Consider the following 115,343-nt stretch of genomic DNA (forward strand, 5'->3'; position numbering starts at 1 on the left):
CTTCACCCCGCCGCCGCGCGCGCTGGCCCGCGCGGCCGCCGAGCCCGCCTGGGTGCACCTGCACGGCGAACGCGTCATGGCCGACGTGACCGTCACGCCAGGGCTTGCCGGGCCGGTCGTGGCGACCGTCGCGCTGCAAGGTGGTGACTACGGCCCGCTTGCCGCGAAAGCGGTAACGCTCGTCGTCTCAAGGCCCGATGTCGGCATCGAACCCGTGCGGCGCGACATGGTGGCGACGGAGGAGGGCGCCTGGCGCGCGGGCGACCTCGTGCTGCCCTTGCCCGGACGCTGGTCGGTGCGGGTCGACGTCCTCGTCAGCGACTTCGAACTCGTCAGGCTCGAGGGCGAAATCGACATCCGGCCGTGAGGCCGAGAATGTTGACATAAAGATATCCTTATGTGCATATCCGATTCTATCGGATGCGTGCATGAGGATATCCGCCATGGCTTCGACCCTCGACGATCTGTTTGGCGCGGCCCTGCCGCCCCGCGACGGAGGTGAAATCCGCGCCGCCCTGAACGCGGCCGCACGCGAGCGCATCCTCATCCTCGACGGCGCGATGGGCACGGAGATCCAGGCGCTCCGCCTCGGGGAGGAGCATTTCCGTGGGGATCGCTTCGAAGGTTGCGCCTGCCACCAGCAGGGCAACAACGATCTCCTCATCCTGACCCAGCCCAAGGCGATCGAGGACATCCACTTCGCGTATGCCATCGCCGGCGCCGACATCATCGAGACGAATACCTTCTCGTCCACCCGCATCGCGCAGGCCGATTACGGCATGGAGGAGATGGTCTACGACCTGAACCGCGACGGCGCGCGGCTGGCCCGCCGCGCCGCGATCCGCGCCTTCCAGGAGGACGGCCTGCGGCGCTTCGTGGCCGGCGCGCTGGGGCCGACCAACCGCACGGCCTCGATCTCGCCCGACGTCAACAATCCCGGCTATCGCGCGGTCACCTTCGACGATCTGCGGCTGGCCTATGGCGAGCAATTGCGCGGCCTGATCGACGGCGGCGCGGACCTGATCCTCATCGAGACGATCTTCGACACGCTCAATGCCAAGGCGGCGATCTTCGCCTGCGGCGAGGTCTTTGCCGAGAAAGGCATCGACCTGCCGATCATGATCTCGGGCACGATCACCGATCTCTCCGGTCGGACGCTGTCGGGCCAGACTCCGACCGCGTTCTGGCATTCGGTGCGTCATGCCAAGCCGGTGTCGGTTGGGCTCAACTGCGCGCTGGGCGCCGCCGCCATGCGCCCGCACATCGCCGAGATCTCGGGCGTCGCCGACACGCTCACCTGCGCCTATCCCAATGCCGGCCTGCCCAACGCCTTCGGCCAGTACGACGAAAGCCCGGAATACATGGCGAGCCAGGTCGAGGCTTTCGCCCGCGAGGGGCTGGTCAACATCGTCGGCGGCTGCTGCGGCTCGACGCCCGACCATGTCCGCGCGATCGCAGAGGCCGTGGCGAAACATCCGCCGCGCGCGGTGCCGACCGTGGCGCCCTTGATGCGGCTGTCGGGGCTGGAGCCCTTCGTGCTGACGAAGGACATCCCCTTCGTCAATGTCGGCGAGCGCACCAACGTGACCGGCTCGGCCAAGTTCAGGAAGCTGGTCACGGCGGGCGATCTTGCCGCCGGCCTCGACGTCGCGCGCGACCAGGTCGAGAACGGTGCCCAGATCATCGACGTCAACATGGACGAGGGCCTGATCGATTCGAAAAAGGCGATGGTCGAGTTCCTCAACCTGATCGCCGCCGAGCCCGACATCGCCCGCGTTCCGCTGATGATCGACAGTTCGAAATGGGAGATCATCGAGGCCGGGCTGAAATGCGTGCAGGGCAAGCCGGTCGTCAACTCCATCTCGCTCAAGGAGGGCGAGGAGGCCTTCCTGCACCAGGCGCGACTGTGCCGAGCCTATGGCGCGGCGGTCGTGGTCATGGCCTTCGACGAAAAGGGCCAGGCCGACACCAAGGCGCGCAAGGTGGAGATCTCGAAGCGCGCCTTCGAGCTGCTGACCGAGACCGCCGGTTTCGAGCCTTCCGACATCATCTTCGATCCCAACATCTTCGCGGTGGCGACCGGCATCGAAGAGCACGACAATTACGGCCACGACTTCATCGAGGCGGCGCGCGAAATCACGGCGGCGATGCCCGGCGTGCACGTTTCGGGCGGGGTTTCGAACCTGTCGTTCTCGTTTCGCGGCAACGAGCCCGTGCGCGAGGCCATGCACGCGGTGTTTCTCTACCACGCCATCCAGGCGGGCATGGACATGGGCATCGTCAATGCCGGCCAGCTCGCCGTCTACGAATCCATCGACCCGGACCTGCGCGAGGCCTGCGAGGACGTGGTGCTGAACCGCGTGCCGGCGGCCGGCGGCACGCCGACGGAGAACCTTCTCGATCTCGCCGAGCGCTACAAGGGCTCGGCCGGCAAGGAAGCGCGCGAGAAGGATCTGCGGTGGCGCGAATGGCCGGTCGAGAAGCGGCTGGAGCACGCGCTCGTCAACGGCATCACCGAATACATCGAGGCCGACACGGAGGAAGCGCGGCAGACGGCGGAGCGTCCGCTGCATGTCATCGAGGGACCGCTGATGGCCGGCATGAACGTCGTCGGCGACCTGTTCGGGTCGGGCAAGATGTTCCTGCCGCAGGTGGTCAAGTCGGCGCGGGTGATGAAGCAGGCCGTGGCGGTCCTCCTTCCCTACATGGAAGCCGAGAAGCTGGCGAACGGCGGCGCCGGCGGACGGCAGAGCGCCGGGACCGTCCTGATGGCGACCGTGAAGGGCGACGTCCACGACATCGGCAAGAACATCGTCGGCGTCGTATTGGCCTGCAACAACTACGAGATCATCGACCTCGGCGTCATGGTGCCGGCAACGAAGATCCTGGAGATCGCGCGCGAGCGAAAGGTCGACATCATCGGCCTGTCCGGCCTGATTACGCCCTCGCTCGACGAGATGGTGCATGTGGCTTCGGAGATGGAGCGCGAGGGCTTCGACATCCCGCTGCTGATCGGCGGCGCGACCACGAGCCGCGTGCACACAGCGGTGAAGATCCATCCGCGCTACCATCGCGGCCAGGCGATCTACGTCACCGATGCCAGCCGCGCCGTCGGCGTCGTCTCCAGCCTGCTGTCGCCCGAGATGAAAGCCGGCGCCGTCGAGACCGTGCGCGCCGAGTATCGCAAGGTGGCGGCTGCGCATGCGCGCTCGGAAGCCGAAAAGCAGCGGCTGCCGCTCGCCCGCGCCCGCGCCAACGCGCATCGTGTCGACTGGGCTTCCTACGATCCGCCAAAGCCGTCCTTCCTCGGCACGCGCGTGTTCCAGGAGTGGGACCTGTCGGAACTCGCCCGCTACATCGACTGGACGCCGTTCTTCCAGACCTGGGAACTGCGGGGGCGCTATCCGGCGATTCTCGACGACGAGAAGCAGGGCGCGGCGGCGCGCCAACTGTTCGAGGACGCGCAGGCGATGCTGGCCAAGATCATCGACGAGCAGTGGTTTGCGCCGAAGGCCGTCGTGGGCTTCTGGCCCGCCAATGCGGTCGGCGACGACATCGCGCTGTTTGCCGACGACAGCCGGACGGAAAAGCGCGCGTGGCTGCACACCCTGCGCCAGCAGCTTCCCCGCCGCGATGGCAAGCCGAACCTGTCGCTGTCGGATTTCGTGGCGCCGCGCGACGGCGGCAAGGCGGATTACGTCGGCGGGTTCGTCGTCACCGCCGGGATCGAGGAAGTCGCGATCGCGGAACGCTTCGAGCGCGCCAATGACGACTACTCCTCCATCCTGGTCAAGGCCTTGGCCGACCGCTTCGCCGAGGCCTTCGCCGAGCGCATGCACGAGCTGGTGCGCAAGGAGTTGTGGGGCTACGGCGCCGACGAGGCCTTCTCACCCGAGGACCTGGCCGGCGAGCCCTATCGCGGCATCCGTCCTGCGCCCGGCTATCCCGCGCAACCCGACCACACCGAGAAGGCGACGCTGTTTTCGCTGCTGGATGCGGAGGCGCAGATCGGCGTGCGGCTGACCGAGAGCCATGCCATGTGGCCGGGGTCGTCGGTGTCGGGTCTCTACCTCTCGCATCCCGACAGCTTTTATTTCGGTGTCGGGAAGGTCGAGCGCGACCAGGTCGAGGATTATGCTCGCCGCAAGGGCATGAGCGTCGAGGAGGTCGAGCGCTGGCTCGCCCCGGTCCTGAACTACGTGCCGATGGCCTTTGCGGAAGCAGCCGAGTAAGGCGCGCACGCTTTCTGGCGAACCGTTGCCGCGCGGCCACAGGTCGGAGGCACATCATGCACTATGGATCGCGTGCGGGGTCGGGAGGCCTCGCATGCCGACAGTTGCTCCGGAGCGCGCATGAAGATCTTCGCCTACAAGCCCGGTCACGACGGCCACGTCGCCCTGATCGAGGACGCCACGCTGGCCTTTTCGATCGAGGCGGAAAAGGATTCGGGCCCGCGCTATGCGCCGGTGACGCCGGAACTCGTGCTGCGCGGCCTCGGGCTTTGCGACGAGATCCCGGACGTGCAGGCGCTGTCGGGCTGGATGGGCTCCTTCCGTCCGTTCAGCCAGCCGCTGGGTTCGGGATATTTCGGTCACGACGAGAGCGGCATCATCGACCGGCCGCAGCTCTTTGCCGGCAAGGAGATCCGCTTCTTCTCCTCATCGCACGAGCGTTCGCACATCATCGGCAGCTATGCCATGTCGCCATTTCCGCAGGGACAGGCCTGCTATGCACTGGTCTGGGAAGGCGTGCTCGGCTCGTTCTATCGCATCGACGAGAAGCTTCAGGTGACGAAGCTCGGCACCCCGGTCACTGGCCCCGGCCACAAATACGGCTTTCTCTACGGCCTCGCCGACCCGACGCTTTCAGTCGATGCCCGCAAGTCGCGCCGCGAGGACGCCGGCAAGCTGATGGCGATCGCCGGCTACGGCAAGGACGTGGCCGAGACGCCCGAAGAGCGAACGCTGATCGAGCGGCTGATCGCCTGGGACGCGGTGGCCGCGCCGCTGCGCAAGGCGGATTTCATCGGCACGCCCTTCGTCGACATCGGGCTCGAGACCGAGGCCTTTCGCAATCTCGCGCGCCGCTTCCAGGACGCGATCTTTGCGCGCTTCCTCGACTTCGCCAAGGCGAACCTGACGGATGGACTGCCCCTGCTCGTGTCGGGCGGCTGCGGGCTGAACTGCGACTGGAACAGCGCGTGGAAGGGCGCCGGCCTGTTCGCCGATGTCTTCGTGCAGCCCTGCACCAATGATTCCGGTTCCGCCATCGGCACGGCCGCCGACGCGCAGTTCCGCATCACCGGCAACGCCAAGATCGAGTGGACGGCCTATGCCGGCGAAGACTTCGTGCACGACGCGGCCGACTTGTCCGGGTTCGACGCCGTGCCCGCCGACGATGCCGTGATCGCCGATGAACTGGCCGGCGGCGCCGTGCTCGCCTGGGTCCAGGGGCGCTACGAGATCGGTCCGCGAGCGCTCGGCAACCGCTCGCTGATCGCCGCGCCGTTCACCAAGGAGATGCACACGCGCCTGAACGCCATCAAGAAGCGTGAAGGCTTTCGCCCCATCGCGCCGATCCTGCTGGAGGAGGAACTCGACCGGTTGTTCGTTCACCACGGTCCGAGCCCGCACATGCTCTATTTCCAGCGCGTGAAGACCGACGCCATCCAGGCCGTCACCCATGTCGACGGCTCGGCGCGGGCGCAGACGGTCACGGCCGAGCAGAATGCGCGGATGCACGCGCTGCTGTCGGCCTTCAAGGCGCGGACGGGCTACGGCGTTCTCTGCAACACCTCGCTCAACTTCTCCGGAAAGGGGTTCATCAACCGGATGAGCGATCTCGTGCGATATGTCCGCGACACCGGGCTCGAAGGGTTCGTGGTCGGCGATACGTTCTACCGTCGTGGAAAGTAGAACGACCGAGGACATCAAGCTTGCAACTCGGCATTGCTTTCAGTTGCAATGCTCTCGAAAGAATCGCTAGAATTTCTGCTGTTCCGGATCAGAAGCAGCTTGCGCCGAGGCCAGCCGGCGCAACCGGCTAAGATGGGCTTCCCCGGCTGCGGCAACAGCCTTGCTCTCGAACGGAGGTGACGATCATGCGGCAAAGGCCGTTCAGCGTCAGCTTCGAGATCATATGGACCCGGACAGGCTGGCAAGTCATCGTCCGGGGTCCGACTGGCTTCGCAAGTAAACGGAAGGCGGGCGAAAGCTCGTCTCCCACATCCGAATATGGTCCAGAAGTGCCATGGCGACAACAAGTCGTGCGCAGCCGTTTGAACGCACGGGGCTCCGGCGGCAGCGACGGAACACAAAGCTTCAAGCCACGCCACGCAACAGCAGCACGTTTTCCGCTGTCTCGCCCCCGCGGCGATAGCCCCTGTCGGCGAGGAAGCCGATACAATCGCGCAGCCAGAGCGTCGATAGGACCGTCTCGATCAGGATCGCCTTCGGCCAGAGCCGTTCTGGCGCCTGCTCGAAGAGCGGCAGCAGCGCGCGGTCCTCGAACCCTTCGACGTCGATCTTCAGGAGGTCGACGTTCGGGACGCCTTGCCGGGCGAGGACGGATGCCAGCGGCGCGACGGGCACAGCCTGCGTGCTACGCACCGCGCCGGCGCCTTCCCTCAGGAGCGAGGCATGGCCGATGTTGCCGCCGCCATCGGAGTAGAGTTCCATGGTGCCGGTCTCGCCGGCGATGGCGAGGTTCTGTGCGGCGACGTTTCCCGCGCCGTTGGCGTCGAGATTGTAGGCCAGCTTGGCGAAAGTGCGGGGGTGGGGTTCGAAGGCGATGATGCGGGCGCCTGGCCCGGCCTTCGTGGCCACGTGGAGCGAATAGGTGCCGACATTGGCGCCAATGTCGACGAACACCATGCCGGGCTTCAAAAGGGGCTCGATCAGCGCGTGCTCTTCGGCCTCGGGCAGGACGCCATGACCGACCAGCATGCGGTCGTCGCGGTTCTCGGCCGGGTAGGCGCGAAAGGCGATGCCCCCCGCCGTCACGTCGAACGGGCCCGCCAGGCGCGACCCGAAATGCTTGCGGATCGCCTTGCGCCGGGGATGGGGAATGTCGCCTGAGACCGTCAGCGCCCAGATGAGGCGCGCGAAGCGGCTCGGCGGACGCTTGCCGAAGGCGGTCGTCGTGTCAAGCGCGGCGAGGGGGAGCGACATGCGTGCGGGGGCATCCGTTCGAGGTCAAAGGGCGGCGGCGGCCTTGCCGGCGTCGAGCGCGCCAGCCTGGACATCGTCGATCACGGCCCGCACGGAGCCGGTGATCGCCTCCTTCTGCTCCTTCGTCAACTCGTCTGCCTTCTGGCCATCGGCCAGCCGCACCGTAACTTCGCGGTGGGCGAAGCGGATGCCCTCGTGGTTGAACACCTCTCGCACGGCGGCATAGACCACCTTGCGGGTGACGAACTGGTCCCCCGGGCGCGTCATGAACTTGACTCTGATGATCATGGCCGAGTCCTCCATCGCGTAGACGCCCTGCGACTTCAGCGGCTGCAGGAACAGATGACCGACGACGGGATCCTGCAGCAACCGCTCGCCGATCTTTTTCACCAGCTTGCGCACCTTCTCGACGTCGGTGTCGTAGGTCAGCCGCAGCGGCAGCTTCATCATGACCCAATCGCGGGAATAGTTCGTCAGCTGTTGAATCTCGCCAAACGGCACGGTGTGGACAGCGCCGAGATGGTGGCGCAACTGGAAGGAGCGCATCGAGATCTTCTCGACCACGCCCTTGACGCTGCCGACCTCGATGTACTCGCCCTTGCGGAAGGCGTCGTCGACCAGGAAGAAGGCACCGGAGAAGATGTCCCGGATCAAGGTCTGAGCTCCGAAGCCGACGGCGATGCCGATCACGCCGGCACCGGCAAAGAGAGGCCCGATGTCGACGCCGAGATTGGCCAGCACGATCATGGTGCCGAACACGGCCAGCATCGACACGATCACGTTGCGGAAGATCGGCAGCAGCGTCGCGAGCCTGGACTGGCCCTTGCCGCTCTCGCCCTCTCCCTCGCCCGGGTTGCCGGCCTGTCCGTCGAGCGTGCCACCCTCCTCGACGATCTTGTAATCGATGAAGCCGTTGACCGCGCGATAGAGGGCGGCGGCCACGATGAGGACGAGCAGGATGTCGAGCGCGGCGGCAATCGGATGCCCGCCATCGCGTCCGAGGTCGGCTCCCCACAGGCGGGCGAGTTCGCCGGCGCTGACCACGAGGATCGTCGCCTGGATCGTGCTCTGGAAGAACGCCTTGAAAGCGGGGAAATAGGGCTTCGTGGTGGAGGGCGGCATGACCGGCGCCATCACGGTCATCTCGTCATTGTCTTCCATCATGTCGCGGACGGTCTCGTCCATCCCGGCTATGAGTTCGCGGGACGCCTGGGCGCGCCGCCAGGCACGTCGCTCCGATTGCTGCTTGAGCAACTGGCGACGGCGGTGCGACGCGGCGCGGCGTTCGTAGACGAGTTCGAGCAGATAGGCGGCGATGGCATAGGCAAAGACACCGACGACGAAAATGATGATCGGCGCGAGCACCGGCACATAGCCGCCGGGCAGGCCGAGGGTCAGCCGCACCGAACTCACCAGCCAGGCTACGATCAGGTAGACGATCGCGATCGGCAGGACGGCCACCGCCGCCACGCGACGCGGGAACGGCACCTTCTCCGGCTCGCCCGCGCCGAGGATGATGGCTGTCAGTTCGTGGCGATGGACGATGACGAGAGCGCCCATCATCAAGGCACAAAGCAGCATGCCGAAGATGAAGGCCAAGTTCTGGGCGTCCTGGTTCACCGCCACCATCGACATGTCGGTCACGCTGCCCGGCGGATTGAGAATGAGGATCCAGCGGCACAGGCCGATCACAATCGCACCGACGGACAGCAGAATGGCCCAGTCGCGAAACAGCCTCCGTGCCTCGGCGTCGGACAGATTGATGAGGCGATGCGCGGCCGATGTCGGCGCGAAGAAATTCCAGAAGACCACCGACCGGACGATGCGATAGACCACGTAGGTGGAGATGACGACGAAGATGGTGTCGCGCGACGGCTTGTGTCCGGAATCGAAGATGACGGCGACGAGCACCGCCGTGACGAACATGATGCCGGCGCTGAGCAGCATCCAGCCGGCCCGGAACAGGATGTAGCCGAGTTTTCGGGACAGGCTGCTTTCGTCCTCGCGATAGAGGTGGCGGAAGTGCCCGCGCGCCCAGCGCGTCACCTGCCAGAAGACCAGGCGTCCCGCCACCAGGCCGCCGACCGCTGTCGCAATGGCCAGAACCAGCCAGAGGACGGTTCCGTCCGGGCTCGCCGCCTTCAGCGCTTCCGGAAGATAGTCGACATAGATCCACGCGTTCGCGACCATGCGCTTCAGGCTTTCGCGCGCCTTGAGCAGGCTCTCGCTGGAGAGGGCCATCGCCATCGGCATGTCGGGCGTCGCCGTTTGCTCGCCGCCCGGGCGCATGATGATGATGGTGGAGCCGTCCCTCTCCGCCTGCTGAAGAATCGCTTCCATTCCGGAAGGCGCCGCGGCTTCGGTTTTCCTGTCCTGCGTCAGCAACTGGATCGGTGACTGCGCGTGAGCGGGCACCACGAAGCCGACGATCAGGGCAAGGAGCGCCGCAATGCCCCAGAGCCTGGGCCAACCGCACGCCCGTTTCGCAGAGACGTCCATGTCCGTTCCTTTCGCCTCGGTCGTTGTCAAGGCTTGCGTCCGCCGATACTCGACAGGCATGGCATATCCGGTCGCGACGGTAAGATAAATCATGATCAACAACACGCTCTTCCTCGTGAGGCATGGCAGGACGGCCTGGAACGAGCAGGGGCGTTTCCAGGGGCTCACCGACGTGCCGCTGTCGCCGGACGGCAGGGCGGATGCCGAAGCGAACGGACGCCGGCTCGCGCGCCATCTCGCAACGGGCGGCGCGCTTCCGGGCGATTTGCGTCTGTTGAGTTCGCCGCTCGCGCGGTGCGTCGAGACGGCCCGTATCATCGCCAGACATCTCGGACTGCCCGCGACCTTCGTCGAGACGGACGACCGCCTGGCGGAGGCGGGGTTCGGACACTGGGAGGGCCTGACCACGCATGAGGTGAAGGCGCGGTTCCCGGACGAACGGCGCGCCCGCAAGGCGGATCGCTGGAACTTCGCCCCGTCCGGGGGCGGAAGCTATGCCGATCTTGAAGCCAGAATGAAATTATTCACACACAGCCTCACCGCAGCCGCGTTACCAATCGTCGTGACGCACAGTGGAAATCTGCGCGTCATGATTGGGATGCTAGAGGGGCTGGACCAGGGGGCGAGCATGCGTCGTGCGATACCGCACGATCGTGTCCTCTGCTGGTCGCAAGGCAGGTTCGCCGAAGTGTGAACGCCAAAGTGTGAACTTGGGGGCACACTCGCCGCAAATTGAGAACGAGGGGACTTTCCGGCCCTTGCCGCAGGGATAGGGAATTGCAAAACTCCCGATCAATCCTCGCCCGGTCAGGCATTCTGCCGCCGCCGGCCGCTGGGGCAAGACGGCCGGGCGTAAGAGACCGTCAGGGATGGGACAGATCGACTTGGGCGACAGACGGGACTTGCTGCGTATCGAGGACTTGCGCATCTCGATCAAGATACAGCAAAGCAGCATCGAAGTGGTGAAGGGCGTCAGCTTCCGGATTCCGGCGGGCAAGACAGTTGCGCTCGTTGGCGAGTCCGGCTCGGGCAAGTCCATCATCGCGCAGGCCATCCTCGGGATTTTGCCCAGGGTCGCCAAGATTACCGGCGGACGGATCCGCTTCCGCGATCCCTTGCAGCCCGGTACGGAGACGGACATTGCCGCGCTCGATCCGACGACGGCGGAGATGTGCGACCTTCGTGGCGGACGCATCGCGATGATCTTCCAGGAGCCGATGACGTCGCTGTCGCCGCTCCACACGATCGGCAACCAGGTCGAGGAGGCGCTCGTCCTGCATCGCGAGGTGGCCAGGGGCGAGGCGCGCTCGCTCACCGAGGACATGCTGAAGCTCGTCAATTTCCCGGACCCGTCGCGCGCCTACGACATGTATCCGATGGAGCTTTCCGGCGGCCTGCGCCAGCGCGCCATGATCGCCATGGCTCTGATCTGCCAGCCGGCCCTGCTGATCGCCGACGAGCCGACGACGGCGCTGGACGTGACCGTGCAGGCGCAGGTGCTCGGGCTTTTGAAATCGCTCCAGGCGCGCTTTGGAATGTCGCTGCTGCTGATCACGCATGATCTCGGCGTGGTTGCCAACATGGCCGACGAGGTGGTGGTGATCTATCACGGTCGTATCCTCGAAGCCGGGCCGCTGAAGGAGATCTTCACCAATCCCGGACACGCCTATACGCGGGCGCTGATGAAGGCCGTGCCCGATCTCGACATGGAGCCGGGCGAAAAGCTGGTGGCTTTGCGGGAGATCGACAAGGTGATCCCGGCCTCGATGCGACGTGCGAGCGAAGGGCGCTGCACGTCGCAGACGCCGCTTCTCACCGTCCGCGACCTTCACAAGACCTATACCATCAAGTCGGGGAGCTGGTTCGGCGGACAGAACCGCCAGATTCACGCGGTCAACGGCGTTTCCTTCGACGTGCGGCGCGGCGAGTGCTTCGGCATCGTGGGCGAGAGCGGCTGCGGAAAGTCTTCGCTCAGCAAGCTGATCATGCGTGCGACCGAGGCCGACAGCGGCCAGATGCTGTTCGACAATGGCGAGATCAGCTGCGACATCCGCAAGCTCCATGGTCGCGCCCTCAAGGATTTCCGCAAGCGCATCCAGATCGTCTTCCAGGATCCCTTCGGTTCGCTGAGCCCGCGCTCGACCGTCCTCAACACGCTGCGCGAACCGCTCGAGATCCATCGCCAGGGCGGCGCGCGCGAGATCACCCAGACGGCCGCCGACCTGATGGCGATGGTCGGCCTGCAGACCAGCCATCTCAACCGCTATCCGCACAGTTTTTCCGGCGGTCAGCGGCAGCGCATCGGCATTGCCCGCGCGCTGGCGCTGGCACCGGACCTCCTGATCTGCGACGAACCGGTGTCGGCGCTGGACGTTTCGGTGCAGGCGCAGATTCTGAACCTGCTGAAATCGCTGCAGGACGAGCTGTCGCTGACGATGGTCTTCATCTCGCACAACCTCGCGGTGGTGAAGTACATCGCCGACAGGATTGCCGTGATGCGGCGCGGGAGAATCGTCGAGATCGCCGACTGCGAGACGCTGTTTGCCCGGCCGATGCACCCCTACACCCAGAAGCTCCTGAGCGCGGTTCCCAGCGTCAGCCTGGACCGCAAGCTCGACTTCGCCGCTCAGGGCGACGACGAGTCCGATCCGAGCGACGACTGGCCGCCGGAATTCCAGAGCAAACATGGCGACGGGAGTGACCTGTCGCTCTTACAAGTTGGCGAGGGACATCTCGTTCTCGCGCGCGACATGCCATCCCGTGAAAGGATCTACGCATGACCACGTTCATCAGCCGGGTCTGGGGCCTTGCCGCGATGGCAGCCGCCGCAACTGCGACCCTCGTTTCGGCGACCTTCGCCGAAGAGCCGCCGTCCCTGAAGGACGCGGTGGAAAGCGGCCAGCTTCCGCCCATGGAGCAACGGCTTCCCGACGTGCCGCGCGTCATCGACATGGCCGCGCTCGGCAAGACCAACGGCACCTATGGCGGCAGGCTGCGGATGCTCATGGCCGACGCCAAGGACATCCGCATGATGACGATCTACGGCTATTCCCGCCTGGTCGGATTCAACGAGAAGCTGGAGATCGTCCCCGACATTCTCGAGAGCTTCGAGGTGGAGGAAGGGCGCATCTTCACGTTCAAGGTCCGGCCCGGCCATCGGTGGTCGGACGGCGCGCCCTTCACCGCGGAGGATTTCCGGTACAGCTGGGAGGATGTCGAGACCAACGAGGCGCTGTCGCGTGGCGGGGCCTCGGCGGTGATGATGGTGGATGGCGAAGCGCCGCAATTCGAGGTGATCGACGACCTTACCGTGCGCTTCACCTGGTCGAAGCCCAACCCGCAGTTCCTGCCCTCGCTGGCGGGTGCGAGCCCGAACTACATCGTCCAGCCTGCCCACTACCTCAAGCAGTTCCATGAAAAGTATGCCACGGCCGAGGATCTCGCCGAAAGGGTGCGGCAGAACAGTTCTCGCGACTGGGTAGCGCTGCACACCGTCAAGGCGCGGGCCTACCGGCCCGAAAACCCGGATCTGCCGACGCTGGAGCCGTGGATGAACACGACACCGCCGCCGGCCGAGCGCTTCATCTTCAAGCGCAACCCCTATTTCCACCGGGTCGATGGCGAAGGCCGGCAGCTGCCCTACCTCGACGAGGTCTATCTCGGCATCAGCTCGGCCGACATCATTCCGGCCAAGACCGGGACGGGCGACAGCGACCTTCAGGCCCGCTATCTGCGCTTCGACAACTTCACCTTCCTCAAGCAGTCGAGCGAACAGCACAAGTTCGACGTCAAGCTGTGGAAGGACGGCACCGGTTCGCAGGTCGCCTACCTGCCGAACCTCAACACCAACGACGCCGTCTGGCGGGACCTGTTTCGCGACGTCCGGTTCCGCCGCGCGCTCTCGCTCGCCATCCATCGCGAGGAAATCAACCAGCAGTTCTATTTCGGGCTCGCGCAGCCGGCGTCCAACTCCGTTCTGGACGGATCGCCGCTCTACAAGCCGCAATACGCGCAGGCCTGGTCCGAATACGACCCGGACAAGGCCAATGCCATGCTCGACGAGATCGGCCTGACGCGCGGTCCCGACGGGGTTCGCCGGCTCTCGGACGGGCGCCGTGCCGAGATCATCATCGAGATGGCGGGCGGCACCGAGGAAACCGACGTGACGCAACTCGTCACCGAATATTGGGGCGCGATCGGCATCAAGGTGTTTCCGCGCGCCATGCAGCTCGACAACATGCGCCGCCGCTTCCTGTCCGGCGAAACCATGATGTCGGTGTGGTCGGGCCTCAATGTCGGACTGGCCACCCCCGACATGCCGCCCGAGGAACTGGCCCCGGTGTCGTCGGTCCAGGGCATCTGGCCGAAGTGGGGCCAGCACCTGGAAACCAACGGAATGGCCGGCGAGACGATCGACGTTCCGGAAGTGGCCAAGCTCGCCGCGCTGTTCCAGGACTGGCGTGTTTCGTCGACCACGGCGGAGCGCACGACGATCTGGGACGAGATGCTCAACATCTTCACCGATCAGGTCTACACGATCGGCACGGTGAACGGCGTCCTCCAGCCGGTGGTGGTGCGCAACACGCTGAAGAATGTCCCCGACGAAGGCATCTACGCCTTTGCGCCGGTGGCCTTCTTCGGGGTGTACATGCCCGACACCTTCTGGTTCGACAAGGAGTAGCGGGCATTGCTGCGCTACATCTTCTATCGCCTGCTGGCCGCGATACCGACGCTGTTCCTGATCAGCGCGTTGGTGTTCACCATTATCGAGCTGCCGCCGGGCGATTTCTTCGAAAACTACATCGCGGAACTGCAGGCGCAGGGGGAGACCGTCGATCCGAGGAAGATCGAATACCTCAAGGAGGAGTACGGCTTCGACAAGCCGCTGATCGAACGCTACTTCACCTGGGTGGGCGGCATGCTCCAGGGCGATTTCGGCTATTCGTTCGAATATGAGCTGCCGGTCAGCGACGTGGTGGGCAACCGCTTGTGGCTCACCATCCTCGTCTCGACCATCACCATCATCTTCACCTGGCTGATCGCCTTCCCGATCGGCATCTACTCGGCCACGCACCAGTACTCCTGGGGTGACTACGGGCTGACGTTCCTCGGCCTGCTGGGTCTTGCCACCCCCAACTTCCTGCTGGCGCTGATCCTGCTCTACTTCGCCAATGTGTGGTTCGGCACGTCGATCGGCCACCTGATGGATGCGGAGTACATCGACCAGCCGATGAGCTGGGCGAAGTTCGGTTCCATGGCCGAGCACATGGTGATCCCGGTGATCGTCATCGGCACGGCCGGCACCGCGGGCATGATCCGCCGTCTGCGGGCCAACCTGCTGGACGAACTGCAGAAACAGTACGTCGTCACCGCCCGCGCCAAGGGGGTGCCGCCCACGCGGGCGCTGGTGAAGTATCCGCTGCGCATGTCGCTCAACTTCTTCATCGCCGACATCGGCTCCATCCTGCCGGCGGTGATCTCGGGCGCGGAGGTCGTGGCCATCGTTCTGTCGCTGGAAACCACCGGCCCGTTGCTCATCCGTGCGCTCCAGAGCCAGGACATGTATCTTGCAGGCTCCTTCCTGATGTTTCTTGCCACACTGACCGTCATAGGCGTCCTGATCTCGGACATCGCGCTCGCCATTCTCGATCCGCGCATCAGGCTCCAGGGGGGACGTCGATGAGTTCGTCGATCCCGCCGGACGGAGAGGCGATCAGCCACTTCGTGTCGCAGACCCCGTTCGACCCGCAAGGTGTCGAGAAGCTGTCGCCGGAGCAGGAAAAGGTCTACTTCGCCTCGCAGCTGAAGCTGATGTGGTGGAAGTTCAGGAAGCACCGCGCGGCCGTCTGGTCCGGCATCTTCCTGCTGCTGATCTATCTGTCGATCCTGATCAGCGAGTTCCTGGCCCCCTACAGCCTCGAACGGCGCGACGTGAGGGCGATCTACATGCCCCCGCAGGGCATCCACCTCTTCCACGAGGGAAGTTTCGTCGGACCGTTCGTCTATGGCTACGACTTCAAGCTCAACATGCAGACGCTGAAGCGCGAATATGTTCCCAACACCAACGACGTGCAGCCCCTGCGCTTCTTCTGCCGCGGCGACAGCTATCGCTTCTGGGGCATGGTCGAGAGCGACCTGCACCTCGTCTGCCCGGCGGAGGACGGCTATTTCTATCTGCTCGGCACCGATCGGCTCGGGCGGGACGTGCTTTCGCGCATCATCTACGGCACGCGAATATCGCTGACCATCGGCCTGATCGGCATCACCGTCTCCTTCCTGCTCGGCATCAGCATCGGCGGCATGGCGGGCTACTATGGCGGCTGGATCGACCATGTCGTGCAGCGCATCATCGAGGTGCTGCAAAGCCTGCCCAGCATTCCGCTGTGGCTTGCGCTGGCCGCCATCATGCCGGTCACGTGGTCGCCGATCGTGGTCTATTTCGGCATTACCATCATCCTTGGTCTCATCGACTGGACCGGGCTTGCCCGAGCGGTGCGCTCGAAACTCCTGTCGCTGCGCGAGGAAGAGTATGTCGTGGCGGCCGAACTGATGGGCGCATCGCCGCCGCGGGTCATCTTCCGGCACCTGATCCCCGGCTTCATGAGCCACCTGATCGCCTCGGCCACGATCACGATCCCGACCATGATCCTCGGCGAAACCGCGCTCTCCTTCCTTGGGCTCGGCCTGCGACCGCCGGTCACCAGCTGGGGCGTGTTGCTCAACGAGGCTCAGAACATCAACGTGGTGGCGCTCTATCCCTGGCTGATCCTGCCGGTGGTGCCGGTCATCCTCGTCATCCTCGCCTTCAACTTCCTGGGCGACGGATTGCGCGACGCGGCCGATCCCTACCACTCCGCCTGACGATCGCGGCCGGCTCAGGCCGGCCGCCCCGGGCGATGTGTCACCCCTGCATCGCCGCACCGGCGGCGATCAGGGCGTCGGCGCTCTCGAAGGCGAAGCCGCGCTCGTCCTTGAGCCAGGCCACCAGATCGACCAGCGTGGCCCAGGCGCGGTCGTCATGGACGAGGTGGTGGGTGAGGATGCCGAGCGGCGCTCCGCCCCTTTCGCGCGCCTGCACCAGTCGCCGCAGAAGCTCGCCCACCGTCCAGGCGAGGTCGCGGCCGCGATGGCCCCCGGCCCAATCCATAACGTCCACCTGTGTGTTGATCTCGGGCAGACGCGTCCCCTTGCGCTGCCAGGACCAGGTCGACAGCCCGGTAAAGCCCAGTTCGTGCAGGCGTGCGGCGACGTCTGGCGCCATCCGGTTCCAGGGCGGTACGAGTATGCCCGAAAGGCGTTCGCCAAAGAATTCCAGAAGCCGGGCGCGTCCAGCCGCCAGATCGGCCAGGATATCGTCGGTCGGCCGCGCGCCGCCGAGCTCAAGACTTGGTGCGCCTTTTGCCGCGTTGTTGCGGTGGGCGAAGCCATGCTGGCAGGGCGTGATCAGCGGCTCGTCGGCCAGCCGCGCCGCGAGCGCGGTCGTCGCGCCAACGGGCACCACCGCCAGCAGTACGGGCACCTCGTGGCCGCGAGCGAAGGCGATGAGCCGCTCAAGCGCGGGCGTGGGCGCCACGGCGTCGTCGTCGCGCAGCCAGAATCGCGGCGTCAGGCCGGCTGCGTCCCATAGTGCAAGCTCATCCTGCAGGACGGCGAAGGCGTTCACGGCGCCACCGCCACGCCAGTTCGGGCGCCCACGAGCGGCAGCAGTGCGCCTTCCAGGGTCGCCGCCGCGGCGTCCAGCCCGTGGTCGCGCGCCACCTTCGCACGCCCGCCGGCGCCGAGCCGGGCGCGCTCTTGCGGCGAGGCGAGCAGACGGGCGAGGTTGTCGCGATAGGCAACGATGTCGAATTCGGGCGCTAGCAACCCGCTCTCGTCGTGACCGACGACCACCGGTACGCCGGCGGTTGCGAAGGCGGCCACTGGCAAGCCAATCGCCTGCGCTTCCAGATAGGCAACGCCGAAGGCTTCCCGCATGCCCGGCCAAGCGAAGAGATCGGCCTTCTTCATCCAGCCCAGAACCTGCTCATGTGGCACCGCGCCGGTGAAACGTGCCCGATCGCCGGCAAAGCCAAACATCGCCTCGACCTCGTTCCGCCCTGGCCCGTCGCCGATGATCACCAGGCGCCAGGGGCGATCGACGAGGCCAGCCAGCGCCTCGGCCAGGAGCCGGTAGGAGTCGATCTTGGCGCCGGGTCGCATCATGCCGACGGAGAGGATCAGCGGACCCTCGCCGGCAGCGCACGGCCCCTCCACATCCACCGCGTCCGGCAGGTCGGCAAGGTCGATGAAAGGCTTCAGCGCCACGATGCTCGAGGCGTCGGGCAGGAAGCTTTCCAGATAGGCGCGGTCGGCCGGCTTGAGGCAGAAGTTCACCGCGGCCTGGCGCACCGCCGCCTGCACGACCGCGCGACCGTCGGCCCAGTCGGCGTCGGTGTCCTGGCGCGTGCGGCAGGCCTCGACGGTCACGTAAGGGATGGCCAGCGCCCGGCAGACCGGCGGGCCGATCCAGTCGGGCGCCTTGCAATAGGGATGATAGGTCATCCAGAGGTCAGGCTTCGCCGCCGGTTGCGCCTGCCAGACTGCCAGCAGACGGTCGACCTCGGCCTCGCAACGCGCCCTGCGGTCGGCGAACAATTCGGCCGAGGGTCGTTTCTGGTAGGCGATGGCCTCGCTGGCGACGAAAGGATCGAAGCCTGCCAGCGCCAGCGCCTTCATCAAGTTGCGGGCGATCTCCCGGTCACCCGACGGAATCGGGTGGCTCGGCGGCTTCAACGGCGCGTAGAAGGCGATCCTCGTCATCGGCGCGACCGTAGCGACCGGCGCGGGCGGGTCAAGCGGGACGCGGCAGGCGTCAGGCCGACGGCTCCTCGCCCCCGGCGATGGCGGCCAGGATGCTTGCGGCGTTGGCGGCGCCGCCGATGTCGATGGCCGAACGGTCCGGCGCGGGAGCCGCCATGGCGCGGTCGATGGCGGCCGCGATCGCATCCGGCGTCTCGCTCTCGTGGTTGACCACCTCCGCCAGGCCCCGCTTTTCGATCAGGGCCGCGCGGGTGATCTGCTCGGTCTCGATCCCGTCGGACAGGGGCACCATGACGGCCCGGCAACCCGAGGTGTAGATGTCGGCGGTGGTGTTGTAGCCGGCGCGCGAGATCGACAGCTTCGCGGCGGCGAGCCTTGCGGGCAGGTTGGGGATGAAGCGTTCGAAGACGACGTTCTCGTCGACCAGCGCTTCCAGTTCCGCCTTCTGCGCGGGCGTCGCGGCGAGGCCTGTGAGGACGAGCCAGCGGGCGTCGGCAAGCACCGAGCGCTTGCGAGCCTTCAGCGCGGCAAGCAGCAGCCTGTGGCCGAAGGCGCCGCCGCCGACCGAGAGCACCACGTCGAACACGTCGTCGCCGGTGGCCGGGACGGGTGGTTCGGGTGCGACGATGCCGGTGTAGAGCAGCTTGTCGGCGATCTTGCCGCCATGCGGAAAGGTGTGCTCGATACGCACGAAATCCGGATCGCCGTGCACCAGCACGCGGTCGAAAAAGCGGTCGAGGATGTCCACCACCTCGAGGTCGCGCTCAGGCTTGGCGTTCTCCTGCAGGATGTCGCGCACGGACGCCACGATGGCTGGGCGCGGGCTTCGCGCCTGCGCGGCTTCCATCAAGGGGATGAGTTCGAAGCGCATCTGGCGGCGGCCAAAGGGAAAGGCCTCGGTGACGACGACGTCGGGCTTCGCGTCGTGGAATATCTCCAGCAGCAGATCGCGGCGGCGGGCCTTGTAGTCCTCGTCGACCGGGTTGCCCCGGTCGTCTTCCAACCTGTTGAAGACTTCGAGGCCCGCCCGCACCGGGGGCAGGTAGTGAATGCGCGCGTCGGCGATGTCGAGGTCGGGAATGGGTACGCCGCCGAAAACCAGGTCGACCTCGATGCCACGGCTGCGCAGCGACCGGACGATGCGCGAGGCGCGGAAGACGTGGCCGACGCCGACCAGGTGCTGGACATAGAACAGGACGCGGTGTGTCACGACGCTTGCTTCTCCCTTGGCTTGTCGCCGACCAGGCCGCTCGCTTCGAACCGTGCGATCAACTGGCCGATGGTGCCGAGATGGTCGAAATGGTCATGCACCCGCTCCATCGCGGCTGCGCCGATGCGGGCGCGCAAGTCCGGGAGCCGGATGGCGTCCTCAAGAGCGACCGCCAGCGCGGCCGCATCATCCGGCGGAACCAGCATGCCGGTGCGACCGTCATCGATGAGTTCGGGAATGCCCGAGATCGGCGTGGAGATGCAGGGCAGGCCCTGGCTCTGTGCCTCGACCAGCACGTTCGGCAGTCCGTCCCGGTCGCCATCGTCGGCGATGCGGCAGGGCAGGACGAACAGGTCGGACGCGGCGTAGGCTTCCAGCACCTCGCTCTGCGCGCGGGAGCCATGGATGGCCACGCGCGCGCCGATGCCGAGACGCTCGACCTGCCCCTTGAGGGCGTCGGCCAGTTCGCCGCCGCCGACATGCGTCCAACTCCAGGCGAGGCCCGGTGGAAGCAAGGCGAGGGCGTCGGCCAGCGTATCCAGCCCCTTCTTCGCCACCGCGCGTCCGACAGACAGGATTCGGACGGGATCGGCTTCGTCGGTGCCGTCCCGCGACGAGGGCTGACGGCTGGGCTTCGGAAAGCGGGCGAGGTCGATGCCGTGATAGACCAGCGTGACCTTTGCCGGGTCGGGCGCGAGATCCTTCAGGTGCCGCGCGCCGCCGGCCGTGCAGGTGACGGTCCAGTCGGCGGCGGCGAGCTTTTCGCTCAGTTCCCAGTCGGGCGAGGTCCAGATGTCCTTGGCGTGGGCGGATGCGCTCCAGCCGATGCCCGTCATGTCGCTGGCGTAGCGTGCCACCGATGAGGGCGTGTGGATGAAATGGCTGTAGATCCAGCGTGCCTGCTTCGGGCATTCGGCGGCGAGCACCAAGGCCTGGCCGAAGCGGCGGATGCGGTTGCGGGTGATGTCACGGCCGAAGTCCTTCAGCCAGTGCCGCAACGCGACCCGATATCCGGCAAGCCGGCGCGCCTGCCACCAGGCCTTCAGCACCCGCATGGGCTCGTCGTGAAGGTACTCCGGCAGGTAGGTGACCGGCGCGCGGATCTCGTCGTTGATGGGATGACGCTTGCTGTCGGTGGGGTGGCGCAGCGAAACGAGGTGGAGGTCGTAGCCGGCGCGCTCCAACTCGAGCAGTTCCTGGGCGATGAAGGTTTCCGACAGGCGCGGATATCCCTTCAGCACGACGACGATGGCAGGCTTCATGAGAAGGCGGCTTTGCGCGTTTCCGAAGCAGCCAGGATTTCCTCTCGCCGATCGAGGAGGATTTCGGTCAGCGCGCAGATGCGGTTGAGGCCATCGAGGTCGGGTCGCGCCACGGCCGAGGATGGGGTGGTGCGCTCCAGCACGGCATCGATGGCGGCGAGGAAGCGGCGCGGGTTCTTCGCCTGCTCGATGTCGATGACGTCGACCCAGCCGAACTCGGCGGCCCGGTTGGCGCGGATCGCCTGCTCCCGGCGCGGCGCGGTGCGCGGCACGAACAGGGCGCGCTTGTCGAAGGAGATCACCTCGCAAAAGGTGTTGTAGCCACACATGCCGACGACGGCGCTGGAGTTGGCCACGATCGCCTCCAGGTTCGCGTCGAAATCGATGATGCGGATGTTGGGAACGTTGCCTGCGCGGGCCGCGATCTCGAAGCGCTCGCGCTCGGTCATGAAGGGGCCCAGCACGAAGAGGAACTCGCGACCGGGGGTCTTGTCCTGGCGGACGGCGTTGAGCGCGGCGGCCATGAGTTCGTAGCCATCGCCGCCGCCGCCGGCCGTCACGAGGACATAGTCGCGGCCGTATTTCTCCGTGACGTCCTCGTCCGCAACGGTGCGGGGCAGGAAGCCGGTGTAGCGGGTCTGCGACAGGATGGCTTCCGACAGGTCGATGCCGGCCAGCGGGTTGTAGAAACTGCCGGGTCCGTAAATCCAGATTTCGTCATAGAGCGCCAGATGCTCGACGATGTGCTTTCGCTGCCACTCCTCGCGCAGAAGTTCGGGCGCGTCGAGCACGTCGCGCAGGCCAAGAACCGTGATCGCGCCCTTCGCCTTGGCCCACTTCAACGTCGAGAGCATCTCTCGGGCCAGCCCGAGCGGCTCCTTGTCGACGATGATCATGTCGGGGCGGATCCGCTCGGCGGCTTCCCGGATCACCGACTCGCGGGCGGTCACCGTCTGCTCGAACGTCAGTTCTCCGCTGCCTGACGCGTAGGTTCCATTGGAGAGCTTGTTGGCTGCCGGGATCTGGATGTAGTCCACGCGATCCTCGAAAGGAAAGGCGTCGACGACCGGTGAACCGGAGACGATCGACACGCGAACGCCGGGAAAATGCGACACGAGCGCATGGGCGATCGTGCGGCTGCGCCGCAGATGTCCAAGACCGAACGTGTCGTGGCTGTACATGAGTACAGTGAAATCGAAGACCGGGTCCATGCGCGCCTGGTTACGTTCGGCAAACACCTCGTTGCCTCGGTGCCGAACAAGGACCACGACGACGCCAGCTGCGCCTGTTTCCTCGCTCGCCCCCTCCGAGACGGGACAGCCATTCACGGTTCCCTCGGTCCGTCGCACTCACGATCGGCGGGCCAGCGACCAACAGCAAGGCGAACATTCACGCTCGCCGCGACGAAATCAAGTCCCAAAGCGCAAAGTCGCGGAACCTTCATATTTCACGGCTCGTCGCGCACGGGCGCGTGACGAGCCCGGCTCTCTATCGCGGCGTGGGCGGCACCGGCCACCGCCTCGCGCACCTGCTCGGGCAGCGGCTGGTCGGACAGGACCTCCACCTTGACGTTTCGCTGGGCGAAGTGGATGCCGTTCTTCTCGAAAGCGTCGCGCAACTTGTGGTAGGCGTCGCGACGGATGACCCATTGCGCGCCGGGCCGCGCCATGAACTTGACGCCGACCACCATGTTGAATTCCTCCATCCGGCGGACGCCCTGCGACTTCAGGGGCTCCAGGAAATAGTGGCCATAATTGGGGTCCGCCTGCAGTTCGGCTCCGACCTGCTTGACCAGTTTCTTGACCAGCTTCAGGTCGGTCTCGAAGGGCACGCGGAATTCCAGCTTCAGAATCACCCAGTCACGGCTGTAGTTGGTCAGCGACTTCAGTTCGCCAAAGGGGATCGTGTGCACGGCGCCGCGATGATGGCGCACCCGCATCGAGCGAAGCGACATGGACTCGACGGTGCCGCGCAGGTTTCCGATCTCGACATATTCCCCGACACGGAAAGCATCATCCACCAGGAAGAAGATGCCCGAGACGATGTCGCGCACCAGCGACTGGGTTCCGAAGCCGACGGCCACGCCGACGATGCCGGCACCGGCGAGCAGCGGCGCGATGTTGACGCCGATCGAGGACAGCATGGTGAGACCGCCGATCACCAGGATGGTCACCAGCAGGATGTTGCGCATCAGCGGCAGCAGCGTCGCCATGCGCGCTTCCGGTCCGGGCGCCTCGCCGGGCGGTGGCGCCACATAGCCGGCGAGGTGGCGGTCGATCGCCGTGCGGGCCCAAACCCAGATCAGGTCGGCTAGGAGCAGAACCGCCACGACATTGATGGCAACCTTGGCGATGCGGCCCGCAAGCGTTGGCGTTTCCGCCAGGACGAAGATGTCGGTGCTCCACGCCGCGGCGAGCGCAAAGAGCGTTGCGATGGCCAGGAGAAACCGGACCAGACGACGAACGATCGGCCGGTACATCGCATATCGTTCGGCGCCGGGCCCGGTGACGAGTGCCGATGGCGGCGATGCGTGCGCGGGCGCCGTTGCATCGTCGGCGACGCCCGGGGCAGGGCCCGGGGCGGCGAGAGCGGCGGTTGCGTCATGGGCCTGCGCCTCGGCGTCGCGGCGATGGTCCTCGGCCGCGGCCGCTTCTTCCGCCCGGTCGAAAAAGTGGTCGATCATCACGCGGGAAAGCATCGTCACCGGAACGAAGAGGCCGACAATCAGCACCGTCCACATCAGTTCCCGCGCGCCGGATATCCAGAGCAAGAGCGCGATGATCACGACCAGCGACTGCGCCACGGGAAGGAGCCGGAACGCGACGGGCTCCAGCCGGCCGAGGGCGAAGCGCGGCGCGGCGGCGTCGCGCATGATCCTGGGCGTCATCGACCAGATCATCGCCAGCACGGCCAGCGCGGTCGTGGCGCCGAGACCGACCGAGACGGCCAGCGCCGCGCTTCGGGCCTGCGCCGCATCGGACGCCGTGGGCGCCAGCACGTCCAAGGTGTCGGAGATCAGCAGCGAGGCGACGAAGACCATGGCGACGAAGACGTTCCATCGATGAAGCTTCGGCGCCAGGCGGTCGTCGAGCGGCACCAGCCTGAGGGCGGGGAAAACCGGCGCCAGCAGAAAGCGCGACAGGGTGGCGAGCGCGCGCACGGCGATGACGCCGAGCAGGAGGTTGACCACCAGCCTTTCGAGAAAGCCCGGCCAGGCGAAGGCGAGAAAGGCGCCGACGCTGCCGATCGAGAAGATGGCGATGGCCAGCGCCTGCAGGAAGAGGCGCGCACCGGCGGCCGAGAGCCGTCGCATCAGCGTCGTCGGGACCGTGTGCTCGATCCGGACCAGCGTGGGGTGGAAGTATTGCCAGAACAGCCATTCCAGCCCGCCGCCCACGAACAGGAAGATGATGACGTAGGTGAGGCTGCGCAGCGCCTCGGCCGGCGACAGTTGCGAACGCCAAGCTTCGGCGAGCACCGACGGAACGAGCGGAAAGCTGGACCAGGCCTGGGTGAGTTCGCCCATGCGTTGCCGCGCCGCGGCGAGGCGGTGCTGGATGGCCGCCCGGAGCGTGGAGCCTTCCTCGTCGACCGTCGTGTGCGCCGCCGCCGCCGCAGCGCTTCTTAGCCAGTCCACGACACGCTGATCGCCAAGGATGCGCAGCAGGTCCTGGACGTCGTTGGCCGAGGGAGCAGGAGCGGCCGTTTCGGTCGATGTCGTCTGCGCGCCCTGCGCGAGGTGGGGGGGAACTTGCGCCGAGGCGAAGCCCGGATGAAGCATGAGCGCCAGGAGCAAGGCTGCAAGACGGACCAGCATCACGCCGCATTTCCTTCCGCTGGCGCCGGCAAAGGGGCGGGATGCGTCCGGTGCAGGTCGCCCGGACGGACGTAGGGCGCCAGAACCCGTTCCACCACGAGCGTTCCCGGCCCGGGCCGAAGCTGGCAGGCCAGGCGCTCGCCCGGCGCGGCGCCGACGCGGGCCAGCGTCTGCGCCTCCTCGTGGGTCGGGTGCGGCAGCGTGGCGTCTCCGCCGGCGAGGCGCACGCGGCACGTGCCGCAGCGAGCGCGTCCGCGGCACAGATGCGCGATCGCGACATTGCGCTGCTCGGCGATCTCCAGCACGCTCAATCCGGCGGGCGCCGTGACGTCGGGCCCTTCGGCGAAGGCGATGCGCACGGTGTTGCGATCGCCGGCAAGCCGCACCCGCCGAGCGACCAGCACCGCCGAGACGACGACGAGGTAGAGGCTGAAGACGGTCCAGTTGACGCGGCTGAGGATCGCAAGAATTTCGCCGCGGGAGCGTTGTTCGCCCGCCGGCGCGGCGTATTCGGTTTCGCCTTCGTCCATCGCATAGGCGTCGGCCTGCGAGGCCGTGTCGGCGGCGATGGCGGGCTCGGCGTCCAGCGCCCTGATCGCCTCGTTGCCGGCGCTGACGAAGCCGAGCAAAGCCAGCACGGGAATGGCGACGGCGAACGGGTGCAGAAACGCGCCGGCCCTGCTCCACCAGGGCTGGACGCGCGCCCAGGTGAACACGCCCACGCAGCCGTGAATCCAGAGGAAGGCCAGCAGCAGCACCTGCCGAAGACCTTCCTCCGGCGCCCAGATCCAGAAATAGGGGATCAGCGACGCGAAACTGGGAGCGATCCCGTACCGGGCCGCGAGCGCGGTGCCGACGACATGCGGGGTCAGCAACGGCACGACCAGGAGACTGGCCAGGATCTGTACCGCGTCGGTCCGCGACATCCGCAGCGTGTTGCGCTGGTAGATCGCGGCGAGACCGAGCGAGAAATGCGCCAGGAAGGCGGCCATCAAGACCAGGCTCCCGAGCGGGTTCGTCCACAGACCCATGAAGTAGGGCCGGGCGGCGTCCATCGCTTCAATGGAACTCAGGCCGAAGGCGACGTTGACGAGGTGCATCGCCACGTAGGTGAACAGCACCAGCCCCGAAACGATTCTGACTGCCCTGACCATGCGCCCCCGCGCTCCATGCCGACCCGATCGACCTTAGCCGCAATGTCGTGCAGCTGGAACGGCAAGAAATCGAAAGCAACCTGGAAATCCAGGCGCGCTGGAGCAGCGGTTGCCGGCGGCCCATTCTTGCCAAGCCGGCAGGCAGGGTCTAATCGGACGGCACGATCCGGCAGGCGGTGCCGCTGTTTGCCGGATACCGACCGGGGGCCATCCTTCCTGTAGCGAGAGACAGTTCATTGCCGAACGACACGATGCCCGGGCGCACAGCCTCGATTCCGCAGTCCGGCCTGTCCTTCCCGCATGCCGCGCCGCCCCCCACGGGGGAGGTCGTCGAAATCGCACCAGGCATCCTGTGGACCCGCATTCCGCTGCCCTTCCGGCTCGACCACGTCAACATCTTCCTGATCGAGGACGGCGACGGCTGGGCCGTGGTCGACACAGGCATTTCCAACCAGCCGACCCGCGAGGTGTGGGACGCGCTGGTGGCGGGGCCGCTCGCGGGGCGCCGGCTCACCCGGCTCATCGTCACCCACTACCATCCCGACCACATCGGACTGGCCGGCTGGCTGTGCGAGCGCTTCGACATTCCACTGCTGACCAGCCAGACGGCCTATCTCGGCTGCATCAACATCTCGCTCAGCCCCGGCGCGATGGAGGCGAAGCCCTACCGCGACTTCTACCTGCGCCACGGCATGAGCGAGGAGACCGCCGCGATCGTTTCCACGCAAGGCCATGGCTATCTGCGCATGGTGACGCCGCTGCCAATGAGCTTTGGCCGCCTGGTGGCGGGCGACACGCTGGTGATCGGCGGACGCCGCTTCGACGTGCTCTCGGGCGACGGCCATGCGCCCGAGCAGATCATGCTCCACGCCCCCGACGACAACGTCTTCCTCGCCGCCGACCAGGTGCTGGCGAAGATCACGCCCAACATCAGTGTCTGGGCGGTCGACCCGGAAGGGGATCCGCTCGGCCTCTACATCCGCTCGCTCAACGCCATCCGCGACCGCATCCCGGCCGACGCGCTGGTGCTGCCCGGCCATCAGCTGCCGTTTTTCGGCTTGAACGCGCGCTGTGCGGAACTGATCGCGCACCACGAGGAGCGCTGCGAGCGCCTCGCCGAGGCCTGCGCGAAAGGGCCTGGCTCGGTGGCCGAACTCCTGCCGGCCATCTTCCCCCGCCCGCTCGACCCGCACCAGCTTTCATTCGCCTTTTCGGAGGTGCATGCCCACGTGAACTACATGCTTCGGCGCGGGCAACTGGCCTGGGAAGATCCCCGGGCGCCAATGCTGCGGGCGGTGATCGCGTAGAGGAGCACGGGCGACCGGAGCGGCTAGGCAGGTTACACCGAAATCGCATCGACCCCAGAGCGGCCCCGGCTGCGAGCATAACGACCGGGCGGCTGTCCGACGTGACGACTGAAGGCGGTGCTGAACGTGCTCGCCGAACCGTATCCGACCCGTTCGGCGATTTCGGTCATGTCGACCTCATTGCGGCGCAGAAAGTCCTTTGCCAGCGCCATGCGCCAGGCCAGCAGATATTCCATCGGCGTCACGCGGACACTGCGCGTGAACCGTTCGAAGAATGCGGAGCGGGAAAGCGCTGCCTCCTTCGCCAGCCGAGCCGTCGTCCACGGATGCGACGGATCGGCATGGATCCGACGGATCGCATCGGCCAATCGCGGATCGGCCAGACCGCGAAGCAGCCCCGGGGGCGCCTTCGGCTCCTGCGTCAGCCGCAACGCTTCGACGAGCAGGATCTCAACGAGCCGGTTGAGCAACAGATCGCGTCCCGATCGCGCCGCCGTCGCCTCCTCGATCAGCAACTTCACCAGGACTGCCAGTCTCTCGACGCCCCGGACGTGAACCTGTCCGGGCAAAAGTGACACGAGCAGGCCGGAATCGTCGTTGTCGAAGAGGAAATACCCGCCCAGAATGCGAACGCCTGGCGGGCCGTCCTGCCGTCCATGCCGAACCTCCCCCGTGGCGTTCGCGGCTGCATGGGGATCGATGAGCACCGGAACCACCGGGTCGAAGCCGGACATGGTGAAGCCCGGCGTGGTCGGCAGCAAGACGAAATCACCCGCTTGCAGAACCAGTTCCCTTTGACCGTCGACGGCCAGTCGACAGGACCCTTCGATGACGACGGCAAAGCTGGGATGGCCGAAATCCGCATAGCGGACGCCCCAGCGACCCGCGCCGCTGATGCCCTTCGTGAAGACCGCCCGAGGACGGAGCAGGTTGAGGATGTCTGAAAGCGGATCAATCATGAACAGGACGATTGCAAATGAAATCGGGACGATGAGTTATATATCGTCCTGTCGCTCTCCGCTAGTCTCGCTGCATCACCAACCCAAACATCCACGGAGACGCACCATGCAGACCATCCTGATCACCGGCTGCTCGTCAGGTTACGGGCTCGAGACCGCCCGCCACTTTCTCTCGAGGGGGTGGAATGTCATCGCCACCATGCGTACCCCTCGCGATGGCATCCTGCCGCATGCGGAAAACCTGCGCATTCTCCCGCTCGACGTGACCGACGAGGACAGCATCGCGCAGGTGATCAAGGCCGCCGGCCCGATCGACGTCCTCGTCAACAATGCCGGGATTGGCGTCGTCGGCGCCTTCGAGGCGACGCCGATGTCGCATATCCGCAAGGTGTTCGACACCAACACCTTCGGCGTCATGGCCATGACGCAGGCCGTCATTCCGCAGATGCGCGAGCGCCGATCAGGCGTCATCGTCAACGTGACGTCCAGCGTCACCCTGGCCTCGATGCCGCTGGCCGCGGCCTATACGGCCAGCAAGCAGGCCATCGAGGGGTTCACCGGTTCTCTGGCCCACGAACTCGCGCATTTCGACATTCGCGCCAAGCTGGTCGAACCCGGCTATGCCCCGACGACCCGGTTCGCCCAGAACACATCCGTCCGGGTCGAGGATCTCATTCCGGACACCTATGCCGGTTTTGCCGGCCCGATCTTTGCCGGCTTCGCGCAGCCGGCCCTGACCACGCGGGAAAGCGACGTTGCCGAAGCGGTGTGGGCGGCCGTCGGAGACGGCACCGGGACGCTGCGGTTCCCGGCGGGTGCGGACGCCGTGGCGCTTGCCCGGGCTGCATGAAGGCAACCGCACCGGACGCAGGCGGGGCGAGAGGCCTGCCGGCCGGTGCCGGACCCACTACCCCTCGGCGAAGAGGTGGCACCGCACCCGCGCGTTGCCCCTGTCGAGCACCGGCGGAACCACCGTCTTGCAGTGCGGCATCACGAAGGGACAACGGGGATTGAAGTGGCAACCGGAGGGCGGGTTGACGGGATTGGGGATCTCGCCTGCGATCGTCAGCCGCTCCTTGCCCTCCATCTCGATGTCGGGCACCGCGTCGAGCAGCATGCGCGTGTAGGGGTGCTTCGGGTCGGAGAAGAGCTCGCGCGCCGGGGCTTCCTCGACGAGCCGCCCCAGATAGAGCACGCCGACCCGGGTGGCGACGTGGCGAACGACGGCAAGGTTGTGACTGATGAAAAGGTAGGTCAGGCCGAGCCGATCCTGCAACTCGCGCAGAAGGTTGAGCACCTGCGCCTGCACCGACACGTCGAGTGCCGAGGTCGGTTCGTCGCAGACGATGAAGTTCGGCTCCGACGCCAGCGCGCGGGCGATCGCGATGCGCTGGCGCTGGCCGCCGGAGAACTCGTGCGGAAACTTCTGGCCGTCACGCGGGTCGAGACCGACGAGCGACAGGAGTTCGCCGACGCGCGCGGCGCGTTCCTTCGCGTCGGGCAGCATCCCGAAGGCCTTGATGGGCTCCTCGACGATGGCGTGCACGCGCCAGCGCGGGTTCAGACTGGCATAGGGATCCTGGAAGATCATCTGGATGCGACGACGCATGCGGCGCTGCGTGTCGGCGGACGCCTTGCCCGCCACGTCGATACCGTCGATGGTGACCGATCCGGCCGAAGGCCGCAGCAAGCCCACCGCCATCTTGGCGATGGTGGACTTGCCCGACCCGGATTCGCCGACCAGCGCGAAGGTTTCGCCGCGCCTGATGGAAAAATCGACGCCGTCGACCGCAGTCAGCGACACGCGCCCGCCGCCTTCGAGCAGGCGGTTGAGCAGTGGCTTCGACAGGTCGAAGACCCGGCGCAGTCCCTTCACCTCGACCAGTGGCGGGGCGGGCTCCCCGTTCCGGGCGGCGTCGGTCATGGTCGTGCCTCCGCCGGCACGCGCGCGACCTGGATACCGGCCTCGGCGGCGCGGCCGGCCACTTCCGGCGGCAGGGCGGATGCGGCGTCATGCAGGAAGCAGGCGGCCTGGCTGGCGCCCGCCGGATAGGCGTCGGGGCGTTCCGTGCGGCAACGGTCGAAGGCGTAGCCGCAACGCGGATTGAACGCGCAGCCGCGCGGAATGGCGCCGAGACGCGGCATCGAGCCGGGAATCTGCGCCAGTTTCTCGTCGGGGTCGCCGGCAAGCGATGGAATGGCCGCCATCAGACCGCTGGCATAGGGATGCTGGGGACGTTTCACGACATCGCGGACGGGGCCGATCTCGGCGAGCCGTCCGGCATAAAGCACGCAGACGCGGTCGGCCGTTTCGGCAATGACGCCCATATCATGCGTGATCAGCATGACCGACGCGCCGCGATCCGCGCAGATGCGCTTCAGGAGGGCGATGATCTGGGCCTGCACCGACACGTCGAGCGCCGTCGTGGGCTCGTCGGCGATGACGAGTTGCGGGTCGACGGCGAGCGCCAGCGCGATCACCACCCGCTGGCGCATGCCGCCGGAAAACTGATGCGGATAGGCCGACAGACGCGTCTCGGCGGCGGGGATTCCCACCTCCTCCAGCAGGCGCAGCGCCTTGTCCCGTGCCGCGCGCGCCGAGATGGGCTCGTGCGTCAGGATCGTTTCGGTCAGCTGATCGCCGATGCGGTAGAGCGGGTTCAGGCTGGTCAGCGGGTCCTGGAAGATCATGCCGATGCGCTTGCCGCGAATGGTGCGCATGCGCTCGGGCGAGAGATTGTCGATGCGTTCGCCGGCGAGCCGGATCTCGCCGCCGGCGACGCGGCCCGGCGGCTCCAGGAGGCCGATGATGGCGGCCCCGGTGAGCGACTTGCCGGCGCCGGATTCGCCCACCACGCCCAGCACCTCGCCGGGTGCGATGTCGAAGGAGAGATCGTCGATGGCCCTGAGCACGCCGCGGCGGGTGGGAAACTCGACGATGAGGTTGCGAACGGAGAGGACGGGCTCGGTCATGCCTACCTCAGCTTCGGATTGAGCGCGTCGCGCAGCCAGTCGCCAAGCAGATTGACCGACAGGGCGAGCGCGAGCAGGGTGATCGAGGGAAACAGCAGGATCCACCATTCGCCGGAGAACAGGAAACCCTGGCCGATGCGGATCAACGTTCCGAGCGAAGGCTGGGTTGGCGGCACGCCGACGCCAAGGAACGACAGCGTGGCTTCGGCGATGATGGCGAGCGCCAGGCTGATCGTGGCGATGACCAGCACCGGCCCCATGACGTTGGGCAGGATGTGGCCCAGCACCATGCGCACGGGGCGGACGCCGATGACCCGCGCCGCCTGGATATACTCCTTGTTCTTCTCCACCAGCGTGGCGCCGCGGACCACGCGGGCGAACTGCACCCAGTCCGCCAGGCCGATCGAAACGATCAGGACCCAGATCGCCAGATCCTCGCGCATCGATGGCGGGATGAGGCCGCGCGCGATGCCGAAGATCAGGAGGGCGATGAGGATCGAGGGAAAGGAAAGCTGGATGTCGGCGATGCGCATCAGTGCACTGTCGACCCAGCCGCCGCGCCAACCGGCGGTAAGGCCAAGACCGATGCCGAGGACCATGGCGAAGACGACGGCCGAAAAGCCGACGAAGATCGAGATGCGCGCGCCATAGAGAATGGTCGAGAATATGTCGCGTCCCTGATTGTCGGTGCCCAGCCAGTAGACGTTGCCGGAGATCATGTTGGGCTCCATGGGCGGCGTGAAGCCGTCCATGAGGTTCAGGGTCGCCGGATTGAAGGGATCGTAGGGCGCGATCAGCGGCGCGAGCGCCGCGGCCAGAACGATCAGCAACGCCATGAAGGCCGCGGCCATGGCCACGGGTGAATGGCGGAAGCTCCAGGCGACGTCGCTGTCCCAGATGCGGGCAAAACGGTTCATGCTCGCCCCCTCAGTGCCGTGCGCCGGACTGCTCGATCCGCAGGCGCGGATCGATGGCGTAGTAGAGCAGGTCGACCACCAGATTGATCACGACGAAGATCAGGGCGATCAGCATCAGGTAGGCCGCCATCACCGGGATGTCGACGAACTGGACGGAATTGATGAACAAGGCGCCGACGCCCGGCCACTGGAACACCGTCTCGGTGATGATGGCGAAGGCGATGATGGAGCCGAGCTGGAGACCGGCGATGGTCACGACGGGCACCATGGTGTTCTTGAGCGCATGGCCGAAATGGATCGCGCGGTTGGACAGGCCTCGGGCGCGGGCGAACTTGATGTAGTCGGAGCGCAGCACCTCCAGCATCTCGGCGCGTACGAGGCGCATGATCAGCGTCATCTGGTAGAGACCGAGCGTGATGGCCGGCAGGATGAGGCTCGCGCGCCCGGACGGCGTGAGGAAGCCCGTGGTCCAGTAGCCTAGGCGCACGGTCTCCCCGCGACCGAACGAGGGAAGCCAGCGCAACTCGACCGCAAAGAGCCAGATCAGCAGAATGCCGATCAGGAAGGTGGGCAGCGACACCCCGATCAACGACAGCGTCATGATGGAACTGGACAGCATGCCGCTGCGGTTCAGGGCGGTGTAGACGCCGAAGGACACGCCGACCACGAATGCCAGGATGCCGGACACGAAGGCCAGCTCCAGCGTGGCGGGAAGCCGCGACAGGATGAGTTCCATCACCGGCTGCTGCAGGCGATAGGAAATGCCGAAATTGCCGCTCGCCGCCCGTCCGAGATAGTTCGCGAACTGCACGAAGAAGGGATCGTCGAGGCCCAGCCGCTCGCGCAGCTCCGCGCGGTCGGCCACGGAGGCTTCCTGACCCATCATGGTGGCGACGGGATCGCCGACATAGCGGAAGAGTGAAAATGAAACGAGGCCGACCACCAGCATCACGACGATGGACTGGAAGAGCCGGCGCAGGATGTAGGCGATCATGCCAGTCCCCGGGGCAGGCGGTCCCGCGCCGGAAGCTTCAGCTCCGGCGCGGGCCGCACGTCAGTTCCAGCCTACTTGAACGTGACGTTGGTCATGCTCGGCTGGTTTTCCGGGTGCACGGCGATCTCGATGTTGGCCTTGGTTGCGTAGGCCAGCACCTGATTGTGAACCATCAGGAACACGCGGTCATCCTGGACCTGCTTCCAGATCTCGGCAATCGTGGCGTCACGCTTCTCGAGGTCGGTCTCGGTCGCCAGCGACTTGATCTTGGCGTCCACCTCCGGGTTCGAGTAGCGCGAGCCGTTCCAGCCGCCGCGCGCGTCTTCCCGGCTGTGGACGAGGAAGTCGAAGACATACTGGCTGTCGAAGGGCGGCACGCCCCAGCCGAGCAGGTAGAAGTCGACCTGCAGGTTCTGGATCGCCGGGAAGTGGACGGTCCGCGACTGGCTGACGAGATTGGCCTTCACGCCGATGCGGCCGAGCATGCCGACGAAAGCCTGGCAGATCGCCTCGTCGTTCAGGTAGCGGTCGTTCGGGCAGTGAAAGTCGACCGAGAAGCCGTCCGGATAGCCGGCCTCGGCGAGCAGGGCCTTGGCCTTGTCGTAGTCCGGGGCGCCGTAGGCGTCGAGCTCGGCATCATAGCCGTTGGCGAAGGGCGGAACGTTCTGCGCGCCGGGCACGGACTGGCCGCGCATGACGACGGTCTTGATCGCATCGCGATCAAGCGCGAGAGCCATGGCCTCGCGCACTTCCGGCTTCTTGAACGGGTTGTCGCCGGCCAGCGAGATCAGGCTGTCGGACGTCATGTCGTAGGAGAAGAAGATGGTCCGGTTCTCGGGGCCGGTCGTCACGGCGACGCTCTGCGTCTCCTGCAGGCGGGCGATGTCCTGCACCGGCACGTCCTGCACGAAGTCGACCTCGCCCGACAGCAGCGCGGCGACGCGGGTCGCGGCCTCCTTGATCGGCGTGTAGATGATCTCGGTGACCGCCGGCTTCTCGGCCCAATGGTTCTCGTTGAGCTTCAGGACGGTGCGCACCTCGGGGTCACGGCTTTCCAGTACGTAGGGGCCGGTTCCGTTGGTGTTGCGGACGGTGTACTTTTCCTCGCCGGCCTTGAAATCCTGCGGGTTCTCGACGCCATTGGCCTCGATCCAGCCCTTGTCCATGATGAAGAAGTTGGTCAGGTTCTGGACGTAGAGCGGCGACGGACCGTTGGTCTTGATGTGCACGGTGTAGTCGTCGATCGCCTCGGCGCCAGCGACGGCGGCGTGCAGGCCCTTGAAGTCGGAGGTTTCGGAGGTGACGCGGGTCACGCTCGCCACGACGTCCTCGGCGGTGAAGTCGGCGCCGTCGTGGAATTTCACGCCCTCGCGCAGCTTGAACACCCAGACCGTCGGGTCATCGGCATGGATCGACCACTCGGTCGCCAGCCGCGGCTGAAGGCTGCCGTCCAGGCCGCGCTCGACCAGCGTCTCGTAGATGTGGTGCAGCAGGGTGGAGGTCGGTCCTTCGTTGGCCGAGTGCGGATCGAGCGTCAGCGCGTCGCCCACGCGGGCCCAGCGCAGCGTCTCGGCATGCGCCGCGGAGCCGAGAAGCAGGCTCGCGGCCGCGGCCAGCAACAGGCTGCGACCGGGCATGGAAAGGCCGTTCGTACGGAATCGTGCGATCATCAAGAAAACTCCCATATGTGGCACCGACCGTCGTTCTGCGCGGTCCGTCGTGCCCAAGGACGTACTATCCGAGAAAGGCGAGGCCAACGCAACCCGTGTCGCTCCACCGGATCGCATTTCGCCCAGGCTTCGGTGGCGACCCAACGGCAGGTGCCGGCCATCAAATGTGGAGCGCGTGGCCGAGCCCGCGCATGGCCGCTTCCTGCACGGCTTCGCCCATGGTGGGATGCGCATGGATGGTCGCCGCTATGTCTTCGAGCCGCGCGCCCATCTCTATGGCGTAGGCGAAGGATGAGGCCAGTTCCGAGACCTGCACGCCGGTTGCCTGGATGCCGAGGATGACGTTGTCGCCGGCGCGGGCGACGATGCGCACGAAGCCATCGTCGCGCTCCAGCGTCATGGCGCGACCGTTGGCCTGGAGGGGAAAGGTTCCGGTGCGGGTGTCGAGGCCGGCCTTTTCCGCGTCGGCCGGCGACAGGCCGACCGAAACGATCTCGGGGTCGGTGAAGCAGATGGCCGGGATCGCGCGACTGTCCCAGGCACGGCGATGGCCCGCCGCGATCTCGGCCACCATCTCGCCCTGCGCCATCGCGCGGTGCGCCAGCATCGGCTCGCCGGTCACGTCGCCGATCGCGTAGACGCCCCGCATCGAGGTGCGGCAATGCTCGTCGATGGCGATGGCGCGCCCCTCCATGGTGAGGTCGAGTTCCTCCAGGCCCCAGCCATGGGTCGCCGGGCGGCGACCGACCGTCACCAGAACCTTGTCGGCGTCGATGGTGCGGCTTTCGCCGGCGGCATCGAGAAAGGCGAGGGTGCCGCTGCTCGCGGCGTAGCGATCAGCCCTCGCGCCGGTCCGCACCTCGATGCCGAGCTTCTCGAGCCGCCGGGCCACGGGCTTCGTCAGCTCCGCGTCCCAGAGCGGCAGGATGCGATCGGCGGCTTCGAGGATCGTCACCTTCGCACCGAGCTTGGCGAAGGCGGTGCCGAGTTCCAGCCCGATGTAGCCAGCGCCGACGACGGCCATCCGCTCCGGCACGCTTGTCAGCGCCAGCGCCTCGGTCGACGAGATCACGTTGCCGCCGAGGGGCAGCCCGGGCAGCTCGACCGCTTCCGATCCGGTGGCGATCACGACCGTATCGGCCACGATGCGCTGCGGGCCGGTCGAGGTTTCGACCACGACCGTCTTGCCGTCGTGGATGCGCGCCCAGCCATCGACCTGCTTGACGCCAGCCTTCTTCAGCAGTCCGGAGACGCCGCCGGTCAGCCGGCGCACGATGCCGTCCTTCCATTCGATGGTCTTGGCCAGATCGATCGCGGGACTTGCCGCCGTGATGCCCAGCGGCGAGATGCCGCCCGCGAACGCACCGAGCCTGGCGAACTCGTCGGCGGCATGGATCATGGCCTTGGAGGGGATGCAGCCGACGTTGAGGCATGTGCCGCCAGGCTTCCCCGCCTCGACGATGACGGTGTCGAGCCCGAGCTGGCCGGCGCGGATGGCGCACACATAGCCGCCCGGCCCAGCGCCGATCACGAGCAGCTGGCAGGTGATGTCGATCATGGGGTGGCTCCGATTGGCGATGCCTGCGCTCCACGGCGCCCCCCTCTGTCCTGCCGGACATCTCCCCCACGAGGGGGGAGATCGGCAGTGTCGGCGATGGCGCTTTCCTTGCAACGTCGGCGATTGGCGAAATCCGTCGTGCCGGCCGATCTCCCCCCTCGTGGGGGAGATGTCCGGCAGGACAGAGGGGGGCGCGACAGAACGCGACGTCTCGTGGGCATGAGCATCCGCCTCACCCCTCGATGAAGATCGAGGCCGGCGTCTCCAGCAACGCCTTCACGCGCTGAACGAACACCGCCGCGTCCCAGCCGTCGATGACGCGATGGTCGAAGCTCGACGACAGGTTCATCATCTTTTTCGGCACGAACTGCGTGCCGTCCCACATCGGGCGCACCTGCATCTTGTTGACGCCGACGATCGCCACCTCCGGATGATTGATCACCGGCGTGGTGGCAATGCCGCCCATGGCGCCGAGCGAAGTGATGGTGATGGTCGAGCCGGTCAGTTCCTCGCGGGTGGCGGTGCCGTTCTTTGCGGCGTCCGCCAGCCGTGCGATCTCGGTCGCCGCACCCCAGAGGTCGAGCGCTTCCGCATGGCGCACCACGGGCACGACGAGCCCGTTGCGGGTCTGGGCGGCGATGCCGCAATGCACGCCGCCGAACTGGCGCACCACGCCCGCCTCGTCATCGAAATGGGCGTTGATGTTGGGCTGGTCCTTCAGGGCCTTCGCCATGGCCAGCATCAGGAAGGGCAAGATCGTCAGCTTGGGCCGGTCATCGCGGCGACCGGCGTTCAGGCTGGCGCGCAATTGCTCCAGCGCGTCCATCTCGATCTCGTCGACATAGGTGATGTGGGCGATGCGGGATTTCGACAGCGCCATCTTTTCGGCGATCCTGCGCCGCAGGCCGACGACCTTGAATTCGGTGACGCGGGTGTCGGGCGCCTTGCCCACGGGAGCGATCGGGCGCGAGCCCTGCTCGGCGTGGAGGTCGAGATCCTCGTGGGTGATGCGACCGGCGGGGCCGGTGCCGGCCACGAAGCGCAGGTCGATGCCGCGCTCGCGTGCCTTCAGCCGCACCGACGGCGCAGCGAGCGGCTTCTCGCCTTCCTTGCGGGCATGGGCAGGCAAGGCGCGGCGCGGCGGCTCGGGCTTCGCGGACGTCTCGCCGTCTTCATCCTCCACGCCGGCCATCGTCGGCGCAGCGGCGATCGGGGCGGGCTTCTCCGGCGTCTTCCTGGCAGGCTCCGGTCGGTTCTCCGGCGGCGCGGATTTGTCGGGGGACACGTTGCCGTCGCCGGCGACGTCGAGGCGGATCAGCGGCGCGCCGACGGCGATCTGCTCGCCGATCTCGCCGCCGAGCCAGGCCACGGTGCCGTCGGCAGGGGAGGGGATCTCGACGGTTGCCTTGTCGGTCATCACCGCGGCCAGCACCATGTCTTCCTTGACGGGGTCGCCCACCTTGACGTGCCATTCGACGAGCTCGGCCTCGGCGACGCCCTCGCCGACATCCGGCATCTTGATCACGAAAACGCCCATGTCAGCCCTCCATGACCTCGACGAGCGCCGCCGCCAGGCGCGCCGGACCGGGGAAGTAGGTCCATTCCTGCGCGTGCGGGTAGGGCGTGTCCCAGCCGGCGATACGTCGGACCGGCGCCTCCAGATGGTAGAAGCAGTGCTCCTGCACCAAAGCGGCGAGTTCAGCGCCGAACCCCGAGGTCAGCGTCGCCTCGTGCACCACCACGCAGCGGCCGGTCTTCTTCACCGACGCCACGATCGTGTCGAGGTCGAGCGGGTGCAAGGTCCGCAGGTCGATCACCTCGGCATCGATGCCGCTCGCCTGCGCCGCCGCCTCGGCGACATAGACCATCGTGCCGTAGGCGAGCACGGTGACGGCTGCGCCCTCGCGCCGCACCACGGCCCTTCCGAGTGGTACCGTGTAGTGGCCGGCAGGCACCTCGCCCAGGGGGTGTTTCGCCCAGGGGGTGACCGGGCGGTCGTGATGGCCGTCGAAGGGGCCGTTGTAGAGGCGCTTCGGCTCGAGGAAGACCACCGGGTTGTCGTCCTCGATGGCGGCGATCAGGAGGCCCTTGGCGTCATGCGGGTTCGAGGGGACCACGACCTTGAGGCCCGATACGTGGGTGAACAGCGCCTCGGGGCTCTGGCTGTGGGTCTGCCCGCCGAAGATGCCGCCGCCGGTGGGCATGCGAATGGTGATCGGGCAGGTGAAGTCGCCGGCCGAGCGGTGGCGGATGCGCGCGGCTTCGGACACGATCTGGTCGTAGGCCGGATAGACGTAGTCGGCGAACTGGATCTCGACGCAAGGCCGCAGGCCGTAGGCGGCCATGCCGATGGCGGTGCCGACGATGCCGGCCTCGTTGATCGGGCTGTCGAAGCAGCGTTCCTTGCCGAACCGTTCCTGGAGCCCTTGGGTGCAGCGGAAGACACCGCCGAAATAGCCGACGTCCTCGCCGTAGACCACCACCTTGCCATCGCGTTCCATCGCCACGACGTGGGCATCGCGGATCGCCTCGATCATCGTCATGCGCGGCATGTCAGTACCCCGCTTCCTGGCGCTGACGCCGGAGATTGGGCGGCATCACGTCGTAGACGTCCTCGAAGATGTCGCGCGGCGAGGCCTTCGGGCCGGAATGCAGGGTGCCGTTGGCCTCGGCCTGCTTCTGCGCAGCCAGGACCTCGGCGTCGATCTCGGCTTCGGCCTGGGCGTGGCGCTCGGGCGACCAGGCGCCGATGGCGATCAGGTGGTTCTTCAGCCGCTCGACGGGATCGCCCAGCGGCCAGGCGTCGCTCTCCTCCTTGGGGCGGTAGGCGGACGGGTCGTCGGAGGTCGAATGCGCGGCGGCGCGGTAGGTGACGTATTCGACCAGCACCGGGCCAAGATTGCGGCGCGCCCGCTCGATCGCCCATTTCGCCACCGCGTGGACGGCGAGGTAGTCATTGCCATCGACGCGCAGAGAGGGAATGCCGAAACCATGGCCGCGCGCCGCGAAGGTGCCGGAGCCGCCTCGGGCGATGCCCTGGAAGGTCGAGATGGCCCACTGGTTGTTGACGATGTTGAGCACCACCGGCGCCTTGTAGGTGGAGGCGAAGACGAGCCCGGCATGGAAGTCGCTCTCGGCCGTCGAGCCGTCGCCGATCCAGGCCGCCGCGATCCTGGTGTCGCGGCTGATGGCCGAGGCCATCGCCCAGCCCACGGCCTGCACGAACTGGGTCGCGAGATTGCCCGAGATGGTGAAGAAGCCGTGCGCCTTCGACGAATACATCACCGGCAGCTGGCGTCCCTTGATCGGGTCCTTCGTGTTCGAATAGATCTGGTTCATCATCTCGACCATCGGATAGCCGCCGGCGATGAGCAGGCCCTGCTGGCGATAGGTCGGGAAGTTCATGTCGCCGTGTTCCATGGCCTTGCGGAAGGCGCAGGCGATCGCCTCCTCGCCGAGGCACTGCATGTAGAACGAGGTCTTGCCCTGGCGCTGCGCCATCAGCATGCGCTTGTCGAAGGCCCGTACCCGCATCATGTCGCGCAGGCCCGAGAGCGTCTCTTCCGGGGTGAGGGTCCCTGCCCACGGACCGACCGCCTCACCCTTCCGGTTGAGAACGCGGATGATCGACCAGGCCATCTCGCGGATGTCTTCCGGCGCGACGTCGACCGGCGGCCGGTCGACGGTACCGGCCCGGGGGATGCTGACGTTGGAAAAGTCCGGCTTGCCGCCCGGCCGTACTTCCGGTTCGGGAACGTTGAGGCGAAGCGGAACCGAGTCTGCCATTGCGTGTCTCTTCCCTGAGCGGCCCGTATCGCGCGAAAAGGCTGCGGCGGGCGGCGTCATTGTCCACCGGTGACAAGCAAGGACAAGGGGAAATCGTTCCCCGGAAAAGATAGCAAGAAGCGGTTCGACAGATGGCGGCGCCGCGACATCTTGTTGCCGGACGACGGGTTCTGTCGGTCTATTCGAACCGGCGTACCTTTTCGGCGTCGAGCGTTACGAGATGGCGGCGGTCGGAGGGCAGCGGCACGAAGGCGACCGACAGGCCCGTATCGCGTAGCGTGCACTGGCCGAAGGAGGCGCCGGTGTGGATTTTCAAGCCCTTGCGATAGGTCGGGTCGATGAAGTCGTGCAGACCGTTGCCCACCACGACCGGGATCCCGTGCCAGGACGAAACGCCGTCATGGTGAATATGGCCGGTGATGATGCCCGCGACCCGATGGCCGGCGAGCGCGCGGCGAAGCCTCTCGGTTTCGGCCTCGTTCAGGCTTTCCCAGGCAAAAGGCGATTCCGTGACGATGCGCGGACCGTGATGCATCACCACGATCCGGGGCAATTCCGGGTGGCGCTGGAGTGCGGCGCCGAGGAAGGCGAACTGGTCGTCGCCCAAAGCGCCGCTCACCTTGCCGGGGACGCTGGTGTCGAGCACGATCACATGGACGCCGTCGAACACCCTGTCGTGAAAATAAGGCGCGTCGAGGTCGCTCGTCCGGTCGAGCATGCCCTGGTAGAAACCCGGCCGGGCATCATGGTTGCCGAGCGCGCAGAGCACCGGCATGTGCAACGTGTCCAGGCGCTCGCGCACCGCACGATAGCTGGACGCGTCGCCCTTGTCGGTCAGATCTCCGCTGACGACGACGAAATCCGGCGCCGGGTCGATCGCGGCGATCATCGCCAACGCGGCATCGAGATTGCCGATCGTGTCGATCCCGTCGACCTTTCCCTCGCAATGGGCGTGGAGATCGGTCAGGTGAATGAAGGTCGGCGACTTGGGCATCGGGTGGTGTCATCCACGGCACAGGGCAGGGTCGTCATCGGCGCTCCGGCATCATCCGTCTCACAGCCGGGAGCGCCGTTCAAGGCTTGCGGTCAGGCGGCGACCGCGTGCGCGCGGGTTCGGGCGCTTGCGGCAAGCGACCTCGTGGCGTCGACCGTTTCCTGCGCGGCATACCAGTAGCGCTGGTTCAGCTCGATGTTGAACACCACACCGTGCGGGAAGACACACTCAGCCATCAGCGTTTCCCACGGAATGTTGCCCCAGCCGACCGGGAGATGCAGATCGCCATGGCCGTAGGCCAGCCGCTCGCCCTCCGTGTACATCCAGATGTCGTCCTGTCGGCCGAAGCTGTCGTGGACGTGCAGATGGCGCGCATGAGGCGCGAGCGCCACGATCTCCTCGACGAAGTCGTCGCGGCGGCCATTCCAGTCGAGCATCAGCCATGCGTGGGAGAAATCGATCGTCGCCATCACGTTGGGGTGGTCGATGGCAGCGAGTTCCGCCGCCAGCCGGCGCGGAGACGAGGCGTGCACCTTGCCGTCGAAGCCGGCAAACAGCGTCTCGACGCAAAGCACGATGTCGCTGGCGCGCGCAGTGTCGCCGGCCCGGGCGAGCGCTTCGCGCTGGCGGCCATAGGCGGCCTCGATCCCTTCGCTCTGCTGGACCGGCGCCAGGCCGGAATGGATCACGTAGTGGGCGGCGCCGAGTTCGGCAGTGACCTCCAGCGAGGCGGCGAGCACGTCCATGTGGCGCTGCAGCCGGTAGGGCTCGTCCATGAGGTTGATGGCCAGCGGACCATGTACCGAGTAGCCGACCGAGCGGCCGGCACAGGCACGCTTCAGCGCCTCGAGCTGCGGCCTGCGGACGCGACCGCCGACCACCACGTCCATGTCGAAGGTCGACAGCTCGACGAAGTCGACGCCGAGAGCTTCGACCCTGTCGAGCTCGTCTCCGAAGTCAGACAGGTCGTTCGATCGCTTTTGGGCTGTGATGCCGGTGCCGGGGACGCCGTTCGGTAGCATGGTCGTGTCCCTTTTCGTTGCACGATGGCGCCGCGCCAACCCCGGCGCGCCGCCCGTGGTCGGCGTCCATGGCAGCCTTGTCTGACAAGGGCGTGACGGTCTTCGTCAGCCGGCGGCCACCACCTCGACCTCAACCTTGAACTCCTCGCGGGTGAAGCCGCCCACGATCATCAGCGTCGAGGCCGGCGACGGCGCCGGGAACAGCCGGTCGCGCACCGCCATGTAGGGCCGCATATGCTCGCGCGCCGTGACGTAGGCGTTGATGCGCACGACGTCCGAAAGCGTCATGCCGGCCGCGGCCAGGATGGTGGCGATGGCGGAAAAGCATTGTTCGGCTTGCGCCCCGGCGTCTTCGGGAACGACGTCGTCCGGCGAGATGCCGAGCTGGCCCGAGCAGAACACCAGCCGCGCGCCGGCCTGGACTTCCACGGCATGGCTGTAGGCGGCGAAAGGCTTTCGCACGCCGTCGGGGGTGAGGTGGGTGAGCATGGCTTTGGTCCGGCATCGTGAGCAGTCGCGCCATTCCTGCACGGGGCCAGGGGCGTTGTCGATGGGGAGGTCCGGACTGCCGGTCAGCGGGGCTTCGGCAGCGTTCGGGGGCCGCCGACAGCGCTACGTCAAATCACTTAGCCAATCGACGAAGTTTTCGCTTGCGTCTTCGTCGGAAAGGGAATTAGTTAGCGATATGGCTAAGCATGATCCGGATCTCTCGTTGCTCTTCCATGCCCTGGCGGACCCCACGCGTCGGTCGATCCTGTCACGGCTTGCCGAAGGACCCGCGCGAGTGACCGATCTGGCCAACCCGACGGGACTGCGACTGCCCACCGTGATGCGGCACCTTTCGGTGCTGGAAGCGGCAGGATTGATCACCACCTCGAAGGACGGGCGCGTGCGGACCTGCGCTGTCGTCCCCGAGGCGCTGGCGCCGGTTCGGACATGGCTCGACGAGCAGCGGGAGATCTGGGAAGCCCGGCTCGACCGATTGGACGCATTCGTGATGAACGTGATGAAGGAGAGCGAAGAATGACCAAGGGTCTGGCCCCGAACGATACCACCAGCGCGGCGCCCGACGGGGAAGGCCATCGCTTCGCGACGCTGACCTTCGAACGGGGCGTGGCCGCGCCGCTCCCGGTGCTGTGGCAAGCCTGGACCGCCCCAGCCGCTCGCGCCGTCTGGGCCGCGCCGTCACCGACCGTCGCCATCGAGTTTCTCGAGGCGGATACCCGGGTGGGGGGTCGCGAGATTTCGCTATGCAAGGTGAAAGGACAGCCGGACATCCGCTGCGAAATCGGCTGGCTGGTGTTGCAGCCGGACCGTTGCAGCGTGAACCACGAGGTGATTTCAGCGGACGGCGTCATCCAGTCGGTGGCGCTGGTGACGGCGCATTTTTCCGGCACGACGGAGCGCAGCCGCGTCGTGGTGACGGTCCAGCTTTCGTCGCTGGCGACAGACATGAAGGCAGGCTATCGCGAAGGGTTCGGCGCCGGCCTGGACAATCTCGCAGGGGTCGCGGAACGCACCATGCTGCTGCAGCGGGTGATCAAGGCGCCACGGCCGGTCGTCTGGGGTGCGTGGATGAACCCCGATACGCTGCCGCAATGGTGGGGCCCCGATGGCTTTTCCTGCCGCACGCAAAGGATAGACCTGCGGGCGGGTGGCGAATGGGTCTTCGACATGATCGGTCCCGACGGAACGGTTTTCCCGAACCATCATCTCTACACCGACGTCCAGCCCGAAGAGAGGATCGGCTACACGCTGCTCTGGGGCGAGAACGGGCCGAAACATGCCGACGCCTGGGTTTCTTTCGAGGACCAGGACGGGTCGACGAAGGTCACGCTGGGCATGGTGTTTGCAGCCGCCGCCGAGTTCCAGACGGCGAAAGGCTTCGGTGCCGTGGAACTGGGCTTGCAGACGCTCGGCAAGCTGGAGCGCTTCATCACGTCGCGCTGAACCTTGCCTATAGCAACGCCGCCAGCGCTCCCGCGCAGTCCTTGAGCGTGGCGAGCGCTTCGCGCCGGACATTCACGTCCGCGAGCCTTCCCGCTGCGGCGGAAATGCCCAGCGCGGCAACCTCGCCGCTGGCGGCCGGCACCGGCACGGCGAGCGCGGCGACACCGGGCTCGAACTCGCCATCGACCAGCGCGTGGCCCGCCGCGGCGATCGAGCGAACCGATTCCGCGATGGCGGCGCGGTCGAGCGTTGTTGCTGGCGTGTGCGGCTCGAGCGGGGCGGCACGAATGGTCTCGGTGGCGGTGTCGGCATCACTCGCTGCCAGCAGCATGCGACCGATGGCGGTGGCAAGCAGCGGCACGCGGCTGCCGATGGTGAAACCGATGCGCGCACGCTCCGTCTCGCCGCCGGCATGGGCGACATAGACCGCCTCGGCGCCGTCGAGCATGGCAAGCGAGATGGTCTCGCCGATCCGGAGCGAGAAGGCGCGCATCACCGGCTGGATGGTCTTGCCGAACTGTCGGCCCTGCAAAAACCCGCCCGCCAAGACCAGGATGCGCGGGGTGAGTGAGAACAGCCGGTCCTGCTGGCGGACATAGCCCAGGTGCACCAGCGTCAGGACCAGCCGGCGGGTGACCGCGCGGTCGTAGCCGGTGAGGCGGGCGATCTGCGGCAGGGTCAGATGCGTGTGCTCGGCGTCGAAGGCCTTCAGCACCGCCATGCCCTTGGCGAAGGTCAGCGAGATGTCCTTCTCGGCGATCGGTTCGGCAGGGTCGAGAGGCATGGCGCCCTCCTTGGGCTTCGCTTGACACCGCCGGGAACGACGGAATACGCTTGAGCGATAATATATCGATTGCGCGATAATCGCACGCATTGCGACGAATGGCAATTCCTCGCCGTTCACCCGCCGCGACAGCCAGGGAGGATCCTCAGCCATGATGAGCCAGGCACAGAACGACCTTCTGACCCGCGTCGGCAGGGGGACCGACGGCGGCGCGCTCTTGCGGATGTACTGGCAGCCCGCGGCGCTTTCGGACGAACTGGTCTCCGGGCGCCCGGTGGTTCCCGTCCGGCTGCTCGGCGAGGATCTGGTTCTTTTCCGCGACAATGAAGGCGAACTCGGCCTGATCGGCCGGCATTGTCCGCATCGCGGCGCCGACCTGTGCTACGGGCGGCGTGAGGACAACGGCTTGCGCTGCCCCTTCCATGGCTGGCATTTCGACCGCACCGGCCAGTGCGTGGAGCAGCCCGGCGAGCCGGAAGGTTCGCGCATGTACGAGAACATCCGCGCCGTCTCCTATCCGGTGGTCGAGAAGAACGGCATCGTGTTCGCCTACATGGGGCCGGGCGAACCGCCACCCTTTCCCGCGCTCGACTGCTTTGCCGCCCCCGACAGCCACGTCTTCGCCTTCAAGGGGCTGTGGGAATGCAACTGGTTGCAGGCGCTGGAAGTCGGCATCGATCCGGCGCACGCCTCGTTCCTCCACCGCTTTTTGCAGGACGAGGATCCCGCGCAGTCCTACGGCAAGCAGTTCCGCGACAAGGCCGGCGGCACCGACATGCCTATGACGCAGCTCTTGCGCGAATATCCGCGTCCGGAAATCCGGGTCGAGGACACCGACTACGGCCTGCGGCTGATCTCGCTGCGCCATATGGATGACGGCCGCAGCCACGTTCGCGTGACGAACCAGATCTTCCCGGAAGCGATCTGCATCCCCATGTCGAACGAGATGACGATCACCCAGTGGCACGTGCCCGTCGACGACGAAACCTGCTACTGGTATTCGATGTTCACGAGCTTCGGGAAACCGGTCGACAAGAGCCTGATGCGCGAGCAGCGCATGAAGGAGCATCGCCTGCCCGACTACGCGCCGCTGAAGAACAAGCGCAACAACTACGGCTACAATCCCGGCGAACAGGAAAGCCTGACCTATACGGGCATGGGCCTCGACATCAACGTGCACGACCAGTGGGCGGTGGAATCCATGGGCCGCATCCAGGACCGGACGCACGAGCATCTCGGCCGCACCGACGTCGCCATCATGAAGCATCGCCGCAAGCTCCTCGCCGCCATCAAGAGCCTGAAGGAGGGAGACGTCGCGGCCTTGCCGATGCGCGGGCACGCTTCCGACGTCGAGGCGATCCGCGGACCCGTCTCGATCGACGCCATCGGCGAGACGGCCGGCTGGGAAGCGCTGTGGCCGCAGGCCGACCGGGCGCGGCGGGCGGGCTCGAGCTGGGCGGCGGGGGTTTAGCGGTGGGGCTGCGGATGTTGTCGCTCTACGGCGCCCCCCTGGTGGGGGAGATGTCCGGCAGGGCAGAGGGGCGCGCGAGGGAACGCGACCTCTCGCTTCCTCGCTCCCCGGCGCGTATCGACGAGCCACATCCATGACCTCGCCCCCGCTTTCGCCCGGCTTCGTCGCCGACCACGGTCTGCTTTCCCCCGACCAGTTCCGCCTCGCTGCAGAGGTTCTGGCCCGCGCCGAGGCGGAGGGGCTGGAGACCGTGCGCGTGCTGTTCGCCGACCAGCATGGCGTGCTGCGCGGCAAGACCATCGTCGCCGATGGCCTTGCCTCCGTGTTTCGGAATGGCATGGCGGTGACGTCGACCCTGCTTCTGAAGGACACGTCGCATCGAACCGTGTTTCCGGTCTGGGGCGGCGACATCGGCTTCGGCGCCGGCCTGCTGACGGGCGCGGGTGACATCATGATGGTGCCCGACCCGGCGAGTTTCCGGGTGCTGCCCTGGTCGCCAAGATCGGGCTATCTGCTCTGCGATCTCTTCCACAAGGACGGCGCGCCCATCCCGTTTTCGTCCCGGTCGATCCTGCGCAAGGCGGTCGAGAGGCTGGAGGCCGGCGGACGCCGGCTCGTCTGCGGGCTCGAGGTCGAGTTCCACGTCTACCGGCTCGACGATCCCAAGCTCGACCATGCCGATGGCGGCATGCCGGGCTCGCCGCCGCAGACCAGCCTGTTGTCGCAGGGCTACCAATATCTCACCGATGCGCGCTACGACGCATTGGAGCCGGTGATGGATGCGCTGCGACGCGCCTGCCTGCAACTCGGCCTGCCGGTGCGGTCGATGGAGGCCGAGTTCGGGCCGAGCCAGTGCGAGTTCACCTTCGAGCCCGACGGCGCGATGGCGCATGCCGACGCCATGATGCTGTTCCGGATGGCGGCCAAGCAGGTCTGCGCGCGGATGGGGCTGCACGCCACCTTCATGTGCCGGCCGAAGGTCGAGAACGGCATGGCGAGCGGCTGGCACCTGCACCAGTCGGTGGTCGATGCGGCGAGTGGCGACAATCTCTTTATCCCCGGGACCGACGGCGTGCTTTCGACGACGGCCAGCGGCTGGATCGCCGGGCTGCTCGACCATGCCGCCGAAACCTGTCTGCTGACCACACCCACCGTTAACGGCTACAAGCGCTACCAGGCCTTCCAACTGGCGCCCGACCGCGTGCAGTGGGGCCGCGACAACAAGGGCGCCATGATCCGCGGGCTGATGGCGCCGGGCGACAAGGCGAGCCGGTTCGAGAACCGCGTCGCCGAGCCCGCCGCCAACCCCTATCTCTATTTCGCCTCGCAGATCCTGTGCGGTCTCGACGGCATCGAGCGCGCACTGACGGCCCCGCCGCCGGTGGAGAGCCCGTACGAGAGCGACGCAGTGCTCTTGCCGAAGAGCCTGATCGCCGCCATCGAGCGCTTCGAGACGAGCGGGTTCTATCGCGAGGCGCTGGGCGAGGACGTCGTTTCGTATCTCACCCGCATCAAGCGCGCCGAGTGGGACCGCTACCTGATGACGGTGTCGGAGTGGGAGCAGCGGGAGTATTTTTCGCTGTTCTGACGTCCCCCTGTCAGCAGCCTTTTCTGGCCCAACGCCCGGCCTGATGACAATCCGTCGCATGTCTCCTACATGCCGGCCATGCAACCCATCATTTCCGTCACGGGCGTCTCGAAACGCTATGCCACCGGCTTCGAGGCGCTGAAGTCCGTCGATCTCGACATCGCGGAAGGCGAAATCTTCGCGCTGCTCGGGCCGAACGGCGCAGGAAAGACGACGCTGATCTCGATCATCTGCGGCATCGTCAACAAGAGTACCGGCACGATCACCGTTGGCGGGCACGACAACGTGGCTGAGTATCGCCAGGCGCGCGCGCTGATCGGTCTCGTTCCGCAGGAACTGACGACGGACATGTGGGAGAGCGTCTGGGACACGGTGTCCTACAGCCGCGGCCTGTTCGGCCTGAGGCCCGACCCGGCGCACCTGGAGAAGGTGCTGCGCGATCTCTCCTTGTGGGAGAAGAAGGACGACAAGATCATGACGCTGTCGGGCGGCATGAAGCGGCGAGTGCTGATCGCCAAGGCGCTGTCGCACGAGCCGCGCGTGCTGTTCCTCGACGAGCCGACCGCGGGCGTCGACGTGGAACTGCGCCGAGACATGTGGGAGATGGTGCGCGGGCTCAAGGCCGACGGCGTCACCATCGTGCTCACCACGCACTACATCGAGGAGGCCGAGGAGATGGCCGACCGCGTGGGCGTCATTTCCGGCGGGGAGATCATCCTCGTCGAGGAAAAGGCGGAACTGATGCGCAAGCTCGGACGCAAGGAACTCGCGATCCAGCTCAAGGAGCCGCTTTCGGCGGTACCGGGCACGCTCGCGGAGTATGGCCTCGACCTCTCCAAGGACGGCCACACGCTCACCTATGCCTACGACACCCAGGCCGAGCGCACCGGCATCACGCGGCTCCTGAGAGACCTCGACACCGCCGGCCTCCGGTTGCGAGACCTCGACACGCGCCAGAGCACGCTGGAAGACATCTTCGTCAATCTGGTGGGGAACGGCCGATGAACATGCGCGCGATCTATGCGATCTACCGCCAGGAGATGGCGCGCACGCGGCGCACGCTGCTGCAGAGCATCGTGTCGCCGGTCATCTCGACGGCGCTCTACTTCGTGGTCTTCGGCGCGGCCATCGGCTCGCGCATGCAGGAGATCGACGGCGTCGCCTACGGGACCTTCATCGTCCCTGGTCTGATCATGCTGTCGCTTCTCACGCAGAGCATCTCCAACGCCGCCTTCGGCATCTACTTTCCCAAGTTCATGGGGACGATCTACGAACTGCTCGCAGCGCCTATCTCCTATGTCGAGATCGTCGTCGCCTTCGTCGGCGCGGCCGCCACCAAGGCCACGATCCTGGGTCTGATCATCCTGGCCACCGCTTTCCTGTTCGTGCCGCTCAGGATCGAGCATCCGTTCGTCATGCTCGTGTTCATGGTGCTGACGGCCGTCACTTTCAGCCTGTTCGGCTTCATCATCGGCATATGGGCGGACAATTTCGAGAAACTGCAGCTGGTGCCGCTTCTGATCGTAACGCCGCTGACGTTTCTGGGCGGCAGCTTCTATTCCATCGACATGCTGCCGCCCTTCTGGCGCACGGTGACGCTGTTCAACCCGGTGGTCTACCTGGTCAGCGGCTTCCGCTGGAGCTTCTTTGGACAATCGGACGTCAACGTCGTCGTCAGCCTGGGCATGACCTTCGTGTTTCTGCTCGCCTGCCTCGGCATCGTGGCCTGGATCTTTCGCACCGGCTACCGTCTGAAGACCTGATCCAGGGGATAGACCGTCGGCCGGTCACGCTTTGATACCGGCCGATAACCTTCCGTCAACACTCTCCGCCCAGTGTCGGTCATGCCGGTCACGAGCGATTCGGCCGAAAGGTTGCAGTTCCAGCCGCCTGTCGCGATGCCTTCTGGACGAACGCCACGCCTGCGTGTGGCTTCGGCCGGAGGCCGGGTCGCGCTTGCCGCCGGTCAGTAGGAGAGACGTCTTGAGCATCGAGTCCCAGGTATCGGAAGCCGAAGTCGACCAGAGCCGCCACAGCGTCGTGGTGTTTCCGCTCTGGCGCAGGACTGCCCTGGTTCGGCGGGTGGCGATGAACCTTGCCGTGCTTGCCGATAGCGAGGAGGCCGACGACTACCGCTACCAGGTCGCGGAGCAGCTGTTCACCGAACTCTGCGGCGTGGGAGTTCTCGAAGTGGACCAGGACGAACTGGTCGGCGCGTTCTTCCACCAGGTGGAGCTGGCGCTCGAGGTACTCTTCGACGACGTGAGCGAGAACGCGCTCTGACGCAGCGCGCCCGGCGCTTCGAAGCCGTCTGCCTTTCGCTCGCCGCGAACCGTACGAAGTTGAGGCCCCTGCATGTCGGGGGCCTTTTTCGTGTTCGGCCGAGCAGTGCCGATCACGTGCGCGGCATGGTCGGGCCAGATGTCCCGCGCGGCGGCCGCGGCCGCGAATCACCTTCAGACCTTTGATATGTCCCGGATCGAGAACCGGCGCCGGGCGACTTGATTCGTCGGCTGCCGGTTAACGATGGTTGCCAAATCCTTGCGGCATGGCGGGATCGGCAGAATCCTCATCATCTGGCAGAAAATGCCGAAAAAGCCCCAGTTTTCGAGGGATAAGCCCACCTTGCGTCATGCTCATCCTGCTGCCGGACGGGGCCGTTAACGTTGATTTACTCTTTGTTAAGCACGTTCATTCAGAAAGATTAAGAGGCGGCAATCGGTCAAACCGACCAGGGGGAACGATCGCTGCATCGGGGTGACAATTCGACTCGGAATGATGTCCGGGCAGATCATGAAGGGGCCATAGCGTGTCCAGTATTCTGACCAACGCCGCAGCGATGACCGCGCTGAAGAGCCTGCAGGCGACGAACAAGTCGCTGGAGATGACGCAGGCGCGCATTTCCACGGGCTACCGTGTCGGACAGGCCAGCGACAACGCCGCCTACTGGTCGATCGCCACGACCATGCGTTCCGACAACAAGGCGCTCCTGACGGTCCAGGATGCGCTCGGGCTCGGTGCCGCCAAGATCGACATCGCCTACACCGGCGTCAGCGAAACCATCAAGGTCGTCGACGAGATCAAGGCCAAGCTGGTCGCGGCCCGCGAGCCGGGCGTCGATCGCTCCAAGATCCAGGCCGAGATCTCCGCGCTTCAGGGCCAGCTTCTCGGCAACGCGTCAACCTCCTCCTTCGCGGGTGAGAACTGGCTCGCGGTCGATTCCGACTCGACGGACTACAATTCGAGCAAGTCTATGGTGGCGTCTTTCACCCGCGCCTCGGACGGCACCGTTTCGGTCTCCACGATCACCCTGAGCACCGAATCGATCAAGCTCTTCGACGCGGCCGTCGACGTGCCGCCCGCCGGCGTCGGCGACGTGGAAACCGGCGTCGGCATCCTGGACGCCGCCTATGACGAGGACACCGGCCAGCGCATCACCAACACGTCGGTCTCCACCTTCTCGGTTTCGACGCTCGACATTGCCGCGTTGACGAACAACGCAGCCGATCTCGACATCCTCGACAACTACATCGCCGGCGTTGACGATGCGATCAGCCGCATGACGATCGCGGCCAGCGATCTCGGCGCGGCAAAGAAGCGCGTCGACCTCCAGGTCGACTTCGTCAGCAACCTGATGGACGCCATCGATCGCGGCGTCGGTTCGCTGGTCGATGCCAACATGAACGAGGAATCGACCCGCCTCCAGGCGCTGCAGGTGCAGCAGCAGCTCGGCATCCAGGGCCTGTCGATCGCCAACGCCAGCGTTCAGGGCATCCTCTCGCTCTTCCAGGGCTAATCGGGCATCGGCCCCCCGCGGGCCGCCCGCAAACCTTCATCGTCGCCTTTCGAGCGCCCGCGCCGGATCCGTTCCGCCGCGGGCTCGCCGCTTTCGCCACTCGTGGTCTGCTGCAAGTGAGGGGTCGAATGCCGCGCCTTCGAAAAAATTCGTTTTGCAGGGAGAGGTTGGCCATGCACCGTTAAGAGGGGTTAAACGAATACATGCCAAACCTTGACTTCGGTGGCTTGGCGGATTTCGCCAAAGGCATGAAGCCGCGACACCAACGCCGGTCGAACCGGGATGTACAGATTTCGCGCCCTGGGGGACTAAGGGGATGGCGACTGCCCGGACGGACGACCACGATATTTCCGCGCGCCTAGAATTCATGGGGCTCGACGCCTCTTCGCGTGCGCATCTGACCAAGCTCAAGCCAATCATCGCGGGTGCGATCGACGAGGCTCTCGACGCCTTTTACCAGAAGGCGCGATCGAACCCCGCGACGAGCAGGCACTTCAGCGGCGACGACCATGTGGCGAGCGCCAAGCGCCGGCAGTCGACGCATTGGAACGTCATCGCCGAGGGTGATTTCGGTGATTCCTATGCCCGCGCCGTGCGTGCGATCGGCAACACCCATGCCAGGCTCGGTCTCGAGCCACGCTGGTACATCGGCGGCTATGCGCTGATCGTCGAGAAGCTGATCAACGCCATCGTCGCGGAACAGTGGCCGCGCTTCAGCATCGGCGGCGGCGGAAATCCCGCAATGGCTGCATCGATGAGCAGCCTGATGAAGGCTGTCCTGCTCGACGTGGATCTCGCCATCTCGACCTATCTCGAGGCGATCGACAAGGAACGCCAGAGGCTGGACCGCGAGGTGAGCGAGACGCGGGAGCGTCAGGACTCCGCCATGCGTTCCATCAGCGCCGCCCTGTCGGCCCTGGCGCAGGGCGACCTGCGGGTGCGGATCGACGACACGCTGGCACCGGAGTTCGAGCAGATCCGCCAGGATTTCAATGCCACCGCAGGCGCGCTGGAAAGCGCGATCGCGAACGTGTCCGGCGCGGCCGTGGGCATCGGCGGCAGCTGCGACGAGATCGGCCAGGCCTCCGACGACCTGTCCCGGCGCACCGAGCAGCAGGCCGCAAGCCTCGAGCAGACGGCCGCGGCCGTCGAGGAACTCACCGCCAGCGTCCGGCGGGCTTCGGAAGGCGCGCACATCGCCGCGCAGAAGGTGATCGCCGCGCGGAAGGAAGCCGAAAACTCCGGCACCATCATGCAGGACGCGGTGCGCGCCATGTCCGGCATCGAGAAATCATCGCGGGAGATATCGCAGATCATCGGGGTCATCGACGAGATCGCCTTCCAGACCAACCTGCTGGCGCTGAATGCCGGTGTCGAGGCTGCGCGGGCGGGCGATGCCGGCCGAGGCTTCGCGGTCGTGGCGCAGGAGGTGCGCGGGCTGGCCCAGCGTTCCGCCGAGGCCGCCAAGGAGATCAAGGGGCTGATCCAGACGAGCTCGTCCCAGGTGGACGACGGCGTCAAACTGATCGACGAGACCGGTAAGGTCGCCGAACGGATCGTGCGCCAGGTCGTCGAGATCGACACGCTCGTTGCCGAGATGGCCGCCTCCACCAAGGAACAGTCCACCGGACTGTCGGAGATCAACACGGCCGTCTCGCTGATGGACCAGGCCACGCAGCAGAACGCGGCGATGGTGGAGCAGACGACCGCAGCGGTTCACTCGCTCCGCACCGAAGCCGCCGAACTCGTCCGTTCCATCGCCGGCTTCAGCATCAGCACGACCGGCCCCGCCAGCGGCGCCAAGGCCGGGAGAGCGCCCGCGCGTTCGGCCCCGCCGCGGACCGTGCCGGCATCCGCCGTTCGTGGCGCGACCGCCCTGAAGGTCGCCGCCGATGCCGACGGTTGGGAAGAGTTCTGAGGGAAACAAGAATGAAATCAGCCATGTCTACCGCGGTGGCCTTGCCACCGGTTCTCGACATTACCGCCGCCGGACCCCTTGCGTCGGAGTTTCTCCGTGTCCGGGGCAAGGACGTTTCCGTCGATGCGTCAAAGGTCGAACGCGTCGGCGCCCAGTGCATCCAGGTACTGCTGTCGGCAGTGGCCACCTGGACCCTCGATGGAATGGAATTCGACCTCGCGAACCCCTCCGCCGCGCTCGTGGAAGGTCTCGAAATCGCGGGGCTGGAGCCGGCCAACCTAGTTGCAAGGAATGCTTGAGATGACGAAAACGGTACTGACTGTGGATGACTCCCGCACGATCCGGGAAATGCTGCGTGCCGCGCTGACGGAGGCCGGGATGAACGTTCTGCAAGCCGAGGATGGCGTGCATGGTCTCGAGGTCCTCGACGGCGCGATGCCCGACGTCATCGTCACCGACATCAACATGCCGCGAATGGACGGCTTCGGCTTCATCGAGGCGGTGCGCGGCAGCGACAAGCATCGGGCGATCCCGATCCTGGTGCTGACCACCGAGAGCGTCGACGACAAGAAGGACCGCGCGCGTCGACTCGGCGCGACCGGCTGGATCGTCAAGCCGTTCGACCCGACCAAATTGGTGAATGCAATCAACCGCGTCGCGGCCTGATCGAAACATAAGACCGGGGGAGCTTGCCAGTGGATACGATGGCGGCAATCAAGCAGACTTTCTTCCAGGAATGCGAGGAGCAACTCGCCGAGCTGGAAACCGGACTGCTTGCTATCGAAAGCGAAGAGCACGACCCGGACACCATCAATGCGGTGTTCCGTGCCGTCCATTCGATCAAGGGCGGCGCGGGGGCATTCGGCCTGGAAGAACTCGTGCGGTTCGCGCACACGTTCGAGACGACGCTGGATCTCGTCCGGGGCGGGCAGATTCAGCCGGATGCGGGCTTGCTCAAGCTCATGCTGCGGTCGTCCGACATCCTGGCCGACCTGGTGCGTTACTCTCGCGACGGCGGCGAGATGGACGAAAGCCGCGTTGCGCAGATCCACGACGAGCTGACACGCGCCGCCAACCTGGACGCTGCGCCCGCCGCGAAGCCCGCGGCGCCGGCTCCGGCCGCGTTCGAGCCGGTCGGCGCCTTCGACGCCGGCAGCGCGGACGACGACTTCGTTCCGATCACCATCTCGTTCGACGACATCCTGGGCGACGGCGGCGAGGCCTCCAGCGCCGAGCAGATCTATGTCGTCAGCTTCAGGCCGAAGCCGGAACTCTACGCAAAGGCCAACGACGCCATCAAGCTTCTGCGCGAGATCCGCGCGCTTGGGAATGCCGACGTCGCCTGCGACATTTCCGATGTGCCGCTTCTGACCGAACTGGACCCGGAAGGCGCCTACCTGTCCTGGACGATCCGCCTCGGCGCGGATGTCACGGAGGCGCAGGTCCGCGAAGTGTTCGAGTTCGTCGAGTTCGACTGCGACGTCTCCGTCACGGCGGAGCCGAAGGTCGATCCGGACTTCGAGTTCGTCCCCGCGCCGATCGACGAGACCCGCCAGGCGATGCCGCTGCCGGTGGATGACGGACCGATCATCCCGGAGGCGGTGCTGGCCAAGATCGCGCAGGTCAACGCCGATCCCGCCAAGGCCCCTCCGGCGGCCGCTGCCGTCCAGGCGCAGCCGGCGCAACAGGCCCAGACCACCATCCGCGTCGACCTGGACCGTGTCGACCGCCTGATCGATCTCGTCGGCGAACTGGTGATCAACCAGTCGATGCTGTCGCAGCGGGTCACTGAAGCCGGCATCGCGCGGCTGTCGGAAGTCGCCGTGGGTCTCGACGACCTCGAGCAACTGACCCGCGAAATCCAGGATTCGGTGATGGCGATCCGCGCCCAGCCGGTGCGGCCGATCTTCCAGCGCATGTCGCGCGTCATCCGCGAAGTGGCCGACATGGTCGGCAAGTCGGTGCGCCTGGTCACCGAAGGCGAGAACTGCGAGGTCGACAAGACCGTCATCGAGCGGCTGGCGGATCCGCTCACCCACATGATCCGCAACGCCGTCGACCACGGGCTGGAGAAGCCGGAGGATCGCATCAAGGCGGGCAAGCCGGAACAGGGTGTGGTTCGCATGACCGCCGCCCATCGTTCGGGCCGCGTCATCATCGAGGTCTCCGACGACGGCGCCGGCATCAACCGCGCCAGGGTCAAGGAAATCGCGGTCAAGCGCGGCGTCATCGAACCGGGCGTGCCACTGTCCGACAGCGAAATCGACGATCTGATCTTCGCACCCGGCTTCTCGACCGCCAGCACGGTGTCCGACGTATCGGGCCGCGGCGTGGGCATGGACGTCGTCAAGCGTTCCATCCAGGCGCTGGGCGGCCGCATCTCCATCTCCTCGAAGCCGGGGCAGGGGACGACCTTCACGCTCAGCCTGCCGCTGACGCTCGCCGTCCTCGACGGCATGGTGGTCACGGTGGCGGGACAGACGCTGGTGGTGCCGCTGACGGCCATCGTCGAGACGCTGCAGCCGAAGGGCCCTGAAGTCCACGGCCTGGGCGAACGCGCCAAGGTCATCGCCATTCGCGGCTCGTTCATCCCGCTGATCGACGTCGGCTACAAGCTCGGCTACCGCCATGACGAAGCCGATCCGCTCAACAGCGTCGCCATCATGGTGGAGTCGGAAAACCGGGTTCAGAGCGCCCTCATGGTCGATGGGATCATCGGTCAGCAGCAGGTGGTCATCAAGAGCCTCGAGACGAATTACGGCCAGGTCTTCGGCGTGGCCGCCGCAACCATTCTCGGCGACGGCCGGGTCGCCGTCATTCTCGACGTCGATGCCATCGTCGCCGGCAACCGCTCCTAGTCGGCGCAGGCCGGGCACGCCCAAGGAAAGAGGAACGCAGCTATGATGCACGTCAAGGAACACGATCTGTCGAAGAACAGCGAACTCATCGCCTTCCGCCTCGGAGGCCAGGAGTTCTGCGTCGACATCATGTCCGTCCGCGATATACGCGGCTGGACGCCGACCACCCCGCTGCCGCACTCGCCGGGCTACGTGAAGGGTGTGATCAACCTTCGCGGTTCCGTGCTGCCGGTGATCGATCTCGCGGCGCGCCTCGGTTTCCGCTCCACCGAACCGACGGCACGGCACGTCATCATCGTGACGCAGGTCGGCAACCAGTCGGTCGGCCTGCTGGTCGATGCGGTCTCCGACATCCTGACCATCAACGCCGACACGATCCAGCCCACGCCCGACGTCGCGTCCGAACTGGCCCGGGCCTTCATGAAGGGCGTGCTGGCGATCGAGGGACGCATGATCAGCCTGATCGGTCTCGACAGCGTGTTGCAGTCGACCCGCGAGAATTCGGGATTCCTGAATTGAAATCGTCCGCCGCTTCCTTGTCCGGCGGGATCGTCCCCGGGGAGTATCTGCTGACGGCGGAAGATTTCCGCCAGATCGCAGAGATCCTGCACGATCATGCCGGCATTCAGCTCTCGGAGACCAAGGCCGCGCTCGTCTACGCGCGGCTGGCCAAGCGCCTTCGGGCGCTGGGCCTGGAGAATTTCCGGGACTATTGCGCCCATGTCGTCGGGTCCGAAGGACTGGACGAACGGCAGCGCATGGTGGCGGCGCTGACGACGAACGTGACCAAATTCTTCCGCGAGGCGCATCATTTCGAGCATCTGAAGCGCACCGTCATGCCGCCGCTGCTGGAGGCCGCGCGCCGTGGCGCGCCGGTTCGCATCTGGTCGGCCGGTTGCTCGAACGGGCAAGAAGCCTATTCCGCCGCGCTCGTGATCCTGTCGATGATGCCGGATGTCGGCCGCCACGACGTGAAGATCCTGGCCTCCGACATCGATCCCAACATGATCGCCGAGGGCAAGGCTGCGGTCTATCCCGACCATGCGCTGACGGACGTGCCTGCCGAGCTGAAGAAGCGCTGGCTGCACCGCGCGCCGGGCGGCTTCGGGGACCAGCAGTTGTGGCGGGTCGCCGACGAGGCGCGCAACATGGTGTCCTTCCGTGAACTCAACCTGTTCGCCAAATGGCCGATGCAGCGCCAGTTCGACGTCATCTTCTGCCGCAACGTCGTCATCTACTTCGACAAGGTCAAGCAGGCCGCTCTCTGGACGCGCTTCTCCGAGGCGTTGAAGCCCGACGGCTGGCTCTACATCGGCCATTCCGAGAGGGTCTCGGGGCCTTCGGCCGACAACTTCGTCAGCGACGGGATCACGACCTGGCGTCATTCAAGGGGGAATGCAAGATGAAGCCGGTCCGTGTCCTGATCATCGACGACAGCGCCACGATGCGGCGCATCATCGGCTTCGCGCTCGCCTCGAACCCGGCCATCCAGGTGGTGGGCGAGGCGCCGGATCCGACCGAGGCCTTCAAGCTGGTCGACTCGCTCGATCCCGACGTCATCACGCTCGACATCGAGATGCCCAAGATGAACGGCATCGATTTCCTGCGCCGGGTGATGAAGCATCGGCCGCGGCCGGTCATCATGGTGTCGACGCTGACCGTCAACGGCGCCGCCGTGACGATCGAGGCGCTGGCGCTGGGTGCCTTCGACTGCGTGGCCAAGCCGTCGCTCAAGGACGATCGCTCGTTCGAGGACCTGATCGAGAAGGTGATCGCCGCCGGCGCAGTGCGCAACCGGTCCAGTGCAGCGCTCGGCCGTCCGGCGCCAACCCGCGAGCCGGCCGCGCCGTCCATGCCGGCGCCGTCGATGGCGGCCGGCCCGCTCGAGCGACTGATCGCGATCGGCGCGTCGACCGGCGGCGTCGAAGCTCTGATCGCCGTGCTGTCGGAGTTTCCGATGGACTGTCCGCCGACGGTCGTGACCCAGCACATGCCGGCGAACTTCACGCGCTCGTTCGCGGAGCGGCTCGACCGGCTGTGCCGCCCGACCGTGCAGGAAGCCGAAGACCGCCGTCCGCTGCAACGGGGAAACATCTACATCGCGCCGGGGGGAGGACGGCACATGGAGGTCGTGCGGGGGGCAGGGAGCCTGGAAACCCGCCTGCGTGAAGGCGACACGGTGTCGGGGCACCGGCCGTCGGTCGACGTCCTGATGAATTCGGTGGCAGCCGCCGCCGGCCGCGACAGCGTCGGCATCATCCTCACGGGCATGGGGCGAGACGGCGCACAGGGACTTTTGAAAATGCGCCAGAACGGCGCCAGAACCATCGGGCAGGACGAGATGTCCTCCCTGATCTACGGAATGCCGCGCGTGGCCCACGAGGTTGGCGCGGTCCAGAAGCAACTGCCACTAAGCCGTATCGCCCGGGAGATCTTCACGGGCGCAAGGTCGACGAAAGAAGGGACCGTGTCATGTCACTCCTAGCTCAGCTGAAGATCCTCGTGGTCGACGACACCACCACCAGCCGGATGCTGTTGCGCGACGCCCTCGAAACCATCGGTTTCCGGAACATTTCCGTGGCGGCCGACGGCGAGCAGGCGATGCAGGTGATGATGTCGCAGCCTTGCCACCTGATCATTTCGGACATGAACATGCCGAAGATGAACGGACTGCAGCTCCTGCACGCGATCCGTACCTACCGGCCGACGTCGCGCGTGCCGTTCATGATCCTGACGGGCAACAACGACAAGAACGTGCTGATCGAAGGCCGCAAGATGGGCCTCAACAACTATCTCAACAAGCCCTTCACCACCCCGGATCTCAAGAAGGCGCTGGAAGCTATCGTGGGGAAGCTGCAATGATCCTGCCTGGTCGACCAGACCGGATTCACGTCATCCAGGGCGAGTGCGCGGTGTCCGACAAGCCCGAGGCGGTGCTGACCACCGTGCTTGGCTCCTGTGTCGCGGCCTGCATGTACGATCCCGTGCTGAAGATCGGCGGCATGAACCATTTCCTGCTCCCGGGCGAGGGCGAGCGGTCACGCCTGAACGAGGCCGAGCGCTTCGGCGTCTACCTGATGGAGCTCCTGGTCAACGGGCTCCTGAAGCGGGGCGCACGACGCGAGAACCTCGAAGCCAAGCTGTTCGGCGGTGGACGCACGATCCAGAACTTCACCGATATCGGTGCGAAGAACATCGAGTTCGCGCGGCGCTTCCTCGACAACGAGGGCATCAAGTACACGGGCGGCAGTGTCGGCGGCGACCAGGGGCGCCGGCTGGAGTTCCAGCCCTACAGCGCCAAGGCGCGGCAGTTCCTGCTGCCAAAGGCGGCGGCTCCCATTCCCGCCCCCGAACCACGCGTGCCGGCCCCTGCCGCCGGTGGCGAACTCGAACTGTTCTAGGAATAGAGGTTTCGCCTGCATGTCGCTTTCAGCCAAGACCGTCGAACACGATCCGCATCACGAGACGGTGCGCGACGTCATCGCGCGTATCGAGGCGGAGCTCGAGACGATCGCCCATGCGATCGACGTCAACCATGCCCACATCGCGGTCGCGGTCGGGGATGCCATCCAGGGCAAGCCGGGGTTCATCCGGGCCATGCAGGAGGGCGACCTCATCTATCAGAAGGTCTCCGGCATCGCGGGCTTCCTGCGCTCGCTGATGGACGTGATGCCGGATGAGTGGGAAGTCGAGACCGGCGTGGCGACACGCGACGTCAAGCTTGCAGAACTGGCCGGGCGCATCGGCGCGCGGGCGCAGATCGTGCATGTGGTGCGCAACGACGATTTCGGCGACTGCGATCTGTTCTGAGGTCATATCTCCCGGGGGGGACGCGCGGCGCCGGCTGTCCGCAGCTGGCGCCGCAATTTTCTGGAACTCTGAAGATCGATCCTCGGCCGAACATGCTGGCCTTGCGCCGACCGGTCGGCAACGCCCGCATTTTAGGGTTGGCTTTCGTATTGCGATCCCCGACAATGCCCGCCAGGCCGCGCGAAAACGCGTGGCGGGAACATCGATCGGGAGGAATACAATGATCAAACTCGGCACCCGTCTGCTTGCGGCAGGCGCCATGTCGGTCACGCTCGTGCTCGGCGCGGTGCCGGCCAAGGCGGACGAATTCATCAACGTGCTGACCGGCGGCACGTCCGGCGTCTACTATCCGCTCGGCGCCGCGCTGGCGAAGATCTACGGCGAAAAGATCGAGGGCGTGCGCACGCAGGTGCAGTCGACCAAGGCGTCCGTCGAGAACCTGAACCTCCTGCAGCGGGGCAGCGGCGAGATCGCGTTCGCGCTCGGCGATTCCGTCAAGGCGGCCTGGGAAGGCGACGCCGAGGCCGGCTTCTCCAGCAAGCTCGAGAAGCTGCGCGGCATCGCGGCGATCTATCCCAATTACATCCAGATCGTCGCCTCGCAGGAATCGGGCATCAAGGTCTTCGAGGACCTGAAGGGCAAGAGCCTGTCGGTCGGCGCACCGAAGTCGGGTACCGAGCTCAACGCACGCCAGATCTTCACCGCGCTCGGCATGAGCTATGACGATCTCGGCAAGACCGAGTACCTGCCGTTCGGCGAATCTGTCGAGCTCATCAAGAATCGTCAGCTCGACGCCACGCTGCAATCGGCGGGCCTCGGCGTCGCCTCGATCAAGGATCTGGCCACCTCGCTGCCGATCACCATGGTCGCCGTGCCGGAAACCGTCGCCGAGACGCTGGGCGCGCCATTCCTGGCGGCCACCATTCCCGCCGGCACCTATGAGGGCCAGGCCGAGGACGTGCCGACGCTGGCCATCACCAACATCCTGGTGACGCATTCGGACGTTTCCGAGGAGATGGCCTACCAGATGACCAAGCAGCTGTTCGAAAACCTGCCCGAGATGGTCGCGGCCCACGCCGCCGCCCGGGCAATCAGCGCCGAGACCGGCGCCGAGGGCCTGCCGATCCCGCTGCATCCCGGCGCGGAGCGCTACTACAAGGAAATGGGTCTGCTCTGATCCGACGCGGGTCGGACCAGACACCCAGACCTTGCGGCCGCCTTCACCAGGCGGCCGCAACTTCGTGGCGAGGCCGGGACTCCGGGGCAAGACATGAGCAATCCAGCAGCCAGCGACGTCGGTTCCTCCGCAACCTTCCATGACCCGACCGGCGGCGGTTTCCCCGTATCGCGGGAAGGCCGGCTCCTGTTCTGGATCGCGGTCGCCTTCTCGGTGTTCCAGCTCGCCACCGCCGCCCACGTCCTCAACCTCCCGAGCCAGATCGTCCGCTCCTTCCATGTCGGCTTCCTGCTGCTGCTCGCGTTTCCGCTGGTGGCCGCTGCCGCCGGCTGGCGGCTGCCCTGGAAATCGCTCGCCTGGGGGCTGGCGGCCGCCAGCGTCGCGGTGGCGATCTACCAGTGGGTCGAGTACAAGCCGCTGATCCTGCGGGCGGGCGATCCGCTCACCAGCGACATCGTCTTCGGGGTCATCGCGCTCGTCACGATCTTTGCCGCCGCCTGGCTGATCATGGGCCCGGCGCTGCCGATCATCTCCGGCGCGTTCCTGTCCTACTGCCTGTTCGGCCAGTACCTGCCGGCGCCGCTCAACCACCGCGGCTACGACTTCTCGCAGGTCATCGACCACATGGCCTACGGCACCGAGGGCATCTACGGCATCCCCATCTACGTCTCGTCGACCTACATCTTCCTGTTCATCCTGTTCGGGGCCTTCCTGGAGAAGGGCGGCATGATCCGCCTGTTCACCGACATCTCGCTCGGGCTCGTCGGCCATGCGCGCGGCGGTGCGGCCAAGGTGTCGGTGATCTCGTCGGGGCTGATGGGCACGATCTCGGGCTCGGGCGTGGCCAACGTCGTCACCACCGGCCAGTTCACCATCCCGCTGATGAAACGTTTCGGCTATCGCCCGGCCTTCGCCGGCGGCGTGGAGGCCACCGCGTCCATGGGCGGCCAGATCATGCCGCCGGTGATGGGCGCCGTCGCCTTCATCATGGCCGAGACGCTGGGCATCGAATATTACGAGGTGGTGAAGGCGGCGATCGTGCCGGCCGTCCTCTACTTTGCCTCCACCTTCTGGATGGTGCACCTGGAAGCGGGCAAGCGCGGCCTCGTCGGGCTTCCCCGCTCGGAACTGCCGTCGGCGCTCGGCGCGCTGAAGCGCGGCTGGTACCTGCTGCTGCCGCTCGGCGTGCTCGTCTACCTGCTCTTCACCGGCTATACGCCCCTGTTTGCCGGCACGGTCGGTCTTGCGCTGACGGTGCTTCTCATCCTTGGCGGATCGGTGGCGCTCGGCCTGCCGGGGCAGGTGATCCGCATCATCTTCTGGATCGGGCTCGGACTCGTGGCGGCGAGCTTCTTTCGCTTCGGCATCGGCGTGGTGCTGGCGGCAGTCGCGATCCTCATCCTGGCCAACGTCTTCGTCGAGGGCGGCCGCAGGACGCTGGTGGTCTGCCGCGACGCGCTTGCCGACGGCGCACGCACGGCGCTGCCGGTCGGCATCGCCTGCGCCATCGTCGGCATCATCATCGGCACGATGACGCTGACGGGCGTGGCCAACACCTTCGGTCAGTACATCGTCTCGGTCGGGCAGAACTCGCTGTTCCTGTCGCTGGTGCTGACGATGATCACCTGCATCGTGCTCGGCATGGGCATTCCGACCATCCCCAACTACATCATCACCTCGACGATCGCCGGCCCGGCGCTGCTGGAGCTCGGCGTGCCGCTGATCGTCAGCCACATGTTCGTCTTCTACTTCGGCATCCTGGCCGACCTGACGCCGCCGGTGGCGCTCGCCTGCTTCGCCGCCGCCCCGATCGCCAAGGAAGGCGGGCTGAAGATCTCGATGGAGGCGATCAAGGTCGCCGCCGCGGGCTTCGTCATCCCCTATCTGGCCGTCTACACGCCGGCGCTGATGCTGCAGGGCGGGGGGCCGCTCTCCGAGGCCATCGGCTTCGTGCCGGCCGTCATCTACATCATCGTCAAGGCGTCGCTGGCGATCGTGCTGTGGGGCGCGGCCGTCATCGGCTACCTGCGCGCGCCGCTCGCGGCCTGGGAGCGGCTGCTTGCCGCCATCGCCGCCTTCACGCTGATCGTGGCGCTGCCTGTCACCGACGAAGTCGGCTTCGCGCTCGCTGCGCTCATGCTCGGCCTGCACTGGTGGCGCACGCGGGCGCAGCCGGCGGCGGCCTAGGCGCGCATGCCCGCGCTGGCGCTGTGCATCATCGCCTCGGGCAAGACCACGGTGCTGGCCGCCAGCGCCTTCACGCTCGCCTGGACGCATTCGGTGGAAAGGACCCGCTGGGAGGAGGACTGGCGGGTGACGCCGGCCGGTCTCGAACTCGTCGCCGCCCGCGTCGAGGGCACCGGCGCGGGGATGGAGATCCCGGAGGGCGCGGTTTTCGCCGACGGCGCCTGGACATACCGACCCACCTTGCCGCCGCAAAGAGCGCTGCTGCTTGCCCGCTCCGGCGCAACGGGAGAAGGCTGGGAACTCTGTGCGGACCAGGAATGCCTGACGATCGGCGCGGAGCCGGGCGATCCGGTGGAGATCCGGGGATGCGAGGGATAGCGCGGGGGCCCACCCGTCCCCGCGCCGTTTCGAACAGAGCCCCCGGAAACGCCCAAGGGCGGTGTGCCGCGTGACGCTTCCCTTTCGCGCGATCCCGCCTATGAATGGGCCATGGCCTTCACGCTTCGCCAGCTGCAATATTTCGTCGCCGTCGCCGAGCAGGGGACCGTCAGCCGCGCGGCGCAGAACCTGTCGATCTCGCAATCGGCCGTCACCGAGGCGATCAAGGAGCTGGAGGGCGACCTGGGGGTGGCGCTGTTCGACCGGCATCCGCGGGGCTTGGCGATCACCCACAAGGGCCACCAGTTCCTGCGCCACGCCACCAAGATCCTGGCCGACGTGTCGGATGCGCGGCGGACGTTTTCGGGCGATGCGGCGACGGTGGCCGGACGGCTGCAGCTCGGCGTCACCTCGCTGGTGGCGGGCTACGTGCTGTCGGATCTGCTCGCCCGCTATCGCCGCGCCTGGCCGGCGGTGCAGGTCTCCGCGATCGAGGACAATGGCGATTATCTCGAGCACCTGCTGGTGGGCGGCGAACTGGACGTGGCGGTGACCGTCATCTCCAACCTGCGCGACCGCATGGCCTTGCAGGCCGAGATCCTCGAGGTCTCGCCCTACCGGCTGTGGCTGCCGCTCGGCCACAGGCTGGTCGACGCCGAATCCATCGCGCTGTCGGACCTGTCGTCGGAGCCGCTGATCATGCTGACCATCGACGAGATCGAGGAGAGCACGGGCAAGCTGCTCGCCGCGCTCGGCACCCGGCCGCACGTCGCCTTCCGCACCCGCTCGGTGGAGGCGGTGCGCAGCCTGGTGGCGACGGGAGCGGGCGTGGCGCTGCTGCCCGACCTCGTCTACCGGCCCTGGTCGCTGGAAGGCGACCGGATCGAAAGCCGCGACATTTCCGGCGCGCTGCCGGTGGTGCAGGTCGGCATGGTGTGGCGGCGTGGCTCGGTGCTGTCGCAGACCGCGCGCGACTTCATCGCGCTGGCGCAAGGGCAACGGATGCAGCGGGGGCGGTGAGGGGGGGTGGGATTTCCGCATTCGATGCATTTGCGGTCGTTCCGGCTTAAGACGGATATTTCGGGAAGCAGACGTGTCATGCGTCTCTCTTTGCCCGCTTTGTCGGGACCCGAATGTATCTCCATGGCTGGTCGGCCCTGCTATACTGACCGAAGTATCCATGGATTCGGATTTGATGGCATGAGCGTTGAAGATGCGCAGGAACCCGGAGACACCCCGCGTGTAGATATGCCGAAGTATCGCGAGCTCTTGCGCGATTTCGATGCCGCAGTGTGTGAGGCACTTGCAGTCGGCCAAGCGTCGTCAGGACGGTTCGAAGCTGCCTACGTCGGATACACTACCCTCATATTCGCGCGGCTTTGCGCCTTCTCACAGTGTTTCGTCAGGGCAGCACCAAGGTCGAGATGGACCAAGTCCGACGCCGAGAATTGGGACTTTTGCGCCGTGGCAGGATATGCACGTGCGATCGTTGAAGGTGCATTGCTATTCACATACATCAGCCGAAACCCCACTACTCCGGACGAGTGGTCCTGCAGGCTGCTTGTCATGCATCTCAACGACTGCACGCGGCGGGTGCGGCTCTTTGAGACCACAGGAGACACGAAGCAACATGCCGATTTCTTGACCGAGGCCGAAGACCTGCGTCGGCGGCTGAAGCAAAATTCTTGGTTCGGAACATTGAGCGATCGGCGGCAGAAGGACCTTCTAGCAGGCCAGACACTGACGATTTCAAGCAAGGACCAGCAGATCGAAGCGGCGGGCATGGACAAATCCGAGTTCGATACGATTTGGCAGCTGTTCTCCCAGCACGTGCATATCCAGCCACTGTCGTTCTATCGCATGGAGCCAAACGGGCGCGGCACGGGGATGCTGAACGACACCGATTTGGCGTATATTGGTCTGGCGCTCAAGAAGTGCACCGAGATCATGTCCGTCTGCACCGACCGAATGGTCGAACTGTTCCCAGACGTGGCCCCGGTGCGACAGGGAAAGGCATCAAAATTCGCGCCGGGTCCGCGCGCCAATCTGCCCAAAGCTATGAAGCGTAGTCGTGGCCGATCAGCATTGTAGAATGCATGGCGGCGGCCGCGTCATGCTACGGTCATGAAGATTCAACTCGAATAAGACGTTTAGGACGCGATGAAATGTTGGTTTTATCGCCATGAACCAGCTGTTCCGCGATACGGACCTTCGCTCGTCTTTCCTGCCGCTCATCACGCAGGCCGCCCAGGGGCTGGCGCGGCGGCAGGGGATGCAGCAGGGAAGGTGAGGGGGCTGGTCAGCGGTTCAGGCGCCCCCTCCACCATGCTTCGCATGGTCCCCCTCCCCCGTGAACGGGGGAGGATCCAGTGCGCGTCGGCGATGCCGCTGCGAATCCTCCCCTGCGAAGCGGGGGAGGGGGACCGCCGTAGGCGGTGGAGGGGGCTCGCGTTGGCAGAGTGCTGTTTCGCCGCCCCCCGAAATTGCCGCGAACCCGCGCCGCGTGGTATGATCTCGACCATGAACCAGCTGTTCCGCAACACCGACCTGCGCTCCGCCGACCTGCCCATGACGACGCAGGCGGCCGAAGGCCTGGCGCGGCGGCGCTGGAGCGTGGCCGAGATCGAGGCGCTGACACGGGCCGGCGTGCTGGACGAGAACGAGCGTTTCGAGCTGATCGGCGGGGAGATCGTGCCCATGAATGCGAAGGGCATCCGGCACGAGGTGCTGAAGAACGCGCTGATCTACCATTTCGTCCGGAACGCGCCGGTCGCGTTCGTTTTCGCCGGTGAAACCACCTTCCGCCTGAGCGACGACAGCTTCGTCGAGCCCGACTTCGTGTTCTTCCGCAAGGCCGACGGGCTGGCGGCGCTGGCGCCGAAGACGTCGCTACTGGCCGTCGAGGTGGCCGATTCCAGCCTGCGCTGGGACCTCGGGCGCAAGGCGCTGCTCTATGCGCATTTCGGCATCCCGGAGCTGTGGGTGATCGACGTGGTGTCCGAGACGACCCATGTCCACACGGAGCCGGGGCTGGAAGGCTATCGGTCCATCCGGGAGGTGGCGGCCGACGCGGAGGTGGCGTCCTTGGCCGTTCCCGGTCTCTCCGTCGCGCTGGCCGCGCTGGAGCGGTTCTGAACCGCATGCCGATGGCGCGGCAAGGTGGTTGCGTGCTCGTCGTCAGGATGGCGTGGTGCGTCCTTCGAGGCTCGCCCGGCAGGGTCTCCGGACGTCCGTCGAACGCCGTGCGGGCTCGCACCTCAGGATGAGGACCGTTGGAGGCCGGCCACTCCAGTCCTGAAATGTCCCGCAACCTGCCAGTTCGGACCCTCCGCAAGAGGACCGTTGGTGGAGGGCCACTCCAGTCCTGAGATGCCCCGGAAGGGCCTGCGGCAATCATCATTCCGTCGCTGGGATCGCCCCTATCGTCGTGGTCCCGGCGCCGGAGCGGCACCATGGTCTTCATCAGAGATGCTCGGCGAAGCCGGACCTCGACGTTCATCATCCTCAGGTGCTCGGCGATGCCGAGCCTCGACGATCCTCATCCTCAGATGCCCGGCGGGCGAGGCTCGAAGGACGCACGACCGATCCGCTCTTCGGCAGGCATTCGCCCAAGGAAAGGGCAGGGGATAACATATCGGAAATTCCGATACCGACCTTCTGACAAATGAAATTGCGAAGGCGCGAATTCCTGTCACTCTGTTTCCAGGGACCATGCCGCCGCTAGAGAGCGGCCCCTGACAATGGGAGAATCGACATGAAGAAGCTTCTGCAGTCATGCACCGCGCTGACGCTCGCGTTCAGCGTTTCGGCCTCCGCCTTCGCCCAGGTCACGTCGATCGGCGACAGCGAGGGGCAGGTCAACATCGTCGCCTGGCCGGGCTATATCGAGCGCGGCGAGACCGTGAAGGAATTCGACTGGGTGACCAAGTTCGAGGAGGCCTCGGGCTGCAAGGTCAACGTCAAGACCGCCAACACCTCCGACGAGATGGTGGCACTGATGAACGAGGGCGGCTTCGACCTCGTGACCGCCTCCGGCGACGCCTCGCTGCGCCTGATCGCCGGCAAGCGGGTGCAGCCGGTCAACATCGACCTGATCCCGAGCTGGTCGGAGGTGGACGACCGCCTGAAGGACGCGCCCTGGCACACGGTCGACGGCGTGCATTACGGCGTGCCCTACATGTGGGGCCCGAACGTGCTGATGTACAACACCGAGGTCTTCAAGGACCAGGCGCCGACCTCGTGGAAGGTGGTGTTCGAGGAGATGGACCTGCCGGACGGCAAGACCAACAAGGGCCGCGTGCAGGCCTATGACGGCCCGATCCACGTCGCCGATGCGGCGCTGTACCTGATGACGCACAAGCCCGACCTCGGCATCACGAGCCCCTACGAGCTCAACGAGGACCAGTACAAGGCGGCGCTGGAGCTGCTGCGCGAGCAGCGCAAGCTTGTCGGCCGCTACTGGCACGACGCGTTCATCCAGATCGACGATTTCAAGAACGAAGGCGTGGTGGCGTCCGGCACCTGGCCGTTCCAGGTGAACCTGCTGAAGAGCGACAACCAGCCGGTGGCCTCGGTGTTTCCGGAAGAGGGCGTGACGGGCTGGGCCGACACGACCATGATGCATGTCGACGCGGCCAACCCCAACTGCGCCTACAAGTGGATGGAGCACACGCTGTCGTCGAACCTGCCGAGCGATCTCGGCGTGTGGTTCGGCGCCAACCCGCCCGTTCCCGCCGCCTGTACCGACGGCCGCGGCATGATGACCGCGGAAACCTGCACGACCAACGGTTTCGACAATTTCGAGAAGGTGCGGTTCTGGACGACGCCGGTGTCCAAATGCGAGAGCCAGGGTGAATGCGTGCCCTATTATCGCTGGGTGTCGGACTATATCGGCGTGATCGGCGGGCGCTGAGCGCCTTACCCTCCCCCTTGTGGGGAGGGTCGACGCGAAGCGGCGGGGTGGGGGTCTGGCGTGATCCTACCCCCACCCGCGCCTTCGGCGCGACCTCCCCACCAGGGGGAGGTGGGGCGTCGCGCCTCCATGCGAACCATGTCTGGCCTTTTCGAATGACCACAGCCGTTTCCTTCCAGTCCGTCTCGCGCCACTACAGCGCGGTGAAGGCCGTCGACCGGGTCGACCTCGACGTGCAGGCGGGCGAGTTCTTCGCCATGCTGGGGCCGTCCGGATCGGGCAAGACGACGTCGCTGCGGCTGATCGCCGGCTTCGAGCAGCCGACGGCCGGGCACATCGAGATTTTCGGCGAGACGGCCGAGGGCGTGCCGCCCTATCGCCGCAACGTCAACACCGTGTTCCAGGACTATGCGCTGTTTCCGCATCTCAACGTGCTCGACAATGTCGCCTACGGGCTGATGGTGCGCGGCGTGCCAAGGGCAGAACGGCACCGGGCGACCGAGGAGGTTCTGGCGATGGTGAAGCTGCCGGGCTATGGCGACCGGCGGCCGGGGCAACTGTCGGGCGGCCAGCGCCAGCGCGTGGCGCTGGCGCGCGCGCTGGTCAACCGGCCGAAGGTGCTTCTCCTCGACGAGCCGCTGGGCGCGCTCGATCTCAAGCTGCGCGAGCAGATGCAGGAGGAGCTGAAGTCGCTGCAGCGCCAACTCGGCATCACCTTCGTGTTCGTCACCCACGACCAGGGCGAGGCGCTGTCTATGGCCGATCGGGTCGCGGTGTTCAGCGATGGCCGGATCATGCAGGTGGGCACCCCGCAGGAGATCTACCAGCGGCCGGCATCGCGCTTCGTGGCCGATTTCGTCGGCTCGTCCAACGTGCTGCCGCCCGATTTCGTGCAGCGCTACAGCGGACAGAGGGGCTGGGGCAGCCTGCGCCCGGAATCGATCCGCATCCAGGCCGAGGCGGCCGGTGACGGCGTGCCGGCGCGCGTGGTGTCGAAGAGCTATCTCGGCGCCGCCACCCGCGTCGTGCTGGAGGCGGAAGGTCTCCGGATCAACGCCATCCTGCCAGCCGGCGCGCGACTGCCTGAGGACGGCGAGGCGGTGGTGCTGACCTTCAACCGCGAAAACATGCACGTCATGGAGGAGGGGTGATGGCGGCCGCCGCCCATTCCGCCATCCTGCCCCGCCGAGGAGGGATCGCCGGGGCGCTGTCGGACGCCTTCTGGCGGCATCCCGGATTTCTCCTGTTCCTCTTGCTGACGCCGCCGGTGCTGTGGCTCGGCATCATCTATCTCGGCTCGCTGTTTGCGCTGCTCGCGCAGAGCTTCTTTTCCATCGACGAGTTCTCCGGCCTCGTCCAGTACGAGTTCACGCTGAAGACCTATGGCGAGCTGTTCAAGGCCCAGAACCTCGACATCATCCTGCGCACGGTCATGATGGCGGCAATCGTGACGCTGGCCGCGGCCGCGGTGGCCTTCCCGATCGCCTATTTCGCGGCACGCTACGCGCGCGGCAAGTGGAAGGCGTTCTTCTACCTCGCGGTCATGCTGCCGCTGTGGTCGAGCTATCTCGTCAAGGTATATGCCTGGAAGCTGATCCTGGCCAAGGAGGGCATCCTCAACTGGCTACTGGCCAAGATGCACCTGACCTGGCTGCTGGAGGCCTGGCTGTCGCTGCCGATCGTCGGCGGAAACTCGCTGTCGTTCAGCTACACCGGCACCTTCCTGGTCTTCCTCTACGTCTGGCTGCCCTTCATGATCCTGCCGTTGCAGGCGGCGCTGGAACGCGTGCCGGTCAACCTGGTCGAGGCGTCGTCCGATCTCGGCGCCGCCCCCGCGCAGACCTTTCGCAACGTGATCTTCCCGCTGGCGCTGCCCGGGCTAGTGGCGGGCTCGATCTTCACCTTCTCGCTGACTTTGGGCGACTACATCATCCCGCAGATCGTCGGCACATCGCGCCGCTTCATCGGGCAAGCAGTCTACATCCACCAGGGAACGGCGGGCAACATTCCGCTGGCGGCGGCCTTCACGGTCGTGCCGATCGTGGTGATGGGCTTCTATCTGTGGGGCGCCAAGCGACTGGGGGCGTTCAATGCGATGTGAGCTCTCATGGGGCGGAACCCCCGCACCTCACGCCTTCGGGACCCCCACGCTTTACCCTTGCGGTACCCCCACCCCTCACCCATCCCCACAAGGGGGAGGGGGACGTCGGCGTCACTGCTCCTGCCGTCGGCCTGTTGACCAGGCACGGCGATCGATATCCCCCTCCCCCTTGTGGGGATGGGTGAGGGGTGGGGGTACGGCGGTCGGGCAACGGGGAGGGCTCAGCCATGCGTGCTGACCGCAACCAGCGCGCGCCGCTGGCGCTGAAGATCGCGGCCACGGCCGGGCTGCTCTTCCTGCACCTGCCGATCCTTCTCATCTTCGTCTATGCCTTCACGACCGAGGACAAGAGCTATGCCTGGCCGCCGCCCGGCTTCACCACCAAATGGTTCGCCGTCACGTGGAACCGGCCCGACGTCTGGCAGGCGCTGACGCTTTCGGTGAAGGTCGCGTCGATCTCCACCGCCGTCGCGCTCGTGCTCGGCACGCTGTGCGCGGCCGCCGTCAGCCAGACGAAGTTCTTCGGCCGCGAGACGATTTCGCTTCTCGTCATCCTGCCGATCGCGCTGCCGGGCATCATCACCGGCATCGCGCTGCGCTCGGCCTTCTCGATCGCCGAGATCCCGTTCTCGACCTGGACGATCGTGCTCGGCCACGCGACCTTCTGCGTGGTGGTGGTCTACAACAACGCCGTCGCCCGTTTCCGGCGCACGTCGGCTTCGCTCGTCGAGGCGTCGATGGACCTCGGCGCCGACGGCTTCCAGACGTTCCGCTACGTGATCCTGCCCAACATCGGCACCGCGCTGCTGGCCGGGGGCATGCTCGCCTTCGCCCTGTCCTTCGACGAGGTCATCGTGACGACGTTCACGGCCGGGCAGCAGCAGACCCTGCCGATCTGGATGCTGGAGGAACTGGTGCGGCCGAGGCAGCGGCCGGTCACCAACGTCGTGGCGATGGTGGTGGTGCTGGTCACCTTCCTGCCGATCCTCGCCGCCTTCTACCTCACCCGCGATGGCGACCAGATCGCCGGGTCGGGGAAATGAAATCGGGGGCGAATGGGGAATAGGGAATGGCGAATGGTGATGCCGCTCGTTCCCGCCATTCGCCACTCGCCATCCGCTTCTCAGAACAGGGAGACAACGTCATGGATACCGCAATGCTGATCGGCTCGCGCTTCGAGGCCGGAACTGAGACCGAGGAGCCGATCCTCAACCCGCGCACGGGCGCGACGATCCTCAGCCTGGCCGAGGCCAACCAGGGCCAGATCGAGGCGGCCGTGGCCGCGGCCGACAAGGCCTTCGCGACATGGTCGCGCACCACGCCGGCGCAGCGCTCGGGCTACCTGCTCAAGATCGCCGACCGCATCGAGGCAGAGGCCGACGGCTTCGCCGCGCTCGAGGCGCTGAACTGCGGCAAGCCGATCAACGCGGTGAAGAACGACGAGATCCCGGCGATCGTCGACTGCTACCGTTTCTTCGCGGGCGCGGTGCGCTCCATGCCGGGCGCGGTGGCGGGCGAATATCTGCCGGGCTTCACCTCGATGATCCGGCGCGACCCGATCGGCATCGTCGCCTCGATCGCGCCATGGAACTATCCGCTGATGATGATGGCCTGGAAGCTGGCGCCCGCCATCGCCGGCGGCAACACGGTCGTCTTCAAGCCGTCGGAGCAGACGCCGCTGACGGCGCTGAAGCTGGCGCGCATCCTTGCCGAGGTGCTGCCCGAGGGCGTGGTCAACGTCGTGCTGGGGCGCGGGGAAAGCGTCGGCAACGCGCTGATCAACCATCCCAAGGTCAACATGATCTCGATCACCGGCGACATCGCGACCGGCAAGAAGGTTCTGCAGGCGGCCGCCAAGTCGGTCAAGCGCACGCATCTGGAACTCGGCGGCAAGGCGCCGGTGATCGTGTTCGACGACGCCGACCTCGACGCGGTCGTCGGCGGCCTGCGGGCCTTCGGCTTCTACAATGCCGGCCAGGACTGCACGGCCGCCTGCCGCATCTATGCCGGCGAGAAGGTCTACGAGAAGCTGGTGGCCGACCTGTCGTCGGCCGTCTCCACCATCGCCTACGGGCAGGAGGACGACACGGTCAACGAGATCGGGCCGCTGATCTCGAAGCGCCAGCGCGACCGCGTGTCGTCCTTCGTCGAGCGGGCGTCGGAACTGAACCACATCGAGATCACCACCGGCGGCAAGCCGGGCGAGGGCGGCGGCTTCTACTACCAGCCGACCGTGGTGGCCGGGGCGCTGCAATCCGACGAGATCGTGCGGCGCGAGGTGTTCGGGCCGGTCGTCTCGGTGACGCGTTTCTCGGACGTCGACGAGGCGGTGACCTGGGCCAACGACAGCGACTACGGCCTGGCCTCGTCGGTGTGGACGAAGGACGTGGGACGCGCGATGGCGACGGCGTCGCGGCTCCAGTACGGCTGCACCTGGATCAACACCCATTTCATGCTGACCAACGAGATGCCGCATGGCGGGCTGAAGCAGTCCGGCTACGGCAAGGACATGTCGCTCTACGCGCTGGAGGACTACACGGCGGTGCGCCACGTCATGGTGGCACACGGGTAGCGGCAAGCTTCTCGTCAGGCGAATGCGCTTCGGCTTCTGCCGGAGCGCACTCGCTCGTCACGTCTCACCTATGGTGGAGTGCTTGGTAACGCCCCTCGCATGACCTATGTGTGGCGGCACAACGCGCGCATTCACGAGGGGGAACCAGGTGTCCGTCACGAAAGAAACCGTCATCGAGAAACTGCGGACGATCCCGGGTCCCGACGGGAGCGGCGACATCGTCTCGCTGGGTCTCGTGTCCGACATCTTCATCGCCGACGGCAAGGCGTTCTTCTCCATCACCGTTCCGGCAGCGCGTGCCCGCGAACTGGAACCGCTGCGCGAGACCGCGGAGCGCGCGGTGAAGTCCATTCCCGGCATCGTCGGCGCCATGGTGGCGCTGACGGCGGAGAAGAAGGGCGGGGGCATGGAACGAGCCCCCGCGCCGCCGCCGCTGCGCCCGGCGGCGCATTCCCACGGCCATTCGCATTCGCATGCGCCCAAACCCGCGCCCGCGCCCGCGCCGGCCTCGCGCCAGCCGGGCAAGCGCGGCGTGCCGGGTGTCGGCGCCATCATCGCGGTGGCTTCGGGCAAGGGCGGCGTGGGCAAGTCCACCACCGCGGTCAACCTCGCGCTCGGCCTCGCGACGTTCGGCATGAAGGTCGGCATCCTCGACGCCGACATCTACGGCCCCTCGCTGCCGCGCCTGCTCGGCCTTTCCGGCAAGCCCGAGACGGTGGATGGCAAGGTGCTGAAGCCGATGGAGCGCTATGGGCTCAAGGTCATGTCGATGGGTTTCCTCGTGGAAGAGGAAACGCCGATGATCTGGCGCGGGCCGATGGTGATGTCGGCGCTCACCCAGATGCTGCGCGAGGTGGCCTGGGGCGGCCTCGACGTGCTGGTGGTCGACATGCCGCCCGGCACCGGCGACGCGCAATTGACCATGGCGCAGCAGGTGCCGCTGGCCGGCGCCGTCATCGTCTCGACCCCGCAGGACCTGGCGCTGATCGACGCGCGCAAGGGGCTGAACATGTTCAAGAAGGTCGACGTGCCGCTGCTCGGCATCGTCGAGAACATGAGCTACTTCGTGGCGCCGGACACCGGCACGCGCTACGACATCTTCGGCCATGGCGGCGCGCGCAAGGAGGCGGAGCGCCTCGGCGTGCCTTTCCTCGGCGAGGTGCCGCTGGAAATGGCGATCCGCGAGAGCTCCGACGCGGGGACGCCTGTCGTGGTGTCGCAGCCCGAGGGGCCGCATGCCAAGGTCTACCGTGACATTGCGGCGAAGGTGATCGACCAGCTGGAGGCCGGCAAGGGCAGCGGCGAAGGGCCGGCGATCATCTTCGAATAGGGTCGTTCACGCCGAAACGGATCCCTTTCGCAGCGAAGAACCGCTTCACGAGTACCGGATGGACCGGCCGGGCCCCAAGAGGGACCCGGCTCTGCATGCCCATGCGAAGTTGCCGCCGGTCCACCCGTTTTAGTGGAAACCGCGCCGTACATTTGTTAAGACGATCAGACATCTTGCGAACGGGATGGCGAGGATCGACCGCCGGCCTGACGCAAGGTGAGTTGATGGAGCGGCGGTTCATCTTCCTGCACTGTATGACGGGTACGGATCGTCAGGCAGGGAGCCGGTCCTCCGAAGGAGATGGGGCAATTCATGGCCGGCCCGCGCTACACGCGGCAGGTGGCGACGATCATTTCAATCGATGCGGTGGGCTTCTCCCGCCTGATGGGAATCGACGACGAAGCGACCGTTGCGACGTTCGAGCAGATGAAGGAAGTCATCGGCGTCTGCTGCGCGGATCATGGCGGGCATCTCTTTGGCACCGCCGGCGACAGCATGATGGCGGAGTTCGGCGCGCCGGTGGAAGCCCTGCTGGCGGCACTGGATTTTCAGGACCGTATTCGCCACCACAACGAGGCGATCCCGAGGGAACGCCGGATGTCCTTCAGGGCGGGCGTCAACACCGGCAACGTGATCGTTCGCGACGAGCGCCGTTATGGCGACGACGTCAACATTGCCGCCCGGCTGCAGGAAATCGCGCCCGAAGGCGGGGTCGTGATTTCCGAGACGACCTGGCATCACGTGCGCGACCGCGCGGCGGCGCGCTTCACAGATCTCGGCGTCCAGACGTTCCACAACATCCTGTTGCCAATCCGCGCCTACCGTGTGGAACGTGGAGCGTCCGTTCCGGCTGAAGCGCAGGACGTGGCGGCACCGTTCTCCTTCTTCCGAGCCGACGGCAAGGGGGGCCCCCCCGCCATCGCCGTGCTGCCGCTGCGCAGCGAGCCGGACGATCCGGAGACGCGCTACATCGGCGAGGGCATTGCCGAGGACATCATCGCCGGTCTCTCCAACGTTCGCTGGCTGCCGGTGATCGCGGTCAATTCAAGCCGCCAGTTCAAGGATGCCGCCGTGACGCCCGAGGCGGCGGGCAAGGCACTTGGCGCCCGCTACGTGGTGACCGGGACGTTGACGCGCGATGCCGGCCGGCTGCGGGTGCGGGTGATGCTCGACGACGCGTCGACCAACCACAACATCTGGTCGCGCCGCTTCGATCGCGAGATGACCGACATGTTCGACATGCAGGGCGAGATCGGCAGCGAAATCGTCGCAACGCTGGAGAAGGAAGTCGACCGCATCGAGCAGGCCCGGACCTTCCGCGTGCCGTGGGAGAGCCTGGAGAACTGGCAGTTGGTGCGGCGCGGCCGCTGGCACATGCAGCGGCGGACACGCGAGGACACCGAGCAGGCGCTGGAGTTCTTCCTGGCCGCCTTCGAGCGCGATCCGAACTCGTCCACCGTGCTCGACGAACTGGCCTGGTGGTACTTCTGGCGCTCCTGGTTGAACTTCGGCGGGAATGGCGAGTATCGCGAGGACCTCGAGCGAGTGGTGGAATACTCCCGCAAGGCGCTCTACGTCGACAGCCAGGATGCGCGCCCGCATGCCTATCTGGGCATCGCCGACATCATGTCGGGCCGACCCGCCAGCGCGCTGGAACATCTGTCGGAGGCGCTGCGGATCAACCCCAGCTTCGCCTTCGCCAGATCCGCAATGGGTAGCGCCTACAACCTGCTTGGCGAGGCAGGGCGGGCGATACCCCTGTTCCAGGGCGCCGACCGTCTTAGCCCTTTCGATCTCTACCGGTTCCACAATCTCGGCGAACTCGCTTCTGCCCAGTGCCTGGCCGGGGACTGGGCAGGGGCTGCCGCGACGGCCGAGCGGTCGCTGTCGCTGGCGCCGTCCTACTGGTATGCGCGCTTCCTCAAGATCGGCGCGCTGGCGCGGACGGAGCGCTGTGTCGAGGCGCGTGCCGAACGGGCCATCCTGCTGGCGCAGGATGCCAGCTTCCATGTCCAGAAGGTCGAGTGGATCCCCTTCGTCGACAAGTCGCTGAACCGCCAGCTCATCGACGCCTATCTGGGCGCGGAATAGAGCGCCAACCATCCGCAATGTGAAGCGCATCACTTACAGTGGCGTGCGCAGCGATTTATCTGCAACCTGCGAGTATGCGGGGACGGCATGGTGCAGACGAAATATTATGACGGGATCGGCAAGGCCCAGGCCGAGCAGCAGCCGGTCGAGCAGTTGCCGCCGTTCGATCCGGAGCGCCTGCGCACGCGGGGCCTCGCCGGCCGTCTCGTCGGGCTGGCGGTGGAGAACCCTCGATGGTGGCTTTCGCTCCTTCGACGCTGGTGGCCCAGCCCCAAGATCGGCAATTTCGTGCTGGTGACCCGCGCGGCCGACGTGCGCGAGGTGTTCGAGCGCCAGGACGTCTTCCACACACCCTTCGGCCCCGAAATGACGGAAATGGCGAAGGGCCACAACTTCATCCTCGGCATGCAGGATGGCGCGGCCTATCGCAAATTAAAGTCGCCGATCCTTTCGGCCTTTCCGCCAGACGAGGTCGAGCGCCGGGTGCGTCCGATCGCGCGCCGCCATGCGGCCGCCATCCTGCGAACGGCCACGCCCGGTTTCGACGCCGTGGGCGAGTTGCTCAAGATGGTGCCGGTGCGGGTCTGCCGCGACTATTTCGGCATGGCGATCGACGATGACGAGGCGTTCTCCGACTGGTCCATCGCGCTGTCGACGCTGTTCTTTGCTGATCCGGCGGGGAACGCCGACACGCGGGAACTCGCCGTTACGGCTGCCCACCACATGCTTGGCGCGATCGATCGCTCGATCGAGCGGGCGCAGCGCGGCGAGATTGCCGCCGACACGCCGCTCGCCCGCCTCGTTCTCCTCCACGAGCAACGGCCGGACGTGATCTCCATCGAGGAGATCCGTTCGGTGATGATGGGCATGATCTCCGGCTTCGCCCCGACCAACCTTCTGGCGGCGGGTAACTGCCTCGACGTCGTGCTGTCGAAACCAGAGGCCCGCGCGGCCGTGGTGAAGGCGGTGAAGTCGGGCGACGATGCCGAACTCGACCGCGCGATCCTGGAGGCCATGCGCTTCAAGCCGATCTTCATCGGTCCGTTCCGCTATGCCGCCACGGATGCGGTGATCGCGCGCGGCACCTCGCGGGAGCGGTTCGTTCCCAAGGGCGCGACCGTCATGCCGTCGATCCTGTCGGCCATGTTCGACGCCGAGGCGGTGGTCGATCCCGAACGGTATGTGACCGATCGCTCCTGTCGCGACTACATGGTCTACGGCCACGGCATCCATTGGTGCATCGGTTCGGCGATCGCGCGGGTTCAGATCGCGGAGTGTTTCCGGGCGCTGTTCGAGCGTCCGGGATTGCGGCGGGCCGAGGGCCGCGCCGGGCGATTGTCCCGGCGCGGTGCCTTCCCCGAGCGGCTGTGCGTCACCTACGACACCGACGAGATGTCCAGGACCGTTGGACACGCCTTCGTCACGATCGCCGCGCCTGTCGCGTCCAGCGTCGATGCGGCGTCGCTGCGTGCCGAAATCGCGCGGCTCGGCAATCCGGCCCGCGGCGGCATCGAAGCTGCGTTCGACGATACGAGGGCGGTGCATTTCGCAAGCCTTTCGGTGATCGGCAGCGCCGACCCACGCGCCGAGAAACGCGGTGATCGCTTCGACATCGTGCTGGAGTTCTCCGCCGACGGCAGCGAGGCCGAAGCGATCGGGCTCGTGGCCGACAAGGCCGGACCCTTCCTGCGAACCGTCTTCGAAAAGGCCGGGGCGCTTTCGCCGGGACGCGACCTTGCCACGTTCATGCAGGAGCACAGCGTGCGGGTCGGCCCCGGGTTCGCCACCCGCGCCGGGCTCGTGTTCACCGGCACGCCGGGCCACGGTGTCGCTCGGATCAAGGCCGAGGCATGCCTCGAGGTCGAGTTGCGCCGAGCGCTGGCCGATCTGCCGCCCGATCCAGCGGAGAGCGCCCTGGCGCGTATCGAGCGGCTTCGCCAGTCGCTCGCCGACCGCGGCGGCTATGACTGGGCATTTCAGCCTGCGCCGCATGGGCTCGAGGGCCCGACGCGACCGCTGGCGGCGGCCGTCGCCGGCTGGCTGTCGTCGGGCTGGGTCGCGGGCGGCATCGCCGGCGTGCTCGCGCTTCTGACCGTGGTCTATGCCCGCTTCGCCTTTGCCGGCGCGCAGGCGGTCGGCGGGGCGCTCGTCGGCTGGGCCGCCGCCCTGTCGCTGGCGCTGCTGACGATGATCTTCCTGGTCGGCGGGGTGGCGGGCTTCGGCTACTGGCGCCTGCGCCGGGCCGAAGAGCAGGACGTCGAGAAGGGTGCGCCCTTGTCCCCCGAGCGTTTCGCGCCGATCGCCGCCGGCGAGAACCATGTCGCTCAGAACCACCTGGCCGCGGTCTCGGTGATGAAGCCCGGCTGGCTGCGCCGGCTGACGCTGCGGCTGACCTTCCTGGCGATCAAGATCGCAGCAACGCGCGCCTTCGAGCCCGGCCGGCTGTCCGACATCGGCTCGATCCACTATGCGCGCTGGGTGCTCCTGCCGGGAACCGACAAGCTGCTGTTCTTCAGCAATTACGGCGGCAGCTGGGAGAGCTATCTCGAGGATTTCATCACCAAGGCGCATGCCGGCCTGACCGGCGTGTGGAGCAACACGGTCGGCTTTCCGCGAACCCGCAACCTGTTCCAGGCTGGCGCGACCGACGGCGCCCTGTTCAAGCTGTGGGCGCGCGAACAGCAAATCCCGACGCTGTTCTGGTACTCGGCCTATCCGGAACTGACGACGTTCCACATTCGCCGCAACGCCGCGATCCGCAATGCCATCGCCGGCGCCCGGTCGGAAACCGAAGCCGCGGCCTTGCTGGCGAGCTTCGGCTCCGTGCCGGCGGCGGCGAGCGCGCTCGAAACCGCCGAAATCCAGTCGATCGCCTTTGGCGGCATGGGCCGGCTGTCTGCGGCGGAGATGATTGCGCTGCGTCTGCCTGAGAACCTGCCGGCGGCCGAACGGGCGCAGTGGCTCGACATGCTGCTTGCGCGGGCGAGCTTCGGTGCGAGCCTGCCCGAACACGAGGCGATGACGGTGGCTTTCAGCGCCGACGGCCTGCGCAAGCTGGGGCTTGCCGACGACGGCGTCGTGGGCCTGCCCACCGTGTTCCGGCGCGGCATGGCTGCGCCCGGCCAGGAACGGGTGCTGGGCGACGTCGGCGAAAACGCGTCGGCAAACTGGGCCTGGGGCGCGGGCGACACGGAAGCAGACGTCGTGCTCGTCTGCTATGCGACGGACGAGCGCATCACGGGCATGACGGCGTCTGTGGTCGCTGCCTCCGAGGTCGCCGGCATGCGGGTGATCCACCGCCTGCCGCTGATCATCAAGACCGACGAAGCCGGCCAGGCGATCGAGCATTTCGGCTATCGAGACGGCATTTCCCAACCCGTCATCGAGGGAACGCCCAAGGCACGGACGCGCACCGATCCGCAGCACCGGGTCGCTGCGGGCGAGTTCCTGCTCGGCTATCCGGACCAGACCGGCAAGGCCCCGCCTGCCATCGCCGTGCCGGGCGGTTTCGATCGCGAACGGTGCCTCAACCTCCTGACCGTCCCGCCTCTCGGCGGGGAAGGGCGCGACTGGCACGATTTCGGCCGGAATGGCTCGTTCCTCGTCGTTCGTCAGCTCGTCCAGCATGTCGACCGCTTCGAAACCTTCTGCAGCGATGCCGCGGCCAGGCTGGGGGCGGAGGCGATCGGCGGCCGCTCGGCCGACGAGTGGGTCGGCGCCAAGATGTTCGGACGGTGGAAGGATGGCGCGTCGCTGGTGCGCCACCCGGTCCGGCGCGACGCGGAGGCGTCGGATGGGCGGCGGCGCGATGTGGCCGACAATGCCTTCCTTTACGAACGCGACGATCCGCAAGGGCTCGCCTGCCCGCTCGGCGCCCATGCGCGCCGGTCCAATCCGCGCGATTCGCTGGGCAAGAATCCGCAAGCGCAGATCGAGCTGTCCAAGCGACATCGTCTTTTGAGGATCAGCCGCGCCTTCGAACAAGGCAACCAGAAGGGGATTCTCTTCATGTGCATGAACGCCGACATCGAGCGGCAGTTCGAGTTCGTGCAGCAGACATGGGTGATGAATCCCAGCTTCCAGACGCTGCATGGCGAGCAGGACCCGATCGTCGGTCACCCCTCGGGCGGCGGGGTGTTTACCGTGCCTACCCCGCACGGACCGTTGATTTTGCAGGGGCTTCAGGCGTTCGTCACGCTGCAGGGCGGTGGCTATTTCTTCATGCCGGGGCGGCGGGCGCTTCGCTATCTGCGCTCGCGGGCGGCGGTGGCGGAGCCCATCGATACGCGGGTCGATGCGGAATGGCGGCCGAACGCGGCTTTTTCCGATGGCGATCTTACAGGCTGCCCGGCGAAGTAGCAGCCTTCGCCCCATGATTGCACGACGACCCCGTCAGCTGAAAAATGCTTGCCAATTCAAATTGTTTTGATCTTGTTGCTGCGCATCTTTAGGCAATTGTTCAGCTTTTCGCATCACCTGTTTTCCCCGTAGCGTCCTGCTGTCCACCATGGCTGCGCGGACGGTCGAGACAAGATTCCGACGACATTTTTCGTCGGCATTTCAGGGGACGGAAATGGGATTTTTCACGGCTGGAGCCCGGTCAAAAGCCGGAAAGATCGAAAACGCGGAGCTCGAGGCGAAAGTCGCGGCGATCATGCGTTCCCAGGCCGTCATCGAATTCACCCTCGATGGAACCATCCTGGCGGCGAACGAAAACTTCCTGGCGACGCTCGGCTATACCGAGGCAGAAATCGTCGGCAAGCGCCATTCGATGTTCGTCGACAAGGACTTTGCAGCGAGCGCCGAGTACAAGGCGTTCTGGGAGCGTCTGCGCTCGGGCGAGTTCTTTTCCGACAAGTTTCGGCGTGTCGGCAAGGGCGGCCGGGAGATCTGGATCCAGGCGTCCTATAACCCGCTCTTCGATGCGGCGGGGAAACCCTACAAGGTGATCAAGTTCGCGGCGGACGTTTCCGAAATCGAGTTCGAGCGGCGCCGCAACGAGGAAGAGCGGGCATCGCGCGCCCGCGAACAGCAGAAGGTGGTTGAAGCCCTTGCCGGCGGATTGCGAAATCTTGCCGCGGGAAATCTGGTCAACGGCATCTCCGAGCATCTGCCGACAGAGTACGAAGCCCTCCGACTGGATTTCAACCGCGCCGTCGATGCCTTGCGCAGCACCCTCGGATCGATCGCCGACAGCGCCGAAACCGTGCGCAGCGGCACGAGCGAGATCATGCGTGCATCGGACGACCTGTCGAAGCGCACGGAGCAGAATGCCGCGAGCCTCGAGGAGACTGCCGCGGCCCTTACCGAACTGACCGAGACCGTCCGCCAGACCGCCGAAGGCGCGCGCAAAGCCGACCAGACCGTATCCTCGACGCGGTCGGATGCCGAAAAGAGCGGCGAGATCGTTCGCGAAGCGATCACCGCCATGGAGCAGATCGAAAAATCGTCCTCGCAAATCAGCCAGATCATCGGCGTGATCGACGAGATCGCGTTCCAGACCAACCTGCTGGCGCTGAATGCGGGCGTGGAGGCCGCGCGGGCCGGCGATGCCGGGCGCGGTTTTGCGGTCGTGGCCCAGGAGGTGCGAGCACTCGCCCAGCGCTCGGCGGAGGCAGCCAAGGAAATCAAGGCCCTGATCTCGACATCAGCCGCGCATGTCGACAGTGGCGTCACGCTGGTGGGCAACACGAGGGATGCGCTGCTGCGCATCGTTTCGGCCTTCGGTGGCATCAGCCAGCTGGTCAGCGCCATGGCGGCGTCGGCCGAGGCGCAGTCGACCGGCATCGCGCAGATCAACGTCGCCATCGGCCACATGGACCAGTCGACCCAGCAGAACGCGGCGATGGTGGAGCAGTCGACCGCCGCGGCGGTTTCGCTCGGACGCGAGGCCGAGGCCATGGCCGAACTGGTGGGACGCTTCGAGATCGGCGCCAGCCGTCCAGTCGCCCCGGCGTCCCGGCACGGCAATGTCCGCACCCTCCATCCGGCGCCCTCTCGGGCGGCCCATGCGCCGCGACCGAGCCATGCGGCCGGCCGGTCCGCCGCCGCGCGCAAGGTAGAACCCGCAGCGGAGGCCGACGGCTGGGAAGAGTTCTGATACACCCGGCAGGCGAAAAGCCGCCATCAAGGTCGGTCTCGATCGATTTTTGCACGTCCGCGCAACCCAGCGCGGACGTTGTCGTTTTGCGCATGCGAATCATCAGGTGCGAGGATGTCCGGGAGCCTAAGCCGGCGCACATTCCCGTTCAAAACCTGCACCCGACGGCAACTTAAACTTGAAATCAGTATTATATCGGATATTCGCTAGATTAGCACGTCCTGAACGAATAGTTTCAGTGGGTTGCAGAGACCACGGGGAAGCGCCATGGGCACAGACGCAAGGCTCCAGTTTTCGTTCCACCGCGAGGCGCGGCTTCCCGACCTGCACAGGAACGAAAGCTGGCGCGGGTTTTCGGCGGAATATTCGCGTATCGGCGGGGCCAGCGAATACAGCTTCAGCTTCACGGGAGAGCGGCACTATCTGTGCCTCCATGACCTTCTGCTTTCGGATGGGAACGTGGTCGTGGACGGGTTGCGGCCGATCCAGCGACGCGATCTGCGCAACAACCTCACCTATGTGCCGACCGGCTGTTCCGTATCCGGCTTCGCGGCCCCGGTGGACCGTGTCAACAGCTTCATCGCCTTCTACTTCGATCCCGAGGAGATCGCCGCCGAGATCGAGCGGCCGTTCCGGGACACCGACAACTTCGCCATGGTCTATTTCGACGACAACCGCCTGCGCGCCACCCTGGAGAAAATGCGCGCGCTGCTGGTTCAGGAGCGCGAGCCCGACAGGCTCTATGCCGAGACGCTGGGCCTGCTCACCGCCATCGAGATCGCGCAGGTGCAGGCCGGGTCGGTGAAGCTGACGCCGGGACAGGCCGGCGGCCTGTCGGGTACGCAGCAGAAGCAGGTCTTCGATTTCGTCGCCTCCGGTCTCGCCACCGACATCTCGCTGGACGCCATGGCGGCCGTCGCCAATCTCAGCCGGTTCCATTTCGCGCGGGCGTTCAAGAAGTCGGTCGGGGAGCCGCCTTATGCCTATGTGCTTCGCCAGCGCATCGAACGGGCCAAGGTGCTGCTCAAGACCACCAAGATGCAGGTGAACGAGGTGGCGGTCGCCACGGGCTTCAAGACCGCCAGCCACTTCGTGCGCGCCTTCCAGCAGGCGGTGGGCACGTCGCCCGGCAGTTTTCGGCGGATGTGACCAGCTTAGACTGTGGAGCGCTCAGTCCTCGGGACCCGCGCCTATACGCTCCAGCGCGCGCGGATTCAGGATCTTCACGGCGCCGCGCTTGACGTCGATCACGCCGCTCTTTCGCATGTCGGTCAGCGTCTTGTTGACCGATTCACGCGTGGCGCCGAGGAATTCCGCCAGATCCGACTGCGAGATGTGGATCCAGCCGCCGTCGTCCTCGATCAGGCTCGACAGGAAGGAGAGGCGCTTGGCCAGCCGGGCCTCGATCTTGAGCAACGCCTGGTCGCCGAGTTCGGCGCTGACGTAACGAAGCCGCGCGCACAGCAACCAGATCATGGTCGTCGCAAGCTTCGGATTCTGCTGGATGCGGTCTATGAGCTGCCGGCGCGACAGCGAGACCAGGACCGCGTCGGTGAGGCATGTCGCGGTGGCTGTCCTCACGCCGCCGTCGAGCGCCCCGATCTCGCCGAAGACGCATTTCTCGGTTTCCAGATTGGCCACCAGCTTGCGACCGCTTTCGGAGTAGATGGCGATTTCGACCGCGCCGGCCATCACGCCGTAGACGCGGTCGGAGAGATCGTCCTGCATGAAAAGATGGTGACCGGCCCGATAGGTCTCGCCCGTGCAGCCCGCAAAAAGCCCCTCGAAGAGGTCCGCCGTCAGCTGCGCCCGCGGCTTCGGTCGTTCGTAACCCGTCTCCACCATTCGACTTGCCTTCCCTCCTGCCAGCCGGTTTCCGCCATCCCGCCAGACCGGGCGCCGTCCGTCGCGCAATCGGCACGGCCCTCCCGGTCGCGTGCGGCATCCCCTTGAGACACGGAGGGCTTCCGGTCCATGGTAGCCGAGCAGCCGCCGATTCATTCCGGCGCGAGGAGGAGCATGCGTATGAGCGAAGCGACAGTATTGCACGATCGTCGAGATGGCTACAGCGTGATTTCGCTTAACCGCCCGGATCGGTTGAACTCTTTCAATCGCCAGCAACACGCCGAGCTTCGCGCCGCACTGGAGGAATGTGCAACCAGCACGGAGATCCGCGCGGTCGTCCTGACCGGTCAGGGGCGCGGGTTTTGCGCCGGCCAGGACCTGTCCGACGTCGATGACATGGGCGGTGACCGGCCCGATCTCGGCAAGACGCTGCACGACAACTACAACCCGCTGATCCGGTCGATGCGGGCCATGCCCAAACCCATCATCTGCGCCGTCAACGGCGTTGCGGCCGGCGCTGGCGCGAACATCGCGCTGGCAGGCGACATCGTCATCGCGGCGCGCTCGGCCCGGTTCATCCAGGCCTTCGCCAAGATCGCGCTGATCCCGGATGCGGGCGGCACCTACTGGCTGACCCATCTGCTCGGCGAGGCGCGGGCCAAGGCGCTGGCTTTGACCGCGCAACCGCTGTCGGCCGAGGACGCCGCCAACTGGGGCCTGATCTGGAAAGCCGTCGATGACGACAAGCTGATGGCCGAGGCGATTTCGCTGGCCGAGGGTTTCGCGGCTGGCCCCACCCATGCCTACGGGCTGACCAAGCAGGCCATCCAGGCTGCCTCGACGAACACGCTCGACGAGCAGCTGGAGCTGGAGCGGCGGCTGCAGCGCGAGGCGGGCATGTCGGACGACTACAAGGAGGGCGTGAAGGCCTTCCTGGAGAAGCGGCCGGCCAACTATCGCAAGGCGTGAGGCGTCGTCAGCGGCTCGAGACGATCTCGTTGAACTTGGCGAAGAACTCGCCCGCGAGCTTCTTGGACGTCGAGGCGATGAGACGGCTGCCGAGCTGGGCGATCTTGCCGCCCACGTCGGCGTTCACGGTGTAGGAGAGCAAGGTCTCGTCGGGTCCTGTTTCCGCGAGAACCACGTCGGCGCCGCCCTTGGCGAAGCCGGCGATTCCGCCCTTTCCCTCGCCCTGGATGGTGTAGGAGTGTGGAGGATTGAGGTTGATCAGCGTCACGGCGCCGGCAAAGCGCGCCTTGATCGGTCCGATCTTCAGCGAAACCGTCGCGGCCATCTCCGTGTCGGAGGATTTCTCGAGGCTCTCGCAGCCCGGAATGCATTCCCGCAGCACGTCCGGGTCGTTGAGCGCAGCCCAGACCTTGTCGATCGACGCCCCGATCGTTTCCTGACCTTCCAGGTTCATCGCCATGACGTCCTCCTTTCGTCGATTCAGGTCTGGACTATAGCAGCGTCCAAAACTTGTCCATCGGATCGAACGGTCTGACGCTTGCCCGACCGGCGGGCCTGCACTATCGCTATGGGCCAAAGACAGGGAGGCGTCGATGAGCGGTCCGAACGGTTCGAACGACAAGGGCAAGAGGCTGCGGTCGCAGGAGTGGTTCGACAATCCTGACGATCCGGGGATGACCGCGCTCTACCTCGAGCGATACCTGAACTTCGGCCTCACGCGGGAGGAACTCCAGTCGGGCAAGCCGATCATCGGCATCGCGCAGACCGGCTCGGACTTGTCGCCCTGCAACCGGCACCACGTCGAGCTGGCCAAGCGCGTGCGCGCCGGCATCGAGGCGGCCGGCGGCATACCGATGGAGTTTCCGGTGCATCCGATTCAGGAGACCGGCAAGCGGCCCACCGCTTCACTCGACCGCAACCTCGCCTATCTGTCGCTCGTCGAGGTGCTCTACGGTTACCCGCTCGACGGCGTGGTGCTGACGATCGGCTGCGACAAGACCACGCCGGCGCTGCTGATGGCCGCCGCCACCGTCAACATTCCGGCGATCGCCCTGTCGGTCGGCCCGATGCTGAACGGCTGGTACAGGGGCGAGCGGACCGGCTCGGGCACCGTCGTGTGGAAATCGCGCGAGCTGCTCGCCGAGGGCAAGATCGACTACGACCAGTTCATGGACCGCGTGGCGTCTTCGGCGCCGTCGGTCGGCTATTGCAACACGATGGGCACGGCCACGACGATGAACAGCCTGGCCGAGGCGCTCGGCATGCAGCTGCCGGGCTCGGCGGCTATTCCGGCGCCCTATCGCGAGCGCGGCCAAATGGCCTGGCACACGGGCAAGCGGATCGTCGACATGGTGCACGAGGACCTGAAACCGTCCGACATCATGACCCGGGAAGCCTTCGAGAACGCGATCGTGGTCAATTCGGCGATCGGTGGATCGAGCAATGCGCCGATCCATCTCAACGCCATTGCCCGCCATCTCGGCGTGCCGCTCGACAATGACGACTGGCAGAGCGTTGGCCATCACGTGCCGCTGCTCGTCAACCTCCAGCCAGCGGGCGAGTTTCTCGGCGAGGACTATCACCACGCCGGCGGCGTGCCGGCGGTCGTTGCCGAACTGATGAAGGCCGGCCTTTTGCCGCATCCGGATGCGCTGACGGCAAACGGGCGCACGATCGGCGACAATTGCCGCGATGCCGAAAACCTCGACACGGCCGTCATCTTCAGCGTCGATGCACCCATGAAGCAGCAGGCCGGGTTCATCAATCTGAAGGGGAATCTCTTCGATTCCGCCATCATGAAGACATCGGTCATCTCGCCCGAGTTCCGCAAGCGCTACCTGTCCGACCCTGCCGATCCGGAAGCCTTCGAAGGCAAGGCCATGGTCTTCGAGGGACCGGAAGACTACCACGCACGCATCGAGGATCCGTCGCTCGGCATCGACGAGAACACGATCCTGTTCATGCGCGGAACCGGTCCGATCGGCTATCCGGGGGCAGCCGAAGTCGTCAACATGCAGCCGCCGGCCGCCTTGTTGAAACGGGGTGTCCACTCGTTGCCCTGCATCGGCGATGGCCGCCAGTCGGGGACGTCCGGATCGCCCTCGATCCTCAATGCGTCTCCGGAAGCCGCCGCCGGAGGCGGGCTGGCCTTGCTTCGGGACGGCGACCGTGTGCGGATCGATCTCAAGAAGGGCAGGGCCGACATCCTGATCGACGACGACGAGCTGGCACGGCGACGGGCCGACCTTGCGACCAAGGGCGGCTACCGCTATCCGGGCCACCAGACGCCGTGGCAGGAAATCCAGCGCGGCATCGTCGACCAGCTCTCCGGCGGAATGGTCCTGAAACCGGCGGTCAACTACCAGCGGATCGCGCAGGAAAAGGGCATCCCGCGCAACAATCACTGAGGGTCGTTTTCCAACTCTTTGGTCAGCCGGCGAATGACGGGCGGCTCAAGCCGCTCGCCCGCCGGCAACAGACGGTCGGCGCGGCGGTGGCGAGCTGCGCCGGTCAGCCGGCGCCCTCCGCCTGCAACTCGCGAAGCCTGACGATCAGGTCGCCGAGCCCGTCGATCCTCGCCTGGATGTTGGCCATTCGCGCCGCCATGAGCGGGTCCATCTCGCTGCCGGGGGTGGCGGCGCCGATCTCGCAGACCGCTTCGAGCGTGCGGGCGACATAGGCTTCCGCCATGTCTGCAAAGACCGTATAGCGGTCCAGAGCCATCGTCGCTGGATCGCCGAGCAACGTCTCGCGCAATCGTCTGGTCGCGGCCTCATTGGTCATCATGCGTCCCCCGTCGCTCCTGATGTCACGCGTATCGCATACGTGTCCGGCGCGCCTCCGGATCAGATCGGCGACCGATTCCGGCGCCTCGCGTGTCCCCCGCGGCATCGCCACGACCCCCGTCGCCGCTTGTTCGCCAACCGCATTCCTGCGGTCATCCGTCCATGAGTTGTACTCGTGTATGACCGATACCGTACATTAAGAGTTCTAAATCTTAACTGGTTAACGGTTTACTAAAACTAGACGAATATTGCCGGGCATGCGAAGTTCGACGGATTTTTCGAATCATCGACGCGTCAAAGCGATAGGTTCCAATAGCCCCGTGTTCCGAAACCGGCTCCTCGCATCCTTGTCACCCGATGCTCTCGCTCTCATCGTGGAACACTCCGATCAACGGGAGTTGAAGGCCGGCGAGGTCATCTACGAGGATGGCGAGGAGGTGACGCACGCGGTTTTCCCCGAACAGGGGGTCGTCGCCATCATGGCGGAAATGCGGGATGGGCGTTCGGTTCACCAGGCCTCGGTGGGCCGCGAAGGCTTCGTCGGCTATGCCATCGTGCTTGGCGGCGGCGCGGCCATGGGCCGCTCCGTCGTGCTGGTTCCGGGATCGGCGACATGGGTTCCCATCGCGACGTTCGACCAGGCGCTCCTGCGTTTCGTCTCTGTGCGCGAGGCGATCCTGCGCTACGGACAGGCGCACACGATCGAGCTGATGCAACTCGTGGCCTGCAACAGCTTGCACACCGCGGATCAGCGGCTTTCGCGCTGGCTGCTCCAGACTAGCGATCGAATGGACGCTCCGAGCTTTTACATGACGCAGGAAATCATGGCCAAGACGCTCGGTTTGCGGCGCGCGACCGTCAACATGATCTGCAGCGAGCTCATGGAAGCGGGTGCGATCGACTATTCGCGCGGCAACCTCACCATAACCGATAGCGCCGTCCTTGAGGCGCGCGCCTGCGAGTGTTACGGCCGGATCCGGCTGGCCTATGCCAGCCGCCACCAGCAGTACGGCATGCCATAGCGCGCACGCCGATCATCGCGAGGGTGGCGTGTCAGAGGCCCATCGAACCGCGCGGCAGGTAGATGTTTTCGAAGCGCACGCGGAGCCGGTCGTCCAGCGCCTTGGGCACGTGCCTGGGAAAATGCGTCGAGAGGATGCGGCGCTTTTCGGCAATAGCGCGCTGGAGGATGTCGGGCCGGCCCTTTTCCACCCATTCCTTCGGCGAGAACCGGTCCGCGATGGCGGGATAGACATACTCGGTCTGCATCAGCTGCAACGTCTGGCCGTGGCCGAGATAGTGGCCGGGGCCGTTGAGACAGACGTCGGAAATGGCATCGATCGAAAGCGATGCGTCGGTGACCTCGATACCACGCACGCAGCGCAGGCATTGGCCGAGCATGTCGTTGTCGATGATCAGGCTTTCGAGGCAGAAGCCGAGCAGCGAGGCATGCATGCCTGCCGACTCATAGATCAGGTTGAGGCCGGAGAGGCCCGCCATGACGTTGGTGATGCCCTTTTCGTAGCCCGCCTGGATGTCGGGCAGCTTGGAGTCGGCCATGCCCGCCGCCGAGCCGCCGGGGAGGTCGTAGAACTGGGCCATCTGGGCGCAGGCCGAGGTGAGCAGCGCCTGTTCGCCCGAGCCGCCCGACATCGCGCCGGTCCGCAGGTCCGAGACGAAGGGCCATGTGCCGAAGATCGCCGGGTGCCCGGGCTTCAGCGCGTTGACATAGACGAGGCCGGCAAGAACTTCGGAAACCGCCTGCACTACCGCGCCGGCGATGGCGGCGGGCGCCGTGGCGCCAGCCTGGCCGGCCGACAGGAGAAGGATCGGGATACCACCTTCGACGCAAGCTTCGAGCACGCCACAGGCATCCTCGGCAAACTTCATCGGCGGGACGACGAAGCAGTTTGAATTGGAGACGAAGGGGCGGGCGCGAAAGTTCTCCTCGCCGCCGGCGATGGCGTAGAGCATTTCGAGCGCCGGTGCGACGTTCTCGCGGACCGTGAACGACGTCCCGACATGCTTGGTGGTGCCGGACACGCAGGCGTAGAGCGTGTTGAAATCCATGTCGAGCGGGTCGACGACGTCGCGCGGCACCATCGGGCGCTGGAAGAAGTGGATGTTGTCCATCAGGTCGACGATGCGCGCGGCGTCGTAGATGTCCTGGAGCAGCGATTCACGATATTCGCGCTTCTCGACATCGACCACATGGACCGCAGCGCCTGCCGTGCCGTAGTGGACCCGGCTGCCTTGAACGACCAGGTCGTGCTTCGGATCCTGCCCATGGAGCGTGAAGCCCCGCGCGGCGTTGCGGATCGTGTCCATCACGAGATTGCGGGGAAAGCGGATGCGTCCGTCGGCCCCGTGTTCGGCGCCCACGCGTGTCAGCGCCTCGATGCAGCTCGGAATGGCATTGGCGAAGCCGACGGTCTCCAGAACGGTGAGGACCGCCTCGTGAATGCGCTCGAGTTCGTTTCGCGACAGAACACCGTAGCGGCCGCCCTCAAGTCCGGCCCGGATCGGGCGCACGTCTTCCGCCAGCGGTGCGGCCCGCATCGCGCGGCGCGCTTCCCGCCCACCGGAGCGTCGATTTCGAAGTGAATCCGCGCCGTCGCGCTGTTCGGCCGTCAAGCTCATGTTCGCCACTCCCGAAGCGATGTTCCCCGCATCCGAAGCTGGCGTGTTTTTATGAGCTCAGCGCTTCGATGCACGACAAACTATGTCGCGCGGCTGGTCCACGACATTGAGCCAGCCGCTCTTGCCTCTAGAGCCACGTCGTGGCTCGCGCGTCGCCGATCCGCCGCTGGCGGCTATCACGCCGCGGCGGGGCGGCGTCCGATCGCCGTGGCGAGTTCGCGGATGCCGGGCTCGATGTGCTGCACGGCGATCGACGAGATGCCGAGGCGCACGAAGCGGCGCGGCGGGGACTGGCCATCGAAGAAGCGGGCGCCCGGCTCGATCAGCACGCTGCGGGTGGCGGCGGCTTCGGAGAGCTTTTCGGAATCGGTGCCTTGCGGACCCTCCAGCCAGACCGACGTGCCGCCGGCACTGTCGGTGGCGTTCCAGTCCGGCAGGAAGGCCGAGATGGCCGACACCAGTCGCTTTCGGCGTTCGGCAAAGGCCGTCGAGAGCTTGCGCACCAGCGCGTCGTGGTGGCCGAGCGACAGGAACAGCGCCACCGCGCGCTGGTTGTTGGCCGGGGGATGGCGCAGCATGAAGCGGCGTAGCGCGCGCAGTTCGGCGATCAGGTCGGCGGAGGCGACGATGTAGCCAAGGCGCAGGCCCGGCGCGAGCGTCTTCGACATCGAGCCGACATGGATGACGCGCCCGGTGCGGTCGAGGCTCTTCAAGGCCTGCTGCGGCGCCTCGTCGATCAACTGGCTGTCATAGCCGTCCTCGATGATGATCTGGTCGTTGCGCGACGCGATCTCCAGCAGTTCGCGGCGGCGGACCTCCGAAAGCGGCACCATGGTTGGGCAATGATGGCTGGGCGTCACGAAGACGAAGTTGGAATTGCTGGGGATTTCGCGCGTCACGATGCCCTCGGAATCGACGCGAACGGGATCGATCTCGGCCCCTGCGAGCCGGAAAATCGAGCGTGCGTCGGGATAGCCCGGGTTTTCCATGGCCACGCGCGAGCCCTTCGTCATCAGCAAGGTGGCGAGCATGTAGATCGCGTGCTGGGCGCCGAGCGTGACGATGATCTCGTCCGGGTTGGCGAAGATGCCGCGCCGGGGCAGCAGCCGCGCCTGGATCTGCTCGATGAGCAGGGGGTCGTCGCGGTCGACCATGTCGGCCGCCCAGTTGCGAATTTCCAGCACGGCCAGCGCCATGCGGTTGCATTCGCGCCATTCTGCCGTTGGAAACAGCCCCGGATCGAACTGACCGTAGATGAAGGGATAGGAGGACTTGATCCAGTTCTCCATCTTCATCGGCGGCGGCATGTCGGTGGCGTTGATCCGGCGTCGGGCCTTCCAGTCGAGACCGCCCGGCGCGTTGTTGTCCTGGCGGGCCAACGGCTTGGTCGGCGTCGTCAGCACATCGGGATTGACGAAGTGGCCCCGGCGTTCGCGGGCCACGAGAAAGCCCTGATCAACGAGTTGCTGGAACGCCAGCACGACGGTGCCGCGCGCCACGCCGAGCTTCTCGGCCAGGATGCGACAGGACGGCAGGGGCATCGACGCGGCGATCTGGCGATCGAGGATCGCCGCCACGATCGCCTGGCGGATCTGGGCCTGCAGGGTCTGTCCAGAGTCCGGCGAAATGGTGAACAGGCCGGACCAGATGGCGGAATCGGTTCTCGTCGTCATGGCTGCGCTCCTTGCCACGAACAGTAAACATGTGAACTTTCGCAGGGCAAGTCTGGTCCAACGCCTTGCGCCAGAGAATCTTGTCTCCATGGCAATTATGCCACGATGGCCTGTCGATCCGGCCAGCTCGGCCGAAGGGCTCAGGCCTTCTTTTCGCGCCGGGATTGTTCTAATCCATTCGGCAGCCGTTCAGAGGAGACCACCTTGGACCGAACCGCCTTTTCCGGCGTCCTTGCCGCACTGAAACTGCACGCCGGAACGCAGGCGCCGCAGGATCTGCGCGTCGCTTTTGCGCTCGACCCCAGTCGTTTCGATCGCTTCTCGCTGCGGCTCGACGACATGCTGGTCGACTGGTCGAAGACGGCGGTGGACGCGCGGGCCATGGATCTCCTCGCCGGGCTCGCCCGGGCAGCGGGGCTGGAGGCTCGGCGGGACGCGATGTTTGCGGGCGAGCCGATCAATTCGACCGAGGGTCGCGCCGTGCTCCACGTGGCGCTGCGGGCGCCCGAAGGCGCAAGCTTCAGCGTCGCCGGGCAGGACGTGATGGGCGAGGTGCATGCCGTGCTGGCCCGCATGGCCGATTTCGCAAACCGCATTCGTTCGGGCGAAGCCAAGGGTGTGACGGGCAGGCCGATCACCGACGTGATCAACATCGGCATCGGCGGGTCCGATCTCGGCCCGGTGATGGCGACGGCGGCGCTGGCGCCATTCCATGACGGCCCGCGCGTGCATTTCGTTTCCAATATCGACGGCGCCCACATCGCCGACGTGCTGAAGCCGCTCGACCCGGCGGCGACGCTGGTCGTCATCGCGTCGAAAACCTTCACCACCGTCGAAACCATGACGAACGCGCAGACGGCGCGGCGCTGGATCGAGGGCGCGCTCGGTCCCGATGCCGTGGGGGCGCATTTCTGCGCCGTCTCGACCGCGCTCGACAAGGTCTCCGATTTCGGCATCGCGTCGGATCGGGTCTTCGGCTTCTGGGACTGGGTCGGCGGGCGCTACTCGCTCTGGTCGGCGATCGGCCTGCCGATCATGCTGGCCATCGGGCCCGCGCGTTTCCGCGCCTTCCTCGACGGCGCCCATGCGCTGGATGAGCACTTCCGGACAGCGCCGTTGCTGGAGAACCTGCCGGTGGTGCTGGGCCTGCTCGGTTTCTGGCATCGCGTCGCGATGGGCTATCCGGCACGCGCCGTCATTCCCTACGACCAGCGGCTCGCCCGGCTGCCGGCTTACCTTCAGCAGCTCGACATGGAATCGAACGGCAAGTCGGCGACGATCGACGGCCAGCCGGTTCCCACGCCGACCGGGCCGCTCGTGTGGGGCGAGCCCGGCACCAATGGCCAGCACGCGTTCTTCCAGCTGCTGCACCAGGGCAGCGACGTGATCCCGGTCGAGTTCATCGCCGCCGCCCTGGGCCATGAGCCGGATCTGCGACATCAGCACGAACTGCTGCTTGCCAATTGCCTGGCGCAATCGGAAGCGCTGATGAAGGGCCGCACGCTGGAGGAGGCGTCGACGCAGATGCTGGCCAAGGGCATGGCGCGCGAAGAGGTCGATCGGATCGCGCCGCACCGCGTGTTTTCCGGCAACCGGCCGTCGATCACCATCCTGCACCGCCAGCTCGACCCGTTCGCGCTCGGCCGGCTGATCGCGCTCTACGAACACCGGGTCTTCGTGGAAGCGCAGCTCTTCGGCATCAATGCCTTCGACCAGTGGGGCGTGGAACTCGGCAAGGAACTCGCGACCGGCCTGTTGCCCGTCGTGGAAGGCAAACGCGACGCCGCAGGCAGCGACGCATCCACTGCCGGCCTGGTCGACTATCTGCGGGGATTCGCCTGACCGGCGAAGCGCATTCCATCCGATTTCCTTTCACCGCGCTGCAAGGCGCCGGCTTCGCGAGACGTTTCATGGCCATCAGGGGCATCCTGTTCGACAAGGACGGAACACTGATCGATTTCCATCGCACGTGGCACGCCATCGGCGACCGGCTGGCGCTTGAGGCGGCGTGCGGTGACCGCGGCAAGGCCGACGACCTGATGGACCTCGCCGGCTATGATGTCGCAGCAGGCCGGTTTCGTGCCGATTCCATCTTTGCCGCCGGCACCAATGCGGACATCGTCGCACTCTGGTATGCCGCTGCCCCTCTTGCCGAGCGCGAAAAACGGGTGAAGCAGTTCGACCGGCTGACCGCCGAGGAAGGCGCCCGCTCGGCGGTGCCGCTCGAGGGCGTTTCCTCGGCGCTTCGCAGCCTGCATGGGCAAGGCTACAAGCTCGGGGTCGCGACGAACGACAGCGAAGACGGGGCACGGCAGACGATCGAGGCGATCGGGATCGCCGACCTGTTCGTTGCAACTTACGGTTATGATTCGGTGGCGCGGCCGAAGCCGGCGCCCGACGCCATCCACGCCTTCTGCGCGCTGACGGGGCTCGAGCCGGACGAGATCGCAATGGTCGGCGACAACCGACATGACCTCGAGATGGCGCGTGCCGGACGGGCCGGCCTCGCCGTTGGCGTGCTGTCGGGCACCGGCACGCAGGAACGGCTCGCGCCGCTGGCCGACGTGGTGCTATCCTCGGTGCGCGATTTGCCGGCGTTTTTGGCCGGTCATGGCTCGTAGTCGAGGCGCGGGCACCCAGCCGACGCCTCGCAGACCTGTCATGATGGGTTGCGGCCGTCGCGGCACGTTTTTTCCGACGGATCGAAAGTGACCATGAAACAGGACCTCGACATCCGGCCGATCGGCGAAGCGAAGATGCCGGGCCTAGCCTCGCTCTACCGCTATCTGCATCCGCAGGACCCGGCGCTGGCGGTGGTGACCGCACGGATGACGCTGCGCCAGACGGCGGCCGAGCCGGGGAGCGCCGTCCTCGTCGGTTTTCTGGACGACCGGCCGATTGCAACCTGTGCGCTCATCGTGGTGAGGGGCGGCGCGCGCAGCGCGAAGCCTTCGGCCTTGATCGAGAACATCGTCACGCATCCCACGCAGCGGCGTCTCGGTTACGGCACGCGCGTTCTTGCCGCCGTGTTGGCGCTTGCCCGCGAGGTCGGCTGCGACAGGGCCACGGTGCTGACGACGTCGCTGGACGTCGACGTGCCGTCGGGCTTCTTTTTGGCCGCCGGTTTCGCCAAAACCGCCAGCGGCTTTCGGGTGTTTCTCGACTGATCCGCAGCCTTTACATTTACCCTTTTATTAACTATATGAATTAACATCATTTTCAGGCGTGATTTGGTGCGGTGCCAAGATGCCTCTATCGAGGTGTCTGCAGGACCGAGGGGACGATGGAACAGCCACTCCGCATTCGACCCATTGCGCATGGCGACCTGTCGGACCTCACGTCCCTGTACCGGCATCTCTATCCCCGTTATCATATCTTCGCCGCCGCCCTTGCGCGCGATGCGTTCAAGCAGGCGCTCGATGAGCCTGGCATCACCATTCTGGCCGGTTTCCACGACAATCAGCTCGTTTCGGCCTGCACGTTGATCGTCGTTCCCAACGCGACCGCGATGGGAAAGCCGGCTGCCCTGATCGAAAACGTCGTCACCCATTCCGACCATCGTCGCAGGGGCTACGCCGGCCGGGTCGTCGGATGTGCGGTCAAGCTGGCGTGGCGCGTGGGCTGCGTGAAGGTCCTGGTCCTGGGAGGCTTCAACGATCCGGCCGTGCTGGCGCTTTGCGCAGGAGCCGGTTTCGAGCAGACCCGCTATGGCTTCGAACTGCGGCAGGGAGATCAGCCGGCGCCAGCCGAAACGAGACGACTTCGTCGCGCATGATGGCGCTTTCGGTCGACGTCTGAGCGCAGCGACGCGCCATCGCGGCTCTCAACCAAAGGGTCCGCGACACCCGGCGCTCGAATGCCCGCCCCGAGAGCCTGCGGGGAAACGGGCGCCGCCCGTCGCGCGACGGATCTCAGTTGCGCAGCTCCCGGCGCAGGATTTTGCCGACATTCGTCTTCGGCAGTTCGGTGCGGAACTCGATCTGCCTGGGCCGCTTGTAGGCCGTCAGCTTGTCCTTGCACCATTCGCGGATGTCGTCGGCGGTCAGCTCGGGATCCTTCTTGACGATGAAGACCTTCGGTGCCTCGCCCGACTTTTCGTCCGGCACGCCGATGGCTGCAACCTCCAGAACGCCGGGGTGGCCGGCGATCACGTCCTCGATCTCGTTGGGATAGACGTTGAAGCCCGAGACCAGGATCATGTCCTTCTTGCGGTCGACGATCTTGACGTAGCCGTCCTCGCTCATGAAGCCCATGTCGCCGGACTTGAAGAACCCGTCGGACGTCATGACCTTGGCGGTCTCGTCCGGACGGTTCCAGTAGCCGGCCATGACCTGCGGCCCACGGATGCAGATCTCGCCGACCTCGCCGAGCGGCATGTCGTTGCCGTCGTCGTCGCGGATCACGATCTCGGTCGAGGGGATCGGCAGCCCGATCGTGCCGGTGAACTCGTCGGCGTCGAAGCGGTTGCCGGTGGCCACCGGCGAGGTTTCCGACAAGCCGTAGCCTTCGGCGATGACGAGACCCGTCACCTGTTTCCAGCGTTCGGCCACCGGGCGCTGCACCGCCATGCCGCCGCCGAAAGTGACCAGCAGGTGGGTGAAGTCGAGCTTGCGGAAATCGTCATTGTTCAACAGCGCGTTGAAAAGGGTGTTCAGGCCGGGGAAGACGTTGACCTTGTAGGCGCCGAACTCCTTGACCAGAGCCGGGATGTCGCGCGGATTGGCGATCAGGATGTTCTGGGCGCCCTGCTGCATGCCCATCAGCGCGTTCACCGTGAGCGCGTAGATGTGATAAAGCGGTAGCGCGCAGAGATAGACCGGCATGTCGGGCCGCGGCTTCTTGACGTAGGCGGCCTCGACCCACAGCGCGTTCTGGGCGACGTTGGCGAGGATGTTGCGATGGAGCAGTACCGCGCCCTTGGAAACGCCCGTCGTGCCGCCGGTATACTGGAGGAAGGCGACGTCATCCGGGCCCACGGAGACCGGCTTCAGGCTCTGGCCCTTGCCGGCAGAGAGGGCGTCCTTGAACGCGACGTGCCCTGGCAGCGACCAAGCCGGCACCATCTTCTTGACGCGGCGCACGACGAGATTGACGATCAGGCCCTTGAGGCCGAGCATTTCGCCCATCGAAGCGACGACGACGTGCTTGACCTTTGTCTTGCCGACCACGGCTTGAAGCGTGGCGGCGAAGTTTTCCAGGATGACGATGGCCTCGGCGCCGGAATCGTTGAGCTGATGCTCGAGTTCTCGGGGGGTATAGAGCGGATTGACGTTGACCACCGTATAGCCCGCGCGAAGCGCGCCCATCATGGCGATCGGGTATTGCAGCACGTTCGGCATCATGATTGCCACGCGCGCGCCCTTGGCGAGACCCTTGCCCTGCAGCCAGGCGCCGAAAGCGGCGGACGCCTGCTCGACCTCCGCGTAGGTCATGGACTTGCCCATGGAAGTGAAGGCCGGCCGGCCCGCATATTGCCGGCAGGCGTCGACGAGGAGTTCGCCGATCGAACTGGCCGGGAGCCCGGCTATGTCGGCCGGTATGCCGGCTGGATAGCTTTTCAGCCAGATACGCTCCGCGCCCGCGGTCTGCCCGGAAATGGCCATGTCTCGCTCCCTTCGTGTCCGATCGGCGGCGCGCTTCGCGCCGCGGTTCGGTTTACTCCTGCCTCCCGGCGGGCAAAGCCCGCCACTTGCGCCTATCTAGGGTCAACGACCGATTCCGCGCAAGTCTTACGAAGACGTAAACGGAAGGGAAGTCGTCACCATGCAGAACCGGTTGCCGGCTATTGCCCGTAACCCGCGTGTGTCTCGAGGAACGCGCGTTCCTCCGCCGTCGTCTCACGCCCCAGCGCCTTGTTGCGGTGCGGGAACCGGCCGAAGCGGGCCACGATGTCACGATGCTCGATCGCAAACTTCAACGCCTCCTCGTTGTCGAGGTCGCGAAACAGTTTCACGCAGAGTTCCTGATCGGACACCACCTCCGAATGCATCAGAGGCATATAGAGGAACTGACGCTCGGCGGGCGTCATGCCGGCATCCCAGGAACGGTCGATGGCCTTGTGGGTAACGATGAGCGCGACCGGGTCGCCGGAAAAGGCGCGCGGCTGGCCGCGAAACAGCTGCCTTGGAAACTGGTCGAGCAAAATGATGCCCGCCAGCGCGGCACGGGGATCGTCGAGATGATCCTCCGGCCTGCTGGCCAGCGCCTCCTCGCAGAGCGCGCCGAAACGGTCGCGTATCTGCTCGTCAAGCTCGGGCCGGCCGGAAAACCAGTCCTGTGGGCCGAGTTCGCCAAACCAGTATGCCAGCACGGCGTCGGTGGCCGTTTTGGTTTCCATGGGCATTGTCCCTCCTCTTCTCCTTCGCAGATAGGTTTTTTCGGGCGCGAGTTCAAACGTGGCCCATGTCGTCGGCGCCAGCAGGATGCTGTACTTTGCCGTGACGGTGCCATACGGCTCACGATGAATGCGGTGTCGATGCGCGTCCATCGGACGAACCCTTTCGCGTGGACCATGGAGCCGGGATCGAAGGCATCCGGCGCAGGCAGGCGGAACGTGCCGCTGTTAAGGACAGGACATCATGCAGTTTCCCACCTTCGACGACCTGCTGGCGGCCCATGAACGCATCCGGCCGCACGTGCACCACACGCCAGTGCTGACGAGCACCCATTTCGACCGATTGACCGGTGCGCGGCTGTTCTTCAAATGCGAGAACCTGCAGAAGATCGGCGCCTTCAAGGCGCGGGGGGCCTGCAATGCCGTCTTCGGCCTCAGCGAAGAGCAGGCGGCGCGCGGCGTGCTGACGCATTCGTCCGGGAACCACGGCCAGGCGTTGGCCTATGCGGCTGCCAAGCGCGGTATCCCGGCGACCATCGTCATGCCCGAGACCTCTGCGAAACCCAAGCTCGACGCCGTGCGCGGCTATGGCGGGCGGGTGGTGACCTGCGCGCCCGGCACGAAGGCGCGCGAAGAAGCGGTGGCGACCGAAAGGGCACGAACGGGGGCCGAGATCGTGCATCCCTATGCCGACGCGCGCGTCATCGCGGGGCAGGGCACCTGCGCTCGCGAACTGATCGAGGAGGCGGGGCCGCTGGATGCGATCGTAGCGCCGGTCGGCGGCGGCGGGCTTGTCGCGGGCATTTGCGTGGCGGTTGCCGGCATGGCGCCCCGGACGCTGGTCTTCGCCGCCGAGCCGGCGAACGCCGACGACGCCTTCCGCTCGAAGCGGGCCGGACGGCTGATCGAAGACGACGCGCCGCAGACGATCGCAGACGGGCTCCGTGCCTCGCTGAAGCCGATCACCTTCCACTACGTCGCCAGCGCCGTCGAAGACGTGCTGACGGTGACGGAAGACGAGATCGTGGCGGCGATGCGGCTTGTGTGGGAACGCATGAAGATCGTCATCGAGCCGTCGAGCGCGGTGGCGGTGGCGGTGGTGATGAAGAACGCGCATCGCTTCACCGGCCAGAAGGTCGGTATCATCGTCACCGGCGGCAATGTCGATCTCGACCGCCTGCCCTGGATGGCGTGACAGCAGGCTTCACCTTCGACAGGTCACGCGCCTTCCAAGCCGCACCGCAGACACTATGTTGGCGGGATGCGTCCGTCCGATCTCCTGCAACCGCGCCCCCAGGGCCTCTACTGCCCGCCCGGCGATTTCTACATCGACCCGGTGAAGCCGGTCGCGCGCGCGCTGATCACGCACGGCCATGCCGACCACGCCCGCGCCGGCCATGGCGCGGTGATGGCGACGCGCGAGACGCTGGAGATCATGGCGATCCGCTATGGCGCCGACTTTACCGGGTCGAGACAGGAGGCGACGCTCGGCGAACGCGTCAGCGTCAACGGGGTCGAGGTCAGTTTCCATCCGGCCGGGCACGTGCTGGGATCGGCGCAAATCCGCGTCGCGCATGGCGGGCGCTGCATCGTGGCGTCGGGCGACTACAAGCGTCGCCGCGACCCGACCTGCCAAGGCTTCGAGCCGGTCGCCTGCGACGTCTTCATCACCGAGGCGACCTTCGGACTGCCGGTCTTCCGCCATCCGGACGATGCCGGCGAGATCGCGCGGCTGCTGGCCTCGCTCGAGCAGTTTCCGGAACGGACGCATCTCGTCGGCGCCTATTCGCTGGGCAAGGCGCAGCGCGTCATCAGGCTTCTGCGCGAAGCGGGATATGACGAGACGATCCATATCCATGGCGCGCTCCAGAAGCTCTGCGACTATTTCGAAAGCGAGGGCATCGCGCTGGGGCCGCTATCGCCCGCGACCATCGGCAATGGCGGCAAGTCGGCCTTTGCCGGGAAGATCGTAGTGGGGCCTCCGTCGGCCTTCGCCGACCGATGGGCGCGGCGGTTTTCCGATCCGGTATCCGCGTTTGCTTCCGGCTGGATGCGCATCCGCCAGCGGGCCAAGCAGCGTGGCGTGGAGCTACCGCTGATCCTGTCGGACCACTCCGACTGGGATGAGTTGGTCGCCACCATCGCCGACACGGGCGCCTCCGAGGTCTGGGTCACGCATGGCCGCGAAGAGGCGCTGGTGCGCTGGTGCGAGATCAACGGCATCGCTGCACGCCCGCTGCACCTCGTGGGTTACGAGGACGAGGGGGATTAGGATGCTTGTTTCCGGAGAGGTTGCACTTCGTCGCGCCCCCCTCTGTCCTGCCGGACATCTCCCCCACAGGTGGGGAGATCGGCAGCGTCAACATCCCCGCCTTCCTTGCAACCGTGGCAATTGGCGAAAGCCGACGCGTTGGCTGATCTCCCCCCACGTGGGGGAGATGGCCGGCAGGCCAGAGGGGGGCGCGAAGGAGCGCTGTCCTGCGCTCGTTCGGGAGGCCTGGGCGCAAAGGAGGCAGCGCGGCGCGTTGTCTGCCGCAGCATGAAACCCTTCGCCGATCTCCTCGACCGTCTCGTCCTGACGCCCTCGCGCAACGCGAAGCTGAAACTCCTGGTCGGCTACTTCTCGGCAGCGCCGGATCCGGACCGCGGGCTGGCGCTGGCCGCGATCACGGGAGACCTCGACATCCCGAGCGTGAAGCCCGCCATGCTGCGGGCGCTGGTGATGGAGCGGATGGATCCGGTGCTGTTTGCCTATTCCTACGACTATGTCGGCGACCTGGCGGAGACCGTGTCGCTGGTCTGGCCGGCGCGGGAGGGGAGGGTGCCGCACAATGCCGACCCGTCGCTGTCGGACGCCGTCGAGGCGCTGCTGGCGGCCGGGCGGGCCAATGGTCCGACGGTTTTTGCCGGTCTGCTCGACCGGCTCGATCCGCCGTCCCGCTTTGCGCTCATCAAGCTCGTCACCGGGGGGTTGCGCATCGGCGTCTCGGCAAGGCTGGCCAAACAGGCGCTGGCCGATTTCGGGCAGGTGGAGGTGGCCGAGGTGGAGGAACTGTGGCACGGCCTTTCGCCGCCCTACGAACCGCTCTTCGCCTGGCTGGAGAAGAGAGCGGACAAGCCGGTGCCGCAGGCGCAGGCCCTGTTTCGGCCGGTGATGCTGTCCAATCCGGTCCAGGACGGGGACCTGGCGAAGCTCGACCCGGGCGATTATGCCGCCGAGTGGAAGTGGGACGGCATCCGGGTGCAGGCAACAGCCGATGGTGGCTCTCACCGGCTCTATTCACGCACCGGCGACGACGTGTCCGGCGCGTTTCCGGACCTTCTCGAGGCGATGGATTTCTCAGGCGCCATCGATGGCGAACTGCTGGTCGGCGTGGCCGGGGAACACACCGGCACGTTTTCGGATCTTCAGCAGCGCCTGAACCGCAAGAGCGTCTCGGCGAAGATGCAGGAGAAATTCCCGGTCTTCGTGCGGTGCTACGATCTGCTGCAGGACGGCGACGAAGATCTGCGGCCGCTGCCCTTCGTCGAGCGCCGCGCGCGGCTGGAAGCCTTCGTGGCGCGGCTGCCGGCCGAGCGCTTCGACCTCTCGCCCTTCGTCGACTTCGCCGGTTGGGAGGAACTCGACGAGTTGCGCCGCCAGCCGCCGCATCCGGTCATCGAAGGCGTGATGCTGAAGCGCTGGGACTCGGCCTATGTGCCCGGCCGGCCGAAGGGACCCTGGTTCAAGTGGAAGCGCGACCCGCACATGGTGGACGCCGTGCTGATGTATGCGCAGCGCGGCCACGGCAAACGGTCGAGCTTTTATTCGGACTACACGTTCGGAGTCTGGACCGGACCCGAGGCGAAGCCGGAACTCGTGCCGGTGGGCAAGGCCTATTTCGGCTTCACCGACGAGGAACTGCGCCAGATCGACAAGTACGTCCGCGACAATACGGTGGAGCGTTTCGGCCCCGTCCGGTCGGTGCGGGCGGAGGTCGGGCACGGGCTGGTGCTGGAGATCGCCTTCGAGGGACTGAACCGCTCGACGCGGCACAAGTCGGGCGTCGCCATGCGCTTTCCGCGCATCTCGCGGCTGCGCTGGGACAAGCCGGCGGCGGAGGCCGACCGGCTGGAGACCCTGCAAGCCTTGCTCGACGGGTGAGCGCGCGCTCGATCGGTGGAGGGGCGGGCCGGTCCCGTCAGTCCGGCATCGCCACCCGGATATCGATGATGTCGACGGTCAGGCCGTCCGTGCCGACATCGCTGGCGATGGCGATGCTTCCGGCTCCTGTTGGAGAGGCATTCGGCATGTCGCGGCCGATCACGAAGTCGCGGTTCTCGGACGATACGAACAGGCGGTTGCGCCCGCAGTCGCCGAGTGGTCCGAAATCGCAGGTGACCAGCACCTGCGTTTCAGCACCCTGATCGGTACGAGCCCGAATGTTGAAGACCGCGCGCCGGCCCGCGATGCGTTGCAGGACGCCTTCCCCGATCTCAAAGCGCACGGGCTGGTCAGGCGAGGCCGAGCGGATACGCAGCGCCGTTCCGCCTTCGATCTCGATCACCTGCGCGGCTCCGCCCGGCGGCGTGATCACGCGGGTCGGGTCCGTCGGGGTGAAGACGGTGATCCAGTCGTCGTTCCTGCCGTCGGCGGCTTCCTGATCGCTGAGCGGCGGAGGGCCGTTGGGCTGGAAGTCCTCGTCCTCGAGTTGCAGCGGCGGATTGGGAACCCTCGTGTCGCGCTCTTCGGCAGAGAGGAACAGTCCGCTGTCCATCGCCCACCAGATGCTCATGGCCGCGGACGCAAGCAGCGTGACCGCCAGGAAGACGATGATGAAGAAGCGGCCGCGCCGTCGCTTCGGCCGTTCGTCATCGATGTCACGATCGTCGTATGGGCGATATCCCGATCGTGGTTCGCGACTGGCGGAGAGGCCGTCAAACCCTGGATCGAGCGGTTCGTAACCATCGGCGTCAGGTGAGTGCCTGGGCTCGATCTCCGGCAATGGTACGGCGTCATCGTCGTATTGCGGCGTCGGGGCATGGGCCGGCACGGGCCTGTTGCCACGTGGCCGCACGGTTTCGACAGGCTCGGCCTCGTCTCCATAATAGCGGCTGGAGGCCGCGGCCCATGAGGATCGGGCACCGCGATCCCGTGCCGGCGCGCGTGGTGCTGCCTCGAAGGCATCATGCGCCGGCGGGGCTTCGACCGTCTCGTCGGCGGCCAGAACGGTGGGCGCTTCAGGCTCGAAGGCCGGCACGAACTCCTGCTCGACGGTGCGAATGCTCGACTTCAGCATGTCGCGGCGGTGCAGGATCGCATCTTCCGGCAGGTCGGGATTGGCGGCGATGCTTTTTTCCAGCGCGGCGTAGACGGATCTGTAGACCTTCTCCCGATAGGCGCGGTCCTCCGCGTCGCCCCGCTCAAGGGCGGTCCGGATCGTCTTCTCGATCGGATTCAACTGGATTTCCTCATATGCCGTCGCCCGAATGGTTAACCGCCGCAACCGTTGCAATCAACATCGCATTGCCCCTCAACGCGCGGAGTCCCAAGAAAGTCGCGTCACGCCGCGACGGATTTGCGGCACGTCCATTCACCGCCGGGCCGGCCTGCGCCTTGCCGATGGGTTCGTCTGCTAGTATTGACGTTTACGCTAACGTCAAAACCCTCGGGAGTGAGCGACACCATGGCCGTACCGGAAATCCTGAAGAAAAACCTGCGCATTCCTGTCGTCGGGTCGCCTCTCTTCATCATTTCGCATCCGCCACTGGTCCTGGCGCAGTGCAAGGCCGGCATCGTGGGATCCTTCCCGGCCTTGAACGCGCGCCCGGAGGCGCAACTCGACGACTGGCTTGCCGAAATCACCGAAAGCCTCGCCGCCCATGACGCGGCTAGTCCGGACCGCCCGGCCGCCCCGTTCGCGGTCAACCAGATCGTCCACAAGTCCAATACGCGCCTGCAGCACGACCTCGAGATGTGCGTGAAATACAAGGTGCCGATGGTAATCACCTCGCTTGGCGCGGTCGAGGAGGTCAACCAGGCAGTTCATTCCTACGGTGGCATCGTGCTGCACGACATCATCCACGACCGGCATGCGCGCAAGGCGATCGAGAAGGGCGCGGACGGGCTGATCGCAGTGGCGGCCGGCGCAGGCGGCCATGCCGGCACGCTGTCGCCCTTCGCGCTGACCCAGGAGATCCGGCGCTGGTTCGACGGGCCGTTGCTGCTGTCGGGCTCGATCGCCAATGGCGGCGCCGTCCTGGCCGCGCAGGCGATGGGAGCCGACATGGCCTATATCGGCTCGCCATTCATCGCCACCGTCGAAGCGCGCGCGGAGGACGCCTACAAGGCTATGATCGTCGAATCGAAGGCGGCCGACATCGTCTATTCGAATCTCTTCACCGGCGTTCACGGCAACTATCTGAAGGGATCGATCGCCGCGCAGGGCCTGGACCCCGACAATCTGCCGGTGTCCGATCCGTCGACGATGAACTTCGGCAGCAACGCAACCAAGGCGTGGAAGCACATCTGGGGCTGCGGCCAGGGTATCGGCGCGGTGGATGCGGTGGTGCCGGCCGCGGAGCTGGTTGACCGGCTGGCTTCCGAATACGAAACCGCCAAGCAGAAACTCTGCGCCTGAGTGTCTGATCCAGAAGTCGCGATTCCGGGCTGCAAATCGCAATTTCTGCGCTTCCGGTGCTCACGGACCCGAATGTGCGCTGCGCTCCGGTTCTCGAAATCGCTGTTTTCGCCTCGGCCTCGCGCTTTTTGATTCAGACACTGACGATCGATGAAGGCGTCCCGGGGGCAACCTCGGCTGCCGCGTCAGGCGGTCCGGCGCAGAGCATCGGCATGATCGGGAAACTCGCGCATCAGCGCGCCGACCCTGTCGCGGCACCGTTCGAAGGCCGCCACGCATTCGGGGTCGAACTGGCGTCCTGCCTGCTCGCGCAGATGCGCAAAGGCGCGATCGACCGACCAGGCGGGCTTGTAGGGGCGCTCCGAAGTGAGCGCGTCGAACACGTCTGCGACCGCCGCGATGCGTCCGACGAGCGGGATGTCTTCGCCCGCGAGACCCTTCGGATAGCCCGAACCGTCCCAGTGCTCGTGATGTGAAACGGCGATCGTGCCGGCGAGCTGAAGCAGGTCGCAGGCCGATCCGGCCAGGATCGCAGCGCCGATCATCGTATGCGTGTCGATGTGGGACCGTTCGGCCTCCGTGAGCGGCCCTTGCTTCAGGAGAACGTCGTCGCGGATCCCGACCTTGCCGATGTCGTGCATCGGGGCGGCAAGTTGCAGGTCGGCACAGTACTCGTTCGAGAGACCGAGTTCGCGCGCGATCATCGCGGAGTAGCGCGCCATGCGCAGCGTGTGGGCGGAGGTTTCCTGGTCCTTGTAGCCGGCGGCTAGCGTCAGCCGGTTGATGATCTCCTCTTCCCGGCGACGCAGTTCCAGCGTGGCCGCGTCGACCTCGCTGCGCAGCCATTCGGCCTGGTTCGCAAGCTTCAGCTGCACCTCGCAAAGCCTGGCGAGATTTGTCAGTCGGGCCTTGAACTCGATGGGCTCGACCGGCTTGTTGAGAAATTCGACCGCCCCGGCCTTGATGGCGCGCAGCCGAAGATTTGCGTCGTCGTCCGCTGTGATCATGACGATCGGCTTTTCGGCGAACCGCTTGTCCCGTCGGATGGCGGCGATGAGGTCGATGCCGTTCATGCCGGGCATCTGATAGTCCACCAGCGCGATGTCGAAATGGATGTCGGCGAGGTCCGCGAGGAGTGTCGACGGGTCCGTGTAGGGTACCGGGGAGCAGTTGGCGACCTGACGGACGAGCATTTCCATCAGCATCAGGTTCGAGCGGTTGTCTTCGACGACGAGAACCTTGAGATCCATGGTCCGCTCCTATGCCGCCCGCCGGCTCTGACTGTCGTTCAATCGCGCGATCTCGGCGGCCATGCCGGCCAGCGCCGCCTCGTCTAGGCGGGTCGAGCGCAGCGTGTCCGCCAGGCTGGCAATCCCCGTGAAGCCGAGATTGGATGCCGACCCCTTCAGCGAGTGCAGGGACCGGTCCAGAAGTTCGAGATCGCCCGACTGCATCGCCCGATGAAGGTCCGACAGCAGCGTCGAGGCGTCGTCGAAGAAGACGCCGAGCAACTGGTCGAACCCGTCCTGGCCGATCGCATCGACGAGCTCCGCATAGCGGCCTTCATCACGCGAGAGCGCGCCCGGTGTGCCGGCGTCGTCGCCGGCCTGATCCCCGGATGGACCCGCGGCGGTGGCATCGACGCCCGCAGTGTCCTTCCCGCCGTGACGTGCCAACAGCGACCTCAGGCGGGCCGAACTGATGGGCTTGGCTTCGAAGCCGTTCATGCCGACCTCGATGCAGAGATTTCGGTCGGTGTCGGAGGCGTTCGCGGTCATGGCGACGATCGGTACCTTGCCGGCGGCGCCGTCCAGTCGGCGTATCTCGCGGGTCGCAGCGATGCCGTCCATGACGGGCATGTGCATGTCCATCAGGATCAGGTCGTAGACGTGCGCTTTCGCCATCGCCACCGCCTCCGCGCCATCGACCGCGATCGACACGGTCTGCCCGAGATTCTCGAGGAACCGCGTCGCGACCTGCCTGTTCACTTCGTTGTCTTCGACGAGCAGGACGTCGAGCCGCGTGGGTTGAGCGGTGTCCACCGGCTGTACGACGTCGAGCACCTGCGCCGGCGCGCGCTCGGCCGGAACCTCAAACCAGAACAGACTTCCGCGTCCCGGCTCGCTGTCGACGCCGATTTCGCCGCCCAGGCTCTCCACGATACGCTTGCAGATCGCCAGTCCGAGGCCCGTGCCGCCGTAGCGCCGGCTGATCGTGCCGTCGACCTGGCTGAAGGCGTTGAAAAGGCGGCAGATCGCCTCATTGGGAATACCGATGCCGGTGTCGGACACCTCGAACCGCAGACGCGGCCGCCCGTCGGAGTCGGCGGCGTCCGATACCTTGACATGAATGGAGCCGTTTTCGGTGAACTTCACTGCGTTGCTGACGAGGTTCAGCACCACGCGCCGAAGCTGGGTGGGATCGCCATAGTACCAGCTCTCTCCCTCGATCCCGCAGGAACAGCTCAACGTATCGCCCTGCTCGCGGGCGCGGCCCTCCATGATGCGCAGCGAATCCTTCACCAGTGCTCGCGCATCGAAGGGCAGGATCTCGGCCAGCTGCTCGCCATGCTCGAGCTTGGCGAAATCGAGGATCTCGTTGATCACTTCCAGCAAGGCCGTGCCCGAACTGGTGATGACCCGCACGTTCTCGCGGTTTTCGGCGGACAGGCGTGTGTTCGACATCAGTTCGGCCATGCCGAGAATTGCGTTCAGCGGCGTGCGGATCTCATGGCCGATGGTGGCCATGAACTGCGACTTGGCGCGGTTGCCGGCTTCCGCCGCCTCGTAGGACTCTGACAGCTGTTCCGTCATCCGTTCCAGATAGTCGGAGGCCTTGCGCATCACCGACAGCTGGCGCTTCAGGTTCAGGATCAGCAGGCCGATCGTCAGCATGAGTGCCACCACGAAGGCGGCGGCGATGTTCTGCATGCGCATCACGAAACCTCGGGCCTCGGCGCGGGCGGTCGAGACGGCCGCGTTGGTGGAGGTCAGCAGGTCATTGGTGTGCTGCAGGAGTTCTGGAAGTTCCGCCCGCAACGCCATGAGCGCAGACGTCGTCAGCGATTTCCCGGCCGCGACGTCGTTGAAGGCCGGCTCGATGCCGAGAACGGTCTCGCGCACCTGTTCGCGGCGCCGGTTGATGCGCTCGCTGGACACGAAGTGCGGCTGGTACTGCCCGTTGTCGAGGATCGCCAGGCGCGAATAGAGGATGTCGTAGCGGGTCGCCAGGCCTTTCAGCGTCTGCGCATCGCTCGTCTCCGATATTGCGTGGAGCCTTTCCGACAGCGTGCGGGCTTCGCGGTCGAGCTGGTACACCGCCCAGAGCGCGTCCTCGCGGATCGAGTCCTGCAGCGAGTTCTGCCTCGCCGACAGGTACAGAAAGGCGCAGGCGAGCGCCAGCGTCAGCCCGACCGACAGCGCGATCAGGTACCGGGTCGTCCGTCCGGCCCTGCGGACAGCCTCGCGGCTTGCGGCGAAGTCGGCTTTCAATCGACGACCTCGATTTCCTTGATCTGCCAGACCGAACGCGAGAAGTATTTCTCGTTGTAGAGTTCGGGGTGCTTGTCGAACGGATAGATCATGAAGAGCGGCCCCTTGTCGCGGACCGACATCTCCGCGCCGTTCATGCGGGTCGCCAGGATGGTGGGATAATCGCGGGCGTCTTCCATCGGCACCTCGGCCGAGTAGTCGTTCAATGCCTTGACGATCAGCGTCTTGCCCTGCGCGCCGGCCGCGTCGAGAACGGCCTTCAGAAGCGGCCCGTCGAAGGCGGTCTTGCCTTCCGTCCAGGGTGTGTTCATCGTGGCGGCGCGGTTTTCCAGCGCGTCGAGCATCGCGAGGTCGAACTCGGCCACGCCGTCGCCATTGGTGTTGGCGATGCCACCGGTGATGGTGAGGATCGTCTCGCCGGCAGGGCGGTCGAGCGGACCGGCAAATGCGGCGGCAATCGAAAGCAGCGCGAGGGCGCAGCCTGCAAGCAAGGTCTTCATCGAAAAGGCCCCCATAGGTGCGCGCGACCGAGGATCATCGTCGCAGGCGCATGTCCTGGCGCGGTCGCGGATAATGTGATCGAGGAATGCACCGCCGGTTCGACCGGCCGGGGATGAAGCGGCGTCATGCCTTTGCCGCGCCGACGCGGCAATCCTCCCCCAATGAACCGTGCCTATCACGGGCCCGTTGCGGCGCGGTGAAACCGATCGCTGCAAATTGAACGATCGCCACCTGCGCCGCCGATACTCTTGGCGCTGAAGACTTACGAAACCGTCTCCACCCCCAAACACAGAAAGGTCCCGCGAGGGGCCTTTCTGCAAGCAACGTCTCGCGTCGGTCGATCAGCCGTTGGCGGCAGCGACCGCGCGCTTGGCCATCACCACCACGAGATTGGCGCGGTAGTCGGCCGAAGCGTGAATGTCCGACATCATGCCGTCGGCCGGCAGTGTCAGGCCATCGAGGGCGGCGGCGTCGAAGTTCGACGACAGGGCAGCCTCCATCTCGGCGGACCGGAACACGCCATTGTCGCCTGCACCCGTCACCGCCACCTTCACGCCGTCGCTGCCCCTGGCCACGAAGACGCCCGCCATCGCATAGCGCGAGGCCGGGTTTCGGAACTTCTGGTAGCCGGCCGCCTGTGGCGCGGTGAAGCGGATCGCGGTGACGATTTCGCCCTCGCCGAGCGCTGTCTCGAACAGGCCGGTGAAGAAGTCCTCGGCGGCGACTTCGCGCTTGTTGGTCACCACCGTGGCGCCGAGCGCCAGCAGCGCCGCCGGATAGTCGGCAGCCGGATCGTTGTTGGCGACCGAACCGCCGATCGTGCCGAGATGGCGCACATGCGGGTCGCCGATGCTGCCGGCAAGCTTGACGAAGGCGGGGCAGGCGGCCGCGAGTTCCTGGCTCGCCGCCACTTCGGCATGGGTGGTGCCCGCGCCGATCGTGACGGTCGAGCCCGACACGGAAATGCCCTTCAGCGCCGCGATGTGGCGCAGGTCGATCAGGTCGCTGGGCGCCGCCAGACGGGTCTTCATCGCCGGGATCAGCGTCATGCCGCCCGAGACCAGCTTGGCCTCGTCATTGGCGGCGAGCAGTCGTGCGGCATCTTCGACCGATGCGGCGCGGTGATAGTTCACGGAATACATGGTCTCGTCTCCTTTCGGGATGGCGGGGCGGGAGAGGGCAGGCCGGCCGTTGCCGGCCGCCTTGTCGCTGTGTCCCGCCGCTACGCATTCACCCCATTTTTCTTTTCCACTCGTCTCTTTCGACGTCCGGCGCTCAGTGCTTCGTCGCAGCCCTGATCGCCGCCCACACCTTCTGCGGGGTCGCCGGCATGGTGAGGTCGTTGTTGCCGATCGCATCGGTGATGGCGTTGATGACCGCCGGCGGCGAGCCGATCGCGCCGGCCTCGCCGCAACCCTTGATGCCGAGCGGGTTGCCCGGGCAGGGGGTGTTGGTGGTCGACACGACGAAGGACGGCAGATCGCCCGCGCGCGGCATGGTGTAGTCCATGTAGCTCGCGGTGATGAGCTGGCCCGTCGCGGGATCGTAGTGGCAGCCTTCCAGCAGCGCCTGGCCGACGCCCTGGGCGATGCCGCCATGAACCTGGCCCTCGACGATCATCGGGTTGATGATGTTGCCGAAGTCGTCGGCGGCGACGAACTGGACGATCTCGGTGGTGCCCGTCTCCGGGTCGACCTCGACCTCGCAGATGTAGCAGCCGGCCGGGAAGGTGAAGTTCGTCGGGTCGTAGAAGGCGCCTTCCTTGAGGCCCGGCTCCATGCCGGCCGGCAGGTTGTGCGCGGCATAGGCGGCCAGCGCCATCTGGAACCAGGGCAGCGCCTTGTCGGTGCCGGCGACCTTCAGCTCGCCGTTCTCGATGACGATGTCGGCCTCGTCGGCTTCGAGCAGGTGCGCGGCGATCTTCCGCGCCTTGGCTTCCACCTTGTCGAGCGCCTTGACGATGGCCGACATGCCGACGGCGCCGGAGCGGGAGCCGTAGGTGCCCATGCCCATCTGCACCTTGTCGGTGTCGCCATGGACGATCGAGACCTGGTCGATCGGCACGCCGAGCCGATGGGAGACGAGCTGCGCGAAGGTGGTCTCGTGGCCCTGGCCGTGGCTGTGCGAACCGGTCAGCACCTCGATGGTGCCGGCCATGTTGACGCGCACCTCGGCCGATTCCCAAAGGCCGACGCCCGCGCCGAGCGAACCCACCGCCTGGCTGGGCGCGATGCCGCAGGCTTCGATGTAGCAGCTCATGCCGAGCCCGCGCAGCTTGCCACGGCTGGCCGCTTCCGCCTTGCGGGCGGGGAAGCCGGCATGGTCGGCCGCCTTCATCGCCGCGTCGAGCGAGGCGGCATAGTCGCCCGCGTCATAGGCCATGATCACCGGCGTCTGGTGCGGGAAGGTGGTGATGAAGTTCTGCCGGCGAAGCTCGGCCGGGCTGACGCCGAGCTCGCGCGCCGCCGTTTCCACCACGCGCTCCACCACGTAGGTGGCTTCGGGCCGGCCAGCGCCGCGATAGGCGTCGACGGGCGCGGTGTTGGTGTAGACCGCCTTGACGTTGCAATGGATCGCCGGGATCGCATACTGGCCCGACAGGAGCGTCGCATAAAGGTAGGTCGGGACCGACGACGAGAACAGCGACATGTAGCCGCCGAGATTGGCCACCGTCTCGACCTTCATCGCCGTCATGCGGTTGTTCGCGTCGAAGGCGAGTTTCACCTCGGTCACGTGGTCGCGGCCATGCGCGTCGGTGAGAAAACTCTCCGTGCGGTCGGCCACCCACTTGACCGGCACGCCGGTCTTCTTCGACGCCCACAGGCAGACGATTTCCTCGGGATAGATGAAGATCTTGGAGCCGAAGCCACCGCCGACGTCGGGGGCGATGACGCGCAGCTTGTTTTCCGGTGCCACGTTGTAGAAGGCGCTCATGACGACGCGGGCGACATGCGGGTTCTGCGAGGTCGTCCAGCAGGTGTAGTGGTCCTCGGCCTTGTCGTAGTGGCCGAGAGCGGCGCGCGGCTCCATGGCGTTGGGAACCAGCCGGTTGTTGACGAGATGCATCGTGGTGACGTGGGCGGCCGACGCCATCGCCTTCTCGACGGCCGAGGCGTCACCGATGTCCCAGTCGTAGATCAGGTTGTTGTCAGCTTCGGGATGCAACTGCGGGGCACCGTCCTGCAGCGCCGCCACCGCGTCGGTGATGGCCGGACGCTCGCGGTAGTTGACGACGACGGCCTCGGCCGCGTCGCGCGCATCCGCCTTGGTCTCGGCCACGACGACCGCGACCGCCTCGCCGACGAAGCGCACCCGGTCGGTCGCCATCGGCGACCAGGCGCCCATCTTCATGGGCGTGCCATCCTTCGAGTGGATCATCCAGCCGCAGATCAGGTTGCCGATGCCATCGGCCTTGATTTCGCGGCCCGTCAGCACGCCGATGACGCCGGGCATGGCCCTTGCGGCCGACACGTCGATGCTCTCGATGTCGGCATGCGCGTGCGGGCTGCGCACGAATGCGGCGTGTTTCATGCCGGGCACCACCATGTCGTCGACATAGCGGCCAGCGCCGGTGATGAAACGCTTGTCTTCCTTGCGCACGACCCGTGCGCCGATGCCTTCCAAGCCCATGTCCAAATCTCCTCCAGAATTGTTCAGGCGTTACGGCAGACGATGTCTCGACCAGGCAGCCAGGCGGCGGAGCGGAAACTCGTCGGGGACCGGGGTCTGCCGATCGGCGCCCGTGCCCCGTGGTGTCATACCCTCCCGCGCCCGCGGCCGCCGATGTCAGGCGGCCTTGGCCGCGCCCTTCGACATGACCTCCGAGGCCGCGAGGATCGCCTTGACGATGTTGTGATAACCGGTGCAGCGGCAGATGTTGCCTTCGAGCTCGGCGCGCACGGTCTTCTCGTCGAGACCTTCCGGGTGACGATTGATCATGTCGGTCGCGGCCATGATCATGCCCGGGGTGCAGAAGCCGCATTGCAGGCCGTGATGCTCGCGGAAGGCGGCCTGCACCGGATGCAGGTCCGATCCGTCGGCCAGGCCCTCGATCGTGACCACCTCCGAGCCCGACGCCTGGACAGCGAGGATCGAGCAGCTCTTCACCGCCTTGCCGTCGAGATGCACGACGCAGGCGCCGCATTGCGAGGTGTCGCAGCCGACATGGGTGCCGGTCATGCCGAGGTTTTCGCGCAGGAAATGCACGAGCAGCGTGCGGTCCTCCACGTTGCCTGTGATCGTGCGGCCATTCACGACCATTTTCACTTCAGACATCGATCTCCTCCTGTGCCTGTCTCTTGGATGGGTCCGCGCTGTCCATGCGCAGTCAGGTCGGAGGCGAGATTAGCGCAGCGGCGCGAAGAGTCCATCGCCAAGCGCCTGATTATTCTGCCGTGCGGCCCTTGGTCCGCGCCAGGGCGATCCCGCTTTCGTGACTGGATGCGAAGCGGCTTCTCCTGTGGCTGGACGATGTGCCCGGCGTGGCTTCGCGGCGCTGGCCGCTCCGGCGGCGCCCAGCATCGAGGCGCCTCGCGGCCGTCTCGACATCACGTTCGATTTGTGGCGCTTGGTGCTTGAACTTTTGCCCCGATGCCGGTATCAGGCGCACACGATCCGGCAGCGCATCAGCGCGGGCCGGCGGGCCGCTTTAGCTCAGTCGGTAGAGCACATCATTCGTAATGATGGGGTCAGGTGTTCGAGTCACCTAAGCGGCACCACTTTCCACGCTGATCACCATGATTGTGCACGACGCCTCGTCGGCGGCCGCGATGGGCGACCACCGGCTTCCAGCGAGCCGCTGCGGACGTGCCGGTATCTTGCTCCACACGATGAACCGTCATCAGCAGGGCGACGGACGCGGTTCCGCCGCGGTGCGTCAGCGTCAGGTGCGGCCGTCGTCGGATCACGTGACGAACATCCCTCGCGCTGGCCGTCCCGAGGGTCTCGTTCTCAGCGGCACCGCTTGGGAATTACATTCCGGAGGATGATCTTCCGGGATCTCGACGAGCCGTCGTCCGAGCATGCGCCTGGAGACCAAGTGCTTCGACCAGATCGCGCCCCGCCACGTAGCGATGCGGAGGACGGTACGCCCGATCCCGAAGATCGGAGGGCAGGCGAACGCGGCCGTCCGTCAACCGCTCGACGGCCAGCCGCAGCCGGTCCCGATGCTCTCGCATCCTGGCGATGGTGGCGTTGCGGATCGCATCGGGCGCCACGGCCCTCGCGATGATGTCAGCCACTCCGTCCCGAACGGCTTCGGGCTCGTCATCCACCGTGAGCCAGTAATCGCGACCGGCAAACTGGTCGCGTCCGCCGACGGAACGGGTCGAAACGACCGGCAATCCGCACAGAAGGTACTCAATGCTGGCCT

At 66.1% G+C, this 115,343-nt stretch carries 92 protein-coding genes, 1 tRNA gene and 1 pseudogene (1 of these 94 running past the window's edge); 56 read left to right on the forward strand and 38 right to left on the reverse strand.

Annotated features, from left to right (window positions below):
• The 3 genes and pseudogenes from EJC49_RS25585 to EJC49_RS06625 all read left to right on the forward strand — a co-directional run.
• Nucleotides 1-367: pseudogene (locus tag EJC49_RS25585) on the forward strand (FixH family protein); the annotation flags it as partial.
• 76 nt (nucleotides 368-443) lie between these two features.
• Nucleotides 444-4,232, forward strand: a complete 3,789-nt coding sequence (gene metH / locus EJC49_RS06620; protein ID WP_170314639.1) for a methionine synthase — start codon at nucleotides 444-446, stop codon at nucleotides 4,230-4,232.
• 120 nt (nucleotides 4,233-4,352) lie between these two features.
• Nucleotides 4,353-5,915, forward strand: coding sequence for a carbamoyltransferase C-terminal domain-containing protein (locus tag EJC49_RS06625; protein WP_126698677.1), 1,563 nt, complete (start codon nucleotides 4,353-4,355; stop codon nucleotides 5,913-5,915).
• Between the two features lie 405 nt (nucleotides 5,916-6,320).
• Here EJC49_RS06625 and EJC49_RS06630 read toward each other — a convergent pair whose 3' ends face one another.
• A complete protein-coding gene (locus EJC49_RS06630) occupies nucleotides 6,321-7,169 on the reverse strand; it encodes an FkbM family methyltransferase (protein WP_126698678.1) in 849 nt (282 codons plus the stop codon).
• 24 nt (nucleotides 7,170-7,193) lie between these two features.
• Complete coding sequence (locus EJC49_RS06635; protein ID WP_170314640.1) at nucleotides 7,194-9,668, reverse strand: mechanosensitive ion channel family protein; 2,475 nt, start codon at nucleotides 9,666-9,668, stop codon at nucleotides 7,194-7,196.
• Nucleotides 9,669-9,759: 91 nt separating this feature from the next.
• Between EJC49_RS06635 and EJC49_RS06640 the strand changes: the two genes are divergently transcribed.
• From EJC49_RS06640 to EJC49_RS06660, 5 genes are all read left to right on the forward strand, one after another.
• The gene (locus EJC49_RS06640; RefSeq protein WP_126698680.1) at nucleotides 9,760-10,362 is read left to right on the forward strand and encodes a histidine phosphatase family protein; all 603 of its coding nucleotides are present in this window, start codon (nucleotides 9,760-9,762) and stop codon (nucleotides 10,360-10,362) included.
• 175 nt (nucleotides 10,363-10,537) lie between these two features.
• Nucleotides 10,538-12,448, forward strand: coding sequence for an ABC transporter ATP-binding protein (locus EJC49_RS06645; RefSeq protein WP_126698681.1), 1,911 nt, complete (start codon nucleotides 10,538-10,540; stop codon nucleotides 12,446-12,448).
• The gene (locus EJC49_RS06650) at nucleotides 12,445-14,349 is read left to right on the forward strand and encodes an ABC transporter substrate-binding protein (protein ID WP_126698682.1); all 1,905 of its coding nucleotides are present in this window, start codon (nucleotides 12,445-12,447) and stop codon (nucleotides 14,347-14,349) included. Before EJC49_RS06645 ends, EJC49_RS06650 begins: the two co-directional genes overlap by 4 nt.
• Before the next feature lie 6 nt (nucleotides 14,350-14,355).
• Complete coding sequence (locus tag EJC49_RS06655) at nucleotides 14,356-15,351, forward strand: ABC transporter permease (RefSeq protein WP_126698683.1); 996 nt, start codon at nucleotides 14,356-14,358, stop codon at nucleotides 15,349-15,351.
• Nucleotides 15,348-16,529 carry an ABC transporter permease gene (locus EJC49_RS06660; protein WP_126698684.1) on the forward strand — a complete coding sequence of 394 codons (1,182 nt, stop codon included), beginning with the start codon at nucleotides 15,348-15,350 and terminating at the stop codon, nucleotides 16,527-16,529. Before EJC49_RS06655 ends, EJC49_RS06660 begins: the two co-directional genes overlap by 4 nt.
• 40 nt (nucleotides 16,530-16,569) lie before the next feature.
• On the opposite strand, the gene EJC49_RS06665 is transcribed toward EJC49_RS06660, so the two are convergent.
• The 7 genes from EJC49_RS06665 to EJC49_RS06695 all read right to left on the reverse strand — a co-directional run bounded on the left by EJC49_RS06665 (nucleotide 16,570) and on the right by EJC49_RS06695 (nucleotide 25,910).
• Complete coding sequence (locus EJC49_RS06665) at nucleotides 16,570-17,331, reverse strand: polysaccharide deacetylase family protein (protein ID WP_126698685.1); 762 nt, start codon at nucleotides 17,329-17,331, stop codon at nucleotides 16,570-16,572.
• Entirely contained in the window at nucleotides 17,328-18,467 is a 1,140-nt protein-coding gene (locus EJC49_RS06670; protein ID WP_170314641.1) for a glycosyltransferase family 4 protein, read from the reverse strand. The genes EJC49_RS06665 and EJC49_RS06670 overlap by 4 nt, the downstream gene beginning before the upstream one ends.
• A gap of 52 nt (nucleotides 18,468-18,519) precedes the next feature.
• On the reverse strand, nucleotides 18,520-19,677 hold the full coding sequence (locus EJC49_RS06675) for a glycosyltransferase family protein (RefSeq protein WP_126698687.1): 1,158 nt from the start codon (nucleotides 19,675-19,677) through the stop codon (nucleotides 18,520-18,522).
• A complete protein-coding gene (locus EJC49_RS06680; protein WP_126698688.1) occupies nucleotides 19,674-20,939 on the reverse strand; it encodes a glycosyltransferase family 4 protein in 1,266 nt (421 codons plus the stop codon). Before EJC49_RS06680 ends, EJC49_RS06675 begins: the two co-directional genes overlap by 4 nt.
• Nucleotides 20,936-22,177 carry a glycosyltransferase family protein gene (locus EJC49_RS06685; RefSeq protein ID WP_210211763.1) on the reverse strand — a complete coding sequence of 414 codons (1,242 nt, stop codon included), beginning with the start codon at nucleotides 22,175-22,177 and terminating at the stop codon, nucleotides 20,936-20,938. The genes EJC49_RS06680 and EJC49_RS06685 overlap by 4 nt, the downstream gene beginning before the upstream one ends.
• Nucleotides 22,178-22,386: 209 nt before the next feature.
• The gene (locus EJC49_RS06690; protein WP_126698689.1) at nucleotides 22,387-24,756 is read right to left on the reverse strand and encodes a mechanosensitive ion channel family protein; all 2,370 of its coding nucleotides are present in this window, start codon (nucleotides 24,754-24,756) and stop codon (nucleotides 22,387-22,389) included.
• Nucleotides 24,756-25,910, reverse strand: a complete 1,155-nt coding sequence (locus EJC49_RS06695; RefSeq protein WP_126698690.1) for a 2Fe-2S iron-sulfur cluster-binding protein — start codon at nucleotides 25,908-25,910, stop codon at nucleotides 24,756-24,758. Before EJC49_RS06695 ends, EJC49_RS06690 begins: the two co-directional genes overlap by 1 nt.
• 251 nt (nucleotides 25,911-26,161) lie before the next feature.
• On the opposite strand from EJC49_RS06695, the gene EJC49_RS06700 reads away from it, so the two are divergent.
• The gene (locus EJC49_RS06700; protein ID WP_126698691.1) at nucleotides 26,162-27,217 is read left to right on the forward strand and encodes an MBL fold metallo-hydrolase; all 1,056 of its coding nucleotides are present in this window, start codon (nucleotides 26,162-26,164) and stop codon (nucleotides 27,215-27,217) included.
• A 32-nt stretch (nucleotides 27,218-27,249) separates the two neighbouring features.
• On the opposite strand, the gene EJC49_RS06705 is transcribed toward EJC49_RS06700, so the two are convergent.
• On the reverse strand, nucleotides 27,250-28,176 hold the full coding sequence (locus EJC49_RS06705; protein WP_126698692.1) for an AraC family transcriptional regulator: 927 nt from the start codon (nucleotides 28,174-28,176) through the stop codon (nucleotides 27,250-27,252).
• 106 nt (nucleotides 28,177-28,282) lie between these two features.
• Here EJC49_RS06705 and EJC49_RS06710 point away from each other — a divergent pair, with 106 nt between their 5' ends.
• The gene (locus tag EJC49_RS06710; protein WP_126698693.1) at nucleotides 28,283-29,026 is read left to right on the forward strand and encodes an SDR family oxidoreductase; all 744 of its coding nucleotides are present in this window, start codon (nucleotides 28,283-28,285) and stop codon (nucleotides 29,024-29,026) included.
• Between the two features lie 57 nt (nucleotides 29,027-29,083).
• On the opposite strand, the gene EJC49_RS06715 is transcribed toward EJC49_RS06710, so the two are convergent.
• The 12 genes from EJC49_RS06715 to EJC49_RS06775 all read right to left on the reverse strand — a co-directional run bounded on the left by EJC49_RS06715 (nucleotide 29,084) and on the right by EJC49_RS06775 (nucleotide 42,579).
• Nucleotides 29,084-30,100 (reverse strand): ABC transporter ATP-binding protein, encoded by a 1,017-nt coding sequence (locus tag EJC49_RS06715; protein WP_126698694.1) that lies wholly within the window; start codon nucleotides 30,098-30,100, stop codon nucleotides 29,084-29,086.
• Nucleotides 30,097-31,149: an ABC transporter ATP-binding protein gene (locus EJC49_RS06720; protein ID WP_126698695.1), complete on the reverse strand. Its 1,053-nt coding sequence runs from the start codon at nucleotides 31,147-31,149 to the stop codon at nucleotides 30,097-30,099. Before EJC49_RS06720 ends, EJC49_RS06715 begins: the two co-directional genes overlap by 4 nt.
• Nucleotides 31,150-31,151: 2 nt before the next feature.
• The gene (locus EJC49_RS06725; protein WP_126698696.1) at nucleotides 31,152-32,066 is read right to left on the reverse strand and encodes an ABC transporter permease; all 915 of its coding nucleotides are present in this window, start codon (nucleotides 32,064-32,066) and stop codon (nucleotides 31,152-31,154) included.
• Nucleotides 32,067-32,076: 10 nt separating this feature from the next.
• On the reverse strand, nucleotides 32,077-33,060 hold the full coding sequence (locus EJC49_RS06730; protein WP_126698697.1) for an ABC transporter permease: 984 nt from the start codon (nucleotides 33,058-33,060) through the stop codon (nucleotides 32,077-32,079).
• A gap of 71 nt (nucleotides 33,061-33,131) precedes the next feature.
• A complete protein-coding gene (locus tag EJC49_RS06735) occupies nucleotides 33,132-34,730 on the reverse strand; it encodes an ABC transporter substrate-binding protein (RefSeq protein WP_245453301.1) in 1,599 nt (532 codons plus the stop codon).
• Between the two features lie 160 nt (nucleotides 34,731-34,890).
• Nucleotides 34,891-36,288: a dihydrolipoyl dehydrogenase gene (lpdA, locus tag EJC49_RS06740; protein ID WP_126698698.1), complete on the reverse strand. Its 1,398-nt coding sequence runs from the start codon at nucleotides 36,286-36,288 to the stop codon at nucleotides 34,891-34,893.
• Nucleotides 36,289-36,520: 232 nt separating this feature from the next.
• Nucleotides 36,521-37,825: a dihydrolipoamide acetyltransferase family protein gene (locus EJC49_RS06750; RefSeq protein ID WP_126698699.1), complete on the reverse strand. Its 1,305-nt coding sequence runs from the start codon at nucleotides 37,823-37,825 to the stop codon at nucleotides 36,521-36,523.
• Nucleotide 37,826: 1 nt separating this feature from the next.
• Nucleotides 37,827-38,840, reverse strand: coding sequence for an alpha-ketoacid dehydrogenase subunit beta (locus EJC49_RS06755; protein WP_126698700.1), 1,014 nt, complete (start codon nucleotides 38,838-38,840; stop codon nucleotides 37,827-37,829).
• 1 nt (nucleotide 38,841) lies between these two features.
• Nucleotides 38,842-40,074, reverse strand: coding sequence for a 3-methyl-2-oxobutanoate dehydrogenase (2-methylpropanoyl-transferring) subunit alpha (locus tag EJC49_RS06760; protein ID WP_126698701.1), 1,233 nt, complete (start codon nucleotides 40,072-40,074; stop codon nucleotides 38,842-38,844).
• A gap of 178 nt (nucleotides 40,075-40,252) precedes the next feature.
• On the reverse strand, nucleotides 40,253-41,068 hold the full coding sequence (locus EJC49_RS06765; protein ID WP_126698702.1) for a metallophosphoesterase family protein: 816 nt from the start codon (nucleotides 41,066-41,068) through the stop codon (nucleotides 40,253-40,255).
• A gap of 92 nt (nucleotides 41,069-41,160) precedes the next feature.
• Nucleotides 41,161-42,090 carry a sugar phosphate isomerase/epimerase family protein gene (locus EJC49_RS06770; RefSeq protein WP_126698703.1) on the reverse strand — a complete coding sequence of 310 codons (930 nt, stop codon included), beginning with the start codon at nucleotides 42,088-42,090 and terminating at the stop codon, nucleotides 41,161-41,163.
• Between the two features lie 105 nt (nucleotides 42,091-42,195).
• Nucleotides 42,196-42,579: a RidA family protein gene (locus EJC49_RS06775; RefSeq protein WP_126698704.1), complete on the reverse strand. Its 384-nt coding sequence runs from the start codon at nucleotides 42,577-42,579 to the stop codon at nucleotides 42,196-42,198.
• Between the two features lie 196 nt (nucleotides 42,580-42,775).
• On the opposite strand from EJC49_RS06775, the gene EJC49_RS06780 reads away from it, so the two are divergent.
• A complete protein-coding gene (locus EJC49_RS06780; RefSeq protein ID WP_126698705.1) occupies nucleotides 42,776-43,117 on the forward strand; it encodes an ArsR/SmtB family transcription factor in 342 nt (113 codons plus the stop codon).
• The gene (locus EJC49_RS06785; RefSeq protein ID WP_126698706.1) at nucleotides 43,114-44,040 is read left to right on the forward strand and encodes an SRPBCC family protein; all 927 of its coding nucleotides are present in this window, start codon (nucleotides 43,114-43,116) and stop codon (nucleotides 44,038-44,040) included. The genes EJC49_RS06780 and EJC49_RS06785 overlap by 4 nt, the downstream gene beginning before the upstream one ends.
• Before the next feature lie 7 nt (nucleotides 44,041-44,047).
• Here EJC49_RS06785 and EJC49_RS06790 read toward each other — a convergent pair whose 3' ends face one another.
• Nucleotides 44,048-44,824, reverse strand: a complete 777-nt coding sequence (locus tag EJC49_RS06790; protein ID WP_170314642.1) for an IclR family transcriptional regulator domain-containing protein — start codon at nucleotides 44,822-44,824, stop codon at nucleotides 44,048-44,050.
• A 151-nt stretch (nucleotides 44,825-44,975) separates the two neighbouring features.
• Here EJC49_RS06790 and EJC49_RS06795 point away from each other — a divergent pair, with 151 nt between their 5' ends.
• The 32 genes from EJC49_RS06795 (at nucleotide 44,976) to EJC49_RS06950 (ending at nucleotide 84,262) form a co-directional block, all read left to right on the forward strand.
• Nucleotides 44,976-46,295, forward strand: coding sequence for an aromatic ring-hydroxylating dioxygenase subunit alpha (locus tag EJC49_RS06795; protein ID WP_126698708.1), 1,320 nt, complete (start codon nucleotides 44,976-44,978; stop codon nucleotides 46,293-46,295).
• A 133-nt stretch (nucleotides 46,296-46,428) separates the two neighbouring features.
• The gene (locus tag EJC49_RS06800) at nucleotides 46,429-47,883 is read left to right on the forward strand and encodes a glutamine synthetase family protein (RefSeq protein ID WP_126698709.1); all 1,455 of its coding nucleotides are present in this window, start codon (nucleotides 46,429-46,431) and stop codon (nucleotides 47,881-47,883) included.
• A 78-nt stretch (nucleotides 47,884-47,961) separates the two neighbouring features.
• A complete protein-coding gene (locus EJC49_RS06805; RefSeq protein ID WP_126698710.1) occupies nucleotides 47,962-48,888 on the forward strand; it encodes an ABC transporter ATP-binding protein in 927 nt (308 codons plus the stop codon).
• Nucleotides 48,885-49,646, forward strand: coding sequence for an ABC transporter permease (locus EJC49_RS06810; protein ID WP_126698711.1), 762 nt, complete (start codon nucleotides 48,885-48,887; stop codon nucleotides 49,644-49,646). The genes EJC49_RS06805 and EJC49_RS06810 overlap by 4 nt, the downstream gene beginning before the upstream one ends.
• Nucleotides 49,647-49,866: 220 nt before the next feature.
• Nucleotides 49,867-50,166, forward strand: coding sequence for a DUF6074 family protein (locus EJC49_RS06815; RefSeq protein WP_126698712.1), 300 nt, complete (start codon nucleotides 49,867-49,869; stop codon nucleotides 50,164-50,166).
• A 526-nt stretch (nucleotides 50,167-50,692) separates the two neighbouring features.
• The gene (locus tag EJC49_RS06820) at nucleotides 50,693-51,679 is read left to right on the forward strand and encodes a flagellin N-terminal helical domain-containing protein (protein WP_126698713.1); all 987 of its coding nucleotides are present in this window, start codon (nucleotides 50,693-50,695) and stop codon (nucleotides 51,677-51,679) included.
• A 316-nt stretch (nucleotides 51,680-51,995) separates the two neighbouring features.
• Nucleotides 51,996-53,597: a globin-coupled sensor protein gene (locus EJC49_RS06825; protein ID WP_126698714.1), complete on the forward strand. Its 1,602-nt coding sequence runs from the start codon at nucleotides 51,996-51,998 to the stop codon at nucleotides 53,595-53,597.
• A gap of 11 nt (nucleotides 53,598-53,608) precedes the next feature.
• On the forward strand, nucleotides 53,609-53,896 hold the full coding sequence (locus EJC49_RS06830) for an STAS domain-containing protein (RefSeq protein WP_126698715.1): 288 nt from the start codon (nucleotides 53,609-53,611) through the stop codon (nucleotides 53,894-53,896).
• Between the two features lies 1 nt (nucleotide 53,897).
• Nucleotides 53,898-54,263 (forward strand): response regulator, encoded by a 366-nt coding sequence (locus EJC49_RS06835; RefSeq protein ID WP_126698772.1) that lies wholly within the window; start codon nucleotides 53,898-53,900, stop codon nucleotides 54,261-54,263.
• Between the two features lie 38 nt (nucleotides 54,264-54,301).
• On the forward strand, nucleotides 54,302-56,455 hold the full coding sequence (locus EJC49_RS06840; RefSeq protein ID WP_126698716.1) for a chemotaxis protein CheA: 2,154 nt from the start codon (nucleotides 54,302-54,304) through the stop codon (nucleotides 56,453-56,455).
• Between the two features lie 42 nt (nucleotides 56,456-56,497).
• Nucleotides 56,498-56,974, forward strand: coding sequence for a chemotaxis protein CheW (locus tag EJC49_RS06845; RefSeq protein ID WP_126698717.1), 477 nt, complete (start codon nucleotides 56,498-56,500; stop codon nucleotides 56,972-56,974).
• On the forward strand, nucleotides 56,971-57,861 hold the full coding sequence (locus tag EJC49_RS06850) for a CheR family methyltransferase (protein ID WP_245453302.1): 891 nt from the start codon (nucleotides 56,971-56,973) through the stop codon (nucleotides 57,859-57,861). The genes EJC49_RS06845 and EJC49_RS06850 overlap by 4 nt, the downstream gene beginning before the upstream one ends.
• A complete protein-coding gene (locus EJC49_RS06855; RefSeq protein WP_126698719.1) occupies nucleotides 57,858-58,940 on the forward strand; it encodes a protein-glutamate methylesterase/protein-glutamine glutaminase in 1,083 nt (360 codons plus the stop codon). Before EJC49_RS06850 ends, EJC49_RS06855 begins: the two co-directional genes overlap by 4 nt.
• Nucleotides 58,928-59,317 (forward strand): response regulator, encoded by a 390-nt coding sequence (locus EJC49_RS06860; protein ID WP_126698720.1) that lies wholly within the window; start codon nucleotides 58,928-58,930, stop codon nucleotides 59,315-59,317. The genes EJC49_RS06855 and EJC49_RS06860 overlap by 13 nt, the downstream gene beginning before the upstream one ends.
• Nucleotides 59,314-59,856, forward strand: a complete 543-nt coding sequence (locus EJC49_RS06865; RefSeq protein ID WP_126698721.1) for a chemotaxis protein CheD — start codon at nucleotides 59,314-59,316, stop codon at nucleotides 59,854-59,856. Before EJC49_RS06860 ends, EJC49_RS06865 begins: the two co-directional genes overlap by 4 nt.
• Nucleotides 59,857-59,875: 19 nt before the next feature.
• Complete coding sequence (locus EJC49_RS06870; RefSeq protein ID WP_126698722.1) at nucleotides 59,876-60,265, forward strand: hypothetical protein; 390 nt, start codon at nucleotides 59,876-59,878, stop codon at nucleotides 60,263-60,265.
• 220 nt (nucleotides 60,266-60,485) lie between these two features.
• Nucleotides 60,486-61,442, forward strand: coding sequence for a TAXI family TRAP transporter solute-binding subunit (locus tag EJC49_RS06875; RefSeq protein WP_126698723.1), 957 nt, complete (start codon nucleotides 60,486-60,488; stop codon nucleotides 61,440-61,442).
• A gap of 93 nt (nucleotides 61,443-61,535) precedes the next feature.
• Nucleotides 61,536-63,629 carry a TRAP transporter permease gene (locus tag EJC49_RS06880; RefSeq protein ID WP_126698724.1) on the forward strand — a complete coding sequence of 698 codons (2,094 nt, stop codon included), beginning with the start codon at nucleotides 61,536-61,538 and terminating at the stop codon, nucleotides 63,627-63,629.
• Nucleotides 63,630-63,644: 15 nt separating this feature from the next.
• Entirely contained in the window at nucleotides 63,645-64,007 is a 363-nt protein-coding gene (locus tag EJC49_RS06885; RefSeq protein WP_126698773.1) for a DUF1850 domain-containing protein, read from the forward strand.
• 111 nt (nucleotides 64,008-64,118) lie between these two features.
• A complete protein-coding gene (locus EJC49_RS06890; RefSeq protein ID WP_126698725.1) occupies nucleotides 64,119-65,027 on the forward strand; it encodes a LysR family transcriptional regulator in 909 nt (302 codons plus the stop codon).
• Between the two features lie 180 nt (nucleotides 65,028-65,207).
• Nucleotides 65,208-66,098: a hypothetical protein gene (locus tag EJC49_RS06895; protein WP_126698726.1), complete on the forward strand. Its 891-nt coding sequence runs from the start codon at nucleotides 65,208-65,210 to the stop codon at nucleotides 66,096-66,098.
• Between the two features lie 429 nt (nucleotides 66,099-66,527).
• Nucleotides 66,528-67,142 carry a Uma2 family endonuclease gene (locus EJC49_RS06900; protein ID WP_210211764.1) on the forward strand — a complete coding sequence of 205 codons (615 nt, stop codon included), beginning with the start codon at nucleotides 66,528-66,530 and terminating at the stop codon, nucleotides 67,140-67,142.
• 619 nt (nucleotides 67,143-67,761) lie between these two features.
• Nucleotides 67,762-68,919, forward strand: a complete 1,158-nt coding sequence (locus EJC49_RS06905) for an ABC transporter substrate-binding protein (protein ID WP_126698727.1) — start codon at nucleotides 67,762-67,764, stop codon at nucleotides 68,917-68,919.
• 155 nt (nucleotides 68,920-69,074) lie between these two features.
• Nucleotides 69,075-70,070 carry an ABC transporter ATP-binding protein gene (locus tag EJC49_RS06910; RefSeq protein WP_126698728.1) on the forward strand — a complete coding sequence of 332 codons (996 nt, stop codon included), beginning with the start codon at nucleotides 69,075-69,077 and terminating at the stop codon, nucleotides 70,068-70,070.
• The gene (locus EJC49_RS06915) at nucleotides 70,070-71,020 is read left to right on the forward strand and encodes an ABC transporter permease (RefSeq protein ID WP_126698729.1); all 951 of its coding nucleotides are present in this window, start codon (nucleotides 70,070-70,072) and stop codon (nucleotides 71,018-71,020) included. The genes EJC49_RS06910 and EJC49_RS06915 overlap by 1 nt, the downstream gene beginning before the upstream one ends.
• A 227-nt stretch (nucleotides 71,021-71,247) precedes the next feature.
• Nucleotides 71,248-72,063 (forward strand): ABC transporter permease, encoded by an 816-nt coding sequence (locus EJC49_RS06920; RefSeq protein WP_126698730.1) that lies wholly within the window; start codon nucleotides 71,248-71,250, stop codon nucleotides 72,061-72,063.
• 101 nt (nucleotides 72,064-72,164) lie between these two features.
• The gene (locus EJC49_RS06925) at nucleotides 72,165-73,592 is read left to right on the forward strand and encodes a gamma-aminobutyraldehyde dehydrogenase (protein WP_126698731.1); all 1,428 of its coding nucleotides are present in this window, start codon (nucleotides 72,165-72,167) and stop codon (nucleotides 73,590-73,592) included.
• A 106-nt stretch (nucleotides 73,593-73,698) separates the two neighbouring features.
• Nucleotides 73,699-74,922 (forward strand): Mrp/NBP35 family ATP-binding protein, encoded by a 1,224-nt coding sequence (locus EJC49_RS06930; RefSeq protein ID WP_245453303.1) that lies wholly within the window; start codon nucleotides 73,699-73,701, stop codon nucleotides 74,920-74,922.
• Nucleotides 74,923-75,234: 312 nt separating this feature from the next.
• Nucleotides 75,235-77,013 (forward strand): adenylate/guanylate cyclase domain-containing protein, encoded by a 1,779-nt coding sequence (locus EJC49_RS06935; RefSeq protein ID WP_126698733.1) that lies wholly within the window; start codon nucleotides 75,235-75,237, stop codon nucleotides 77,011-77,013.
• A gap of 87 nt (nucleotides 77,014-77,100) precedes the next feature.
• Nucleotides 77,101-81,372 (forward strand): cytochrome P450, encoded by a 4,272-nt coding sequence (locus EJC49_RS06940; RefSeq protein WP_126698734.1) that lies wholly within the window; start codon nucleotides 77,101-77,103, stop codon nucleotides 81,370-81,372.
• A gap of 214 nt (nucleotides 81,373-81,586) precedes the next feature.
• Nucleotides 81,587-83,113 carry a methyl-accepting chemotaxis protein gene (locus tag EJC49_RS06945; RefSeq protein ID WP_126698735.1) on the forward strand — a complete coding sequence of 509 codons (1,527 nt, stop codon included), beginning with the start codon at nucleotides 81,587-81,589 and terminating at the stop codon, nucleotides 83,111-83,113.
• A 267-nt stretch (nucleotides 83,114-83,380) separates the two neighbouring features.
• On the forward strand, nucleotides 83,381-84,262 hold the full coding sequence (locus EJC49_RS06950) for a helix-turn-helix domain-containing protein (RefSeq protein ID WP_126698736.1): 882 nt from the start codon (nucleotides 83,381-83,383) through the stop codon (nucleotides 84,260-84,262).
• Between the two features lie 21 nt (nucleotides 84,263-84,283).
• Here EJC49_RS06950 and EJC49_RS06955 read toward each other — a convergent pair whose 3' ends face one another.
• Nucleotides 84,284-84,958: a Crp/Fnr family transcriptional regulator gene (locus EJC49_RS06955; RefSeq protein WP_126698737.1), complete on the reverse strand. Its 675-nt coding sequence runs from the start codon at nucleotides 84,956-84,958 to the stop codon at nucleotides 84,284-84,286.
• Nucleotides 84,959-85,138: 180 nt separating this feature from the next.
• On the opposite strand from EJC49_RS06955, the gene paaG reads away from it, so the two are divergent.
• On the forward strand, nucleotides 85,139-85,927 hold the full coding sequence (paaG, locus tag EJC49_RS06960; protein ID WP_126698738.1) for a 2-(1,2-epoxy-1,2-dihydrophenyl)acetyl-CoA isomerase PaaG: 789 nt from the start codon (nucleotides 85,139-85,141) through the stop codon (nucleotides 85,925-85,927).
• Nucleotides 85,928-85,934: 7 nt separating this feature from the next.
• Here the strand turns inward: paaG and EJC49_RS06965 are convergent, their stop codons facing one another.
• Nucleotides 85,935-86,387 carry an SRPBCC family protein gene (locus EJC49_RS06965; protein ID WP_126698739.1) on the reverse strand — a complete coding sequence of 151 codons (453 nt, stop codon included), beginning with the start codon at nucleotides 86,385-86,387 and terminating at the stop codon, nucleotides 85,935-85,937.
• 133 nt (nucleotides 86,388-86,520) lie between these two features.
• Here EJC49_RS06965 and EJC49_RS06970 point away from each other — a divergent pair, with 133 nt between their 5' ends.
• Nucleotides 86,521-88,335, forward strand: coding sequence for an IlvD/Edd family dehydratase (locus EJC49_RS06970; RefSeq protein WP_126698740.1), 1,815 nt, complete (start codon nucleotides 86,521-86,523; stop codon nucleotides 88,333-88,335).
• 103 nt (nucleotides 88,336-88,438) lie between these two features.
• Here EJC49_RS06970 and EJC49_RS06975 read toward each other — a convergent pair whose 3' ends face one another.
• Nucleotides 88,439-88,714: a hypothetical protein gene (locus EJC49_RS06975; RefSeq protein ID WP_126698741.1), complete on the reverse strand. Its 276-nt coding sequence runs from the start codon at nucleotides 88,712-88,714 to the stop codon at nucleotides 88,439-88,441.
• 373 nt (nucleotides 88,715-89,087) lie between these two features.
• On the opposite strand from EJC49_RS06975, the gene EJC49_RS06980 reads away from it, so the two are divergent.
• The gene (locus EJC49_RS06980; RefSeq protein WP_245453304.1) at nucleotides 89,088-89,735 is read left to right on the forward strand and encodes a Crp/Fnr family transcriptional regulator; all 648 of its coding nucleotides are present in this window, start codon (nucleotides 89,088-89,090) and stop codon (nucleotides 89,733-89,735) included.
• Between the two features lie 31 nt (nucleotides 89,736-89,766).
• Here EJC49_RS06980 and EJC49_RS06985 read toward each other — a convergent pair whose 3' ends face one another.
• The gene (locus EJC49_RS06985) at nucleotides 89,767-91,353 is read right to left on the reverse strand and encodes a trimethylamine methyltransferase family protein (RefSeq protein WP_126698743.1); all 1,587 of its coding nucleotides are present in this window, start codon (nucleotides 91,351-91,353) and stop codon (nucleotides 89,767-89,769) included.
• Between the two features lie 176 nt (nucleotides 91,354-91,529).
• Nucleotides 91,530-93,026: a MocR-like pyridoxine biosynthesis transcription factor PdxR gene (gene pdxR, locus EJC49_RS06990; protein ID WP_126698744.1), complete on the reverse strand. Its 1,497-nt coding sequence runs from the start codon at nucleotides 93,024-93,026 to the stop codon at nucleotides 91,530-91,532.
• Nucleotides 93,027-93,230: 204 nt separating this feature from the next.
• On the opposite strand from pdxR, the gene pgi reads away from it, so the two are divergent.
• The 4 genes from pgi (at nucleotide 93,231) to EJC49_RS07010 (ending at nucleotide 96,801) form a co-directional block, all read left to right on the forward strand.
• On the forward strand, nucleotides 93,231-94,868 hold the full coding sequence (pgi, locus tag EJC49_RS06995) for a glucose-6-phosphate isomerase (protein WP_126698745.1): 1,638 nt from the start codon (nucleotides 93,231-93,233) through the stop codon (nucleotides 94,866-94,868).
• 68 nt (nucleotides 94,869-94,936) lie between these two features.
• The gene (locus EJC49_RS07000; protein ID WP_126698746.1) at nucleotides 94,937-95,647 is read left to right on the forward strand and encodes an HAD family hydrolase; all 711 of its coding nucleotides are present in this window, start codon (nucleotides 94,937-94,939) and stop codon (nucleotides 95,645-95,647) included.
• Nucleotides 95,648-95,740: 93 nt separating this feature from the next.
• A complete protein-coding gene (locus tag EJC49_RS07005; RefSeq protein ID WP_126698747.1) occupies nucleotides 95,741-96,193 on the forward strand; it encodes a GNAT family N-acetyltransferase in 453 nt (150 codons plus the stop codon).
• Between the two features lie 116 nt (nucleotides 96,194-96,309).
• A complete protein-coding gene (locus EJC49_RS07010) occupies nucleotides 96,310-96,801 on the forward strand; it encodes a GNAT family N-acetyltransferase (RefSeq protein WP_126698748.1) in 492 nt (163 codons plus the stop codon).
• Between the two features lie 136 nt (nucleotides 96,802-96,937).
• On the opposite strand, the gene EJC49_RS07015 is transcribed toward EJC49_RS07010, so the two are convergent.
• Nucleotides 96,938-98,629, reverse strand: a complete 1,692-nt coding sequence (locus tag EJC49_RS07015) for a long-chain fatty acid--CoA ligase (protein ID WP_126698749.1) — start codon at nucleotides 98,627-98,629, stop codon at nucleotides 96,938-96,940.
• Nucleotides 98,630-98,808: 179 nt separating this feature from the next.
• Nucleotides 98,809-99,513, reverse strand: coding sequence for a DUF924 family protein (locus EJC49_RS07020; RefSeq protein ID WP_245453305.1), 705 nt, complete (start codon nucleotides 99,511-99,513; stop codon nucleotides 98,809-98,811).
• A 91-nt stretch (nucleotides 99,514-99,604) separates the two neighbouring features.
• Between EJC49_RS07020 and bhcB the strand changes: the two genes are divergently transcribed.
• The 3 genes from bhcB to EJC49_RS07040 all read left to right on the forward strand — a co-directional run bounded on the left by bhcB (nucleotide 99,605) and on the right by EJC49_RS07040 (nucleotide 103,504).
• A complete protein-coding gene (gene bhcB / locus EJC49_RS07025; protein ID WP_126698750.1) occupies nucleotides 99,605-100,555 on the forward strand; it encodes a beta-hydroxyaspartate dehydratase BhcB in 951 nt (316 codons plus the stop codon).
• Nucleotides 100,556-100,621: 66 nt separating this feature from the next.
• On the forward strand, nucleotides 100,622-101,632 hold the full coding sequence (locus EJC49_RS07030; RefSeq protein ID WP_126698751.1) for a ligase-associated DNA damage response exonuclease: 1,011 nt from the start codon (nucleotides 100,622-100,624) through the stop codon (nucleotides 101,630-101,632).
• Nucleotides 101,633-101,899: 267 nt separating this feature from the next.
• On the forward strand, nucleotides 101,900-103,504 hold the full coding sequence (locus EJC49_RS07040; RefSeq protein WP_126698753.1) for a cisplatin damage response ATP-dependent DNA ligase: 1,605 nt from the start codon (nucleotides 101,900-101,902) through the stop codon (nucleotides 103,502-103,504).
• Between the two features lie 37 nt (nucleotides 103,505-103,541).
• Here the strand turns inward: EJC49_RS07040 and EJC49_RS07045 are convergent, their stop codons facing one another.
• Complete coding sequence (locus EJC49_RS07045; RefSeq protein WP_126698754.1) at nucleotides 103,542-104,801, reverse strand: hypothetical protein; 1,260 nt, start codon at nucleotides 104,799-104,801, stop codon at nucleotides 103,542-103,544.
• Nucleotides 104,802-105,026: 225 nt separating this feature from the next.
• On the opposite strand from EJC49_RS07045, the gene EJC49_RS07050 reads away from it, so the two are divergent.
• Complete coding sequence (locus EJC49_RS07050) at nucleotides 105,027-105,980, forward strand: NAD(P)H-dependent flavin oxidoreductase (protein WP_126698755.1); 954 nt, start codon at nucleotides 105,027-105,029, stop codon at nucleotides 105,978-105,980.
• Nucleotides 105,981-106,165: 185 nt separating this feature from the next.
• On the opposite strand, the gene EJC49_RS07055 is transcribed toward EJC49_RS07050, so the two are convergent.
• The 6 genes from EJC49_RS07055 to EJC49_RS07080 form a co-directional block, all read right to left on the reverse strand.
• Nucleotides 106,166-107,230 carry an HD domain-containing phosphohydrolase gene (locus EJC49_RS07055; RefSeq protein ID WP_126698756.1) on the reverse strand — a complete coding sequence of 355 codons (1,065 nt, stop codon included), beginning with the start codon at nucleotides 107,228-107,230 and terminating at the stop codon, nucleotides 106,166-106,168.
• A 9-nt stretch (nucleotides 107,231-107,239) separates the two neighbouring features.
• On the reverse strand, nucleotides 107,240-109,471 hold the full coding sequence (locus EJC49_RS07060; protein ID WP_126698757.1) for an ATP-binding protein: 2,232 nt from the start codon (nucleotides 109,469-109,471) through the stop codon (nucleotides 107,240-107,242).
• Nucleotides 109,468-109,971 (reverse strand): putative pterin-binding protein, encoded by a 504-nt coding sequence (locus tag EJC49_RS07065; RefSeq protein WP_126698758.1) that lies wholly within the window; start codon nucleotides 109,969-109,971, stop codon nucleotides 109,468-109,470. Before EJC49_RS07065 ends, EJC49_RS07060 begins: the two co-directional genes overlap by 4 nt.
• 342 nt (nucleotides 109,972-110,313) lie before the next feature.
• The gene (locus EJC49_RS07070) at nucleotides 110,314-111,114 is read right to left on the reverse strand and encodes an FAD binding domain-containing protein (protein WP_126698759.1); all 801 of its coding nucleotides are present in this window, start codon (nucleotides 111,112-111,114) and stop codon (nucleotides 110,314-110,316) included.
• Between the two features lie 133 nt (nucleotides 111,115-111,247).
• Complete coding sequence (locus tag EJC49_RS07075) at nucleotides 111,248-113,602, reverse strand: xanthine dehydrogenase family protein molybdopterin-binding subunit (protein WP_126698760.1); 2,355 nt, start codon at nucleotides 113,600-113,602, stop codon at nucleotides 111,248-111,250.
• 156 nt (nucleotides 113,603-113,758) lie between these two features.
• Nucleotides 113,759-114,247 carry a (2Fe-2S)-binding protein gene (locus EJC49_RS07080; protein ID WP_126698761.1) on the reverse strand — a complete coding sequence of 163 codons (489 nt, stop codon included), beginning with the start codon at nucleotides 114,245-114,247 and terminating at the stop codon, nucleotides 113,759-113,761.
• A gap of 367 nt (nucleotides 114,248-114,614) precedes the next feature.
• Here EJC49_RS07080 and EJC49_RS07085 point away from each other — a divergent pair.
• A tRNA-Thr gene (locus EJC49_RS07085) sits at nucleotides 114,615-114,690 on the forward strand.
• Between the two features lie 252 nt (nucleotides 114,691-114,942).
• On the opposite strand, the gene EJC49_RS07090 is transcribed toward EJC49_RS07085, so the two are convergent.
• On the reverse strand, nucleotides 114,943-115,343 hold the 3' portion of the coding sequence (locus EJC49_RS07090; protein ID WP_126698762.1) for a glycosyltransferase. Its footprint extends 877 nt past the window's final position; 401 of the gene's 1,278 nt are visible here — the last part of the coding sequence; its start codon lies beyond the right edge, outside the window; its stop codon occupies nucleotides 114,943-114,945.

It is taken from the genome of Aquibium carbonis (assembly GCF_003970795.1).
GTDB lineage: Bacteria > Pseudomonadota > Alphaproteobacteria > Rhizobiales > Rhizobiaceae > Aquibium > Aquibium carbonis.

Bases quoted from the DNA above. Each gene is read 5' to 3' on its own strand.
- metH (WP_170314639.1), top strand. From the start codon at position 444: ATGGCTTCGACCCTCGACGATCTGTTTGGCGCGGCCCTGCCGCCCCGC.
- EJC49_RS06625 (WP_126698677.1), top strand. From the start codon at position 4,353: ATGAAGATCTTCGCCTACAAGCCCGGTCACGACGGCCACGTCGCCCTG.
- EJC49_RS06630 (WP_126698678.1), bottom strand. From the start codon at position 7,169: ATGTCGCTCCCCCTCGCCGCGCTTGACACGACGACCGCCTTCGGCAAG.
- EJC49_RS06635 (WP_170314640.1), bottom strand. From the start codon at position 9,668: ATGGACGTCTCTGCGAAACGGGCGTGCGGTTGGCCCAGGCTCTGGGGC.
- EJC49_RS06640 (WP_126698680.1), top strand. From the start codon at position 9,760: ATGATCAACAACACGCTCTTCCTCGTGAGGCATGGCAGGACGGCCTGG.
- EJC49_RS06645 (WP_126698681.1), top strand. From the start codon at position 10,538: ATGGGACAGATCGACTTGGGCGACAGACGGGACTTGCTGCGTATCGAG.
- EJC49_RS06650 (WP_126698682.1), top strand. From the start codon at position 12,445: ATGACCACGTTCATCAGCCGGGTCTGGGGCCTTGCCGCGATGGCAGCC.
- EJC49_RS06660 (WP_126698684.1), top strand. From the start codon at position 15,348: ATGAGTTCGTCGATCCCGCCGGACGGAGAGGCGATCAGCCACTTCGTG.
- EJC49_RS06670 (WP_170314641.1), bottom strand. From the start codon at position 18,467: ATGACGAGGATCGCCTTCTACGCGCCGTTGAAGCCGCCGAGCCACCCG.
- EJC49_RS06680 (WP_126698688.1), bottom strand. From the start codon at position 20,939: ATGAAGCCTGCCATCGTCGTCGTGCTGAAGGGATATCCGCGCCTGTCG.
- EJC49_RS06690 (WP_126698689.1), bottom strand. From the start codon at position 24,756: ATGCTGGTCCGTCTTGCAGCCTTGCTCCTGGCGCTCATGCTTCATCCG.
- EJC49_RS06695 (WP_126698690.1), bottom strand. From the start codon at position 25,910: ATGGTCAGGGCAGTCAGAATCGTTTCGGGGCTGGTGCTGTTCACCTAC.
- EJC49_RS06700 (WP_126698691.1), top strand. From the start codon at position 26,162: ATGCCCGGGCGCACAGCCTCGATTCCGCAGTCCGGCCTGTCCTTCCCG.
- EJC49_RS06705 (WP_126698692.1), bottom strand. From the start codon at position 28,176: ATGATTGATCCGCTTTCAGACATCCTCAACCTGCTCCGTCCTCGGGCG.
- EJC49_RS06710 (WP_126698693.1), top strand. From the start codon at position 28,283: ATGCAGACCATCCTGATCACCGGCTGCTCGTCAGGTTACGGGCTCGAG.
- EJC49_RS06715 (WP_126698694.1), bottom strand. From the start codon at position 30,100: ATGACCGACGCCGCCCGGAACGGGGAGCCCGCCCCGCCACTGGTCGAG.
- EJC49_RS06720 (WP_126698695.1), bottom strand. From the start codon at position 31,149: ATGACCGAGCCCGTCCTCTCCGTTCGCAACCTCATCGTCGAGTTTCCC.
- EJC49_RS06725 (WP_126698696.1), bottom strand. From the start codon at position 32,066: ATGAACCGTTTTGCCCGCATCTGGGACAGCGACGTCGCCTGGAGCTTC.
- EJC49_RS06730 (WP_126698697.1), bottom strand. From the start codon at position 33,060: ATGATCGCCTACATCCTGCGCCGGCTCTTCCAGTCCATCGTCGTGATG.
- EJC49_RS06735 (WP_245453301.1), bottom strand. From the start codon at position 34,730: ATGATCGCACGATTCCGTACGAACGGCCTTTCCATGCCCGGTCGCAGC.
- lpdA (WP_126698698.1), bottom strand. From the start codon at position 36,288: ATGATCGACATCACCTGCCAGCTGCTCGTGATCGGCGCTGGGCCGGGC.
- EJC49_RS06750 (WP_126698699.1), bottom strand. From the start codon at position 37,825: ATGGGCGTTTTCGTGATCAAGATGCCGGATGTCGGCGAGGGCGTCGCC.
- EJC49_RS06755 (WP_126698700.1), bottom strand. From the start codon at position 38,840: ATGCCGCGCATGACGATGATCGAGGCGATCCGCGATGCCCACGTCGTG.
- EJC49_RS06760 (WP_126698701.1), bottom strand. From the start codon at position 40,074: ATGGCAGACTCGGTTCCGCTTCGCCTCAACGTTCCCGAACCGGAAGTA.
- EJC49_RS06765 (WP_126698702.1), bottom strand. From the start codon at position 41,068: ATGCCCAAGTCGCCGACCTTCATTCACCTGACCGATCTCCACGCCCAT.
- EJC49_RS06770 (WP_126698703.1), bottom strand. From the start codon at position 42,090: ATGCTACCGAACGGCGTCCCCGGCACCGGCATCACAGCCCAAAAGCGA.
- EJC49_RS06775 (WP_126698704.1), bottom strand. From the start codon at position 42,579: ATGCTCACCCACCTCACCCCCGACGGCGTGCGAAAGCCTTTCGCCGCC.
- EJC49_RS06780 (WP_126698705.1), top strand. From the start codon at position 42,776: ATGGCTAAGCATGATCCGGATCTCTCGTTGCTCTTCCATGCCCTGGCG.
- EJC49_RS06785 (WP_126698706.1), top strand. From the start codon at position 43,114: ATGACCAAGGGTCTGGCCCCGAACGATACCACCAGCGCGGCGCCCGAC.
- EJC49_RS06790 (WP_170314642.1), bottom strand. From the start codon at position 44,824: ATGCCTCTCGACCCTGCCGAACCGATCGCCGAGAAGGACATCTCGCTG.
- EJC49_RS06795 (WP_126698708.1), top strand. From the start codon at position 44,976: ATGATGAGCCAGGCACAGAACGACCTTCTGACCCGCGTCGGCAGGGGG.
- EJC49_RS06800 (WP_126698709.1), top strand. From the start codon at position 46,429: ATGACCTCGCCCCCGCTTTCGCCCGGCTTCGTCGCCGACCACGGTCTG.
- EJC49_RS06805 (WP_126698710.1), top strand. From the start codon at position 47,962: ATGCAACCCATCATTTCCGTCACGGGCGTCTCGAAACGCTATGCCACC.
- EJC49_RS06810 (WP_126698711.1), top strand. From the start codon at position 48,885: ATGAACATGCGCGCGATCTATGCGATCTACCGCCAGGAGATGGCGCGC.
- EJC49_RS06825 (WP_126698714.1), top strand. From the start codon at position 51,996: ATGGCGACTGCCCGGACGGACGACCACGATATTTCCGCGCGCCTAGAA.
- EJC49_RS06830 (WP_126698715.1), top strand. From the start codon at position 53,609: ATGAAATCAGCCATGTCTACCGCGGTGGCCTTGCCACCGGTTCTCGAC.
- EJC49_RS06835 (WP_126698772.1), top strand. From the start codon at position 53,898: ATGACGAAAACGGTACTGACTGTGGATGACTCCCGCACGATCCGGGAA.
- EJC49_RS06840 (WP_126698716.1), top strand. From the start codon at position 54,302: ATGGCGGCAATCAAGCAGACTTTCTTCCAGGAATGCGAGGAGCAACTC.
- EJC49_RS06845 (WP_126698717.1), top strand. From the start codon at position 56,498: ATGATGCACGTCAAGGAACACGATCTGTCGAAGAACAGCGAACTCATC.
- EJC49_RS06855 (WP_126698719.1), top strand. From the start codon at position 57,858: ATGAAGCCGGTCCGTGTCCTGATCATCGACGACAGCGCCACGATGCGG.
- EJC49_RS06860 (WP_126698720.1), top strand. From the start codon at position 58,928: ATGTCACTCCTAGCTCAGCTGAAGATCCTCGTGGTCGACGACACCACC.
- EJC49_RS06865 (WP_126698721.1), top strand. From the start codon at position 59,314: ATGATCCTGCCTGGTCGACCAGACCGGATTCACGTCATCCAGGGCGAG.
- EJC49_RS06870 (WP_126698722.1), top strand. From the start codon at position 59,876: ATGTCGCTTTCAGCCAAGACCGTCGAACACGATCCGCATCACGAGACG.
- EJC49_RS06875 (WP_126698723.1), top strand. From the start codon at position 60,486: ATGATCAAACTCGGCACCCGTCTGCTTGCGGCAGGCGCCATGTCGGTC.
- EJC49_RS06880 (WP_126698724.1), top strand. From the start codon at position 61,536: ATGAGCAATCCAGCAGCCAGCGACGTCGGTTCCTCCGCAACCTTCCAT.
- EJC49_RS06890 (WP_126698725.1), top strand. From the start codon at position 64,119: ATGGCCTTCACGCTTCGCCAGCTGCAATATTTCGTCGCCGTCGCCGAG.
- EJC49_RS06895 (WP_126698726.1), top strand. From the start codon at position 65,208: ATGAGCGTTGAAGATGCGCAGGAACCCGGAGACACCCCGCGTGTAGAT.
- EJC49_RS06900 (WP_210211764.1), top strand. From the start codon at position 66,528: ATGAACCAGCTGTTCCGCAACACCGACCTGCGCTCCGCCGACCTGCCC.
- EJC49_RS06905 (WP_126698727.1), top strand. From the start codon at position 67,762: ATGAAGAAGCTTCTGCAGTCATGCACCGCGCTGACGCTCGCGTTCAGC.
- EJC49_RS06910 (WP_126698728.1), top strand. From the start codon at position 69,075: ATGACCACAGCCGTTTCCTTCCAGTCCGTCTCGCGCCACTACAGCGCG.
- EJC49_RS06915 (WP_126698729.1), top strand. From the start codon at position 70,070: ATGGCGGCCGCCGCCCATTCCGCCATCCTGCCCCGCCGAGGAGGGATC.
- EJC49_RS06920 (WP_126698730.1), top strand. From the start codon at position 71,248: ATGCGTGCTGACCGCAACCAGCGCGCGCCGCTGGCGCTGAAGATCGCG.
- EJC49_RS06925 (WP_126698731.1), top strand. From the start codon at position 72,165: ATGGATACCGCAATGCTGATCGGCTCGCGCTTCGAGGCCGGAACTGAG.
- EJC49_RS06930 (WP_245453303.1), top strand. From the start codon at position 73,699: ATGTGTGGCGGCACAACGCGCGCATTCACGAGGGGGAACCAGGTGTCC.
- EJC49_RS06935 (WP_126698733.1), top strand. From the start codon at position 75,235: ATGGCCGGCCCGCGCTACACGCGGCAGGTGGCGACGATCATTTCAATC.
- EJC49_RS06940 (WP_126698734.1), top strand. From the start codon at position 77,101: ATGGTGCAGACGAAATATTATGACGGGATCGGCAAGGCCCAGGCCGAG.
- EJC49_RS06945 (WP_126698735.1), top strand. From the start codon at position 81,587: ATGGGATTTTTCACGGCTGGAGCCCGGTCAAAAGCCGGAAAGATCGAA.
- EJC49_RS06950 (WP_126698736.1), top strand. From the start codon at position 83,381: ATGGGCACAGACGCAAGGCTCCAGTTTTCGTTCCACCGCGAGGCGCGG.
- EJC49_RS06955 (WP_126698737.1), bottom strand. From the start codon at position 84,958: ATGGTGGAGACGGGTTACGAACGACCGAAGCCGCGGGCGCAGCTGACG.
- paaG (WP_126698738.1), top strand. From the start codon at position 85,139: ATGAGCGAAGCGACAGTATTGCACGATCGTCGAGATGGCTACAGCGTG.
- EJC49_RS06965 (WP_126698739.1), bottom strand. From the start codon at position 86,387: ATGGCGATGAACCTGGAAGGTCAGGAAACGATCGGGGCGTCGATCGAC.
- EJC49_RS06970 (WP_126698740.1), top strand. From the start codon at position 86,521: ATGAGCGGTCCGAACGGTTCGAACGACAAGGGCAAGAGGCTGCGGTCG.
- EJC49_RS06975 (WP_126698741.1), bottom strand. From the start codon at position 88,714: ATGATGACCAATGAGGCCGCGACCAGACGATTGCGCGAGACGTTGCTC.
- EJC49_RS06985 (WP_126698743.1), bottom strand. From the start codon at position 91,353: ATGAGCTTGACGGCCGAACAGCGCGACGGCGCGGATTCACTTCGAAAT.
- pdxR (WP_126698744.1), bottom strand. From the start codon at position 93,026: ATGACGACGAGAACCGATTCCGCCATCTGGTCCGGCCTGTTCACCATT.
- EJC49_RS07000 (WP_126698746.1), top strand. From the start codon at position 94,937: ATGGCCATCAGGGGCATCCTGTTCGACAAGGACGGAACACTGATCGAT.
- EJC49_RS07005 (WP_126698747.1), top strand. From the start codon at position 95,741: ATGAAACAGGACCTCGACATCCGGCCGATCGGCGAAGCGAAGATGCCG.
- EJC49_RS07010 (WP_126698748.1), top strand. From the start codon at position 96,310: ATGGAACAGCCACTCCGCATTCGACCCATTGCGCATGGCGACCTGTCG.
- EJC49_RS07015 (WP_126698749.1), bottom strand. From the start codon at position 98,629: ATGGCCATTTCCGGGCAGACCGCGGGCGCGGAGCGTATCTGGCTGAAA.
- EJC49_RS07020 (WP_245453305.1), bottom strand. From the start codon at position 99,513: ATGGACGCGCATCGACACCGCATTCATCGTGAGCCGTATGGCACCGTC.
- bhcB (WP_126698750.1), top strand. From the start codon at position 99,605: ATGCAGTTTCCCACCTTCGACGACCTGCTGGCGGCCCATGAACGCATC.
- EJC49_RS07030 (WP_126698751.1), top strand. From the start codon at position 100,622: ATGCGTCCGTCCGATCTCCTGCAACCGCGCCCCCAGGGCCTCTACTGC.
- EJC49_RS07040 (WP_126698753.1), top strand. From the start codon at position 101,900: ATGAAACCCTTCGCCGATCTCCTCGACCGTCTCGTCCTGACGCCCTCG.
- EJC49_RS07050 (WP_126698755.1), top strand. From the start codon at position 105,027: ATGGCCGTACCGGAAATCCTGAAGAAAAACCTGCGCATTCCTGTCGTC.
- EJC49_RS07055 (WP_126698756.1), bottom strand. From the start codon at position 107,230: ATGGATCTCAAGGTTCTCGTCGTCGAAGACAACCGCTCGAACCTGATG.
- EJC49_RS07065 (WP_126698758.1), bottom strand. From the start codon at position 109,971: ATGAAGACCTTGCTTGCAGGCTGCGCCCTCGCGCTGCTTTCGATTGCC.
- EJC49_RS07070 (WP_126698759.1), bottom strand. From the start codon at position 111,114: ATGTATTCCGTGAACTATCACCGCGCCGCATCGGTCGAAGATGCCGCA.
- EJC49_RS07075 (WP_126698760.1), bottom strand. From the start codon at position 113,602: ATGGGCTTGGAAGGCATCGGCGCACGGGTCGTGCGCAAGGAAGACAAG.
- EJC49_RS07080 (WP_126698761.1), bottom strand. From the start codon at position 114,247: ATGTCTGAAGTGAAAATGGTCGTGAATGGCCGCACGATCACAGGCAAC.